At 57.7% G+C, this 111,674-nt stretch carries 126 protein-coding genes and 1 tRNA gene (2 of these 127 running past the window's edge); 56 read left to right on the forward strand and 71 right to left on the reverse strand.

What is annotated here, in order from left to right; translation table 11 throughout:
* From ND528_RS03085 to ND528_RS03095, 3 genes are all read left to right on the forward strand, one after another.
* On the forward strand, window positions 1–760 hold the final stretch of the coding sequence (locus ND528_RS03085) for a terminase large subunit domain-containing protein (RefSeq protein ID WP_263469804.1). Its footprint begins 1,283 nt before the window's first position; 760 of the gene's 2,043 nt are visible here — the last part of the coding sequence; the start codon falls outside the window, past its left edge; it ends in the stop codon at window positions 758–760.
* A complete protein-coding gene (locus ND528_RS03090) occupies window positions 672–1,541 on the forward strand; it encodes a phage portal protein (RefSeq protein ID WP_263469805.1) in 870 nt (289 codons plus the stop codon). The genes ND528_RS03085 and ND528_RS03090 overlap by 89 nt, the downstream gene beginning before the upstream one ends.
* A 74-nt stretch (window positions 1,542–1,615) precedes the next feature.
* On the forward strand, window positions 1,616–1,867 hold the full coding sequence (locus ND528_RS03095) for an ogr/Delta-like zinc finger family protein (protein WP_263469653.1): 252 nt from the start codon (window positions 1,616–1,618) through the stop codon (window positions 1,865–1,867).
* A gap of 41 nt (window positions 1,868–1,908) precedes the next feature.
* Here the strand turns inward: ND528_RS03095 and ND528_RS03100 are convergent, their stop codons facing one another.
* Together ND528_RS03100 and ND528_RS03105 are read right to left on the reverse strand one after the other, a co-directional pair.
* Complete coding sequence (locus ND528_RS03100; protein WP_263469654.1) at window positions 1,909–2,103, reverse strand: hypothetical protein; 195 nt, start codon at window positions 2,101–2,103, stop codon at window positions 1,909–1,911.
* 85 nt (window positions 2,104–2,188) lie between these two features.
* Entirely contained in the window at window positions 2,189–2,545 is a 357-nt protein-coding gene (locus ND528_RS03105) for a helix-turn-helix domain-containing protein (protein WP_263469655.1), read from the reverse strand.
* Window positions 2,546–2,623: 78 nt separating this feature from the next.
* Between ND528_RS03105 and ND528_RS03110 the strand changes: the two genes are divergently transcribed.
* The 9 genes from ND528_RS03110 (at window position 2,624) to ND528_RS03150 (ending at window position 8,932) form a co-directional block, all read left to right on the forward strand.
* Entirely contained in the window at window positions 2,624–2,836 is a 213-nt protein-coding gene (locus tag ND528_RS03110) for a helix-turn-helix domain-containing protein (RefSeq protein ID WP_263469656.1), read from the forward strand.
* Window positions 2,837–2,865: 29 nt separating this feature from the next.
* Window positions 2,866–3,339 (forward strand): YmfL family putative regulatory protein, encoded by a 474-nt coding sequence (locus tag ND528_RS03115; RefSeq protein ID WP_110645150.1) that lies wholly within the window; start codon window positions 2,866–2,868, stop codon window positions 3,337–3,339.
* Entirely contained in the window at window positions 3,336–3,701 is a 366-nt protein-coding gene (locus tag ND528_RS03120) for a hypothetical protein (RefSeq protein WP_263469657.1), read from the forward strand. Before ND528_RS03115 ends, ND528_RS03120 begins: the two co-directional genes overlap by 4 nt.
* 75 nt (window positions 3,702–3,776) lie before the next feature.
* Entirely contained in the window at window positions 3,777–4,010 is a 234-nt protein-coding gene (locus ND528_RS03125; RefSeq protein WP_064392761.1) for a hypothetical protein, read from the forward strand.
* Window positions 4,011–4,012: 2 nt separating this feature from the next.
* Complete coding sequence (locus ND528_RS03130; protein WP_263469658.1) at window positions 4,013–6,811, forward strand: toprim domain-containing protein; 2,799 nt, start codon at window positions 4,013–4,015, stop codon at window positions 6,809–6,811.
* 15 nt (window positions 6,812–6,826) lie between these two features.
* Window positions 6,827–7,120, forward strand: a complete 294-nt coding sequence (locus tag ND528_RS03135; RefSeq protein ID WP_150638700.1) for a hypothetical protein — start codon at window positions 6,827–6,829, stop codon at window positions 7,118–7,120.
* A gap of 64 nt (window positions 7,121–7,184) precedes the next feature.
* Window positions 7,185–7,436 (forward strand): hypothetical protein, encoded by a 252-nt coding sequence (locus ND528_RS03140; RefSeq protein ID WP_263469659.1) that lies wholly within the window; start codon window positions 7,185–7,187, stop codon window positions 7,434–7,436.
* Window positions 7,426–7,596, forward strand: coding sequence for a hypothetical protein (locus tag ND528_RS03145; RefSeq protein WP_178081155.1), 171 nt, complete (start codon window positions 7,426–7,428; stop codon window positions 7,594–7,596). The genes ND528_RS03140 and ND528_RS03145 overlap by 11 nt, the downstream gene beginning before the upstream one ends.
* A gap of 106 nt (window positions 7,597–7,702) precedes the next feature.
* Window positions 7,703–8,932, forward strand: coding sequence for a site-specific integrase (locus ND528_RS03150; protein ID WP_263469660.1), 1,230 nt, complete (start codon window positions 7,703–7,705; stop codon window positions 8,930–8,932).
* Between the two features lie 199 nt (window positions 8,933–9,131).
* On the opposite strand, the gene ND528_RS03155 is transcribed toward ND528_RS03150, so the two are convergent.
* The 5 genes from ND528_RS03155 to ND528_RS03175 form a co-directional block, all read right to left on the reverse strand.
* Window positions 9,132–9,737 (reverse strand): hypothetical protein, encoded by a 606-nt coding sequence (locus tag ND528_RS03155; RefSeq protein WP_263469661.1) that lies wholly within the window; start codon window positions 9,735–9,737, stop codon window positions 9,132–9,134.
* The gene (locus tag ND528_RS03160; protein WP_263469662.1) at window positions 9,734–10,426 is read right to left on the reverse strand and encodes a hypothetical protein; all 693 of its coding nucleotides are present in this window, start codon (window positions 10,424–10,426) and stop codon (window positions 9,734–9,736) included. Before ND528_RS03160 ends, ND528_RS03155 begins: the two co-directional genes overlap by 4 nt.
* Window positions 10,410–10,637, reverse strand: coding sequence for a hypothetical protein (locus ND528_RS03165; RefSeq protein WP_263469663.1), 228 nt, complete (start codon window positions 10,635–10,637; stop codon window positions 10,410–10,412). Before ND528_RS03165 ends, ND528_RS03160 begins: the two co-directional genes overlap by 17 nt.
* A 310-nt stretch (window positions 10,638–10,947) precedes the next feature.
* Window positions 10,948–11,166, reverse strand: a complete 219-nt coding sequence (locus ND528_RS03170; RefSeq protein ID WP_263469664.1) for a hypothetical protein — start codon at window positions 11,164–11,166, stop codon at window positions 10,948–10,950.
* A gap of 216 nt (window positions 11,167–11,382) precedes the next feature.
* Window positions 11,383–11,472: transfer RNA gene (locus ND528_RS03175), tRNA-Ser, on the reverse strand.
* 297 nt (window positions 11,473–11,769) lie between these two features.
* Here ND528_RS03175 and ND528_RS03180 point away from each other — a divergent pair.
* The 3 genes from ND528_RS03180 to ND528_RS03190 all read left to right on the forward strand — a co-directional run bounded on the left by ND528_RS03180 (window position 11,770) and on the right by ND528_RS03190 (window position 14,507).
* Window positions 11,770–12,459, forward strand: a complete 690-nt coding sequence (locus tag ND528_RS03180) for a crotonase/enoyl-CoA hydratase family protein (RefSeq protein WP_016773796.1) — start codon at window positions 11,770–11,772, stop codon at window positions 12,457–12,459.
* A 221-nt stretch (window positions 12,460–12,680) separates the two neighbouring features.
* A complete protein-coding gene (locus ND528_RS03185; RefSeq protein WP_263469665.1) occupies window positions 12,681–13,403 on the forward strand; it encodes a lysophospholipid acyltransferase family protein in 723 nt (240 codons plus the stop codon).
* Window positions 13,404–13,535: 132 nt separating this feature from the next.
* Window positions 13,536–14,507, forward strand: coding sequence for a magnesium and cobalt transport protein CorA (locus tag ND528_RS03190; protein WP_016773794.1), 972 nt, complete (start codon window positions 13,536–13,538; stop codon window positions 14,505–14,507).
* Between the two features lie 69 nt (window positions 14,508–14,576).
* Here the strand turns inward: ND528_RS03190 and ND528_RS03195 are convergent, their stop codons facing one another.
* The 3 genes from ND528_RS03195 to ND528_RS03205 all read right to left on the reverse strand — a co-directional run bounded on the left by ND528_RS03195 (window position 14,577) and on the right by ND528_RS03205 (window position 18,771).
* A complete protein-coding gene (locus tag ND528_RS03195) occupies window positions 14,577–15,305 on the reverse strand; it encodes an amidotransferase (RefSeq protein ID WP_110645140.1) in 729 nt (242 codons plus the stop codon).
* Between the two features lie 91 nt (window positions 15,306–15,396).
* Window positions 15,397–17,541, reverse strand: coding sequence for a 3-hydroxyacyl-CoA dehydrogenase NAD-binding domain-containing protein (locus ND528_RS03200; protein WP_263469666.1), 2,145 nt, complete (start codon window positions 17,539–17,541; stop codon window positions 15,397–15,399).
* 24 nt (window positions 17,542–17,565) lie between these two features.
* A complete protein-coding gene (locus ND528_RS03205) occupies window positions 17,566–18,771 on the reverse strand; it encodes an acetyl-CoA C-acetyltransferase (RefSeq protein WP_263469667.1) in 1,206 nt (401 codons plus the stop codon).
* Window positions 18,772–19,348: 577 nt separating this feature from the next.
* Here ND528_RS03205 and ND528_RS03210 point away from each other — a divergent pair.
* Window positions 19,349–20,170 carry a c-type cytochrome gene (locus ND528_RS03210; protein ID WP_263469806.1) on the forward strand — a complete coding sequence of 274 codons (822 nt, stop codon included), beginning with the start codon at window positions 19,349–19,351 and terminating at the stop codon, window positions 20,168–20,170.
* A 118-nt stretch (window positions 20,171–20,288) separates the two neighbouring features.
* Here the strand turns inward: ND528_RS03210 and ND528_RS03215 are convergent, their stop codons facing one another.
* The 10 genes from ND528_RS03215 to ND528_RS03260 form a co-directional block, all read right to left on the reverse strand.
* A complete protein-coding gene (locus ND528_RS03215; protein ID WP_016773789.1) occupies window positions 20,289–21,092 on the reverse strand; it encodes a transglutaminase family protein in 804 nt (267 codons plus the stop codon).
* Window positions 21,089–22,039, reverse strand: a complete 951-nt coding sequence (locus ND528_RS03220; RefSeq protein ID WP_016773788.1) for an alpha-E domain-containing protein — start codon at window positions 22,037–22,039, stop codon at window positions 21,089–21,091. Before ND528_RS03220 ends, ND528_RS03215 begins: the two co-directional genes overlap by 4 nt.
* Before the next feature lie 12 nt (window positions 22,040–22,051).
* A complete protein-coding gene (locus ND528_RS03225; protein WP_016773787.1) occupies window positions 22,052–23,461 on the reverse strand; it encodes a circularly permuted type 2 ATP-grasp protein in 1,410 nt (469 codons plus the stop codon).
* A 477-nt stretch (window positions 23,462–23,938) separates the two neighbouring features.
* Entirely contained in the window at window positions 23,939–24,286 is a 348-nt protein-coding gene (locus ND528_RS03230) for a ribonuclease E inhibitor RraB (protein ID WP_003223226.1), read from the reverse strand.
* 209 nt (window positions 24,287–24,495) lie between these two features.
* Window positions 24,496–24,729: a hypothetical protein gene (locus ND528_RS03235; protein ID WP_024012230.1), complete on the reverse strand. Its 234-nt coding sequence runs from the start codon at window positions 24,727–24,729 to the stop codon at window positions 24,496–24,498.
* Between the two features lie 288 nt (window positions 24,730–25,017).
* Complete coding sequence (speE, locus tag ND528_RS03240; RefSeq protein WP_016773785.1) at window positions 25,018–25,893, reverse strand: polyamine aminopropyltransferase; 876 nt, start codon at window positions 25,891–25,893, stop codon at window positions 25,018–25,020.
* A 241-nt stretch (window positions 25,894–26,134) separates the two neighbouring features.
* Complete coding sequence (locus tag ND528_RS03245) at window positions 26,135–26,326, reverse strand: PLDc N-terminal domain-containing protein (protein ID WP_016773784.1); 192 nt, start codon at window positions 26,324–26,326, stop codon at window positions 26,135–26,137.
* Between the two features lie 71 nt (window positions 26,327–26,397).
* On the reverse strand, window positions 26,398–26,928 hold the full coding sequence (locus ND528_RS03250; RefSeq protein ID WP_263469668.1) for a hypothetical protein: 531 nt from the start codon (window positions 26,926–26,928) through the stop codon (window positions 26,398–26,400).
* Between the two features lie 134 nt (window positions 26,929–27,062).
* The gene (locus ND528_RS03255) at window positions 27,063–27,581 is read right to left on the reverse strand and encodes an ankyrin repeat domain-containing protein (protein ID WP_263469669.1); all 519 of its coding nucleotides are present in this window, start codon (window positions 27,579–27,581) and stop codon (window positions 27,063–27,065) included.
* A 95-nt stretch (window positions 27,582–27,676) separates the two neighbouring features.
* On the reverse strand, window positions 27,677–29,515 hold the full coding sequence (locus ND528_RS03260) for a long-chain-acyl-CoA synthetase (RefSeq protein WP_125918577.1): 1,839 nt from the start codon (window positions 29,513–29,515) through the stop codon (window positions 27,677–27,679).
* 385 nt (window positions 29,516–29,900) lie between these two features.
* On the opposite strand from ND528_RS03260, the gene ND528_RS03265 reads away from it, so the two are divergent.
* Window positions 29,901–30,179, forward strand: a complete 279-nt coding sequence (locus ND528_RS03265; RefSeq protein WP_016773780.1) for a DUF3509 domain-containing protein — start codon at window positions 29,901–29,903, stop codon at window positions 30,177–30,179.
* 175 nt (window positions 30,180–30,354) lie between these two features.
* Here the strand turns inward: ND528_RS03265 and mtnC are convergent, their stop codons facing one another.
* The 5 genes from mtnC to aroC all read right to left on the reverse strand — a co-directional run bounded on the left by mtnC (window position 30,355) and on the right by aroC (window position 34,575).
* The gene (mtnC, locus tag ND528_RS03270; protein ID WP_263469670.1) at window positions 30,355–31,038 is read right to left on the reverse strand and encodes an acireductone synthase; all 684 of its coding nucleotides are present in this window, start codon (window positions 31,036–31,038) and stop codon (window positions 30,355–30,357) included.
* Window positions 31,039–31,042: 4 nt separating this feature from the next.
* On the reverse strand, window positions 31,043–31,588 hold the full coding sequence (locus ND528_RS03275; RefSeq protein ID WP_038861971.1) for a 1,2-dihydroxy-3-keto-5-methylthiopentene dioxygenase: 546 nt from the start codon (window positions 31,586–31,588) through the stop codon (window positions 31,043–31,045).
* A gap of 92 nt (window positions 31,589–31,680) precedes the next feature.
* On the reverse strand, window positions 31,681–32,307 hold the full coding sequence (locus ND528_RS03280; RefSeq protein WP_024012225.1) for a methylthioribulose 1-phosphate dehydratase: 627 nt from the start codon (window positions 32,305–32,307) through the stop codon (window positions 31,681–31,683).
* Window positions 32,304–33,449, reverse strand: coding sequence for an MFS transporter (locus ND528_RS03285; RefSeq protein WP_073472596.1), 1,146 nt, complete (start codon window positions 33,447–33,449; stop codon window positions 32,304–32,306). The genes ND528_RS03280 and ND528_RS03285 overlap by 4 nt, the downstream gene beginning before the upstream one ends.
* A gap of 34 nt (window positions 33,450–33,483) precedes the next feature.
* On the reverse strand, window positions 33,484–34,575 hold the full coding sequence (gene aroC, locus ND528_RS03290) for a chorismate synthase (protein WP_024012223.1): 1,092 nt from the start codon (window positions 34,573–34,575) through the stop codon (window positions 33,484–33,486).
* Between the two features lie 130 nt (window positions 34,576–34,705).
* Here aroC and ND528_RS03295 point away from each other — a divergent pair, with 130 nt between their 5' ends.
* Complete coding sequence (locus ND528_RS03295; RefSeq protein ID WP_125927483.1) at window positions 34,706–35,659, forward strand: alpha/beta hydrolase; 954 nt, start codon at window positions 34,706–34,708, stop codon at window positions 35,657–35,659.
* 99 nt (window positions 35,660–35,758) lie between these two features.
* Window positions 35,759–36,550 carry a hypothetical protein gene (locus tag ND528_RS03300; RefSeq protein ID WP_243241657.1) on the forward strand — a complete coding sequence of 264 codons (792 nt, stop codon included), beginning with the start codon at window positions 35,759–35,761 and terminating at the stop codon, window positions 36,548–36,550.
* Window positions 36,551–36,642: 92 nt separating this feature from the next.
* Here the strand turns inward: ND528_RS03300 and prmB are convergent, their stop codons facing one another.
* Entirely contained in the window at window positions 36,643–37,551 is a 909-nt protein-coding gene (gene prmB, locus ND528_RS03305; RefSeq protein ID WP_016773773.1) for a 50S ribosomal protein L3 N(5)-glutamine methyltransferase, read from the reverse strand.
* Between the two features lie 239 nt (window positions 37,552–37,790).
* Between prmB and ND528_RS03310 the strand changes: the two genes are divergently transcribed.
* The 3 genes from ND528_RS03310 (at window position 37,791) to ND528_RS03320 (ending at window position 39,465) form a co-directional block, all read left to right on the forward strand.
* Window positions 37,791–38,381 carry a cysteine hydrolase family protein gene (locus ND528_RS03310; protein ID WP_016773772.1) on the forward strand — a complete coding sequence of 197 codons (591 nt, stop codon included), beginning with the start codon at window positions 37,791–37,793 and terminating at the stop codon, window positions 38,379–38,381.
* Window positions 38,382–38,512: 131 nt separating this feature from the next.
* A complete protein-coding gene (locus ND528_RS03315; protein ID WP_016773771.1) occupies window positions 38,513–38,833 on the forward strand; it encodes a hypothetical protein in 321 nt (106 codons plus the stop codon).
* Between the two features lie 74 nt (window positions 38,834–38,907).
* Window positions 38,908–39,465, forward strand: a complete 558-nt coding sequence (locus tag ND528_RS03320) for a Smr/MutS family protein (RefSeq protein ID WP_016773770.1) — start codon at window positions 38,908–38,910, stop codon at window positions 39,463–39,465.
* Between the two features lie 220 nt (window positions 39,466–39,685).
* Here the strand turns inward: ND528_RS03320 and ND528_RS03325 are convergent, their stop codons facing one another.
* Window positions 39,686–40,069, reverse strand: coding sequence for a hypothetical protein (locus tag ND528_RS03325; RefSeq protein WP_263469671.1), 384 nt, complete (start codon window positions 40,067–40,069; stop codon window positions 39,686–39,688).
* On the opposite strand from ND528_RS03325, the gene ND528_RS03330 reads away from it, so the two are divergent.
* Window positions 40,068–41,048, forward strand: a complete 981-nt coding sequence (locus tag ND528_RS03330) for a hypothetical protein (protein WP_263469672.1) — start codon at window positions 40,068–40,070, stop codon at window positions 41,046–41,048. The genes ND528_RS03325 and ND528_RS03330 overlap by 2 nt on opposite strands.
* Before the next feature lie 772 nt (window positions 41,049–41,820).
* Here the strand turns inward: ND528_RS03330 and ND528_RS03335 are convergent.
* Window positions 41,821–42,486 (reverse strand): RloB family protein, encoded by a 666-nt coding sequence (locus tag ND528_RS03335; RefSeq protein WP_263469673.1) that lies wholly within the window; start codon window positions 42,484–42,486, stop codon window positions 41,821–41,823.
* A complete protein-coding gene (locus ND528_RS03340) occupies window positions 42,477–43,847 on the reverse strand; it encodes an AAA family ATPase (RefSeq protein WP_263469674.1) in 1,371 nt (456 codons plus the stop codon). The genes ND528_RS03335 and ND528_RS03340 overlap by 10 nt, the downstream gene beginning before the upstream one ends.
* A 750-nt stretch (window positions 43,848–44,597) precedes the next feature.
* On the opposite strand from ND528_RS03340, the gene ND528_RS03350 reads away from it, so the two are divergent.
* Entirely contained in the window at window positions 44,598–44,828 is a 231-nt protein-coding gene (locus ND528_RS03350; RefSeq protein ID WP_263469676.1) for a hypothetical protein, read from the forward strand.
* Window positions 44,829–45,291: 463 nt separating this feature from the next.
* The gene (locus tag ND528_RS03355; protein WP_263469677.1) at window positions 45,292–45,510 is read left to right on the forward strand and encodes a hypothetical protein; all 219 of its coding nucleotides are present in this window, start codon (window positions 45,292–45,294) and stop codon (window positions 45,508–45,510) included.
* A 71-nt stretch (window positions 45,511–45,581) separates the two neighbouring features.
* Here ND528_RS03355 and ND528_RS03360 read toward each other — a convergent pair whose 3' ends face one another.
* Complete coding sequence (locus ND528_RS03360; RefSeq protein WP_263469678.1) at window positions 45,582–46,625, reverse strand: NAD(P)/FAD-dependent oxidoreductase; 1,044 nt, start codon at window positions 46,623–46,625, stop codon at window positions 45,582–45,584.
* 270 nt (window positions 46,626–46,895) lie between these two features.
* Between ND528_RS03360 and ND528_RS03365 the strand changes: the two genes are divergently transcribed.
* From ND528_RS03365 to ND528_RS03395, 7 genes are all read left to right on the forward strand, one after another.
* Window positions 46,896–47,570 carry an SOS response-associated peptidase family protein gene (locus tag ND528_RS03365; RefSeq protein WP_263469679.1) on the forward strand — a complete coding sequence of 225 codons (675 nt, stop codon included), beginning with the start codon at window positions 46,896–46,898 and terminating at the stop codon, window positions 47,568–47,570.
* A 125-nt stretch (window positions 47,571–47,695) separates the two neighbouring features.
* Window positions 47,696–48,676: a prolyl aminopeptidase gene (gene pip, locus ND528_RS03370; RefSeq protein ID WP_263469680.1), complete on the forward strand. Its 981-nt coding sequence runs from the start codon at window positions 47,696–47,698 to the stop codon at window positions 48,674–48,676.
* 404 nt (window positions 48,677–49,080) lie between these two features.
* Window positions 49,081–49,449, forward strand: coding sequence for a hypothetical protein (locus ND528_RS03375; RefSeq protein ID WP_263469681.1), 369 nt, complete (start codon window positions 49,081–49,083; stop codon window positions 49,447–49,449).
* Window positions 49,442–49,678 (forward strand): hypothetical protein, encoded by a 237-nt coding sequence (locus tag ND528_RS03380; RefSeq protein ID WP_263469682.1) that lies wholly within the window; start codon window positions 49,442–49,444, stop codon window positions 49,676–49,678. The genes ND528_RS03375 and ND528_RS03380 overlap by 8 nt, the downstream gene beginning before the upstream one ends.
* A 4-nt stretch (window positions 49,679–49,682) precedes the next feature.
* Window positions 49,683–49,931: a hypothetical protein gene (locus ND528_RS03385; RefSeq protein WP_263469683.1), complete on the forward strand. Its 249-nt coding sequence runs from the start codon at window positions 49,683–49,685 to the stop codon at window positions 49,929–49,931.
* A gap of 197 nt (window positions 49,932–50,128) precedes the next feature.
* Window positions 50,129–50,752: a chemotaxis protein CheB gene (locus ND528_RS03390; protein ID WP_263469684.1), complete on the forward strand. Its 624-nt coding sequence runs from the start codon at window positions 50,129–50,131 to the stop codon at window positions 50,750–50,752.
* 128 nt (window positions 50,753–50,880) lie between these two features.
* Entirely contained in the window at window positions 50,881–51,135 is a 255-nt protein-coding gene (locus ND528_RS03395; RefSeq protein WP_263469685.1) for a DUF6555 family protein, read from the forward strand.
* A 20-nt stretch (window positions 51,136–51,155) separates the two neighbouring features.
* Here ND528_RS03395 and ND528_RS03400 read toward each other — a convergent pair whose 3' ends face one another.
* The 36 genes from ND528_RS03400 to ND528_RS03575 form a co-directional block, all read right to left on the reverse strand.
* Complete coding sequence (locus ND528_RS03400; protein ID WP_263469686.1) at window positions 51,156–51,401, reverse strand: hypothetical protein; 246 nt, start codon at window positions 51,399–51,401, stop codon at window positions 51,156–51,158.
* Between the two features lie 107 nt (window positions 51,402–51,508).
* Window positions 51,509–51,751 carry a hypothetical protein gene (locus tag ND528_RS03405; RefSeq protein ID WP_263469687.1) on the reverse strand — a complete coding sequence of 81 codons (243 nt, stop codon included), beginning with the start codon at window positions 51,749–51,751 and terminating at the stop codon, window positions 51,509–51,511.
* Between the two features lie 138 nt (window positions 51,752–51,889).
* A complete protein-coding gene (locus ND528_RS03410) occupies window positions 51,890–52,684 on the reverse strand; it encodes a DNA adenine methylase (RefSeq protein ID WP_197892242.1) in 795 nt (264 codons plus the stop codon).
* 150 nt (window positions 52,685–52,834) lie between these two features.
* Complete coding sequence (locus ND528_RS03415; protein WP_263469688.1) at window positions 52,835–53,380, reverse strand: lysis system i-spanin subunit Rz; 546 nt, start codon at window positions 53,378–53,380, stop codon at window positions 52,835–52,837.
* Entirely contained in the window at window positions 53,362–54,021 is a 660-nt protein-coding gene (locus ND528_RS03420; protein WP_263469689.1) for a glycoside hydrolase family 19 protein, read from the reverse strand. The genes ND528_RS03415 and ND528_RS03420 overlap by 19 nt, the downstream gene beginning before the upstream one ends.
* 57 nt (window positions 54,022–54,078) lie before the next feature.
* Entirely contained in the window at window positions 54,079–55,128 is a 1,050-nt protein-coding gene (locus ND528_RS03425) for a phage late control D family protein (protein ID WP_263469690.1), read from the reverse strand.
* 94 nt (window positions 55,129–55,222) lie between these two features.
* Window positions 55,223–55,429 carry a tail protein X gene (locus tag ND528_RS03430; RefSeq protein WP_095180626.1) on the reverse strand — a complete coding sequence of 69 codons (207 nt, stop codon included), beginning with the start codon at window positions 55,427–55,429 and terminating at the stop codon, window positions 55,223–55,225.
* Window positions 55,404–56,249 (reverse strand): phage tail protein, encoded by an 846-nt coding sequence (locus ND528_RS03435; protein WP_095180625.1) that lies wholly within the window; start codon window positions 56,247–56,249, stop codon window positions 55,404–55,406. The genes ND528_RS03430 and ND528_RS03435 overlap by 26 nt, the downstream gene beginning before the upstream one ends.
* Before the next feature lie 12 nt (window positions 56,250–56,261).
* Window positions 56,262–58,754, reverse strand: coding sequence for a phage tail tape measure protein (locus ND528_RS03440; protein ID WP_263469691.1), 2,493 nt, complete (start codon window positions 58,752–58,754; stop codon window positions 56,262–56,264).
* 146 nt (window positions 58,755–58,900) lie between these two features.
* Complete coding sequence (locus ND528_RS03445) at window positions 58,901–59,212, reverse strand: phage tail assembly protein (RefSeq protein WP_263469692.1); 312 nt, start codon at window positions 59,210–59,212, stop codon at window positions 58,901–58,903.
* Between the two features lie 11 nt (window positions 59,213–59,223).
* Window positions 59,224–59,727 carry a phage major tail tube protein gene (locus ND528_RS03450; RefSeq protein WP_122612001.1) on the reverse strand — a complete coding sequence of 168 codons (504 nt, stop codon included), beginning with the start codon at window positions 59,725–59,727 and terminating at the stop codon, window positions 59,224–59,226.
* Window positions 59,728–59,739: 12 nt separating this feature from the next.
* A complete protein-coding gene (locus ND528_RS03455) occupies window positions 59,740–60,909 on the reverse strand; it encodes a phage tail sheath family protein (protein WP_263469693.1) in 1,170 nt (389 codons plus the stop codon).
* Window positions 60,910–61,012: 103 nt separating this feature from the next.
* Window positions 61,013–61,441: a phage tail assembly chaperone gene (locus ND528_RS03460; protein WP_263469694.1), complete on the reverse strand. Its 429-nt coding sequence runs from the start codon at window positions 61,439–61,441 to the stop codon at window positions 61,013–61,015.
* A 7-nt stretch (window positions 61,442–61,448) separates the two neighbouring features.
* On the reverse strand, window positions 61,449–63,065 hold the full coding sequence (locus ND528_RS03465) for a phage tail protein (protein WP_263469695.1): 1,617 nt from the start codon (window positions 63,063–63,065) through the stop codon (window positions 61,449–61,451).
* Window positions 63,058–63,666, reverse strand: a complete 609-nt coding sequence (locus tag ND528_RS03470) for a phage tail protein I (RefSeq protein WP_263469696.1) — start codon at window positions 63,664–63,666, stop codon at window positions 63,058–63,060. Before ND528_RS03470 ends, ND528_RS03465 begins: the two co-directional genes overlap by 8 nt.
* Window positions 63,663–64,550: a baseplate assembly protein gene (locus ND528_RS03475; protein WP_263469697.1), complete on the reverse strand. Its 888-nt coding sequence runs from the start codon at window positions 64,548–64,550 to the stop codon at window positions 63,663–63,665. Before ND528_RS03475 ends, ND528_RS03470 begins: the two co-directional genes overlap by 4 nt.
* Complete coding sequence (locus tag ND528_RS03480; RefSeq protein WP_263469698.1) at window positions 64,547–64,873, reverse strand: GPW/gp25 family protein; 327 nt, start codon at window positions 64,871–64,873, stop codon at window positions 64,547–64,549. Before ND528_RS03480 ends, ND528_RS03475 begins: the two co-directional genes overlap by 4 nt.
* A 5-nt stretch (window positions 64,874–64,878) precedes the next feature.
* Window positions 64,879–65,094, reverse strand: coding sequence for a hypothetical protein (locus ND528_RS03485; RefSeq protein WP_263469699.1), 216 nt, complete (start codon window positions 65,092–65,094; stop codon window positions 64,879–64,881).
* Window positions 65,095–65,149: 55 nt separating this feature from the next.
* Entirely contained in the window at window positions 65,150–65,725 is a 576-nt protein-coding gene (locus ND528_RS03490) for a phage baseplate assembly protein V (protein ID WP_263469700.1), read from the reverse strand.
* On the reverse strand, window positions 65,722–66,240 hold the full coding sequence (locus tag ND528_RS03495) for a hypothetical protein (protein WP_263469701.1): 519 nt from the start codon (window positions 66,238–66,240) through the stop codon (window positions 65,722–65,724). Before ND528_RS03495 ends, ND528_RS03490 begins: the two co-directional genes overlap by 4 nt.
* Window position 66,241: 1 nt before the next feature.
* Window positions 66,242–66,898: a hypothetical protein gene (locus tag ND528_RS03500; RefSeq protein WP_263469702.1), complete on the reverse strand. Its 657-nt coding sequence runs from the start codon at window positions 66,896–66,898 to the stop codon at window positions 66,242–66,244.
* Window positions 66,895–67,209 carry a head-tail joining protein gene (locus tag ND528_RS03505; RefSeq protein WP_263469703.1) on the reverse strand — a complete coding sequence of 105 codons (315 nt, stop codon included), beginning with the start codon at window positions 67,207–67,209 and terminating at the stop codon, window positions 66,895–66,897. The genes ND528_RS03500 and ND528_RS03505 overlap by 4 nt, the downstream gene beginning before the upstream one ends.
* A complete protein-coding gene (locus tag ND528_RS03510; protein ID WP_103305631.1) occupies window positions 67,209–67,427 on the reverse strand; it encodes a hypothetical protein in 219 nt (72 codons plus the stop codon). The genes ND528_RS03505 and ND528_RS03510 overlap by 1 nt, the downstream gene beginning before the upstream one ends.
* A gap of 1 nt (window position 67,428) precedes the next feature.
* Complete coding sequence (locus ND528_RS03515; RefSeq protein ID WP_263469704.1) at window positions 67,429–68,457, reverse strand: major capsid protein; 1,029 nt, start codon at window positions 68,455–68,457, stop codon at window positions 67,429–67,431.
* Between the two features lie 13 nt (window positions 68,458–68,470).
* Entirely contained in the window at window positions 68,471–68,821 is a 351-nt protein-coding gene (locus ND528_RS03520) for a head decoration protein (RefSeq protein ID WP_122505833.1), read from the reverse strand.
* Between the two features lie 12 nt (window positions 68,822–68,833).
* Window positions 68,834–70,066 (reverse strand): S49 family peptidase, encoded by a 1,233-nt coding sequence (locus ND528_RS03525; RefSeq protein ID WP_263469705.1) that lies wholly within the window; start codon window positions 70,064–70,066, stop codon window positions 68,834–68,836.
* A gap of 2 nt (window positions 70,067–70,068) precedes the next feature.
* The gene (locus tag ND528_RS03530; RefSeq protein WP_263469706.1) at window positions 70,069–71,679 is read right to left on the reverse strand and encodes a phage portal protein; all 1,611 of its coding nucleotides are present in this window, start codon (window positions 71,677–71,679) and stop codon (window positions 70,069–70,071) included.
* 2 nt (window positions 71,680–71,681) lie between these two features.
* Window positions 71,682–71,897, reverse strand: a complete 216-nt coding sequence (locus ND528_RS03535) for a hypothetical protein (protein ID WP_103305626.1) — start codon at window positions 71,895–71,897, stop codon at window positions 71,682–71,684.
* Between the two features lie 10 nt (window positions 71,898–71,907).
* On the reverse strand, window positions 71,908–73,797 hold the full coding sequence (locus tag ND528_RS03540; RefSeq protein ID WP_263469707.1) for a phage terminase large subunit family protein: 1,890 nt from the start codon (window positions 73,795–73,797) through the stop codon (window positions 71,908–71,910).
* Between the two features lie 43 nt (window positions 73,798–73,840).
* Window positions 73,841–74,365 carry a terminase small subunit gene (locus tag ND528_RS03545; protein ID WP_136493850.1) on the reverse strand — a complete coding sequence of 175 codons (525 nt, stop codon included), beginning with the start codon at window positions 74,363–74,365 and terminating at the stop codon, window positions 73,841–73,843.
* 135 nt (window positions 74,366–74,500) lie between these two features.
* On the reverse strand, window positions 74,501–74,839 hold the full coding sequence (locus ND528_RS03550) for a phage holin family protein (RefSeq protein ID WP_122505828.1): 339 nt from the start codon (window positions 74,837–74,839) through the stop codon (window positions 74,501–74,503).
* A 528-nt stretch (window positions 74,840–75,367) separates the two neighbouring features.
* Window positions 75,368–75,727 (reverse strand): PA0613 family protein, encoded by a 360-nt coding sequence (locus tag ND528_RS03555; protein ID WP_083366733.1) that lies wholly within the window; start codon window positions 75,725–75,727, stop codon window positions 75,368–75,370.
* The gene (locus ND528_RS03560; protein ID WP_263469708.1) at window positions 75,720–77,936 is read right to left on the reverse strand and encodes a VapE domain-containing protein; all 2,217 of its coding nucleotides are present in this window, start codon (window positions 77,934–77,936) and stop codon (window positions 75,720–75,722) included. Before ND528_RS03560 ends, ND528_RS03555 begins: the two co-directional genes overlap by 8 nt.
* Window positions 77,926–78,156 carry a TraR/DksA family transcriptional regulator gene (locus ND528_RS03565; protein WP_263469709.1) on the reverse strand — a complete coding sequence of 77 codons (231 nt, stop codon included), beginning with the start codon at window positions 78,154–78,156 and terminating at the stop codon, window positions 77,926–77,928. Before ND528_RS03565 ends, ND528_RS03560 begins: the two co-directional genes overlap by 11 nt.
* A complete protein-coding gene (locus tag ND528_RS03570; RefSeq protein WP_083352342.1) occupies window positions 78,149–78,667 on the reverse strand; it encodes a phage regulatory CII family protein in 519 nt (172 codons plus the stop codon). Before ND528_RS03570 ends, ND528_RS03565 begins: the two co-directional genes overlap by 8 nt.
* Window positions 78,668–78,998: 331 nt before the next feature.
* On the reverse strand, window positions 78,999–79,259 hold the full coding sequence (locus ND528_RS03575) for a hypothetical protein (protein WP_263469710.1): 261 nt from the start codon (window positions 79,257–79,259) through the stop codon (window positions 78,999–79,001).
* Between the two features lie 79 nt (window positions 79,260–79,338).
* Here ND528_RS03575 and ND528_RS03580 point away from each other — a divergent pair, with 79 nt between their 5' ends.
* Entirely contained in the window at window positions 79,339–80,064 is a 726-nt protein-coding gene (locus tag ND528_RS03580) for a LexA family protein (protein WP_263469711.1), read from the forward strand.
* A gap of 18 nt (window positions 80,065–80,082) precedes the next feature.
* Here ND528_RS03580 and ND528_RS03585 read toward each other — a convergent pair whose 3' ends face one another.
* Window positions 80,083–81,387, reverse strand: a complete 1,305-nt coding sequence (locus ND528_RS03585; RefSeq protein ID WP_263469712.1) for a hypothetical protein — start codon at window positions 81,385–81,387, stop codon at window positions 80,083–80,085.
* A gap of 325 nt (window positions 81,388–81,712) precedes the next feature.
* On the opposite strand from ND528_RS03585, the gene ND528_RS03590 reads away from it, so the two are divergent.
* The 9 genes from ND528_RS03590 (at window position 81,713) to ND528_RS03630 (ending at window position 90,246) form a co-directional block, all read left to right on the forward strand.
* Complete coding sequence (locus tag ND528_RS03590) at window positions 81,713–82,303, forward strand: hypothetical protein (protein ID WP_263469713.1); 591 nt, start codon at window positions 81,713–81,715, stop codon at window positions 82,301–82,303.
* A gap of 10 nt (window positions 82,304–82,313) precedes the next feature.
* On the forward strand, window positions 82,314–82,598 hold the full coding sequence (locus ND528_RS03595; RefSeq protein WP_263469714.1) for a phage antirepressor KilAC domain-containing protein: 285 nt from the start codon (window positions 82,314–82,316) through the stop codon (window positions 82,596–82,598).
* 158 nt (window positions 82,599–82,756) lie between these two features.
* Window positions 82,757–83,074 carry a pyocin activator PrtN family protein gene (locus tag ND528_RS03600; RefSeq protein WP_263469715.1) on the forward strand — a complete coding sequence of 106 codons (318 nt, stop codon included), beginning with the start codon at window positions 82,757–82,759 and terminating at the stop codon, window positions 83,072–83,074.
* Between the two features lie 59 nt (window positions 83,075–83,133).
* Window positions 83,134–83,553, forward strand: a complete 420-nt coding sequence (locus ND528_RS03605; protein ID WP_263469716.1) for a hypothetical protein — start codon at window positions 83,134–83,136, stop codon at window positions 83,551–83,553.
* The gene (locus ND528_RS28215; RefSeq protein ID WP_263469717.1) at window positions 83,550–84,191 is read left to right on the forward strand and encodes a hypothetical protein; all 642 of its coding nucleotides are present in this window, start codon (window positions 83,550–83,552) and stop codon (window positions 84,189–84,191) included. Before ND528_RS03605 ends, ND528_RS28215 begins: the two co-directional genes overlap by 4 nt.
* Window positions 84,092–85,240 carry a tyrosine-type recombinase/integrase gene (locus ND528_RS03615; protein ID WP_263469807.1) on the forward strand — a complete coding sequence of 383 codons (1,149 nt, stop codon included), beginning with the start codon at window positions 84,092–84,094 and terminating at the stop codon, window positions 85,238–85,240. The genes ND528_RS28215 and ND528_RS03615 overlap by 100 nt, the downstream gene beginning before the upstream one ends.
* 22 nt (window positions 85,241–85,262) lie before the next feature.
* Window positions 85,263–85,808 (forward strand): GTP cyclohydrolase I FolE, encoded by a 546-nt coding sequence (gene folE, locus ND528_RS03620; RefSeq protein WP_205970537.1) that lies wholly within the window; start codon window positions 85,263–85,265, stop codon window positions 85,806–85,808.
* Window positions 85,809–85,911: 103 nt separating this feature from the next.
* Window positions 85,912–86,283: a glutaredoxin family protein gene (locus ND528_RS03625; protein WP_130910492.1), complete on the forward strand. Its 372-nt coding sequence runs from the start codon at window positions 85,912–85,914 to the stop codon at window positions 86,281–86,283.
* Window positions 86,284–86,700: 417 nt separating this feature from the next.
* Window positions 86,701–90,246: a calcium-binding protein gene (locus ND528_RS03630; protein ID WP_263469718.1), complete on the forward strand. Its 3,546-nt coding sequence runs from the start codon at window positions 86,701–86,703 to the stop codon at window positions 90,244–90,246.
* 58 nt (window positions 90,247–90,304) lie between these two features.
* Here ND528_RS03630 and ND528_RS03635 read toward each other — a convergent pair whose 3' ends face one another.
* Window positions 90,305–91,471, reverse strand: coding sequence for an aminotransferase-like domain-containing protein (locus ND528_RS03635; RefSeq protein WP_263469719.1), 1,167 nt, complete (start codon window positions 91,469–91,471; stop codon window positions 90,305–90,307).
* 81 nt (window positions 91,472–91,552) lie between these two features.
* On the opposite strand from ND528_RS03635, the gene ND528_RS03640 reads away from it, so the two are divergent.
* The 5 genes from ND528_RS03640 to ND528_RS03660 all read left to right on the forward strand — a co-directional run bounded on the left by ND528_RS03640 (window position 91,553) and on the right by ND528_RS03660 (window position 100,084).
* Window positions 91,553–91,999 (forward strand): MarR family winged helix-turn-helix transcriptional regulator, encoded by a 447-nt coding sequence (locus ND528_RS03640; RefSeq protein ID WP_263469720.1) that lies wholly within the window; start codon window positions 91,553–91,555, stop codon window positions 91,997–91,999.
* A gap of 298 nt (window positions 92,000–92,297) precedes the next feature.
* Complete coding sequence (locus tag ND528_RS03645; RefSeq protein ID WP_024012217.1) at window positions 92,298–93,647, forward strand: NCS2 family permease; 1,350 nt, start codon at window positions 92,298–92,300, stop codon at window positions 93,645–93,647.
* Window positions 93,648–93,732: 85 nt separating this feature from the next.
* Entirely contained in the window at window positions 93,733–94,362 is a 630-nt protein-coding gene (locus tag ND528_RS03650; protein ID WP_137216201.1) for a LysE family translocator, read from the forward strand.
* Window positions 94,363–94,562: 200 nt separating this feature from the next.
* Window positions 94,563–98,081 carry a calcium-binding protein gene (locus tag ND528_RS03655; protein ID WP_263469721.1) on the forward strand — a complete coding sequence of 1,173 codons (3,519 nt, stop codon included), beginning with the start codon at window positions 94,563–94,565 and terminating at the stop codon, window positions 98,079–98,081.
* 134 nt (window positions 98,082–98,215) lie between these two features.
* Window positions 98,216–100,084 carry a hypothetical protein gene (locus ND528_RS03660; RefSeq protein ID WP_263469722.1) on the forward strand — a complete coding sequence of 623 codons (1,869 nt, stop codon included), beginning with the start codon at window positions 98,216–98,218 and terminating at the stop codon, window positions 100,082–100,084.
* A gap of 152 nt (window positions 100,085–100,236) precedes the next feature.
* Here the strand turns inward: ND528_RS03660 and uraH are convergent, their stop codons facing one another.
* Complete coding sequence (uraH, locus tag ND528_RS03665) at window positions 100,237–100,590, reverse strand: hydroxyisourate hydrolase (RefSeq protein ID WP_137216198.1); 354 nt, start codon at window positions 100,588–100,590, stop codon at window positions 100,237–100,239.
* A 420-nt stretch (window positions 100,591–101,010) separates the two neighbouring features.
* Between uraH and puuE the strand changes: the two genes are divergently transcribed.
* The 8 genes from puuE (at window position 101,011) to ND528_RS03705 (ending at window position 109,147) form a co-directional block, all read left to right on the forward strand.
* Window positions 101,011–101,937 (forward strand): allantoinase PuuE, encoded by a 927-nt coding sequence (gene puuE, locus ND528_RS03670; RefSeq protein WP_024012213.1) that lies wholly within the window; start codon window positions 101,011–101,013, stop codon window positions 101,935–101,937.
* Window positions 101,934–102,449 (forward strand): 2-oxo-4-hydroxy-4-carboxy-5-ureidoimidazoline decarboxylase, encoded by a 516-nt coding sequence (uraD, locus tag ND528_RS03675; protein ID WP_263469723.1) that lies wholly within the window; start codon window positions 101,934–101,936, stop codon window positions 102,447–102,449. The genes puuE and uraD overlap by 4 nt, the downstream gene beginning before the upstream one ends.
* 87 nt (window positions 102,450–102,536) lie before the next feature.
* Window positions 102,537–103,532, forward strand: coding sequence for an allantoicase (gene alc, locus ND528_RS03680; protein ID WP_071171520.1), 996 nt, complete (start codon window positions 102,537–102,539; stop codon window positions 103,530–103,532).
* Between the two features lie 119 nt (window positions 103,533–103,651).
* Window positions 103,652–104,155: an ureidoglycolate lyase gene (locus ND528_RS03685; protein ID WP_039763801.1), complete on the forward strand. Its 504-nt coding sequence runs from the start codon at window positions 103,652–103,654 to the stop codon at window positions 104,153–104,155.
* Between the two features lie 51 nt (window positions 104,156–104,206).
* Window positions 104,207–105,520 (forward strand): urate hydroxylase PuuD, encoded by a 1,314-nt coding sequence (locus ND528_RS03690; RefSeq protein ID WP_016773757.1) that lies wholly within the window; start codon window positions 104,207–104,209, stop codon window positions 105,518–105,520.
* A gap of 171 nt (window positions 105,521–105,691) precedes the next feature.
* Window positions 105,692–107,044: a nucleobase:cation symporter-2 family protein gene (locus tag ND528_RS03695; protein WP_263469724.1), complete on the forward strand. Its 1,353-nt coding sequence runs from the start codon at window positions 105,692–105,694 to the stop codon at window positions 107,042–107,044.
* Between the two features lie 160 nt (window positions 107,045–107,204).
* Entirely contained in the window at window positions 107,205–107,990 is a 786-nt protein-coding gene (locus ND528_RS03700) for an outer membrane protein OmpK (RefSeq protein WP_039763797.1), read from the forward strand.
* A gap of 371 nt (window positions 107,991–108,361) precedes the next feature.
* Window positions 108,362–109,147, forward strand: coding sequence for an outer membrane protein OmpK (locus ND528_RS03705; RefSeq protein WP_056784020.1), 786 nt, complete (start codon window positions 108,362–108,364; stop codon window positions 109,145–109,147).
* A gap of 91 nt (window positions 109,148–109,238) precedes the next feature.
* On the opposite strand, the gene ND528_RS03710 is transcribed toward ND528_RS03705, so the two are convergent.
* On the reverse strand, window positions 109,239–110,411 hold the full coding sequence (locus ND528_RS03710; protein WP_263469725.1) for a patatin-like phospholipase family protein: 1,173 nt from the start codon (window positions 110,409–110,411) through the stop codon (window positions 109,239–109,241).
* A 35-nt stretch (window positions 110,412–110,446) separates the two neighbouring features.
* Window positions 110,447–111,379 (reverse strand): lipid A biosynthesis lauroyl acyltransferase, encoded by a 933-nt coding sequence (locus ND528_RS03715; protein WP_041479319.1) that lies wholly within the window; start codon window positions 111,377–111,379, stop codon window positions 110,447–110,449.
* A 117-nt stretch (window positions 111,380–111,496) separates the two neighbouring features.
* Here ND528_RS03715 and minC point away from each other — a divergent pair, with 117 nt between their 5' ends.
* Window positions 111,497–111,674: the beginning of a septum site-determining protein MinC gene (minC, locus tag ND528_RS03720; protein ID WP_263469726.1), read on the forward strand. It continues 560 nt past the right edge of the window; 178 of the gene's 738 nt are visible here — the first part of the coding sequence; its start codon is at window positions 111,497–111,499; the stop codon falls past the right edge of the window.

A 111,674-nucleotide genomic window follows, 5' to 3' on the forward strand; every position in this document is an offset into this window, starting at 1 on the left:
CCGCGACGACGCCACCTGTGTGGTCATCGCGCCGCCACTCGAACCCGGGGCGAAGTTCCGCATTTTGGAGAAGCACAGCTGGCGTGGCCATTCGTTCACCTACCAGGCCGCACAGGTCAAGAAACTGACCGAGCGCTTCAACGTTCAGCACATCGGCATCGACGTCACAGGCGTGGGTTACGGCGTGTTTGACCTGGTGCGCGACTTCTATGCCAAGGCGACACCCATTCACTACAGCCTTGAGGCGAAAAACGCCCTGGTGCTCAAAGCCCAGGACACGATCCAAGGCAGTCGCATCGAGTGGGACGCAGGCTGGACGGACATCGCGCAGGCCTTCTTGACCATCAAACGCGGCGCCACCAACAGCGGCCAGATCACCTACAGCGCTTCGCGCACCGACGCCACCGGCCACGCCGACATTGCTTGGGCGGTGATGCACGCCCTGGCCAACGAACCTTTGAACACCAACAAGCGGCGTCGTAGCCGCTACGTCACGAGTAATCAGACCAGCCATGGCCAACCGCAAACGCAGAAAGCAACACGTAGCCCAACCAACGCAGCAACCGATGCGCTCGTTTACGTTCGGGGAACCGGAACAGGTGCTGTCCGGCAACATCGGCGAGTACGTGGGCGTGTTCCCCAGCGACGACGGCAGGATCTACAAACCTCCGGTGTCGCGGGTTGGTCTGGCCAAACTGCTGCGCGCCAACGCACACCACGGCGCCATTCCGAAATTCAAGCGCAACCTGCTGCTGCGTGAGTTCATTCCCTCGGCCGGCTGCAGCACCGAAACGATGGGGCGCGCCGGACTGGATTACATGGTGTTTGGCGAAGCGTACTTCTACAACGACACCAACGCTTTCGGCCAAGTGCTGGAGCTGCAGCATCTGCCGGCAATCAATATGCGGGTTAAGGTCGACGGTGGTTACGTGATGCTACTGCCCGACAACAAGGAAATGGAGTTCGAACAGCATGAGATCTCCCATGTCCTGGACTACGACGTTGAACAGAACATTTACGGGATTCCAGACTACCTTGGCGGCCTGCAGGCGCTGCTGCTCAATGAGGCGGCCACCCTCTTCCGCCGGCGTTATTACAGCAACGGCGCGCACGCCGGTTACATCTTCTACACGAACGACCCTGACCTGACGGAAGAGGACGAAGACGAGCTGCGCGCACAGATCAGTGCCAGCAAGGGCGTGGGCAACTTCCGCTCGATGTTCGTGAACATCCCCAACGGCAAGGAAAACGCGATCCAGATCATTCCTGTCGGGGACTTCCAGGCGAAAGACGAGCTGGAGAAGGTGAAGAACATCACCCGAAACGACGTCATTGCCGCCTGGCGAATGAATCCAGCGCTGGCCGGCATCATCCCGGAAAACACCGGTGGATTCGGAGACATCGAAAAGATTGATCGCGTTTACACAAGCAATGAGATCAGACCAATCTGTCAGCTATTCAGCCAACTCAACGATTGCCTGCGAGTGGACAGACGTTTTAGCTGGAAGTCCGGTCTCGCTGCCGAGGATTCATCTGCATAAGCTAGGTCGAGCAACTAAAAACACTACCTTTTGTGGCAGTATTAAGGGGATAAGTTGCCCTGGGGAGGGACACAATGAGAGTGGTATGCAAATGCGGGCACAAAGGGCGAATTGGCTCGCGAGAGGAAGTGACGACAGAGTTCGTAAAGCTGTACTGCCAATGTTTAGACGCTAAGTGCGGACACACCTGGGTCGCTAATCTCACGTTCTCCCACACGCTCAGTCCGTCGTCGCAAACATTCGAACGGATGCTAATCGACAGCTTGCGCGAGATGCCAAGGGCGAAACAGAGAGAGCTTTTTGAGCAGTTGGGAGCACAGGTATGAGCAGAGGTTGAGCCGCCAACGCGTAAGCGTTAGCGGTTACTTCATATGGATAGCTGCGTTGGGTAAAGAGGCGTTGCCAGTTCCTGTTCGTCAGTTGGATCTGGATGCTTCGCTAACAAACAAGCTAGGCGCATTACCTGCTTTTGATCATCAATAACCATCGTACGATAGAGGTCGACCAGGTAGCTTTCATCGCTACTAAGCGGGGATCGCTCGTCGCGTTTCAGATTCAACATGACACTACTCCATAAAGTGCGTTGTCGAACCGACTTAAGGGAGCGTATCGAAACAGTTAATAAGAAAAGTCTGATTCTGCAGAAGCTACCTTGAACTTTTTACGACATCATCGACCATCGCTCTTAAGAACCGACGAATTGCTTTCTGGTCGTCTTCCGGGATGATCCGATATTGCTTTATCAAAGAGTCCTCGATCTCGTTTAAAGCGCTCTCTGAAAGATTTGTACGCACACCTGTAAGGATGTAGGGCACATCAAAACCGAACTGGACAGCAAGCTTGCTGAGATACGAAGCAGGAGCATCGCTCGTCCCTGCCTCGTAATTTGCTTGGGTTCGCTTAACCACGCCAATTGCCTCGGCGATCTCACCCTGTGTCATGCCGAAGCGCTTCCGCTCCTCCTGCAGGCGAGAACCAATTTCTTCAGAAAGATGCAAAATCATTCATCCCAAATATTTACAAATGCATCAAGATGCATCATTCTGCATTTCACACCACATGAAATTGCACGGATTTGCACTATGCCGAACATCAGTATCAGCGAGCAAGCCCGCCAGAAAGCGCGGAAAGCTTTAGAAAAGCGCGGGCAATCCGCGAAGGACTTTGCACTTCTTCATGATTTGAGTCCCAGCACCGTTTATGCGGTGCTGAGTGGGCAGAGCCAATGTCGCCGTGGGGAGGCACACCGCGCCGCTGTATTACTCGGCGTCAAAGACGGTGTGATCGAACAGTAATAGCGGCTCTCGATAGGGAAAAGTAGAAGTTGAAAACTCCAATCCTAGACACACGCAAAGAAGTCATGAGCGAGATCATTCGCAGCTATAACGGCGGCCGCGAAGCTGCAGCAGCACGCTTAGGTCTGAAGCTCAAAAAGTTCGACAACCATGCCTACGAAAATGCGGGCTGCAGCCCTCTGAGTGATACCCAAGTTTTCATGCTCGAGCAGGACTGTGGAACCAATCATTTCCCCAACTACATCGCCTCGATGTATGGGGGACTGTTCGTGCCGATGGCTGACCCTGAAACGCTGGACAACGTCGAACTTTACGCACGCTCTGTTCAAGTTTCTGCCAAGCGAGGTTGCGTTGATCAAGCAATCGCCGCCGCTCTTGAAGACGGATCGATTAGTGACGAAGAAGCCGAATTCATCATGGACGCGCATAACCTCCACGTAGCAGCCAGGCACGCAGAAGTGCTGGCTGCCATCGCTCTCTACCGCGCGGGAAAAGCTCAATGAACAATTTGTCTGCAGTACCGGAATATCAAGATGTTCTGCAGAACGCTGCGCTGTCGTTTCTTGAGCGTCACCACTGCGAACACCTGAGCGACGACCAGCAACTGTTCAGCCGGGCTGTTCAGTTCCTGGTTGCAGACTACGACGTGAAAACGCAGGTCGCCGAAAAGATCGTCCATCTGGCGGGCACCACCATGGTCGCTGTCCGCGATCGGCAACGCTTGAACATCCAGAGCAGCACGTCGACGCATACCGTGATCGTTGATCCGGCCACCGGCAGACAGTGGGCCGTACCGGTCAGCGTCATCTATGAGCGAATCATCAACGCGCCAGACATCGGCCGCTTTCGCTTAGCCTACTCGTAACACCAACCCTCAAACCAACGCCTTTCCCGTATCCCGTGGGTTTGGGTGAGCTGCGCCCGAAATCGAGGTTTCAAGATGGGAAACGCCGTAATTCTGACCACCCAGCTGCCACCCGCAGAAGCCGAAGCACTGCTGGCTGCGATGCGCGAGCAGTACCGTCTGAGCCTCAACGACTACTGGTACGCGGATGAATACCGGTACGTCCCGCAAGAAAAACGGCACAGCTCGATTCTCGAAAGAACTCCGGTGATGGCGGCACAGAAACGCCTGATGGCCGCCCTCTCCCTCAGCCTCAAAGCAGTGAAGTAACCATGAAAGAAGATCTCCGCCACGACGTGCTGCAGCGCCTCCAGTTCGACTTCGGACTCAAGCACCGAGTGGGCACCGATTACATGCGCGGGGGCACCTGCCCCAAGTGCAAGAAAAAGGAGTTGTATTCACGGTTCGATACGCCATGGATGGTGATTTGTGGACGTCCTGAAAAGTGCGGCCACACCTTGCACGTGAAAGAGCTGTACGACGATCTGTTTGAAGACTGGAGTAAGCGTGCGCCGGCGACGGACCAGCACCCTAATGCCACTGCCCGGGCTTATCTGGAGTTCGCTCGAGGCTTTCGGTTCGAACTGATCCAAGGTTGGTTCACACAAGAAAGCTTCTATTCGCCTGAACACAACGCCGGCAGCGCCACGGTGCGTTTTACTCTGGAAAAAGGCGGCTGGTGGGAACGTCTGATCGATCAGCCGCACCGTTTCGGCAAGATGAAGGCGCGTTTCAAATCCAAAGATAGCTATCGCGGCGTCTGGTGGTGCCCGCCCTGCGTCGACCTGCTTGAGGTCAAGGAGCTGTGGATTGTCGAAGGCATCTTTGATGCCATCGCCCTGGTGCACAACGACATCGCGGCGGTGTCGGCCATGTCGTCCAACGCGTTCCCTGCGGACTCGCTCAAAGCCCTAATCAAGACCCGAGAGGGCGGCAAGCTGCCCAAGTTGGTATGGGCGCTGGACAACGAGCCGAGCGCCAACGCCTACACCCGACGTTGGGTCCGCGATGCCCGCGCCTTGGGTTTCGTCTGCGAATCAGCACTGATTCCGCAACGCGACAGCCGCAAGGCGGACTGGAACGACCTGCACCAGCGCTGGAGCTTTATTCAGGACGACGCCAAGCGCGCCGAGCAGATCGCCACGGACGTCAAACAGGCTCGCCACCAGGGTGCGCTGCTGCTGGCGGAGAGCGCAGCGGAAAAAGCCTTGCTGATGTACGACTGGAACAAACGCGGCGAATTTCACCTGGGCTTTGGCAACCGTTTGTACTGGTTCAAGTTGGACATGGAGAAATTTAACCGCGCCATGTCCGACATCGAGGACAGCGAGAACCATGACGATCAATTGCTTAACCAGGCGCAACAGCGCGAAAAGGCACTGCAGCAGTCCGGCAGCGTCGTGGAGATTGCCAACTGCTACCCGCAAGCCCTGTATTTCCAGCGCAACGAAGTCACCGACGAGTCCTGGTATTACCTGCGTGTGGACTTCCCCCACGACTCCGAGAGTGTGAAAAACACCTTCACCAGCGGCCAGTTGTCCGCCGCGAGTGAATTCAAGAAACGCCTGCTCGGCATGGCGGCCGGCGCCATGTTCACCGGCAGCGGCCAGCAGCTCGACAAGCTGATGAAGGATCAGCTGTTTGGCATCAAAACCGTATCGACCATCGACTACGTCGGCTACAGCAAGGAATACGCCTGCTACGTCTACGGCGACCTCGCGATCAAGGACGGCACCACCTACAAGGTCAACAGCGAAGACTATTTCGAGTTCGGCAAGCTGCGCCTGAAAACGCTGCAGAAAGGCGTACCAATCAAGCTGCAGCGCGATGGCAAAGACTTCAACGAGAAGTGGGTACAGTTGCTGTGGACCTGTTTCGGCGCCCAGGGCTTCGTCGCACTGGTGTTCTTTTTCGGCTCGCTGTTCTGCGAACAGATCCGCGCACGTTACCAGTCCTTCCCCTTCCTGGAAGCCACTGGTGAAGCCGGCGCCGGCAAGACCACACTGCTCAACCTGCTGTGGAAACTGCTCGGCCGCGAAGGTTATGAGGGTTTCGACCCGATGAAATCAACCAAGGCCGGGCGTTCGCGCCTGATGGGTCAGGTGTCCGGCATGCCGGTGGTGTTTCTTGAGGCCGATCGCCACAGCGACGATCGGGCGCACGCCAAAACCTTCGAATGGGACGAGCTGAAAGACTTCTACGGCGGCGGCACGCTGGCCACCAAAGGCGTCAAGACAGCGGGCAACGAGACGTATGAACCGCCCTTTCGCGGAACGATCGCGATCAGCCAGAACGCGGCGGTGGTAGCGCACGAAGCGATCATGACGCGCATCGTTAAATTGCACTTTGTGCGCCCGATCGTTACGCCGGAAAGCCGTGCGGCCGCCGATCAGTTGAATGCGTTGGACGGCGGCATCCTCAGTCACTTCCTGTTGCGCGCCGTGGGCAAAGAGTCCGCTGTGCTAGAGCTGTTCGCCCAGCGCATGCCCGAACACGAAGCCAAGCTGCGCCGTCTGCACACGCACTGTTTTGCCTGCGGTACGGCCTATGCGAGCGAGCAAGGCAACTGCAGCAGTTGCGGCTACGACCTGCGCGGTTACATCCGGGTCGAGCGCATCAGCAAGAACCACGCGCAATTGTTATCGCTGCTGGATGGTCTGCGCCTGGTGCTGAAACTCAGTGATCCGCAGGTCGCTGCCACGCAGCGGCAGATCGTTCGGATGGCGATTGAACGCCAGGCCTCGATCAGCTCCGACCATCCGGCCGTCGCCGAATTTTGGGAAGTCTATGACTACCTCGAATCCTTGAGCGAAGACCCGGTGGTCGACCACAGCAGTGACCCGGCGGTGATTGCTATCAACCTCAACGAATTCTGCGAGCGCGCCGCCGAACACAAACAGAAGCTGGCGGACGTGGCCACGTTGCGCGACCTGCTTAAGGAGTCGCGCTCGCGCAAATTTCTCGACAGCAATAAGGCCGTGCACAGCGCCGTGCGCGCCGCCTTCAATCACCGCAACCCTGTTTCCCAACCCCGGCCGACCACGGTCAAGTGCTGGACATTCAAGGCGTAAAGGAGAGCAAGACCGATGCAGATCCAAGTGTTTATGGGCAATGCCGGCGACGGCCACACCAACAAGCTCCAGTCGGTGCAAGACCGTTTGGATTTGGCGGGACAACGCGCGCCGATCATTCAGGCCGGTGCTTACGCAGAGGACGGTTTGCTGCAGATGCTGGAAGTTCGAGCCGCCGCTGGGCAGCGCGAAATCCTCGTGGACGACTGCAGCCGGCAACAGATTTTGCGGGTGTTGGAATGGCAGTCATGTGTTGAACATGAGCCGCGTTTCGAAGGCCTGGTGATCCACCTGGCACGTAAGGACTGAGGAAAAAAACAGTGTCGAGGAGTTGCAGCTCCCCGACACCCGACTACAACTGAGGACCCTAACCATGCAAGCACAGAACCACAGCAGCATCGGCGCGAAGGCTACCACACCGGCGCGGCACCTGGTGGCCACCGCGATTATCGGCGCCGCCGTCATCGGCTACCTGGTGCACAAAACCCCCGAGGCCCGCACGCGCCTGGAAAGCCTGAGCCAGATGGCCAGCCGCTTGGGCGATCTGAGCGCGACGGATGCCGCCGTGATCAGTCAGCTACTCGCCCGCCCCGCCACACAGGGAGACTCACGCCATGTCCAGTGACCCAGCCGTAACACCGGTGCGCCGCTTTCCCTGGAACATCGATTACACCAGCGTGTGCGATCAGTGCGGCAAATGGCGAGCCCAGGGCAATCACGATAAATGCAGCCGGCGGCGTCAGCGGCTGAACGCTCATCTGCGCCATCCCAAGCCGAAGGCATAAGCCGCGTCCACCAGAAGACGCACCCGCAGATACTTGGCCCGGAAACGGGCCTTTTTGTTTCCGATCGTCAGACTGTCGACATACGAGTACAGCGTTAGGGGTTTACATGAGTGGGGTTGAAACTCGCGGTAAGTCCGTGAGGATCTATTTTCAGTACAACGGGGAGAAATGCCGGGAGACGTTCCCGGGCGGCAACACACCGGCCACCGTGGCCCAGGCCAAGCGCCTGGCCGAGATCATCGAGTACGAGATCCAGACCGGTACCTTCGACTACGCGCGGCACTTTCCCAATTCGGCCAGACTGGTGGAAAACACTTTCGGCCATTACCTGGATCTGTGGCTGAAAATCAAGGCCAACAGTGTCGCGGCTTCCAGCTACCGAGGTTACGCCAACAAGGCCGAAGTGCATGTGCGCCCGCGCTGGGGCAAGGTCCAGATCAACCAGATCGATCACCTAGACCTGCAGGAATGGATTCAGGACACGCTGTCCAAAACCCTGAAGAACAAGACCATCCGCGACATCATCAGCAATGTGCGCCAGGTGTTCCGCTTGTATCGCACGCGCATGAAAGTCGCGCACGACCCGACCGAGGGGTTGATGGTGCGCCTGCCAGACCCCGAAGCACCGGACCCGTTTACCCGCGCCGAAATCCGGCAGATCCTCGAGACCCCGACCCACCGCACTCAGGAACTGCTGATGGTGCAGTTCATGCTGTGGGCAGGTCCGCGTGTATCCGAAACCATTGCCCTGGCCTGGGAGGACGTCGACCTGTCGCAAGGCACGGTGACCTTTCGCCGGTCCAAGGTCCGGGGCGCTTATCGCGTAACCAAAACCCGCCGATCAACGCGGCGGGTGCGCCTGCTGGCACCGGCGTGGGACGCCCTGCGCAAGATCGATGCGCTGAACCGCAACCGAAAAGCGGAAACCGTGGAGGTGGTTGAGCGGGACAACAAGACGGTGCGAAAACACAAACTGCACTTCGTGTTCCTGAACACCAAAACCGGGCTGCCGCATGCCAATGACTTCGTGGTGCGCGATCGTTTCTTCAAGGCGCACTTGCTCGCCGCCGGCGTTCGTTACCGGGGGCCGGGACAATGCCGGCACACCTACGCCAGCCAGTTGCTGACCACCGGGGTGGCGTCGATCGACTGGATCGCCGAACAGATGGGACATACCAACGGCAACATGATCCGTCAGCACTACGGGACGTGGATTAATGAAGACGGACCTGATGTGGTCGGAATGCTGCAAATGGCCTTGAAACTGTCACCGGTTACTTCCACGGGGGAACAAGACGGCAAATCCGGTCTGCCGGCATCCGGTCATCCAGTGTAATAGCAAAACTCGGTCACCAACGCCCGAAAAAAAAGCCCCCACACCAGGAGCCAGGTGCGGGGGCCGATTTAACATAGGTGGAATTCTGTCTATAGCTCAAGGCCAATGTTCACTACTCGCATCCCGACCATATAATCAAGTCCACTATGTATGAAGCATGCCCAACGTTCGCGAATGATGAATTTAACTTGAAAAATAGTCATGTTGTTGCGGGCGGCGCTCCAATAATAGCGCCTGTGGCTATTGAGAAGAACGCAGATTCTGCGTCGCTAAACTCCATTATTTCCCGGGTATCCGGCTTTTTAGATCTTTGTTTTAATGCAAAGAACTTAGATAATTCCAGAAGCGTATTGATTATCTCAAGACGAGAAGTCGTTGCATTAGGAGTGATAGTCAAGCCGTAATGACGACATTCCCTACCAGATGCATCGTCGTCCTTGAAAACAATCACCTCACGCTCATCATTTAAATCTTCATGCGCACGTTCATAATCGATTCGCATCATCCCGGCATTAACAGCAAAACCTGAATCTTCAAGTTTGCCACCTTTCGTCTTCCGATACCGCAACTCATTTAAGACGTCAAGAATCCGGTTTGTATCATCTACTTTGAAAGATCTGAAAAACGAAACCGCCTTCTCGTTACGCTCTTTGCGTAAATCAAATGTCGCAAACTCCACAAATTCGCCACCGCACGACTCTGTCATAGTTACACTGCTATCAACCTGTGACCAGCACAAGTGACCGCGAATATCGCTTGGCTTCAGATACCGATACACCAGAGTTTCTGCGGAGTGTTCAGTCATTTGATAATTCCTTGAAGATTCAGTAGCTTCCATATATTTTTTGAATTTCTAATATTAGTGGTAAGTTTAGCAATCCCCGAAACTCGTATCGAGCCTTTTGCTTGACGCTGAGCATAGGAATATTCAACTTCAGAGTTACCACCTATCAATAGAGTGAGAGTGCCCTCACCCTGCATAGTGACCCCGATCTTATAAGTTTCAACATCTAAAAAATAGTTTGGTTGCTTTTCTTGCAACTCTGGAAGATAACGAGTGAGCTGCGACAATGCTTGCAATATAGCGTCAATATTGCTGCTATAAGAAACCTGAGTATTACTGCAATACTCTCTTTCTATCCATTGGCTAGCAATCTTTTCAATTTGCTCGCACCACTCTGTGTGCTGCGAGTTAAAAAACCTATCGGCTAGGAAACTAACGTTCCCATGTTGGTCTATGCTTGGCTTTAAATCTCCGTTTTCAATGGCATCATACCAAGACAACCTTTCATCAATAAAATGACGATCTTCCGGGTCATATACTTCAGCAAAACTCTCAGTATAAAAAACCTGCTCTGTAAACTGTGAATCAATAGCTTTTTGAGTTTGTTTTTTCTGCAAGTACATTGGCTGAGCAAGCGTCACAAAATGATCTTTTACATAATAATGACCAACGCTTGCAGTGGAAACCTTGTCCTCAATTTTTTTCGCCATCATCGTTTTCCAAAAATTGATTTAGGGCTTTCAGCAAGTTTTGAGTAATATCCTTTGTCAAAACTACAGAATCAAATATTGCTTCAGTCTCACCCGGAAGCGCCGTAATAAAATCAATGATTAAGACGTTTGAGGTTTGAGCAGCTTTGAAGCCTGAAACCAGGGAAGGAGGAGTGTGACGTTGCAAACTTTCCTTTTTTACTTTCGACATGTCTATTCCAATTTATATAAAAACGGCGGTCGTGACGATTAGGTGCTACGACGCAGCAAGCCGAGCATAGCACGTTGGGTTTAAAGCGTGAGGCTCCAGAGGAACCATTAGAACTCCTCCGGAATGGCATTGAACAGGGACAGCGTAGCGGGAAGAGGCATAGCTTATGACTGCTAATGAACGTCGCGTAGCAGGGATAGGCTCACCTCACCGGACACATTCAGTTCGATGCGTCTTGTTAACCGTCGCAGATGCTGGATCCCTATTGAAGCGCTGCCGTTGTTTCCTATGCATTATCAGCTACGACGCCCTAAGAATGCCGTATTCGCAGAATCGCGTCTGTTAGCGCCCGTGCGTTTCTGTCCAGCGTCTCTACGGCCATATTTGCGGAAAGGGCAACATCTTCTGCCCCTTTCTCTGAAAGCCACCTAGTGACCTCCTCTATAGCCGCCCCCAAGGCATGCTGGTTATGCAGAAGCAGTGTCAATGCATCCGCCGTGGCAATGTTGAATTGTGAGTCAGTTGGCATCGAAATCGTCCGTGAAGAAGGGTTCCGAATAAGCCTAGCTCATCGCATCGTTGGAGAAGGCCAATCAACCATTAGCTGGTGGCTATTTGCGCACCAAAATACCGCCCAAGATCCATGTCAGTCCCATCTCAGTCCCATCTAGCCTTTTTTCAAAAGCCAAAAACCACAAACCCCTAACTTTCTCTAGGAAAATCAGGGGTTTGCGTTTACTGAATGTGGCGGTGAAGGAGAGATTCGAACTCTCGATACAGTTTCCTGTATACACACTTTCCAGGCGTGCTCCTTAAGCCACTCGGACACTTCACCGTATCTCTGCAGACATGTTCTGTCTGTCGAGGCGCGCTAATGTAGTCGAAAGCTTTTCCGATGGCAAACTTTTTTTCAGAATTTTCATGTGCTTAAGAGAGGCCGTTGCGTTCAGCCAGAGCGGACCATGGCAAACCCGCCAATCTCGGGTAAGCCGTGCGCTTCCTTTTATAGCAGGCAACACGCGCGCGACGCTGGCCGAAGCGCAAAACGGTGACTGGCAGGTCAGTCACGGCGCTTTACCTGGCTTGCGGCGGTGGGTAACGTCTGCCCATCTTTCTAATAAGGAATAGCGTCATGAGCGAGTTGATTGCCTACCACCTCGAAGACGGTATCGCGACCCTGACCCTGAACAATGGCAAGGTCAACGCGATTTCTCCGGATGTGATTGCGGCGTTTAACGCGGCGCTGGATCAGGCGGTGGCGGATCGCGCCGTGGTGATCATTACCGGGCAGCCGGGGATCCTCTCGGGCGGGTATGACCTGAAGGTGATGACCGCCGGCCCGAAAGAAGCCGTTGCGCTGGTGACGGCCGGTTCGACCCTGGCCCGCCGCCTGCTCTCTCACCCGTTCCCGGTGATCGTTGCTTGCCCGGGGCACGCCGTGGCCAAGGGTGCTTTCCTGCTGTTGTCCGCCGATTACCGCATCGGTGTCGACGGCCCGTTCAGCATCGGCCTGAACGAAGTGCAGATCGGCATGACCATGCACCACGCCGGTATCGAACTGGCGCGTGATCGCTTGCGGCGTTCGGCTTTCCATCGCTCGGTGATCAATGGCGAGATGTTCGATCCGCAAAGTGCCGTTGATGCAGGCTTCCTCGACAAAGTCGTCGCTGCCGAAGAATTGCAGGGGGCCGCGCTGGCTGCCGCGCGGCAGTTGAAGAAGATCAACATGCTCGCGCACAAGAACACCAAGCTGAAAGTGCGCAAGCAACTGCTGGAAACCCTCGACGACGCCATCCTGCAGGATCAGCAACATCTGGGCTGACTCGTCCAGGATCTGCCGATAAGTGAATAGCCCGACCCTCGTGTCGGGCTTTTTCTTACGTCATACGTCGAAGATTCGCGGAAAGCTCTAGGACGCGCCTGACAGGCAAGACTGAAACATGCGCTTAAACATCGGCCATCTCCGGACTCTATAGCGGCAATTGCCGAAAACAGTGCACATCCGTACACTGCGCCACCTTTTGTCCCGGTGGGCCTGCAAAAATGCTGTTTGCGTTTCGTATGTTGTTGATGGGCCTGCACTTTATTCTCGCGGGTGTGCTCGGCGTGATCCTTGGACTGTGCCGCCCGTTCAACCCGGACAACAGCCGACTGTGCGCCCGCCTTTACGCTTTGCCGGCGATGTGTATCTTGCGTTTGCGGGTCAGGTCCGAGGTCAACGGCTTGATGAACAAGCCCGACAGTTGCGTGATCATTGCCAACCATCAGTCCAACTACGATCTGTTCGTCTTCGGCAATGTCGTCCCCCGCCGCACCGTGTGTATCGGCAAGAAAAGCCTGAAGTGGGTGCCTTTGTTCGGCCAGTTGTTCTGGCTGGCCGGCAATGTGTTGATCGACCGTGGCAATGCGCACGAGGCGCGGCAGTCGATGCTGACGACGACCCACACCTTGCAGAACGAAGACACCTCGATCTGGGTGTTTCCGGAAGGCACCCGCAACCTCGGTGAAGATTTGCTGCCGTTCAAGAAAGGCGCGTTCCAGATGGCAATTGCCGCCGGCGTGCCGATCGTTCCGGTGTGCGTGAGCAGCTATATCAAACACATGCGCCTGAATCGCTGGCGCAGCGGGGACGTTCTCATACGTTCCTTGCCGGCGATTCCTACAGTCGGATTGACCATGGACGACATGCCCATGCTGATTGAGCGATGCCGCGAGCAGATGCGCGAGTGCATTGAATCGATGGATCGGCAACTGCAAGCCGCGTGAAACAAGACCCGCCCTGTGCGGGTTTTCTTTTGCCGGGTGAACTGTAGAAGTTTCACTGACTCTCAAGCAGCGACACGGCTAAGCTGAAGCCTTGTTCCCCTGCCATCTGCCAAGAAGAAGTGAATCACCACCATGGGTCGAGTTGTTGCTGCTGCGGTGTACAGCGAGGGTAAGAAAGTCACCAATATTGCGCTGGACGAAGGTGCCGCCTGGGCGGCCAAACCCGGCCACTTCGTGTGGATCGGCCTGGAAGAACCGGACGCACAGGAATTATCCAACCTGCAACGTCAGTTCAACTTGCATGAACTGGCCATCGAAGACGCGCTGGAAAAACACAGCCGACCGAAACTGGAAACCTTTGGTGACGCTTTGTTTATCGTCACCTACTCACCGGTTCGCGAAAACGGCGTTTTGCAATTCATCGAAACGCATATCTTCGCCGGCAGGGGTTACATCATTACCGCACGCAACGGCCACTCCGCGTCGTACGCCTATGTGCGTCAACGCTGTGAAGCGCGCCCGCTGTTGCTCGAGCACGGGGAGGATTTCGTTCTGTATGCGCTGCTCGATTTCGTCATCGAAAATTATCAGCCGGTGGGCGAAGCGATCCACGCCGAGATCGATGAGTTGGAGCGCAACGTGCTGTGCAGCGCCCTCAACGAGCGAGACATCCAGAAGCTGCACGGTTTGCGCCGTGATGTGGTGCGCTTGCGCCGGTATGCGGCGCCAATGGTGGAAATTGGCGAAGAGCTGCAAAAGCTCAGTTTCCCGTTCATCGACAAGAACATGCGTCCGTACTTTCGCGATGTGCAGATTCACGTGACGCGGCAGATGGAAGACCTGAGCACGCTGGCGGACATTGCCAGCCAGACCATCGAGATTGGCGTGTTGCTCGAGGCATCACGGCAGAGCGTGGTGCAGCGCAAGTTTGCAGCGTGGGCGGCGATTCTGGCGTTCCCGACGGCGGTGGCGGGGATTTACGGGATGAACTTCCAGAACATGCCGGAATTGACCTGGCATTACGGTTATTTTGCGGTGCTGGGGTTTATTGCGGTGGGGTGTGTGAGTTTGTGGGCGAGTTTCAAGCGGTCCGGGTGGCTGTAGCCGGGACCGCGTTGCCCCGGATATTCGCGAGCAGGCTCGCTCCCACAGGGATTGTGGAAGCAGACCCTTTTAGCGTTGAGCCGCTTCCGGCTTGTGCGCCACGAAGCGCATCATCCACTCCGCTACCGTTGCGCCATGATGCTCCTGCTCTAGGCTCGCGACCCCCTTGCTGTAGATCTGCGAGCCCAGCGCTTCCTGGCGCAGATCGAGCAGCGCGCGCGAATAATCGTGAATGAATTCCGGGTGGCCCTGGAAGCACAGCACTTGATCGTTGATGTGATACGCCGCGAACGGGCAGAAATCGCTGGACGCGATGACCGTGGCGTTTTCCGGTAGCTCGGTGACCTGATCCTGATGACTGATCAGCAGTGTCAGCTCTTCGCGCACCGGGCTCATCCACGGCGCCTTGGCTGCCAGCTGATAGCTGTGAGTGCCGACGCCCCAGCCTTGGGAAGCACGCTCGCTCTTGCCACCAAGCAGCAGTGCCAGCAATTGATGGCCAAAGCACACGCCGAGCAATTTGTCGCCACGTTCGTAGCGATTCAGAAGATAGGTCTTGAGAGTCTGGATCCACGGATCCGTGCCGAACGAATCGGCCTTGCTGCCAGTGACCAGATACGCATCGAAAATCTCGTCGTCGCTTGGATACTCACCCTTCACCACGTTATAGACAGTGAACTCAGCGGCGATCGGTTGCTGCGAGAACAGGCGCTGGAACATCTGCCCATAGCCCTGATATTGGTCAATCAATTCGGGCCGCAGGATGTCGGTTTCGAGAATGCAGATGCGCAGCGACATAAAAAATACCTGACACGTGATGGGAATAATGAACACCCCAGAGCCTGCCTTGAAACACCCGGCCAAGGCAAGCCCCGAAATGCTCGTTGGCCTAGAACATTTCACCTTTCGCCGCTTTGTCCAGCAGCAGCGCTGGCGGGGTAAAACGTTCGCCGTATTGCTCGGCCAGATACTGCGCGCGGGCGATGAAGTCCTTCAGGCCATACTGGTTGATGAACTGCAGCGCCCCACCGGTCCACGCGGCGAAACCGATGCCGAAGATCGAGCCGACGTTGGCATCCGCCGTCGAGGTGAGCACGCCCTCCTCCACGCAACGCACGGTTTCGATGGCCTGCACAAACAACAGCCGATCACGCACATCCTTCGCAGAGATCTGTCCGTCGGCCTTCTCGAAGCGCGTTTTCAGCTCCGGCCATAAATGCTTCTGCGAGCCCGCTGGATACTCATAAAAACCGCCTCCGGCAGCTTTGCCCGGTCGTTTGAATTCATTGAGCATCAAGTCAATCACGGCAAAGGCCGGGTGCTCAATCAGCGGTTTCCCCTCTGCTTGTAAGTCCTTGGCCGTCTGCTGACGGATATGGCTCATCAGACTGAGGGAAACTTCGTCGGAGATTGCCAGAGGCCCGACCGGCATCCCAGCCTTGCGCGCTTCGGTCTCGATCATCGGCGCACTGACGCCCTCGCCGAGCATGGCAATGCCTTCGTTGGTGAACGTGCCGAACACCCGCGAGGTAAAGAAGCCGCGACTGTCGTTGACCACGATCGGAGTTTTCTTGATTTGCAGCACGAAATCGAAACCGCGAGCGAGTGTTTCGGCGCTGGTCTGCGCACCTTTGATGATTTCCACCAGCGGCATTTTTTCTACCGGACTGAAGAAATGCAGGCCGATGAATTTACTTTGATCGGCCACCGCCGTCGCCAGACCGGTGATCGGCAGCGTCGACGTATTGGAAGCAATGACCGCTTCGCCGCCCACGACCTGTTGCGCGGCGGCGGACACCCTGGCTTTGAGTTGGCGATCCTCGAACACCGCTTCGATGATCAGATCGCAACCGGCCAGATCGGCATCACTTTCGCTCGCAACGATTCGCGCCAGCACCGCTTCGCGCTGTTCGGCAGTCATTTGGCCACGGGTAACTTTCTTGTCCAGCAGCGCTGCGGAATGCGCTTTGCCCTTCTCGGCAGCGGCGAGGTTGATGTCCTTGAGGACGACGTCGATACCGGCCGAGGCGCTGACGAACGCGATGCCTGCGCCCATCATTCCGGCGCCGAGCACACCGACTTTGCGGGTTTTATAGGGCGCAAAACCTTGCGGCCTGGAACCGCCGGCGTTGATCTCGTTCAACTGGAACCAGAACGTACCGATCAGGTTTTTCGAGATTTGCCCGGTCGTCAGCTCAGTGAAGTAGCGGGTTTCGATCAGGTGCGCGGTGTCAAAATCGACCTGAGCGCCCTCCACTGCCGCGCACAGAATCTTCTCCGGCGCCGGCAGAGTGCCTTGGGTTTTCGCGCGCAGGATCGACGGCGCAATCGCCAGCATCTGCGCTACTTTCGGGTTCGATGGCGTGCCGCCGGGAATCTGGTACCCCTTGACGTCCCAGCGCTGCACTGCCGCCGGATTGGCCAAAATCCAAGCACGCGCCTTGGCCAGCAATTCATCTGGATCCGCTGCCAATTCATCAATCAGCCCGGCCTGCAACGCCTGTTGCGGGCGCACTTTCTTGCCTTCAAGCAAGTACGGCAACGCTTTTTCGATGCCGAGCATGCGCACCATGCGCACCACCCCGCCGCCGCCCGGCAAAAGGCCCAGGGTCACTTCCGGAAGACCGAGTTGCACCGAGGCGTCATCAACAGCAATGCGGTGGTGACAGGCCAGGCAGATCTCCCAGCCGCCGCCCAGCGCAACGCCGTTGATCGCCGCGACCACCGGTTTGCCGAGGGTTTCCAGGCTGCGCAATTGCGCCTTGAGGGTCAGCACCATGTCGTAGAAGGCTTTGGCTTCGGGCTTGCCGACCTTGATCAGTTCATTGAGGTCGCCGCCGGCAAAAAAGGTTTTCTTCGCCGAAGTGATGATGACTCCGGCGATGCTGTCTTTCTCGGTCAGCAAACGAGCAACGCAAGCGGCCATGGCCTCGCGGTACACGGCGTTCATGGTGTTGGCGCTCTGGCCCGGCATGTCCATGGTCAGCACGACGACGCCGTCCTGGCCTTTTTCGTAACGAATGGCTTCGCTCATAACAGGGTTCCTTGAAGTCGTGGCTCAGAGGCGTTCGATGATGGTGGCAATGCCCATGCCGCCGCCGACACACAGCGCCGCCAGGCCGTAGCGCAGGTTGCGCGCCTCCAGTTCATCAAGCAGGGTGCCGAGGATCGCGCAACCCGTGGCGCCCAGCGGGTGGCCCATGGCGATCGAGCCGCCGTTGACGTTGACCTTGCCGGGATCGACGGCCATGTCCTTGATGAATTTCAACACCACCGAAGCAAACGCTTCGTTGACCTCGAACAGATCGATGTCTTCCACGCGCAGCCCGGCCTTGGCCAGCGCTTTGCGGGTCGCCGGCGCCGGGCCGGTGAGCATGATGGTCGGGTCGGTACTGGTGACGGCCGTGGCAACGATGCGCGCCCGTGGCTGCAGGCCCAACGCGCGGCCCTTGGCTTCGGAACCGATGAGCATCAACGCCGCACCGTCGACAATTCCGGAACTGTTGCCGGGCGTGTGCACGTGGTTGATCCGCTCGACATGGCTGTAGACCCGCAACGCCGTGGCGTCGAAGCCCATCTGCCCGATCATTTCGAAACTCGGCTTGAGCTTGCCCAGGCCTTCGAGGGTCGATTCGGCGCGGATAAATTCATCGTGATCAAGAAGGATGATGCCGTTCTGATCCTGCACCGGCACCAGCGACTTGTTGAACGAGCCATCGGCCCGCGCTCGTGCGGCTTTTTGCTGCGAGTGCAGCGCGTAGGCATCGACGTCCTGCCGGCTGAAGCCTTCGAGGGTAGCGATGAGATCGGCGCCAACACCTTGCGGGGTGAAATGGCTGTGCAGGTTGGTCTGCGGGTCCAGCGCCCAGGCGCCGCCATCGCTGCCCATTGGCACCCGCGACATCGACTCGACGCCGCCAACCACCACCAGATCCTCGAAGCCCGAGCGCACTTTCATCGCGCCAAGATTCACCGCTTCCAGACCCGAAGCGCAGAAACGATTGATCTGCACACCGGCGACGCTGACGTCCCAGTCGGCCACTTGCACCGTCGTCTTGGCGATGTCCGAGCCTTGATCGCCAATCGGCGTGACGCAGCCGAGGACGACATCATCGACCTGACTGGTGTCCAGCGCGGTGCGCGCCTGCAAGGCGTTCAGCAAACCGGCCACCAGGTTGACCGGCTTCACGCTGTGCAGCGCGCCATCGGCCTTGCCTTTGCCACGCGGGGTGCGCAACGCATCGAAAATCAAAGCTTCAGTCATGACGTCCTCGAACCTGATTTATTGTCACTTCACTTTCGGCCTGTGCCGACTGGCAAGCAATGACCACATTGCTCAAAGCGCTTGACGCACACGCTCAGACGGACGGTCATATGACATCAGGTGAACCGGTTCAGGTCGTCGAGTTGTCTAGCCAGCGGGCGGCAAAGAAGCTGGCAATACGCCTCATGTCCTTTTAAAAGCATTTTTGAAGATCACCATATGAAATGGATCTAAGCGATGGCTGACGTGGGCTCTAAGGTGAAGATGTACGCCATCGTCGTCGGGTTTTGCCCAGACGGGCGTCTTTTAACAGGAAGTGCACCGCGTGCCGTCAGGGATATGCAGTCAGGCATGCATCAGGAAATAACAATAAAGGCGGTCAAGCCATGTTCAAACAACCGAAAGTACGTCAAGCAGGACTCATTCTTTTCGCCACGACGCTGTTGTTGATCTTGCCGAATCTGACCAAGGTCATCGGCTGATTCAAACGTCGCGTGCTGTATATCGCCACTGAAAATGTGACTGGCCCGCTACCCGGGCCAGCGTGGTTGTGCCAACCTTTGCGCACTTCAACGACATGGACGGCGATCATTTGAAAACGCTCATTGCGCTCGGTGCCTTGCTACTGAGCTTGCCCTTGTCTGCCGCACAACTGGATCTGCAGTTGGGCGCAAACAGCCGCACCTGGCAGACCGAAGAACTGCTCAAACATCCCCAGCTGCAAACTCTCACGATCAACAATGATGTCTCCTACAAGAAGGACATGACCTATCAAGCTGTGCCTCTGGCCGCGTTGCTGAAGGGGGTCAAGCCGGAGGATCACTTGCAGGCGGTGGCGCTGGATGGCTTTGCCGCAGAGTTGGCCGCTGCGCCCTTGCTGAACAAGGACGGCGCACGCGCATGGCTGGCGATCGAGGATCCGGCGCAGCCGTGGCCTCCGTTATCCGCCGGCAAACACAGCGCCGGGCCGTTCTATCTGGTCTGGACCGATCCGCAGGCCGGCAATATCAGCCCCGAACAGTGGCCGTTCGAAGTCGCCAGCATCAAGTTGATGGCGCCAGTGGCCCAACGCTTTCCTGCCCTGCTGCCCGATCCTGCCTTGAAGGCCGATGATCCGGTGAACAAGGGTTTTGCCCTGTTTCAGAAAAACTGCCTGGCCTGTCACCGGTTGAATGGTGCCGGAGACGCGCAGTTCGGTCCGGATCTGAATATTCCGTATAGCCCGACCGAGTATTTTGGGGCGGATTTCTTGAAGCGCTACATCCGCGATCCGCAGAGTTTGCGTCAGTGGCCGCAGGCGAAGATGCCGGGGTTTTCGGAAGAGGTGTTGCCGGATGGGGATCTTGAAATGCTGGTGGGGTATCTCAAGCATATGGCCGGCCGCAAAGCTAAACCCTGATCAGCAGAAAACTTTGTAGGAGCTGTCGAGTGCAACGAGGCTGCGATCTTTTGATCCTGTTTTTTACAGATAAGATCAAAAGATCGCAGCGTGCCGCAGCTCCTACAAGGCCCCGCAATTACTGTTGCTGCACGGAAATCACCGGCGTTGGCGAGACGAACACCTTCGCATGCATCTGCTCGCAACCGCCGCCCCGGCGCATGCCACGGACCGGGCAGGCATCGAGATAATCCAGGCCGACCGCCAGCTTCAGGTGTCGCTCCGGGCGCGCCAGTTGGTTGGTCACGTCGAAGCTGTACCACGCGTCGTCCAGCCACGCTTCTGCCCAGGCATGACTGGCCAGATGCTCGCAATCTTCGCTGTACAGATAACCCGACACGTAACGCGACGGCACACCGAGACTGCGCGCGCAGGCGAGAAACGCATGGGTATGATCCTGACAAACCCCGGCGCGACCGGCGAAAGCTTCGGCGGCGCTGGTGTCGACTTCGGTGGAGCCCGGCGTGTAGGTCATGTGCTGATTCAGACCGTGCATCAAGTCGATCAGCGCGGTGCGATCTCGCCGTTGCTTGCAGTTTTTCGCGGCAAACTCGCGCAAGGCTTCATCGGCTTCGGTCAGGCGCGTGAAGCGCAGGAACGGCAGGGCTGACTGGCTTTCATGTTCGGCCTCGCGCAACTCATCGATATCGACCTGACCTCGGGCACCAATGATGATCGCTTCGTGCGGTTCGTCCATGGTCAGCACATGCAGGATGTTGCCGAACGGATCGAGCTGCGCACGCACCGGACGCGGCAGGTCGAGTTGCCAACTGAGGACATGCTGGCGCTCGCTGTCGTGGGGCGTCAGGCGCAGGTACTGGATGCTCGCGCGCACCTGATCTTCGTAGTGATAGGTGGTCTCGTGGCTTATGGAAAGTCTCATGCAGCCTCCAGGTAGGAACTGTGAATGGCGTTGCCCAACTGGCGCACCAGCGGGATGAATTCGGTCAGCCAGGCGTGCAGGCCTTCTTCGAGGATTTCGTTGATGCCGGTGTAGCGCAGGCGCGCGTCCATTTCCGCCGCCAGGCGTTGTGCCGGGCGGCCGTTGGCGCCTGGCAGTTGCGCGAGGATCTGGTCGATCTCTTCGGTACAGGCACGCAGCGAACGCGGCACGTCGGCGCGCAACAGCAGCAGTTCGGCGACATGCCGGGCCCCGGGCGCGTCGCGGTAGATTTCGGTGTAGGCCTCGAATGAGGACAAGGCGCGCAGCAGCGCACTCCATTGGTAATAGGCGTGCGCCGTGCCGTCGCTGACTGCTTCGGCCTGATCGCCGGCCATTTCGTAACGGGCATCGAGCAGGCGCAGCGTGTTGTCCGCGCGCTCGATAAACGTGCCCAGGCGAATAAAGCGAAACGCGTCGTTGCGCATGATCGTGCCGTATGAGGCGCCACGAAACAGGTGCGAACGTTCCTTGATCCATTCACAGAAACGACTCATGCCATAGCGGCTCAAGCCCTGTTCGGCGATGCCGCGAATCTCCAGCCAGGTCGCGTTGATGTTTTCCCACATGTCCGCAGTGATTCGCCCGCGTACCGCATGAGCACTGGCCCGCGCTGCACCAAGGCAGCTGTAGATACTGGCCGGGTTGGCGGCATCCAGTGCGAAGAAATGCAGCAGGCGCTCTGCGTGCAGGTCGCCGTGGCGTTCAAGGTAATCGTCCAGGGTGCCGGTGATCAGCAACGGCATGGCGAGTTCGTGCAGACCGTCGCCGCGCCCGTCCTGCGGCATCAGCGACAGCGAATAACTGATGTCGAGCATGCGCGCGAGATTCTCCGCACGCTCCAGGTAACGCGACATCCAGTACAGATCCGAGGCAGTTCTACTTAACATGGCAAGCTTCCTTCAATCCTCGACTACCCAGGTGTCCTTGGTGCCGCCGCCCTGGGAGGAATTCACCACCAGGGAGCCTTCACGCAACGCGACACGGGTCAAACCGCCAGGCACGACACGGGTTTCGCGACCGGACAACACAAACGGACGCAAATCGATATGGCGCGGTGCAATGCCGTTTTCGACAAAGGTCGGACAGGTCGACAGCGACAGCGTCGGCTGCGCGATGTAGGCGTGGGGTTTGGCTTTGATGCGCTCACGAAAGGCATCGATTTCCGCCGTCGTCGCGGCTGGCCCAACGAGCATGCCGTAACCGCCGGAGCCTTGGGTTTCCTTGACCACCAGTTCCGGAAGATTGGCCAGCACGTGGGACAGCTCGGACGGGTTGCGGCACTGCCAGGTCGGCACGTTTTTCAGAATCGGCTCTTCGTCGAGGTAGAAACGGATCATGTCGGTGACAAACGGATACACCGATTTATCGTCCGCCACCCCGGTGCCGATGGCGTTGGCCAGCACCACATTGCCGGAGCGATAGGACGACAACAGCCCAGGCACGCCGAGCATCGAGTCCGGGTTGAATGCCAGCGGATCGAGGAAGGCATCGTCGAGGCGGCGATAGATCACGTCGACCGCTTTCGGGCCATCGGTGGTGCGCATGAAGACTTTGTCGTCACGCACGAACAGATCCGCACCTTCGACCAGTTCCACGCCCATTTCCCGGGCAAGAAACGCGTGCTCGAAGAACGCGCTGTTGAAGCGTCCAGGCGTCAACACCACCACGCTCGGATTGTCGATCGGGCTTGAGCTTTTCAGGGTGTCGAGCAGCAGATTGGGATAGTGATCGATCGGGGCGATGCGCTGGGCGGAGAACAGCTCGGGGAACAGGCGCATCATCATCTTGCGGTCTTCGAGCATGTAGCTGACGCCGCTGGGTGTGCGCAGGTTGTCTTCGAGAACGTAATAAGTGCCATCGCCATCGCGCACCAGATCGACGCCGGAGATATGCGAGTAGATGTCGCGGTGCAGATCCAGGCCCTGCATTGCCAACTGGTATTGCTCGTTGGCCAGCACCTGCTCGGCGGGAATGATCCCGGCCTTGATGATGCGCTGCTCGTGGTAGAGGTCGGCGAGAAACATGTTCAACGCCTTGACCCGCTGGATGCAGCCGCGCTCGACAATCCGCCATTCACTGGCGGGGATGCTGCGGGGAATGGTATCGAACGGAATCAGGCGCTCGGTGCCCTGCTCGTCGCCATAGAGCGTGAAGGTGATCCCGGCACGGTGGAACAGCAGATCGGCCTCGCGGCGGCGCTGCGCGAGCAGCTCGTCGGGCGTCTCGGCCAGCCAGCGGGCAAATTCTCGGTAATGCGGGCGGACCAGGCCGCCGGCATCGTACATCTCGTCAAAATAGGTGCGGATCATGCCGTACTCCTTGTCACTCCGGACATACAGGCCTTCGCAAGGCCCGTGCCATCGGCATAAACGCTTTGATTTCAATCGGTTGTAGATCCACGCCGAAGGCTGCGCACCATTCCTGTGCGGCAAATGCCCCGGCCCGATTGCCCCCGCTTCATTGCGACGCACTGCATCGCCTATCACCAGCATAGTCAGAGTTGATTTCACTGCCCGGCCACGACTGCGGATAATCCGCGCATTCGCTGCAAAACTTCCCCGGCACGCCGCCGCGAAGTAGACAGCTCAACCGATCTGAACTGCCTTGGCAGCCCCGCCCCGACAGGACTTTATTGCATACCCGTCTTCCCTTTTAGCCACCCTCTCCGGTGGCTTTTTTTTGCCCGGGATTCTTGTTTCAGGGTTTTGCCACTGCGATGTGCAGAAGCCAGAAACGACAACGGCCGACCCGAAGGTCAGCCGTTGCCCGACAGACAATGCGCAATATCAATTCAACCGGTAACGATTGCGCACCTCCTGCTTCACGCCCCAACCTTCGATAATGCCGCCCAGCGGTTCGACCACGGCTGAAAAGCCTTGCTCGAAATCGCCGATGTCGTCATAGGTTGCGTACATCACTTTGCTCAATTCCAGCGACCAGGCGCCGTCGTCGCGCGCACTGACCTGGGCATTGATGGATTCACCGCGAAATTTGCCTGCTGCCCTGCGCGCCCGCTCCTCGTCCGGGAAAATCGCGTAGAACTCGATGGGATGGAACCGGGAAAAATCGAAACCGCCTTCTTTCATGCGGCGCAGAACGTTGCTGCTGATGTCTTCTTGATAGGCTGTGCTCATGAATCGTCCCCCTCGATTGATGGATAGACTTTCCGTATTCCCGCCCCGGGCCTTTTGGCCTAAGTACTACGGCAACGTGGTTGCGCGCGGGAAACAAGCATGTAGCTGACAAGACCAGACCTTAGCGATCCATTCGCTGATCTCGCTTGCAGAGTAGCCCCAAGAGAGCGCCGCTGCCAAGGCCTGGTTTACGAGATGACAGGAAGTGTTCAGACAGGGGTGATGCTGCGGATTTCGATGCCGTTCTGGGTCTTGAGGTTTTTCACCCCGGCATCGGCGGTGCGCCCTTCCAGATCGTTGAGATCCAGCTTGGCGGCGACCGGAAGAAGCCGCTCTTTGACGAGCCGTGCGGCTTCATCATCGGACGGGCATTCCTCACGTTCGAAGACTTCATCGACAATTTCACCGTGATCATCCACGAAAGTGACTTTCCACTTTTGCATCAGTGCCTCCTCGATCAACCCGTAAATGGGCTTACCTCTATCTCGACTTTTTTCCGCGATAGTTGGTTCAAAAGGATTACAGCCGACAACGGTGAAAATAACCATCCGATCGATAGTGCGGGCTCTGTGGCGAGGGGATTTATCCCCGTCCGGCTGCGCAGCAGTCGTAAGACCGTCCATTGCGGTTTGACGGAGACACCGCGCAGGCCGGTTCAGGGATGCTGCGCATCCCAACGGAGATAAATCCCCTCGCCACAAAATCTTCCTTGCAGAGCGACGTCAGGGTGATCAGTCGTTGCTCGGCTTGTTGACCGCCTGCAGCACGTATTGCGGCAAGGCGAACGCGCCGATGTGGATTTCCGGGTTGTAGTAACGGGTGACGATGCCGCTGCCGATGAAGCGCTGTTGCAGGGTTTCACGGCTGAGCTTGCGGTAGGCCGGGTTGGTCGAGCCCCAGGCGAAGGTCATCGAACCGCCGATGTAGGTCGGCACGGCGGCCTGATAGAAATGCCAGTCCGGGAACAGGCTGCGCAGGCGACCGGCGGTGGTTTTGACTTCGTCGATCTGCATGAACGGTGTGCCGTTCTGAGTGACGAGAATGCCGCCTTCGTTCAGGCAGCGGTGGCATGCCTGGTAGAAGTTCTCCGAGAACAGCACTTCGCCCGGGCCGATCGGGTCGGTGGAGTCGGAGATGATCACGTCGAATTTTTCAGTAGTGGTGGCGACGAAACGCATGCCGTCATCGATCACCAGGTTCAGGCGTGGATCGTCGTAGGCTCCGGCGGAATGGTTCGGCAGGAATTCCTTGCACATGTCGACCACGGTGCCGTCGATTTCAACCATGGTGATGTGCTCGACGCCGGCGTGCTTGGTCACTTCGCGCAGCATGCCGCCGTCACCACCGCCGATGATCAGCACGCGCTTGGCAGTGCCATGGGCGAGGATCGGCACGTGGGTGAGCATCTCGTGGTAGATGAATTCGTCGGCTTCGGTAGTCTGGATCACGCCGTCCAGCGCCATGACGCGGCCCATGCGCGGGTTCTGGAAGATCACCAGATGCTGGTGTTCGGTGCGCACTTCGTGCAGCAGTTTTTCCATGCGAAAACGCTGGCCGTAGCCTTCGTAGAGGGTTTCCAGGTACTCGCTGGTCTTGGTGACGGTCATGGTCAAGTGCTCCGATAAATGCGCGGGCGCCATCGTGGGGACGATTGCCCGGGAAAGGCGCGCATTCTACGTTGCCGAAGATGACAGGTCGAACCTCCGGTTGTTTTTTACCAGCGCAAACCACTGTGGGAGCGAGCCTGCTCGCGAAAGCGCAGCATCAGTTGCCGGTGATGGCGACTGACCCAACGTCTTCGCGAGCAGGCTCGCTCCCACAGGGATGACCGTGTGATCGAAAATCAGCTCAGATCCGGACGTTGCCCCGTGGCCCGGCAATCGCCCAGATGATCAGGCCCAGCACCGGCAGGAGGATGATCAGCAACACCCAGACGATTTTCATTCCGGTGGAGGCGCCGCTTTTCAGCACGTTGATGATGGCCCAGATGTCGAGGGCAAGGATGATCAGGCCAATCAGACCGTTGAACGTGGAACCCATGGTGTCGCTCCAGAATAGTGGCATGCACTTTTAGGATAGACGGTCGCGCGCAGGGTTCCCTTTTATTGCGTTCAGACGTGAACGGCGACCTTCAAGGCTTCCAGCGCTGGCGTGGCGGCGATGCCGACCTCGGCGCACAACTCCAGCACGCGGGGCACATCGTTGCCGTAGACCAGGACCATTTGCAGCTCATCGTCGAGCAACTGGCTGAAATTCATCAGCGTGTAACCGCCGTTTTCCTTGTTCAGGCTGCTCATCTGCACCTGGATGCGGTTGAGGGCGGTCAGCGCTTCGGTCTTGGCCAGTTGCTTGGGCTTGAGATTGAAATCCACGCCCGGACCAAACGAGGCAACGATTTGTGCGAACAGATCGACGTAGGTATCGGCCTGAAACAGCACGGTTTCCGGCAGGCTACCGACCACTACCCACTCGCCCAGCGGGATCGGGAAAGTGTCGTCGTAGTTGATGTCCGGATTGGCGGCCAGAAAAGCCTCGGCATCGGCGTAGGCCTGAGCGGCTTCGTCAGCCACTTTCAGGATCTCGTCCTCGCCCATGCAGCCGGAGCTGATTTTGCTGATGAGTTCGACGAGTGCGGCTTTCATGAGGGCGGATCCTGTGGTGGCAATGGATTTTTCGGGCGCGCAGGATAGCGCAGAAAGACAAAAGATCGCAGCCTTCGGCAGCTCCTACAGATTCTGCGTTTGAGTACGAACAAGCTGCGACCTATAGACGTTTATCAGGCCAGCAATTTTTCCAGCTGCGCGGTGGTATCGACTGCGCCCATGGTCCGCGCCGCATCCAGCGCGGTCACGCCGTTAGCGTCCTTGGCTTTCGGGTCAGCGCCCTGGCCAATCAGGTAGTCGACGATTTCAACGCGGTTGAACATCGCCGCCATCATCAGCGCGGTACGGCCGTCGAAGGAAGAACCTTCAATCTCGGCGCCCGCCTCGACCAGCGCCTTGACCACCGCCAGATCGCCCTTGAACGCAGCGCCGGCAATCGGGCTCTGGCCGTTGCCATTGCGCATTTCCGGATCGGCCTTGTGTTTAAGCAGGACCTTCACCGCATCGACATGGCCGTAGTAGCTGGCGAGCATCAACAAGGTATCGCCCTTGCTGTTTTTCAGGTTCACCGGCAGCCCGGCGCTGACCAGGCGATCAAGCATCTCGGCATCACCGTGGCGCGCCTTGTTGAAAACCTGCTCGGTGAATTCGGCAGCTTCTTCAGGGGTCATCTGGCGGCTTTGGTCGGACATGGGGCACTCCATTTCGGTCTATCGGAAAGCCGACAGTTTCCCGAGCGCGACGGTGGCTGTCACTCGGTTTTTTCCGAGCGTCCCGATAGCCACACTCAATATCGATGTTTGCCCTGTTGAATTTCAGCGAGGATTTGCTCACTGACATGCACATAGGTTTCGCTGCCCGGCAGCCAGGCGAAGATCGGGTCATCGCCGGTGAGCCCGGGGTCAAAGCCTTCCGTTTTCAGGCGAGTCTTCTGGTATTTGAAGGTCCCGGTGGTTTCCATTTTCACTTTCACCCGCAAGAACAACGGCACGGCATAAGCCGGCATACGTTGCCGGACGAAACTCAGCAGTTCAGCGAAATCCAGCGTGGCCAAGGATTCGGCGGGAGTAATTGCAGCCATCCCCGCACGCCCGTTGGTGTTGGGGATCTCCACACCGTAGGCCACGGCTTCAGCGATCAGCGGATGTTGCAGCAACAAATTCTCGACTTCGGTGGTCGACACGTTTTCACCCTTCCAGCGATAGGTATCGCCGAGGCGATCAACAAATTGCGCATGGCCGAAACCGATATTGCGCAGCAGGTCGCCGGTGTTGAAAAAGCGATCGCCCTTGTTGAACACATCGTGGAGGACGACGCGGGCGGTTTTCTGCGGGTCGGTGTAACCGTCCAGCGGTGCCTTGTCGTCGATCCGCGCCAGCAGCAGGCCCTGCTCGCCCTTGCCGACCTTGCGCATGAAACCATCATCGCCGCGCAATGGCTCGCCACTGTCATGGTCGTAAGCGACCAGTTCCCACGCCATCAGCGAAAACCCGACGGTGTTGTCGAAATTGAGGATATTGGTGAAACCGATGTTGCCGTCGCTCGCCGCGTACAGCTCACAAATGTGCTCGACGGCAAAACGCGTCTTGAACTCGGCCCAGGCACCAGGACGCAAACCATTGCCGATCATCTTGCGCACGTCGTGCCGGCTGTCATCGGCGCTGACCGGTTGCTCGACCAGGTAGCGACACAGCTCACCGACATAGCCGATGGTAGTTGCGCGATAGCGGCGCACGTCATTCCAGAACTGGCTGGCGCTGAACTTGCGGCGGATGGCGAAACCCGAAGCGCCGTTGATCGCCGATCCCCAGCACACGCACAGGCCCGTGGCGTGATACAGCGGCAAGGTGCAGTAAACGACATCATCCGGGCGCATATCGAGGGCGATCATGCCGAAGCTCGCCGAACTGCGCATCCAGCGTCCATGCTTGAACACTCCGGCCTTGGGCAGGCCGGTAGTGCCGGAGGTGTAGATGTAGAAACACGGATCGTCGAAGAAAATCTGTGCGCTGCTCGGCGGGTTATCGCTGCTGGCGTCAGCACTGGCGCTGATCAGATTGACGTAGCCCTCAGGCGCGATGCCCGGATGGCTGTAGGTGTCCTGATCGGCGACGAACCAGGTGCGCGGCGCTGCGATCGCAACCTGATCACGCACGCCGGCATAGGCAGCGGTCAGTTCTTCACCAACCACAATAGCCACCGGCGCAACCAGATTGATGCTGTGAACAAGCGTGTCGCGCATCAACGAGGTATTGAGCAGCGCACTCACCGCGCCGAGCTTGGCCAGCGCCAGGATTGTCACCAGTAATTCCGCACGGTTCTCGATAAACACCGCGACCACATCGCCCTTGCCGATGCCTTGCTCGCTCAGGTAATGCGCAATGCGATTGGCCCACTGATTGACCTGTGTATAGGTCAACGCCACGTCGCCCTGCAACAACGCCACACCATCGGGATTGCGCAGCGTCGCCTGCTCGAACGTCCAGCCCAGGCCGCACGTTTGGGTCGGATCCGTGACGTTGGCCACCTTCATGCCTTTGACCACCCGGGGGATGGCCTTGGCGATCATCGGCAGTTTGCGGAGCATCATGCCCCAGGTAATCGTGTCGCTTGGTGCGTGACGCATGAAAGCTCCCCGTTCGATCTTGACGTGCAGACCGCTGTTCTTGTTATCGGGTAATGACTGCGACCGACGCGTTTACGCCGTGGGTCGAGAAGGAAAGTACGTCAGTGCTCGCGGGGCTGTACACGCGGTTTTTGCAATGATTTGTATCCCGTCGCGCCTTCGGGGAAGAGCGGATTCTGGTACGGACGTTTGGTTCCGTTGTACGGAGAAAAATCACGCAAAATGCAGGATGCACGATGGCCATTCATGCAGATTGCACGACGCCTGCAAAATGCAATGCCTTCAACTTATTGATTTTAAAGGGATTTTATTCGCATCAATACTGGCACAAACGCTGCAACTACCTCCGCATGCTTGCCATTCAAGTACATACGGAGCTGATGACATGAGCCTGATTCAAGAAAAATTTACATCGCTGTTCTCCAACTACGAAGTCAGCACTGCCCCACGTCCTGACGGTGGCATCCTGCTCACTCTGCGTAGCAGCGACGGCAAAGTCTTCAAACGCGCCCTCTCGTATCAGCAACTGCATGCCGGTGACCAACTGTCGTGGGCGATCAGCGCGATCCGCCGCGACCTGGCCGAACAAGCCAGCGAGCTGCCGCAAATTGCAATGCTGCAGAGCCAGCAGCGTTTTGCTCTGCCGACGTATCACTCGCTGTAATTTGCTTTAAACAAAAACAGGCCGTGGAGCATGCGCTTCACGGCCTGTTTTTATGTGCTCAGGATTTTTGTAGGAGCTGCGGCACGCTGCGATCTTTTGCTCTTGATTTCATGCCTAAATCGAAAGATCGCAGCCTCGTTTCACTCGACAGCTCCTACAGGGATGTGTGCAATGGTCAGAACGCTTCCGGTTCGATTCCAGTAAAGCTGTCAACCGTCACGTGCCCTGCCAACTCCCCGCCTTCACGCGCCAGACCGCAGGTTTTCATGCCGGCTGACTGGGCAGCGTCGAGCTCCTCGACGATATCCGACAGGAACAGGATTTCCTCGGCTTCAACACCTACCGCCTGCTGAATGTTGCGGTAGGACTGCGCTTCACGCTTCGGCCCTGATGTGGTGTCGAAATAGCCGCTGAACAGCGGTGTCAGATCCCCCGCCTCCGAGCAACCGAAAATCAGTTTCTGCGCCTGGATCGAGCCGGACGAGTAAACAAACAGTTGATAACCGGCCGCATGCCAACGTCGCAGCGCTTCAGCGGCATCCGGATAAACATGTCCTTTCAACTGCCCTGCCTGATAGCCCTGCGCCCAGACCATGCCCTGCAATGCCTTGAGCGGCGTGGCTTTGCGGTCTTCGGCGATCCAGCTCAAGAGGATTTCAACAACCCGTTCAACATCGGCCTGCGGCTCGTTGCTGTCGCGACGCACGGCGTCGAGCTGTTCGGCGACATCAGCACGCGAAGCGTTCTGCCGCACAAATTCGGGCAAATGTTCGGCGGCGTAGGGAAACAGCACGTCGAAGACGAAACTCACCGCACTGGTGGTGCCTTCAATGTCGGTGAGGATGGCTTTGATCGACACGGTTTCAGTCCTCCAGACGCGGGAAGCGACCGGCGATGTCTTCGCCGGTGAAATTGGCAACCCAGCCTTCCGGGTTGTTGAACAGACGGATCGCCACAAAGTGCGGATGTTCGCCCATGTCGAACCAGTGCTTGGTGCCGGCCGGAACCGAGATCAGGTCGTTCTTCTCACAGAGAACGGCATAGACGTAATCGTCGATGTGCAGGGTAAACAAGCCACGACCGGCAACGAAAAATCGCACTTCGTCTTCGCCATGGCGGTGCTCTTCGAGGAACTTGGCGCGCAGCTCGGCTTTTTGCGGGTGATCGCTGTTGAGGCTGATCACATCGACGGTGATGTAGCCGCGCTCGGTCATCAGTTTGTCGATCTGCTCTTTATAAGCACTGATGACTTCTTCCTGACTGGCGCCAGGCTGAATCTTCGCGGCGGCCTGCCAGCGGTCGAAACGCACGCCCTGCTCGGCCAGCGTCGAGGCGATGTCTTCGAAATGGGTCAGCACCTTGTTGGGAATCTCAGGGCTGGAAACGTGGTAAACGGACAGGCTGCTCATGGGCAATTCCTCGGTGGCTGCGGCGCCGTCCGGCTCTTGCAGACCGGTCGGGCGCCGCGTGGCATCAGGCAAACGGGCTGTTTCTGGTGAACTCAGCCTTGGCGGTTCATGACGCTGCGGGTTTTCAACTCGCATTCAAACAGGAATTCAAAGGCCTCGATCTGCCGCAGCGCGTCGCTCATCTGCGCGCCCCAGGTGTAGAGACCATGGCCGCGAATCAGATAACCGACGCAATCAGGATGGGCGTCGAGCCAAGGCTGCACCTTGGCGGCGAGGCGCGCAATGTCCTGATCGTTGTCAAAAATCGGCACACGCACCCGCGATTCATGAGTCGAGATGCCGCTGAAGGCTTTTTGCAATTCGTAGTCTTCGAACTCGATGAAGTCTTCCGGAGTCAGACGCGACAGCACCGTGGCATTCACCGAATGAGTGTGCAGCACCGCACCGATCTCCGCGCGCCAACTGTAGAGCTGGGTGTGCAGCAAGGTTTCGGCGGAGGGTTTCTTGCCTGGTTCCAGGCTATTGCCGGACAGATCGGTAGCGAGCACGTCATCCACACCCAACTGGCCCTTGTGCTTGCCCGATACGGTCAACAGCGCTTCGCTCGGCGACAGGCGCGTCGAATAGTTGCTGCTGGTGGCTGGCGACCAGCCACGGCCATATAGGAAACGCCCGGCGTCAACGATCTGCTGGGCGAGCTGTTCACGGCTAAGGCTCATGGCCTGTCCTCTTGCATACATGTGGCAATGATAACGGCAGCGGCAAGCGCTGCGAGACTGGCAATACTAAAGGTCAATGTCGCGCCAAGGGCGTTCCAGCTGTAACCGGAATACAGCGCACCGAGCGCCCCGCCGGTGCCGGCCAGTGCCGCATACAGCGCCTGGCCCTGGCCTTGCTGGCGGGCGCCGAAACTACGTTGCACGAAAGCGATGGCAGCCGCATGAAAGCTGCCGAAAGTCGCTGCGTGCAGCACTTGGGCGAACAACAGCACCCAGAGAAACTCCGCAAACGAACCGAGCAGCACCCAACGCAACGCCGCCAGCAGGAAACTCGCCAGCAGCACCCGGCGCAGGGAAAAGCGCGCCAGAATGCGGCTCATGGCCATGAACATCAACACTTCCGCCACCACACCCACGGCCCAAAGCATGCCGATGACGCCACGGCTGTAACCGAGGCGTTCAAGGTGCAGAGTCAGAAAGGTGTAATACGGCCCGTGGCTCACCTGCATCAGCGCGACGCAAGCATAAAACGCCAGTACGCCGGGATGGCGCAATTGCTTGAGAAAGCCCTCGCCCGCCGGCCGATTGCCTTGCGCCGGCTGTGCATTCGGCACCCACAGGCTACTCAGGACGATACCGGCCATGATCAGCACCAGCGCCGCCGGGTAGATGTCCAAGCTCAGCCATTCGAACAGCCGCCCCAGCACTACCACGGTGATGATGAAACCGATCGAGCCCCACAGGCGAATCTGGCTGTAGCGCGATGTTTGCCCCTGGAGATGCGCGAGGGTAATGACTTCGAACTGCGGCAGCACCGCGTGCCAGAAGAATGCATGCAGGGCCATGACCATCGCCAGCCAGGCGTAGGTCTGACTGACGAAGATCAGCGAAAAGGTCAGCAACGTGCACACCGCACCAAAGCGCACGATGGCCAGACGCCTTCCGGTGTAATCGCCGAGCCAGCCCCAGATGTTCGGCGCCACGCAGCGCATCAGCATCGGAATCGCCACCAGCTCGCCGATGCGCGCGGCGCTGAAGCCGAGGTGATCGAAGTACAGCGCCAGAAACGGCGCTGTCGAACCGAGCAAGGCGAAATAGAACAGATAGAAACTGGACAGCCGCCAGTAAGGAAGCGCCGCCACGCCGGTTATGCCGCGACGGCTTTGAGCGCAGCCATCAGAGCTGGCCCAGCACCGGCGTGCTCACGCGCACATCGGCGTTCTGCCCACGGTGGCGCAGCAGGTGATCCATCAGCACAATGGCCATCATCGCTTCGGCGATCGGCGTTGCACGGATACCGACGCAAGGGTCGTGACGGCCCTTGGTGATCACATCGACCGGGTTGCCATTCACGTCGATCGAGCGGCCCGGGGTGGTGATGCTCGAGGTCGGTTTCAACGCCAGATGCGCAACGATTGGCTGGCCGGACGAGATGCCACCGAGGATGCCGCCGGCGTTGTTGCTGAGGAAACCCTCCGGCGTCAGTTCATCGCGGTGTTCGGTTCCGCGCTGGGCGACGCAGGCGAAACCGGCGCCGATCTCGACACCTTTGACCGCGTTGATGCTCATCAGCGCGTGGGCCAGTTCGGCGTCGAGGCGATCGAAGATCGGCTCGCCCAGACCCGGCATGACCCCTTCGGCGACCACGGTGATCTTCGCTCCGACCGAGTCCTGATCGCGGCGCAACTGGTCCATGTAGGCTTCCAGCTCCGGGACCTTGTCCGGGTCAGGGCTGAAAAAGGCGTTTTCTTCGACCGAATCCCAGGTCTTGAACGGAATTTCGATCGGGCCGAGCTGGCTCATGTAACCGCGAATGACGATGCCCTGACTGGCCAGATACTTCTTGGCGATCGCACCGGCCGCTACGCGCATGGCGGTTTCCCGCGCGGAACTGCGGCCACCGCCGCGATAATCGCGCTCGCCGTATTTGTGGTGATAGGTGTAGTCGGCGTGAGCCGGGCGGAACAGGTCCTTGATCGCCGAGTAGTCCTTGGACTTCTGGTCGGTGTTGCGAATCAGCAGGCCGATCGAGCAACCGGTGGTGCGACCCTCGAACACGCCGGAGAGGATTTCGACTTCATCGGCTTCCTGGCGCTGGGTGGTGTGGCGGCTGGTGCCAGGCTTGCGGCGATCGAGGTCGCGCTGCAGATCTTCCAGGGAAATCTCCAGGCCCGGCGGGCAGCCGTCGACAATGGCGACCAACGCCGGACCATGGCTTTCGCCAGCGGTGGTGACAGTGAACAACTTGCCGTAGGTATTACCGGACATGCAGGACGCTCCGTGAAATCAAACCCGAATTCTTGATGCGCGCCAGTATACGCAGGCTAACCGAGTAGTTCATCCTCGAACCTTAGTGGTGCTGGCGAGTCCAACCGGCACCTTGACCAATGATGGCGTGATGATGCTGCGAGTTCTGATCTTGAGTCTTACCCTCTTTACCGGCTTTGCCCAAGCGACAGTCCTACAGCGCCCGGTCACTCTGGACACCGGCAGCGGCGAACTTTTCGGTTCGCTGTTGCTGCCCAAGTCCGACAGCCCGGTGCCGATTGTTCTGATGATTTCTGGCTCGGGTCCTACAGATCGCGACGGAAACAACCCCGACGGCGGGCGCAATGACAGCCTCAAGCGCTTGGCCTGGGTGCTGGCCAAACACAACATCGCCAGCGTGCGCTACGACAAGCGTGGCGTTGCGGCGAGCCTGGCGGCCGCTCCCGATGAACGTGATCTGTCAGTAGAAAGCTATGCGGCGGACGCGGTGGCGTGGGGGCAGAAGCTCAAGGCCGATCCGCGTTTCGGCAAACTGATTCTGCTCGGCCACAGCGAAGGCGCGCTGATTGCCAGTCTCGCCGCGCCGAAGCTGGACGCAGCGGCGGTGATCTCGCTGTCCGGCAGCGCGCGCCCGGTCGATCAGGTCATCCGCGAACAGTTGGCGCGCAGCCTGCCGCCGCCACTGATGCTGCGCAGCAACGAACTGCTCGACAGCCTCAAGGCCGGCCATACCGATGACAACGTGCCGCAGCCGTTGCAGGTGATCTTTCGCCCGAGCGTGCAGCCGTACCTGATTTCGCTGTTCCGTCAGGACCCGGCGCAAGCCTTTGCCCAGCTGAAAATGCCGGCGCTGATCGTCCAGGGCAGCAACGACATTCAGGTCGGCACCGAGGACGCGAAGCTGCTCAAGGCGGCGAAACCGGACGCGCAACTGACGGTGATCGAAGGCATGAATCATGTGCTGCGCATCGTCCACAACGACATGAAGCGGCAATTGGCCTCCTACAAGGACCCGAATTTGCCCCTGGCCGCCGAACTGGGCGCCGCCGTCATCGAATTTATTGACGGAATTCGTGCAAGTTAACTGCGTTTTACCCTCCAGCCTTACAGAAAACGGCCGATAAGCCTTTGTCGCCAGCGCAACGTCTGGCGGCAAGCAGGGCTTGGACAGGATCTCGCCGTTATGACTGAAACCCAGACTTCACCCGACACCAGCGCTGAAAAAGACGCACCGCCAGCGGTCGAACTGCCGTGGGCGGACGTTCAGGCCGAGCACCACAAGATGCTTCGCCTGGCGCCGCTGCAGACCGACCGCAACACCGGCGGCCGGCCGTTGCGCTTTGTCGAGTTCGGTTACGCCGAGCGCAACAGCAAAGAGCGCAGCCTGATGCGCATGGCGATCAAACTGCCCAACCAGCGTGTGCGCAAAGAACAAAACCATCTCGATGTGTGGGTCGACCATGCGAGCAAACGTGTGAGTTTCGGTCCCGACAGTGGCTTGCAGATCGAACCGCTGAATCGCGGTATCGGCCGCTTCATGGCCGCGCAAGGCATCAACTGGGCGAAAAAACGCTGGCCCGGCTACACCGTCGACGGCATCGACCTGAACAACAAGGATGCGCTCAACGAAGACACTCGCTTGCGCCGCGACCATTTCCTGCGCGTGCACGGTTTCGATGTGGCTTACGCCGATGCCCAGCATTTGAAAGGCAGCATCAAGGCTGTGCAGGTCGGTGATCTGCTAGGTGACTGGAACAGCGAAAAGTTGCAGATCGTCGAGATTCTTGAAGCCGCGCAGATGCTGCAGCAGGCCGAACAGAATCTGGCCGAGCAGGAAGTGAAGCTGAAAAAACAGGAAGAGAAAGTCAGCAAGTTCAAGCGTGAAGATGCCGGGTTGCGCTTCACCATTACGTGTCTGGTGGCGTTTGCGGTGTTTCAGGCGGGGTTGTTGATCTGGATTGCTACGCACCGCTGAGGGCTTGAGACCGCGTCGCGGCCATTCGCGAGCAGGCTCGCTCCCACCCTGGAATGCATTTCCCTGTGGGAGCGAGCCTGCTCGCGAAGCCTTTAGACGCGGGAGGCGAACAGGGCCTGATGCGCGCGGCACTGCTCGGCTGTCAGCATGAACACGCCATGCCCACCACGCTGGAACTCCAGCCAGGCGAAATCGACTTCCGGGTACAACGCCTCGACGTGCACCTGGCTGTTGCCCACCTCGACAATCAACAAACCTTTCTCGGTCAGGTGATCCGCCGCTTCGGCGAGCATGCGCCGGACCAGATTCAGACCATCATCTCCGCAGGCCAGGCCCAGTTCCGGCTCGTGCTGATATTCGTCCGGCATGTCGGCGAAATCTTCCGCGTCGACGTAGGGCGGGTTCGATACGATCAAATCGAAACGCTGACCCGGCAAACCATCGAAGCCATCACCCTGCACGGTGTAGACGCGCTCATCGACGCCATGGCGCTCGATGTTCTGGTTAGCCACTTCCAGCGCTTCGAACGACAGGTCCGCGAGCACCACTTCGGCATTCTGGAACTCGTAAGCGCAGGCAATGCCGATGCAGCCGGAACCCGTGCACAGGTCGAGAATTCGCGCCGGTTCGTTGCCGATCCACGGCGCAAAGCGGTTTTCGATCAGCTCACCGATCGGCGAACGCGGGATCAGCACGCGCGGGTCGACGATGAACGACATGCCGCAGAACCACGCTTCACCGAGCAGGTAGGCGGTGGGAACGCGATCTTCGATGCGGCGCTTGAGCAAGCGCTGCAGATTGACCAGTTCGTCATCTTCCAGCGCGCAATCAAGATAGCTGTCGGCGATTTCCCAAGGCAGGTGCAAAGCGCCCAGCACCAACTGGCGCGCCTCGTCCCAGGCGTTGTCGGTGCCGTGGCCGAAAAACAGATCCTCCCCATGGAAGCGGCTGACGGCCCAACGGATGTGGTCGCGCAGGGTACGAAGTCGGGAAGTGATCACGGCGTAGAACTCCAGAAAAAACGACTGGCGATTCTACCAGCCAAAACGCGCGACGACGACGCAGGAAAAACCACGCGGCTCCGGTAGGAGTTTTCTTTTTTTTGCATCAGGCATTGAACGGAACGTGTAACTTGACAAGGCTGCAGGCCAAGAACGACGGCGCCTACGATGGTAGCGATTCACAGAACCGCTCAGCCAGAGGACAATGTCGCAAAAGCCCCACCCCGAGGAGCCCCAGAATGTCCGTTCCAAAAACGATGTTTCAACTCAGCGGCCGCGGTTACGCAGCGGCCACACTGAGCCATGCCACCGTGGTCATCATCGATGCCCAGAAAGAATATCTCAGTGGCCCGCTGGCCCTGAGCGGCATGGACGCGGCCGTCGCGAACATCAAACAAGTGGTTGCCGCAGCCCGTGCCGCCGGTCGGCCGATCGTGCACGTGCGTCATCTCGGCACCGTTGGTGGCCTGTTCGACCCGCAGGGCGAACGTGGCGAATTCATCCCCGGTCTCGAACCGCAAGGCGATGAAACCATTATCGGCAAACTGCTGCCGAGCGCGTTCCATGGCACCGAACTGCTCGAGCGCCTGCAGAATCTCGGCTCGCTGGACCTGATCGTTTGCGGTTTCATGAGTCACTCCAGCGTCAGCACCACCGTGCGCGCGGCGAAGAACCTCGGTTTCCGCTGCACCCTGGTCGAAGACGCCTGCGCGACCCGCGATCTGCCTTTCAAGGGCGGCGTGCTCAGCGCCGAACGCGTACAGGAAGCGGAAATGGCGATCATGGCTGACAACTTCGCCACGCTGGCCAAGACTCAGGACTTGATCTGATCCTGCCCTTGTGAGCGGTGCATTGGCGCCGCTCATCCGCTATATCCGCTGATTTGCCGCAAATGCCATAGCCTCAGGAACAACCCGGTCAACTCCCGGTCGAAGGGCCGATACCATTGAGGAAGGTCGGAATGAAGTTATCCGATGGATTTGACGCACGCCGTTTGCGGCCCAAAGGCCAAAGCAACTGGCGTTTTCGATTTGGCGCGGCGATCTCGGCCATTCTGGCGACGTTCGGCGTGCTGCTGGCGATGGCCGGCGCCGCCAGCCTGCTCGGCCGCCCGCCGGCGCTGGGTGACCTGAACGCATCACCGCTGGGCTCGGCAATCATGCTTGCCGTCGGCTTGCTGTTTCTCTACTTCGGCGTTGCTCTGTGGCGCCGCTGCCGCCGTCGCGCACGGCAATCGCGGGAACTGAACATGTCCCCGCATCTGATGAAAAAACACGACTGACCCAACGGCCTGGCTTTTTGCCGGGCCGTTTTCTGTCGACTTGGGTAAACTGGCCGCCCTTCGCGGAGGCTGACATGCAAGACGACGATTTTTCTCTGTTCAAAAGTGCGATCCAGGGCGTCAAGCCGATCAAGCACGACCGCGCCGACACTGGCAAACCCAAGGCTGACCGCGCGCAGATCGCCAAGCTGCGTCAGTCCGCCACCGTGCGCAGCGACACCACCATCATTGATGGCCTCTCCGACCAGTTCGTGATCGACGTCGGCCCGGAAGACGAGCTGATGTGGTCCCGCGACGGCGTGCAGGAAAGCCAGATGCGCAAGCTCAAGGTCGGGCAGATCCCGTTCGAAGGCAGCCTCGACCTGCACGGCATGAGCGTGGAAAAGGCCCGGGAAACCCTTTGGGCCTTTCTCGCCGAAGCGACCAAATTCGAAATCCGCTGCGTGCGCGTGACTCACGGCAAGGCTGTGCGCCTGGATGGCAAGCGGCCGATGATCAAAAGCCACGTCAACACCTGGCTGCGCCAGCATGCGCAAGTGCTCGGCTTCTGCTCCTGCCAGGCCCGCCACGGCGGCGCCGGCGCGGTTTATGTGATGCTGAAACGGACGATGATGGAAGGCCGCGACGAATAAAGCCGTCACACCGAACTTGCAGGGTTGTGTCCGCCACCGTACCCTTTCCCTTTGCGAAAATCCCCACAGGTAGTTTCATGTCCCTGGAACAGAATTACACCGCCATGTGAAGGGGGGGGTAGTAGGCTCTCAGGACCAATGAAATTAGGGACTTGGCACCGAGGACAACCTAGAATTTCATGCCAATACACAGTTACTGGTACAGAAATTGGTACGGGATTCATATCCCACATATATCAAAAAAGCCCCGCATCAGTTGAAACGATGCGGGGCTTTTTTCAATGTTGAATGATGGCTTGACCGGTTGAACCCACAGCCAAAAGCAGTCGTTGAAGATGTACTGCTTTCGCCCAGAAGCAGCCCTTCGCCCAACGCAGCTACCGACCAGTAGCGACGTTTGATTCCGGAAAAAATAAATCCGCCCCTTTTTCCCTAAAGCCGTGAGCGACAGCGTTCTGTTGAAGCTGTTTAAAGTAGATCGCATGACGCCACCACCCTGCCATCGTGCCGGTACGAACCAGATGACATGCTCCTTGGCAGACGCTATCTTGACGTTCTCCTTGGGACAACTGAGGGTGTATAGCGCAAAATAGAGGGTGATCATGGCTTCGAAATATACGTTGCTTAGCGAAAAAAGCGTTAGGGCTGCAGTCCAGGATGGCGTTTTCACCTCTAAAGCCGTGGACATCGTTCGTGACGGAAATAATTCATTTGTACGCCATCTCGAACGTCAGGATACTCCAACAATCCCTTCCTCAGTTGTTCAGATTCACAATAATTATATTTATGAGGCAGACACGTCAAAATTCATAAGCGCTGTTGTCGATATTCAGAATCAATATATAACTGGAGAGCTTAAAATAAAATATGACGAAGTTATAGTTGGCCTAACTACTTATCAAGAGCAAGGTTGTGATCTGGAGCTTTTAAATACAGACACTAGAAAGTCTTTATCTGCTTTTGGAGAGAGAAGTGCGCAGATCCTTTCGCCTGAAAGCAACAATCCTTACCTTGAGGGCGAAAGCCTTGAAGTTTTAGACTCATATACAAATCTAATATTTGTTTATGTGATGAGTGGATTTTGGCGTTTCAGGTCTAGATTTTCGAAGGACTCAGTAGCCACGAATAAGCTTGACACTCTTGAGTCAGAGGTTCGACCACTTTACTCATGGTTACTTCAAAATGGAAAAGAGCATGAGAATCAAATAGGTAGATCGGTGTATGCATACATTATCCTGGAGAAACCTGAAAAAGTCGATGTCATAGCCCAGCTTGTTCAATATGATAAACGCTATAGCTCAGCGCTCGATGTTATTAAGTCCTTCTCGCTGGAGTGTATTGATCGCAAGAACTGGTTCGAGCCTTACAAGGTCAGCAGGCTCCCAAATCATGCTCGGAGCGAGGATCGCTTGAGGGTTGCGCTGAGGCTCCATGACATCCTAAACAAGATAGGTAACATTCGTAGTGTTATTGACGAGCTTAAAGCCGCAGGCGATATCAAGGTATCCGATATATTGCTGGGCGGTGAGTACCTTGACTCTCCCTTGTCGCTGTTCCGAATTGAAAACAAGCCGGATGCCTGATCCGGTTTTTACGCCTAAAAATTAGTGGTTGTACTTGTACCACTCCTGCCTGGCTGCGGCGGCATAACATATTTCCTTGAATTCCTCTAACTTGGGGAATTCCCCTTCAAGACCAGCCTTGGCATTCAAGCAAAACCCTCAACACACCCGCGCTCAACGACTTTCCGCTTGCGCATGTAATCGATGACGTCCTGAAGGGGCGAAAAGGCTACAGATTTAGTACCGCTCATCTGTCCGCCTCAGCCGCGAGCGCCCGCTGGCTTGATGATGGATTGGACATAGCTTTACCCAACACCCTAGCATTGCTACTCTAAACTAGTTCTAGCTCTGCCTTGTAGCAAATCTTAAGCACCGATGTTTACAGTTCGAAAAATGCCTGCCTTTTCTCATAAACGGTGCAATAACAGCGAGATTGCTATTTTTTAATTTGAAAATCTCTTCCACCGAAAACTCGCCCAAAACGCTTAACGCTAAAGACTAGGAGTTGAGCCGCCGAGCAAAGCTACATCCGCCCCATGTAGAAACTAGTCGCCCCCATAAAGAGATTCTTGCTTAGTAACACTATCCGAAACGCACAATTGCTCCGCACTAATAGCAATAATCAATATACTCATCTAGGTTGATGCCACACTAGCCAAAATGCCAGACCAATAGGTTAGCAATCCAATCCAAACATTTAAAAACCACAAAGAGCACAATGCCAGGACTACTAATAAGAACCTGACATTGCTTTACCTCTCAACCAAATTTTAACTAATACAATCAATTTATTTTATTGATCAATCCGAACCGAAACCAGCTCTTGCGGCAGCTGAACTCTTGGTGTCTTTGAAACAATAGACTCCCACAATTTATAAACACGTGACGTCGGCCCTTCAGGACGATCGCCACCTCCCACACTTATATCCATTGCGCGAGCAATACTACATGCATGCGCCACTGCCGAAAGCGGGAAGTTTGTAGGATTCAATTTTGTCTTATCAAAAGCACCTAATTTTTTCCGCAATTCTACGCCGACTGATTTTGCATCAGTAATTATTGAAAGATCTGCACCCCCCTCCAAATGATGTAGCAACAGCCAAAAATCAAAGCATGGATTGCTTAGTGCGACTTCGATCCCTTTTTGCCGAGCCTCAGTTATAGCCTGCAGAAAGGTAGCTGCATGATTTGGTTGGATATAATGATCCGTATCCAACAACATCCACCGCTCATCATCCTCTTCTACATCAAATTGATCTAGTCTCGTGAGCACGTGTGGAGCTGCAGAACTGCCATCTGTTGTGGGCACTACTACCACTTTGATTCTTGGTATTTCAAAGGCATCGAAATACTGCTTAGGAGCAAAAGTATCATCAGAAGCAATGATAAATAATCTATCGTCACGATAGTCTTGCTGATCTCGAACTAGCGGTCTTTTTTTTCTGGATGTTAGTGACATGCTTCTTCACCCGAATCAATTAGACCATCCAAACGACCTAAAAATGGAACGGCTCCGAATCTTCCCTGAAGGTAGTGCTTTCTAACTTCAAGATCCTTTCTTACTTTGAAATCAGATAAGCTATATAAATTCGTACTTAATGAGAAGTCTTTTTCTGCAAACCATATCTCATCCCGTCTTAACAGCTCGAGATCTAACAAATTGGACTCATGAGTGGTTACAATTATCTGACTATTCTTTTCATCACATGCATTCAAAAATGTTTCCAAAAACTTCCAGATAAGCATTGGATGCATACTTCTATCGATTTCATCTATGAAGTACGTAGCATCCTTTGAACGCGCGACGTGTAACGCTGGAAGCAATTGCAACAATCGGCGAGTACCATCAGACTCTTCAGTTAATGGCAGTCGGGAGTTTACTTCGTCACCTACCTGATGATTTGAATGCACTGACAACTGATAAAATCTATTACCATCGCCACGCTCGAGCAGGAGTTCCTCTCCGTTTGCCATTTGGACGATACCGATACCCTCATCACTATCTTCGAGCCTCCTAAGAAGAGTCGGCAGCACTGATTTTGGAATTATTTTCTCTAGGTCCTGCTCAGTAATTTCTTTCTTCTCGACACCTAAACTCTGGACCCCGGTAGACGATGCCCGGAGAAACTCACCAGCAAACTCCCTAAAGGCGACATTATCCGCCAACATATGACCGACCGGCTCAATATTCTCATCCGGACCTGTCAACCTCAATTTATACTTGAACCAATGAATAACGTTTTTTACGTGTCCACTAAGGTCACTATCTTTGAGTGTTGCATTCGCCGTAGCTAAAAAAGTCTGATTCGCCGGCCCACCTATTTTCGCAAGCAAGTATGCTTTTTCACTCTTACCTAAACCTGCGGGTTCAATTTTTACCCCACCTGCAGCATCAGTAACTCTTTCGTATATTATTACCTCTTTCTTACCAGAAACCTGCAGCAACCACTCTTCTAATATCTGACTGTCGTCAACTTTAAATCCGTATCTATACAATTCACCTTCGCATATAAACTGCAAATCAAATGTAGAAGGTTCATCTCTTAACTTACTAAACTTATATGGTTCTCTAAGCGTTCCGTGTGGTTTTCCTGCACGTAGGACCATCTTCTTCATGTAGCTGAGTGCTTTAAATAGGCTAGATTTCCCAGCTCCATTCGCACCATAAAGGACACCAACCTTCAGAACCCTGAGCTCAGAATTCGGGATGGCTACCGTATGGCTGTCATGAGTACCTGAAAGCCTCCCGCTCGCTACCAGAGAAAAAGTCTGTTCTTTGGAAAAGGATCTAAAATTTTCTACTGAGAAAGAAACTAACATCGGACCACCCTAATGTGATTTTTTCACACCTTAAACCACGAATATTGACGCTTTCCCAAAAAAAAAGCATCCATCCGCGTAATTTTCACAGATTCATGCGGAGCAGTCGAGGAGTACTATGATCAGCGTAGACCAGCGTTTCCTGCCTAGAGGTAAGATCTGACATCCACGCCGTCCTAGGCTTATTTCCCCTGCTCGCTTGGGGCGGACAAGCGATCGAGACCAAGACGACGAAATCTGGCTCACATTCTCTAATAGATGTTGAGGAGAGGGGTCCCTTCGGTTTACTGGAAAGGATGTACCAGAATCATCGCGCCCTAGACGCTACCCTGATGGAGCTGACGCTCAGCACTCAAAAACAAGGCTTGCCCGATGTGGTCGAAAATGTCCGTGGTGCCTTGTGGGGGATCGGAAAGAACGCTGGACACGTTAAACAGGGCTTGGCCAACCTCCGAAGCAAATCCCTCAAACTCCGATTGTGCTGAAGTACTTTGGTCGTTGTGCCCCAACCCCGAGTGTTTGTTAAGGATTAGCACATTTCACCTTTGCATGCGCAGACGCATGCTTGGCATTGAATGGCATGAAATGGCGTACGGTTTGCCCCATATCTGTCCCATTCCAAGAGGCTTATCGCAGAACCTTTGGACGTGAAAAATGTGCAATGTGCGAACCGGCATCTCTCGCTTTTGACTAGGATCATGCAGAATGATGGACTGATTCAGCCACGCATCGACTTCAGGGACGAACACCATGCCAGATACCTTAAACTTCAATATCGTCACTGCAGATGCTCTGACGTTGCTCCTGCATAACCAGCATGCACTCGGTGCGGCAATCGAAGAAATCACCCATTGGATCTCAGGCACTGGCGCTGACACGGTTACCGATAACGCCGGTGCGGCCCTGGAAACGCTTGATCGAAATGCGCAAGCGATCACTGACGCGATCATGCGACTTAGGCAGCTTAGTGCGCCTCGATAGGTAGGGGGCCATATAGGTTCAATCGCGCCAGGCATCTTGACCTGGTATTGAACCTTAAATGCGTCTACGGAGATCCCGACTGTTTGGATAGGGATTCGAACCCCTTCTGCACTCTCCGTAGGCCGCTTTAGCCCATCTACAACGGCGCTTGCACACTTTGCCGCAGGCGTCCAGCGGACCCAAGCGGCCTGCCATATGCCCTAATTTTGCCCTAAACAGTTACGACAGCTTTCGACCCAAGCGGACTTTGAAAGTCAGGTCTCCATCTCAGTCATCCCGCTGCCCATCAGGATCTATCGTTTCCATGAGCTTGGATATCGAAGGTAAAACCTGAGAAGACCGGGTCGGCCGGATGGCCCTTAACAAGCCAGAATGAGGTGATGGCCACGCTGCAGCAATGTTGGGCTAATCTTATCCGCTGGACACGACTGGCTTACAGGAACTTCGCTCAAGGACGACTCACATGAAAGAAAATTCAAACTCCAACATTTTAACTGCCGATGCTTTGACTTTGGTTCTGCACAACCAACATGCGTTAGGCGCAGCCATAGAAGAGATCACTCATTGGATCTCGGGTGCTGGCGCAGATGATGTTGCCGATAACGCCGTTGGAGCTTTGGAAACGCTCGATACAAACGCAAAAGCGATCACCGATGCGATCACGCGATTACGGCAGTTATAGGATCCACAGATCGAAACGTTGGATTGAAGCGCCCGAAGACCTCTTCGGTGGTGCTCACGGCGCTACGCTGGTTAGCTGAAACTCTTTTGACCGGAGACGCTATTACCATTGTGTACTCCAGCGGTATCGCGAGCGGTTCTCTCGTCCCGTATCCGATCCCACAAACGCAGTTCCAAGCTGTTATGCACTGCGGTTGCGCAGATCACCGCCTGGCCCGTAGCAACGCTGATTTGTTTGAGAGAGTCCACGACATCCCCAACCGCGTATAGTCCGGTGATCGATGTGCATTGGTGGTTGTCAACGTGCAAAGCGCCCTCCTCGTCTACCTGCGCGCCTAATTGCACCGCCAGCTCCGATCGATATCGCGAACCCAGCGACGGATAGACGATATCGAAGCAAAACTTTTCGCCACTGCTCACCTTCACGAAGACTTTGCCATCGCTCACTTCGATGTACTCGACCCGCTCTCTGATCAGACGTATGCCCGCGCGCTGCGCTGTCGCGATCTCTTCCTCACCCGTTTCGCTACCAGCCTCGGCGAGCACAGTTACACGGTCAGTAAAGTTGCGCAAAAACAGCCCGTGATTAATCGCACAGTGTGCCTCGCCATACACTGCCACGTTGTCACCGTTGACTTCGTAGCCATCACATATGGCGCACAGCCGAATGACCGACTGTGCAACGCCATCGTAAGGTCGATCCATCTGCGGCAAGGTATCGACGATTCCGGTTGCCAGCACCACACGGGGTGCGCTCAGCGCTCGTCCGTTGAGTTGCGCAACGAAACCGTTGCGATTCTTGAGCAGACTCGCCACGAGCCCGGATTCGATCATCGCCCCGTACGATAAAGCTTGCTCGCGTAATCGATCGAGCAAGTCGTTACCCGTTATGCCTGGTGCAAAGCCGGGGTAGTTGTGCGAAAGGGGAATGAGACTTGCGCGACTCTGCCCGCCGTCGACGACCACGACTCGTCGGTGGAAACGGCTTAGATAAACCGCCGTCGTGAGCCCTGCAGGGCCAGCGCCGATAATCAGGCAATCGACGTCGATATCACCGGTTGAGGCGGATTCGGGACCTTCTGAAATGTCCCTGTATGTTTCTGGCTTATGTGACATGCACTGTCCTACCCAATGAAGTTGGAGCCGATTGACAGACGACAAAAAGATTTATCAATCACCTCACTCTACAAACGGCGGCGTCTGATGAACGGTCACGCAAGCCGATGACATGCTTCTTCTTTTCCGCTCGTCTGCTCAGTCAAAGGAGTTTCGAACCGCGCTGCATCGCCCTGGCTCGCATTTACATGACCCGTCACATACATCCAAAAAACAGATCAGACGCGACGCGACGGGTCTTTTGAAGTGCCACTGCCAGGAGTTATCGAGATGTGCGAATACATTGTTCAACACGATGTAAAAGAGGGATTTGAAGCGTTGTTTAACGCAGCGCAGAACCAGAATATGAGCGGTGCATTTGGTTTGGCGGACGGCAGTCTGCACCGAACCTGCGAACCGCAGCACAGCCGAAACGTGATCAAGCCGAACATGTACGTGGATGCCATACGCAGCCGCAACGGGTTATTGGAATGCCTCAAGGTTCGCTGGGGGTGGAAACCGTTCTGGTCGATGGGAACAATGCCGCCGATGACTCATCTGCCTTTGCATCTGGTGATGCGTTCACGGGTGTTCGACAGGCTCAAGCGCGACGGGCGCATGCTCATCGCGGTCGATGGCTGGTATGAAGCCTGCGAAGTCGAGCAATCAAAAAATAGCCCTCGCCTCAGTTACACCACGTCACGTCAAAACGGGCCAATTTTTCTCGCGGCACTGGCACAAGCCAGTGAACACTTCAATGGCTGTGACGGCCTCGCACTGGTCACGCACGACGAGACATCCACCAGACAGCAACGCCTGCTGGCGTTCACTGCCGAGGATGCGCAGGTATGGCTACGCCCCGATTTGCAATGGGATCAGGCTCAGGACCTCGCCATGCACATGGCGCTGGCAGAACCGCAGTTGGAGCATGTTCTGTCCTCCACGCGCAGCCTGCGCGGCCGATGAGTCCCAACATGCTTTTATTGAGAGTCGCTCGAAACTCACAAGGCCACACCGAGCGGCCCCTACAAGTTGGTGCCGAAGTCTGAAACTCTCAGGCACCAGCAATCTGCTAATAGTGAGGGCGAACAATGCAAGCACCCTGCGAAGTCACCTACAAACTGTTCCCTGCGATCGAAGAGCCGCGCCGTAGCGGTAAGTTGAAGGTTGATGACATCCATACGCTTTACTGGGAAGAAAGCGGCAACCCTGGCGGCGTTCCGGTCGTGTACTTGCACGGCGGCCCCGGTGAAGGAGCGCCGCCCGGTAAACGACAGTTCTGGGATCCGGATCACTACCGCATCGTGCTGTTCGATCAACGCGGCGCCCTTCGCTCGACGCCGCTGGGAGAACTGCGCAACAACACGACGCAGGCGCTGGTCGAGGACTTGGAAAAACTTCGCGAGCATCTGAATATTCAAAGCTGGCTGGTCACCGGTGGCTCATGGGGCACCACGCTCGCTCTGGCTTATGGCGTGGCTCATCCACAGCGCTGTCTGGGGTTCATCTTGCGGGGCGTATTCCTGGGCACCGAAGATGAAATCAACTGGTTCATCCACGGGATGCGGCGTTTTTTCCCCCGCGCGCACGAAGACTTCGTGAACTTCATTCCCGAGGAGGAGCGGCAGGATCTGCTGCAGGCTTATCTTGATCGAATGACTGGCGACGACGAGCAATCACGCGGCGAAGCCATTCGCGCCTGGGTTCGTTATTCGGCCAGTTGTTCATTGTTGCGCCACGATCCGGACGGCGTTGAAGAGCAAGCCGCCGACCAGAAGACCAGTATCGGCATGGGCCGTCTTGATGTCTGGTATTTCAAGAACCGTCTGTTTCTTGAAGAAGATCAACTGATAAACAACATTGAGGCAGTCAAACACTTACCGTGCAAAATCATTCAGGGTGGGCACGACATGATTGCCACCCCCAACTCCGCTTTTCGCTTGCATAAAGCCTGGCCAGACTCGGTGCTTAAGATTGTCAATGATGCCGGCCACGCGCCGTCTGAGCCCGGAATTGTCAGCGCGTTGATAGAGGCGACCGAGCAATTCAAGGAGATGGGAAAGTTCTGTTGAGGCCGGGGCATGGCCCGCGTATGCGCATTGACTGGCCAGAAAACGTGTACTGAGTAGACATGTAACATCGTGCTAGGTGGGATTCGGAATGTTTCTGAAGAACTCGGAAAGCGGGGTAAAGACTTCAAAAAAGTGTGACCACCCCTACATACGCAAAGGCTACTACCTGGGTTTGAATCCAGAGGAATATGTCTGCGTGTATTGTGGAGAGCAGCGCATGCCTGAGCAGTGGGACGATTTCGAACGTCGGCGTACGCCGCCGGCTGGAATGCTCAACGCCACGGAGCCGCGTTAGCCTCTAGCGTGATTGATGGCTTTTTGATAACGCCGTTTATGTTCAATAGGCCCCCACATCTGGCCTAGGTATGGGGGCCTTTTTGTGGCTTACCGCTTGCCGGAATCCCATGGACTGGTCTACCGCCACCCCCTATGCTGGCCATCGTCTTGCTACCAGTCTTAAAGGAAAGGTTATGGTCGCCCCTGAGAATCGCTCAGAGTCCGATGAGTTCGCGTTCAGCTTCCCTAAAGTCGAACTGAAGACGCCCTATTTGCAGCATATGTGGGGAGAGCTGCTGGATAATCTCTACCGCGCCGAGCACGAAGGCGCCGACATCGAGGGCGATGCATACGTGGCGCAAGGCTTTGTATTGGGCTTAGCGGCGGCCGAGGTTGTTACCGACGAGCAACGCGACCTCATGTACGAACTGTTGTCCCTGACCCGTCAAGAAGCGTTGCGCCGCGTTGGACGTCACAAGGGGTTAGACAATGAGTGACTACGACGAATTTGCCGCACTGAACTTGTCGCGTTCGGTGCACGCGCAAGCGCTGAAGCTGCTCGCTGGCATCGCCCAGGCAAGCACCTTGGCCGACACGCTGCACGCGGCCGACCGAGCCGAAGGTTTCACTCTGGACATTGAAACGGTGAAAGCACTCAACCTCGGGGCAATCGAGGGTCTGTACTTGGTGTTTGACCGCGCTTTACAGACGCGTCAGCGGAACTGAAAAATTGATCGGTGAAGGCATTCATGAAGAGGTGTTGCGCGCCCTGGTCGAACAACACGCGGTGCGCGACTGCATGGTCGCCAAGATTGAAGGTGGCCCCGATTGGGGCCTGTCGATTCGTTTAGGCGGCAGCGGCGCACGTTGGGTGCCGGTGCGCTCACGGCGTGAGCGACTGCGTACCTGGGCCAGTTTGACCGCTGTGGGGCGCTTTGCCGACAACATCGGGCTCAAAGGTTTCACCGTCGAGTTATGAGCGGTTTGTGGTTGTGTGATCGGCCCATCGGCGACGTGGCGCCGAGGCGGACACCGAGGGATTTCGCCCACGCATGAACTCAGGCACCGTTGATCCCCTGCTGTCTCCCACGTCATCCAAGCGCAGATTATCGTCTGAGCATGGAACATTTGCCCGCCGCTGTTGATCCACCCATAAAGACAGAGCGGGCGAGTGACATGGATACAATGAGAGACATCGTGGTGATCGGCGGGTCGGAGGGAAGCATTCCCCCTCTTCGTCAAATTCTTTCAGGATTGCCGACAGACTTCCCCGCTGCTGTCTTGATCGTCGTCCATACAGGCACGTCCAGCCCAAGACTGCTGGCGTCGATATTTGATGCCTGGTCAGCCTTGCCGGTTGTTTATGGAGACGAGAGCGTCCCCGTCGAAGCGGGTCGTATCTATTTGGCTCCGCCCGGACGCCATCTTGAAGTGGTTGAACCGGGCCTTTTGCACCTCAGCGATGGACCCAAACTGCATTTCTCCAAGCCCGCCGTAGATCGGTTGTTTGGCACGGCCGCGGCGGTGTTCGGAGGACGAGTCGTCAGCATGATCCTCTCCGGCAATGACGGGGACGGCGCCGCCGGTGCTGCCGCTGTGCGGGCAGCCGGCGGGATCAGCCTGGTACAAGACCCCGGCGATGCGCTGGTGTCCAGCATGCCGATCACAGCGATTGAGAAAGATCATCCAGACAGTTTAGTTCGCACCGACGCGTTACTTGAGACGTTGATCCATTGCGTGACGCCATTGGATCTGCAGAACTTTGCCCCGGCCGAGGGTGGCTCTTTCGTAGATCACTGATCTGGCTGCAGTCTTGCTCATCGCGCACATGGAGAGTGGCCTACCGAAGGTGTTAATGACCGTCGGACAATTTCTCTGAATTTTCCTCCGCACACAAAATCACTTGTTCATGAGCAATAGGAGGTCTCATGAAGCCAACTGATTTGTATGTCATCGATTATCAACTCCATGGCGCGCCGAAAAGTTTCGTCATCAGAACGAAGGTGATGAACAACGCCGAGGCCTGGCAATGGGCAAGCTGTGACGCTGGCCTTACGCCCATACCCCGGCCGGGTCGTCCGCCACTGAAGCGTTTTTCGAAACCGATGGCCGAACGCTTCGGCGTGACTGACGTGAAATGGCGGGAATCCGTTGCGGTCGTCTGGGAAGAGGATCACGCATAAATGCTCAACAGTGAACAATCCTAATCAACAGTAGGATTGTCCGCGTCTGTCGCCCGGCCATCGAGCACAGGCATTGGGTCGATCTGAATGCCTGGGAGGATAGAGACCCATGCGGTATAGGCTCGCTGCTGTCGAACCAACGCTTCTTCCCATCGACTGCCACTGACTTCGTGTGATACGACCAGCATCATGAGGTGATTGGTGGTTGCATCGAGATCGAGCAACAAGTGATGGGCATTGAATCGAAAATCATCGATCGAAGGCATGAGGTCATACTTCCTGGTGTGAGTGGCGAAAGCGCATCCCTGCTATCCACATGACATCATTATGACAGCACCCAAAGGAAATAGTTGTTCAAACAGATGATCGGCTGTCAGGGTAGCTGACTATCAATCCAACGTTCAGCGGCCGCCATCGCCTCAGACAGTGCACTGGGATAATCCGGCCACGGGCCTGGCAATTCGGCGACCGTATTGGCGAGCCCGTGCACCGCGCTCTCTGCCAGCACATGCGCCGCTGTCGGCGATGGATCGTTGGGTCTTTCCCAATCAAATTTCACGATCAGCTTATGGCCGCGGTATTCATGCGTGAGGGGAACATCTAAGCCATGGGACATCTCTCTAACCCTTTGCCTCTGATCACTGCTTTTGAGTTTTAACGCAATCGAGCCAGCAGCACTATCGTGGCGCTTCGCTATCGGAGCGGAGTGCGCCACCCCGCTCCGGACGGAGTAAGTAAGTAAGCCCGAGACTCCTCAAAACAAGCCGCCCAACGATTCTGGCGCCCAGTTCATGATTACCAGCTCACCGCTGACCTCGGCTTTGCCTTGCCGCTGGTTGGTTGTGGTGTAGCGGATGTCTAAGGTTTCGAAGTGGAAACCGTCGAACACACGGCGGATATCCGGATGGTCGTTGATGCTGACCATGACTTTGCCTTTGCAGCGGCGCATGAAGTCGGCCATCCGTTCGTAATTCTCAAACGGAAAGTCCACGCCATAACCGGCGGTCTGCCAGTAAGGCGGATCCATGTAGTGGAAGGTATGAGCGCGGTCATAACGCTCTGCGCATTCAAGCCAAGGGAGGTTTTCGACGTAGGTGCCGGACAGGCGCTGCCACGCGGCCGAGAGGTTTTCCTCGATCCGCAGCAGGTTGATGGCCGGCGCAGTCGTCGCCGTCCCGAAAGTCTGACCCGAGACCTTGCCGGCGAAGGCGTGGTGCTGCAGGTAGAAGAATCGGGCGGCGCGCTGGATGTCGGTGAGAGTTTCGGGGCGGGTCATTTTCTGCCATTCGAACACCTGCCGCGAGCTGAGCGCCCATTTGAATTGGCGCACGAACTCTTCGAGGTGGTTTTGCACGACGCGGTAAAGCGTGACCAGGTCGCCGTTGATGTCGTTGAGGACTTCGACGGGCGATGGTTGAGGCTTCATGAAGTACAGCGCGGCACCGCCGGCAAAGACTTCAACGTAGCATTCGTGTGGCGGAAAAAGCGGAATGAGGCGATCGGCCAGGCGGCGTTTGCCGCCCATCCAAGGGATGATGGGTGTAGACATTGAAAGCAAGACCTTTACTGTATGGATAAACAGGTGCTAGGCTCGCCGCGCTTTGTGCACGGAGCAAGAGCCTTGGCTGGACTTGCAGGGACAATCTGCGGGAACGGCGGCCGATTCAGATGTTGACGCATCTGGACCGGCCGCTCTTTTTCACTTCGGTGTTGAGACTTCTTTGGCGTATGCCTGACAGGCCGCGAGGGCAATCAGCCCCCGATCACCTGCGTCGGTGATGCCGATAATTCGCCGAGCATGCGCTGGGTCAAGTTCGGCTCTTGCGGGGCCATGAACCACGCCGCCGGCGCTGGCAGGGGCTGACACCCCGTCACAACGGCCGGCAGCGCTGCCGGCGTCAAGTAGGACTGACAGCCGGACATCAGCAGTGGCAAGGCGATCAGACAGGCGTTGCTGAGCTGTTTGCGCATCGGATAGATCCTTGTAGTGGGTTTTGTCGTTGTCTTTCAGGCGCTGCTCCAGCGCCAGGCGCTTGTCCTGCTCGATCACCAGCGCCGCCACCGTCGCCTCGGCGGCCGCCCGGGCCACGTCGGCGGACTGGCGGGCCTGCTCAGCCAGCGCGTTACCGTAACGCCAGTCCTGTATCGCCCAACTGCCGGCAGCACCGGCGCCGGCGATCGACAGCAGTACCAGGGCGATCGCCCAGGACCGCACCGGTGCCGGGATCAGATCGAGGATTGACATAGCACCGCCTTGGCCTTGGCCCACAGCTCGCGGCGATCGGCCAGACCGACGTCGCCCCCGTTGATTTTCCGGCTGATGCCGTCGAACAGGCCGGCGTCGGCCAGATCGTTAAGGCCTCGATCCCACCAGTACCAGGCCGCCGACAGCGCGGCATATTCCGGCTGCTCCAGCAGCTCCGGCCGATCGAGCAGTGGCAGGCCCAGCGCTTGCCCGCACAGGCGGTAGTTGTCGCGCCCGGTGATCTGGATCATGCCGCGTCCTCGATAGCGGTAGCCATCGCCCGAGGCCTCGGGACCGTTGCCCATGCGATTGGCATAGACGCGGTTGGCCAGCTTTTCCGAGTTGCACAGATACGCCTTTGCGGCCTCGATCTCGGCCGGATCCGCTCGGCCGTTACGGTTGTCATCGAAACCCGACTTGAACAAGCGCGCGACGCGCTCGGCGTCCCGGTAGTAGAGGCTTTCCGACAACTTGGTCAGGTGCTGCGACTCGTGCCCGCACTGGGCGAGAAACGCCGCCTCGCGCACCGGCGAGGTAATGCGAAACCGCGCCATGGCCGTGACCAGCGCAGACACAAAAACGCCCGCGACTGGGCGGGCGTTGGGGAGGATCTGCAGCAATTGCTGCTGAGTGATCGGCATACAAACTCCAGGCACAAAAAAGCCGCTCAAGGCGGCGGGATGGGGTGCGCTCTCGCGTTATTTGAGGCTCACGACCTTGACCGGCTTGGCGGGCTTTTTGCCCTTCTTGCCTTTGGCTTTGGCCTTGCCATTCTTGCCGCCGTTGCACTCGACAACGGTGGTCCAGCCGGCTTGGGTGTAGGTCTGCTGCACCGACTCGGCCAGATACTCGCCATCGAGTCCAACCTTGAAGCCCTGGGCGATGATCGAGCGTTCGGCAAACAGATCGGTACGCCCGGCCATTTCCAGCCGCACGCCGGCGGTGGACCGGTTGAACGCAGCCAAGCGGGCTTTCGCCGCAGCCTCGGCCGCCGTCTTGTTCGGGTGAATATGGCGATCGGTATGCACCGCCGGCAGACCGGCCGGGGCGTCGTCGTTCTCCAGCGACACCACAGCAAGCTTGCCGGTCTTCTTGTCTTGATGCTTGGCCCCGACCGCCTTGTGGCTGCTGCGATCGCCAAGGTGGAACTGCCAGCGGCTGACGTCTTCGCGCGTGATCACGATCGGCGCAAAGGCCTTGCCGCTCGCACTCTGCCCGCCCTGACGGGGCATCACCAGCAGCTTGCCGTCGGCGACCTTGGCCGTGCAGTCGTACTGCTTGGCCAACCGCGTGATGAAATTAAAATCGGACTCGCTGAGCTGATCAGCGCGCACTACTTTCGTGTTGACCGGACACACCGGCGCCCAGCCGTTGCGGGCCGCGACGTCGGCGACGATCTTGGACAACGGCACGTTTTCCCAGCTACCGCTCCGAATGGTTTTGCCGCTGCCGCGCATGTCGCTGGCCTTGCCCGTGATCACGATCGTATCCGGCGGACCGGACACCGTGATTTCATCAACCACATAACGGCCCAGCCGGGCCAGTGACGTCTCCAGATAGCCCAGGTAGACCTCGATCCCCGCGCCCCGGGACGGCAGCACCACCAGCCCGTCACGGTCATCAATGCGCAATTCGAACTCGTCGGACTCCATCCCGACTTTGTCGGTGACACTCAACTGAATCAGGCGATCGTTGAGCAGCGCCGTGATGTCGTTGCCATCGGCAACAATGCGGAATCGGGGGGTCATGGATTGTTTCCAAAAGAAAGCCCGCACAGGGCGGGCCAAGGATTGAAGCGTTACGCGTAACGCGAGCGGACGCCGGCGGCGTGTCCGGACGGGATCAATCCCACAAGGTCACAGCCTCGGTGACTGGGTGCGGCAGATCCGGCAGCACGATCACCACGCCGGCGCGGTAGGGCTGTTCCTCGTCGGCCAACCCCTGATTGGCGCCCAGCACCGCCTCGACGCTGCCATTCAAGTGCCCGTAAAAGTTGTGACAGATGGTATCGAGCAGATCCCCGTCAGACGTTCTGCATGTCGTCGCCATAGCGGACAAACTCCAAGGTAAAGGCCTGTTTGCGTGGAATGCCGCCCGCCATCAGCGAGCTTTGTTCCTCGTCGACGCTCTTGAGGCACCACGTTCCCAGCACGTCGCCATAGCCGGTGGTCAAGGTCAGCGGCTGAAGCTGGGCGCCCAGCGTGCGCAGCGTGTCGAGCTGCTTTAAGCCGCCCTTGAAGCCCGGGAAGATCACCCCCTTGAGCGTGATTTTCTCGTCGCCCATGCCCACGCCCTGCTGCGCCGGCCGCCGCCCCAAGCGCTCTTGCGAGGCCCAACGAAACTCGGTGGATCGGCGCAGCTCGTCAAACGCAGCGGTGTCGAGGTTGAACGTGTACTGCGGCGCCTTCGGGTCCTGCGGCTGAATGATCAGCAAGTGCGGGAACGGCTTCACCGTTTCCGGCGCCGGCGTCTGATCCGTGGCAAAGGCACCGGTGGGCACGATGTTGGCCAGCGCCGGGCTGGACTTGCCGGCGATCTTGTTGATCGCCGTGGCGGCGCGGCCGGCCTGTTCCTTCAGCACCCCCAGTCGCTCGTCGATCTGCGCCACTGCGCGCGTGGCCGTGCCATACATCGACACCACCCGCCCGACTTGCGCCTGGGCGGCATTGATCCCGCGCATGGCGCGCTGAAGCTTGGCCCCGATCGCCGGACCGACAAAGGGCAAGCCCTCCAGCTCGGACGCGGCGCCGGTGATTTCCCCGATCGCGCCGTTAACCGGCGCCATCATGCCGTCAAGGCTGCGCCGGCCCGTCTCCCCGGCCGAGGCCAAGTATTTAATCCCCGACTGCAATTGCCCCAATGCTTCCATAAATCCCCCTGATCACACGTGCGGCGCATCAAACAGATTGCGGCTTTCCTGCTGCTTGGCCATGTCGCGGTAATACTGATCGAGCTGCGGTTTGATCTGCGCGAACAGTTGATTGCCGTCCTTGACGTCTCCGTTGACCGTCAGCGAGAACGGCGCATTGATCGCCACGTTGGACTCGACCTTTGGCGTCGCCGGCGCACTGGCCGGCGCTGCCTTGGCCAACGGCCCCAGCTTCGCGTCGGCACTGGCTTCGGGCAGCATCATCGAGCGGCCCACATCGCCGGGCTTTGCCGAGTCGCTGGCCACTGGCGCAGCGCCAGGCGCGGCCATCATCAATGGCGTAGAAGGCTTGGCGAAGGACTTGGCGATATCGCCCATCACCGGCGCAATGTCTTTGCCAGCGTTGGCCATCATCAATGGCCCGGCGTCTGGCATCTTCTTCGCGGCGTCATCGGCCCCGAACAGTGATTTGCCGACAAAGCCGCCCAGAGAGTCGCCGCCTATGTTGCCCAGCACGCCGCCGATCAAGGCACCGATCGCCGTACCAATCACAGGCACGACCGAGCCGATCGCAGCACCCGCCGCCGCACCAGCGAGGGTGCCCGCCAACCCGCCCGCCGCTGAGCCGTAGCCCTCGGCCTTCTCGTCCTGAGTCTCGGCGTTCTGATAGGTGTCATAGGCCTTGAAACCAGCGTCAGCCACCGCGAGAACCGCCGTGCCTTTGACCGCTGACCCGATACCAATGCCACGGCCGAAACCGCGACCGCCGCCCTTGCCTTTGCCCTTGCCGCCCTTGTCCTTCTTGCCGTCGCCGGCATCGACGTCGCCGCCGTCCAGTCCACCACCCGCACCGCCTGCCGGCAGGTTGGTCACAATCACCTTTTGCGGGATGTTCGGGTTACCCATCAGCGAGCCACGGCCGATGTTCATCAGCCCTTTGGCCATCTTGAGGCCGCTCATAGCCGTCGACAGCCCAAGGATGCCGGCAGTGGCCAGCCCGATCGCAGACACCAGTCGCGGCGACTCGTCGGACAGCTTGGCCAGCCCGCGCGCGACAGAACCGATCCCGTCTACCACGGCATCCGTTGCCGGGCGCATGGCGTCGCCGATCGCGCGCATCGAGTCGTCAATACTCTGCACCATTTCCGACTGCTTCTGCGCCGACGACTGCCGGCGTTCTTCCAGGTTCTTATCGAGAATCCCGGTCGCGCTGGCCGATTCCTTTTTCAGCTTGTCGTACAGGTCCTTGTTCTGCATGTACGCAGTCAAGGCGCCCTTGACCTGCATATCAGCGAACAGGTCGCCGGTACGCAACGCCGATTCCAGCGAGGCGATCATGGCCTTGGCTTTCTCGGGGTCCGATTCCTTGCTGATCGCGGCCGTCGCCTTGGCCATTTCGGCGGCCTTCTTGGGGTCGGTCGCCTCAATGTATTTTTGGGCCAGCGCAAAGCTGGATTCCAAGGTGGACTTGCCGTTTTGCAGCCCCGTATTCATCGAGCCTTGATAATCGATGCCGGCCTTTTCGTAGGCCTTGACCGTGTCACCGGAACCGATTTTTTCCATCCAGTTCTTGAGGTTGTTCGCCGCCTCGTCGGAACCGCCGGCCGTCTTCATCTGCACCTGAAGCATCGAACCCAGTTGCGTCACCGAGTCCATGCCGGTAATGCCCAGCTTGCCCATACCCGCGAGCAGCTCAGGGAACCAGCGCGCCATGTCGGCCGCCTCAAAGCTGCCCGCCTGCCCTTGGTAGGCGATCGCCTCAAGCGCCTTTTGCATCATTGCGGGGTCGGTGATTTTGGCGTTCTGCCCGAGGGCATTGATCATACGGGCGGTTTCGGTACCGTCCGAACCCTGCCCCACAGCGAACTTGGCCGCCGTCGGTGCGTAGGCCAGCGCCTTGTCCAGCTCCATGCCGGCACCCACCAGGGCGTTCACCACCTCGGCCACCTGATTACGCGCCATGCCGGTATCGCGTGACGTGTCGATCACGGTCTTGGACAGCGTCGCCTCTTCGGGCGTGTTGGCAATGTTGGACTTGATCGCAATGTCACGAATGATCGCGCCGTAGTCCGCGCTGATCTTCGTCGGAACGGCCATCAGCGCCGTGGCGGCAGTCGCCCGCCCGATACTGCTGCGCATCTGCTGCTTGCCTTCGTCGAGCTGCATGTGCCCTTTGGCCTTCAGCTCGGCGCCCTGCGCAATCTTGCCCATTTGGCTGTAAGCCTTGCCGAGATTGCGAACCTCAACGCCCTGCTTTTTCAGCGCGGCCAAGTTGGCTTCCAGCTTCTTGCGCAGATCCTCGGCACCCTTCTCGCCGGCCATGTGCGCCTTTCGAAACTCGGCCTGAAGGCGCATGGTTTCGCCAATGGTCTTTTCGAGAACCCGGGCCTTTTTGCCGGTCTCTTCCAGTTTCTTGATTCGGCCAGTGGCGTCCTTGAACGCCGCCCCCAGCGTCGAACTGACAGCCCCGCCAATGACCAGACCCAGTGCAAGTTTATTGCTCATGTGCTCGCCCTATATTCGCTGAGTCAAAAGCGGCTCAATCCCTGAGCCACCACAGCATCCGGTCAAAGGGCATGGCCTCAATCTCGGCGGCAGAGAAACCCGTCTCTCTCGCTAAGGTCTTGGCCGCTACCCGCTGGGTCTCGGTGTTAAAGCTCGTCCTCTTCGACCAGGCGAAAATAGCCAGCCTGCAAGCGGTTGTAGTTCCGCTGAGTCAGGGCAGCAATTTCCTTTTCGGTCGCACCGAGCAGGCTGCACAGAATGTTGATTTCAATCTGCTCGTAATCGCCCTTTGCCGTGGCAGTCGCTGCACGCGTGTCACGCACCGTCGGCGCTCGCATGGTCAGCTTGTCGACCTTGATGCCGCCGAACTCGGCGGCCCCCTTCAAGGTGATGATTGCGCTGTCGTCACTGACAGCCAGCCAGGACGGGACTCTCTGTTCTGCGTTTTCTTGGGTCATGTTCTATTTCCTTACAGGCCGAGGGCCGAGCGTTCGGCGGCCAACTGGTCTACACCATCGACAACCATGATCATTGCGAGCGGATCGATCTCGTACATCAGGCGACCGTCGATTTCGAGCTTGTAATACGTGAGCTTCACGGCGTGCTTGATTTCACCCACGGTCGACGGCTTCCAGTCGCCCATGTCCACCTCTTTCACGCCGCCGCGCATGGTGACGATCACCGGCGTAATGCGGCCTTTCAGATCCGCGAAGGCGCCGCGAAACGTCAGACTCGTAGCCGTCTGGTCAGCCAGACCGAAGAACTTCAGCGCCTCGCGGCGCACGCCGTTGGTGGTAAAGGCCGATTCGATCTTTTCCATGCCCACGGCAAACTCGATCGGGGCGAACATGCCGCCGCCCTGATAGTCTTCGGTTTTCAGGGTCAGCTTCGGCAGCGTCAGCGTGGGCACGTCGCCGGAAAAGCTGACGCCGTCCACAAACAGGTTCATGTTCTTCAGAACTTGAGGAATCATCGGTAAGCCCCCTTAGGCTTCAAGCACTTCGGTCAGCCACTCGTTGGTGACCTCGATCAGGAAATTCGGGTTTTCAGCCGGCGGCACGTCGGTAAAACGGATGCGCCAATAAACCTTGCCCTGTTCGAGCTGGCTGGCCGTGTTCATTTCGGTGTCCGGGTAGACTTCAAAGTTGATGATCGCGCCGGCGTTCTTCTGGTCGCGCATGAACGCTTGCAGGCCTTCGGTCACGTCCTTGACGTAGGTTTTGGTGATCGAGCGGTCGACCGCCCATTTGTGCCCCGCCTGGATCGCATCCATCAGGATGTCGCAGGTACGAACGCGGGTGACAAACGACCATTTCGGATCACTCGACAGCGTGCGGTTGCCCCACAGGCGATAGCCGCCGTCACGAATGATCGTGCTGACATTGGCGTTATTGAGCAGGTTAGCCCGGCAGGTTTCGTCGCCGTCCAGGAACTCGATCGGGCGAGTAGTGCCGGTGATGCTGACAAACTCCTTGTTCGACGGCGAAGCCCAGTAGCCGTAAGTCGCATCGGTCCACGCGAACAGGCCCGCCACCCAGGCAGAACCCGGGGCATCGATCGTCGCGCTGGTCACCGTGTCCCAATACTGCACGCCCGGATCAACCAGATAGATGCGCTTGCTGCCGAACTCCTGGGCGTAGGCCAGCACCGCCTCGTCGGTCGTGTTCGGACCGTCGACAATCGCGATCGCGCGCAGCTTGGCGGCCAATGCATCCATGGCGGTTGCCACAGCCTGAGTGGCCGAGTGTTTCGGGGCGATCAGCAACTTGGGTTGCGCGTTGTGCTTGCTCTTGCCGTCCAACAGCGCTTGCAGGCCGGTACGCTGGCCACCGACCAGAACGCCACCGATGATCGCTGAGGTTTGCAGCGCTGCATCTTCCAGCTTGGGCACACCGACAGCGACGATCACCGCCTTGGCGCGCACATAGATTGCCTGGGCGGCCTTGGTGATCGCCGAGTCAGCACCGAATGCAGCGATCGCCTCGCGCTCGGACGTGAGCAGCACCAGCTCCCCGGCCTTGGCCGTGCCGCCGCCGACAACGCCCGGCTTGAAGGTGTCGCAAAGACCGATGATCGAGGACGACGGCAGCGAGATATTGCGCGCACCGGTATCAATCAGTGTGGTCGTCACACCGTGAAAAAAAGAACCAGCCATATGGGTCAATCTCCAGAAACGAAAAAGCCCCGCATAAGCGAGGCTGTGAGGGTGTTCGTGTTACGCGTAACGGAAAAGAAAACGCCCCGTCAGTGCGGGGCGTTTATTGGGTTTGGCCGGCGATCCAGTCCGGCGCAATTGGACGATTTTCTACCGCCGGAAAATCGGGCGATTGCGGCCAGTCACGCAGGGCCTGCATGTAAACCAGCAGATCGTTGAATTGCTCCGCCGTCAGCGTGGTTACCTCGGAAATTTCGAGCTGGTCACGGTGGCGCTCGCGCATCCACAGCACCGCAGACAGCTCTCCGTCGCGCCATGCTCGCTCCAGAGACTCCAGATCATCCACAGGAGCAGGAGCGTCGATTAGATAGGGCAAACCCTTCTCGTCGTGCGCTCGGATCTTACCGGGCGGAGGATTGCTGATAACCAATTCGCACAAAGCATCAGAAATTTCGACCGCGTCCGCTGGCATCGAAGTATGAAGCCCATGCAAATAAGTGCATCCGGTGGTTTGGCTGTAATAGCGCTTCATGTTGGCCTCAATTTCCGATGGCAAATATTTTACGAGCCACCCAGCCGGTAATGTGGGCATAGGTGCTAGAGCTGACACTGAGCAGTGTGAAGTTATCAATACGGCAGGTTGCGAAGCCATTACCATTATTTGACTTGCCCGTACTGCCGATCACATGCCAGCACGCATTCGGGAATGCTAGCGTCCAGGGACCGGTAACATCTTCGGCAAACCCTTGGGAAATTTGCCCTGTGTTGTTGGTCAACCACTGAATGATTACGCCACCCAGCCATGACGGGAAGACGATATAGCCATTTTGACCTTTCAGAATCGAGAATCCCCAGCGCAGCTTCTTCGGCGTCACGATCGTAGCGTCATCGGTGCCCGCATCGGCCTGCACCTGCGTGGCGATCTTCGCTGTACCCAGCTTTATTTCCGTGGCCTGCGTCGCTAGAGCCGCGAGTGCAGCAACGTCAATATTTCCCTGATTGATTGGTGCGTTCCACGCCTTAATACACCACATTACCGCCAAGTTACGGCCGCGCGTCTCGTCAGCAGTTCGCGCCACCCTGGAGGCGTCAAAAGACATATTGATTACGCCGGATGAGGCAGTTCCGTTCGGAAGCTGTGTCCCGCCATTCGCCGTCGCGATGAAAGCGCCTAACACCGTTCCTGTAGCCGCGAGCTGTACGCCGTTGTTAGCAGCATATTGGCCGGTAATGTTCTGCAAGGCATCAAGCTGACTGCTACCAATTGCACGGCCAGCATCTACACCGCGCCCATGATCCCAACCACGCAGAAACTCGCCGCGCGAATCCGGCAGACGGAAGTTGCCGGCGCCCTCGTCGCCTTTGTTGAAGGCCGTACCGAGGAACGCAGCCAGATCGGGGTAGACCGCAATGCTTTTAACGCTGCCGTCCAGCTCCAGGAACCCGGGCGCCACCTTGTCGAGCGGAAATGCCACCGTGGCGCCTACAGGTAGCGCCGAGGCCTGGGCAATCATCGCCTCGATTTCGATCTTGGTGTAACTGTCCTTGATACCCATGGCGGCGAGCGTTTCCGGGTTATCACCCGATACGACAATCCCGCGATCGTTGACCTTAACCCGCGTGAATTCGCCCGGCGTCTTGTTCTTCGGCAGCACTTCCAAAATGGCCGTGTCGACGTAGGCACGCGAGGCCAGCACGATCGCAGGGTCAATCTTGAGCTGAATGTTGCCGGTACTGGTGACAATGAAATTCATCCGCACGATTTGCGTGCGGCCCGATCCTTGCGACAGCATCGGTTTGAAGCTTGGCGCGCAGTTGGCCACCGCCACCAGATCGCCGTCCGCATCGTAGAGCCCGATTTCGCGAATCCACTTTCCGCCCTCGTCGGCCGGGATGATCTGCTCGGCGATGATCACCGCCGGGTTAACCGGGTCAATCTTCAATTGGTTGAGCGGCTTGCGGCGCCACTCGTTGAGCAGCTTGGTTTGACTGGCCGACGGCACCGGATTGGGAGGATCGGCCAGCCCGTTCGGGTTGGCATCCCCCACGCCCATTTGCGTGATCAGCCAGGGAATGCCGAGCGCGTCGGCGTTCGCCTGTTTGGCCATCCCCACATTGGTAAGGATCGCGAAAAACTGTGAATTCGCATCAATCATGATAAACGTCCAGGGTGTCTATGGTGTGTTCGCGGCCGACCACGCCAAAGCTGCCAGTGACCTCAATGTCACGCATGACGGGCGGGTAAACGTCGATTTCGTCGCCTTCGTAGACGGACATGGCGATATTCAAATTGCCTTGAGTTTCCAAGCTGATCGCCAGCCCGGTCAGGTGCCGGGTGACGGGCTTGGCGTCGTCAATCAGGCGCTCAAGCTCCTGATACATTTCTTCGGTGATGCCGGTATCGAGAACCCCGACCTTCAGTGCGAAGGTGCCCGGCACGCCCTCGGGCACGGTCTTGAACCACTCGACAATCTCGATCAGATAGCCCAGCGGCTCGACCACGCGGCGCAGCGCCCCGATCGTGCCCTTGTGTTTGTGGATGTAGAAAGACGCCTTGATGGCCGCGCGCTTGGTCGCCTCAGACCATCGATAATCCCAGCGATCGACTGACCATGCCCATGCCAGATGCGGCAGCAGCTCGACCGGGCAGGTGTCGGGGTTGTACAGGGTGCGCAGCGGGACAATCGTGCGATCGTAGAAAGCCGCCTCGATTGCCCGCTCCAGAGGCGTGCTATTGCTCGGCAGCAGGCTTTTCATGTTGCACCCGCCATCGTCACGTCGTAGCCGGTGCACCACGCCGCCTGCGCCTTGGTAGGCGCCAGATCCTGCCAGCCCACCAACTCGACCCGGGAAACGCCGGCAATGTGCAATTGAGCGTCCACAGCCGAGCGCGCCACCTCAACGCCCAGCCGCTTGCGTGGATTGATCCACGCGGCAAGGCGGCGTTTCGCCTCTGCCAGACTGGCGTCCCCCTCCGGGCCGGCGCTGCTCATGTGCAGGATGGCGTCTATCCGGTACTCAAGAATTTCCGCGCTTTGCACCGTGACCCGATCGGCGACCGGCCGGGTGTCCTCGTCATCCAGAGCCAGCCGGACGACGTCCAATAACTCGGCGCTAGCCTCGCCCTTCTCCTCAGTGCTCAGCACCGTTACCGTAACGTGGCAAGGCGCCGGACTTTCGGCCGAGGCGTCGGCCACCAGACCCGAGGCATTACGCGTGTGCAGGATGTAGCTGTTACGCGGCCCCGCCGTGGTCAGGCCCTCATAAGCCAGTTGAATGCGTTCCCGGTAAGGGTCGTCCTCTTCCAGCACTTCAGGCACTGGCGGCGTAGCCGTCAGATCCTCGGCCTGAATCACCAGGCGCGGCAGATTGACGTTGCCGCCAAGCTGATCGAGGTCACTTTTGATCGCGTAGGCCAGCAGCAGCGCCTTGGCCCCGTCGTTGACCCTGGCACGGTTGCCGAGCTTGTTATAGGCCCCGACCTCCAGCAGCTTGACCACCGGATCTGATTCAAGGTTGGCCGTCCAGTTGTCGCCCATGCTCCCGCGAAACATGCTCAAGCTGTCTTCATAGGTTTCTTCGAAGTCCAGCGGCTCCAGCACGTCCGGCGCCGGCAGCGCGGATAGATCCAAGATACTCATGCGCTCACCTCGGCCAGAAAGTCGTCGCCCAGGTACTCGCCGGCAACGCCCAAATTGATTTTCCCGCCCAGCACAGACAGCACCTTGACGCTCTTGAGCTTCACGCGCGGCTCCCAGCGGCCGAGCGCCCGCGCGGCCTCAGCCTGCACCGAACTGATCCAGCCGGCGTTAACCGGCAGATCCACATAAGTGCGTAGCTTGCTGCCGTAGTCGGGCCGCTCCCGGCGACTGCCCAACGGGGTGCAGAGAATGTCGCCGATGGACTGAATAACGCTGTCGATGCCGGTAATGGGCTGGCCGGTCTGGCGATCCATTCCGATCATCTGCGTTACTCCTGGGCTTCAAGTTCGGGATGGGATTTCAGGAACGTCACAGCCTGTTCATCGGACGCCGAGACGTCGACCGAGGCCTTGACCACGTCGAGCGTGCGATTGGTCCCAGGGATGCACAGGGTGCGCGAGGTAAAGACCGTATCGCGAAAGGTCAAACGCAGATCCGTCGACGTCGACGCATCAGCGCTGGGTGTTGCAGTGGCCTTGGCCATGGGTTTCCTCCAGACAAAAAAAAGCCCGCACTTGGCGGGCTGCATGGTTGATTGATCAATGCTTGTGGTGATTATCGCTATTGCCGGCGGCCATGATGTTCGCGTCGCCGTCGATGTTGCCCGTTACGTGTAACGGCCCGTCGATGTTGACCGGTCCTTTGATGTTCACAGCGGCCTCGAGGTCGACCGTTCCAGACTTCACCGTCACCGCGTTATCCGTAACGACCAGTTCTGTTCCGCCGACCTTGAAAGTCACGGTCCCGCTAGGCACGGTGATCGTGTAGCTGCTTGCCTCCCAGTCGTAGACCAGTGAACCCCCATCATCAAACCGCCAGACCTCGACGTGATCGCGATTGTCCGGCTGGGCGCCGGCATTGCCGTACAGCCCCGGGATAAACGTCCCTATGCCCGCTTGCCCGCTGGGGTTGAACAAAACCCCCTGCTCGCCCAGGCTCGGCGATCGCCAGTGCCGCGCCTTGCCGGCCGCGAGGCTGTGCCAGCGCACCCAGGCGCTCGTCCACTCGCCATTCGATACCCGAACCGCACCGGCGGCCAGATCAACCCCCACGACCGCACAGGGCATCAGCATGGCCGCAATCATGCGGTCATGCTCACCGCCTGAATAACTCACGGCAGGCTCTCCGGCGGGAAAAACTCCGGCTCCTTGTCGTCGTTGAAACCGAACATCAGCGAACCCGGGGGCTCGTCTGGCCATGGCCAGTCTTCAGTCCCTAGATAAAGTGTATGGGTCCACTCAACCACCCAGACCGTGTAGCCATCCAGTTCTGGCTTGGTCCAGTCCTGCATGGCCTGCACAAATTCGGCGGGCTGGACGGCTACCCCCCAGGTCTGCATGCGCAGCAGCACCGCCATTTGAGCAGCCAACTGCGCGGCCTGCTGGCAATGTCGGGGACGAATCGGGTCAACGATGATCCGAGCCTCAAACCTGCAGACGAGCGTCGTCTCGCCGGTGCCGATGTCGGTACCGGGCTCCATCTCCACCATTTCAAGGAACACCGCAGGCAGCGCGATGCGATCCTTCACGTCGGGCCATGCCGTAACAGCTTTGACGCCTGGCAGATGATTTACCAGATGCAGTTCGATCGCCCGATAAAGCTCATCAAGCGTAAAGCGATCTTCAGACATTTCACGCCCCCTTCAGGTACTTCTGGAACTCGAAATTGAGTTCTTGCTGCAGGATCTCCAGCAAGCGCGCATGGGCGCGTTTAACCCACTCGTCGAAATGCGGACGGGCATGCTCAAGCGACACTTTGGCCTTGGCCAGCGGAAAGCGACTGTCGTTTTCTGCGATCCAACCCGAGCTGGCACCACGACTGGATGACACCGTCGCATCGGGATAGTCGTCTGAACTGAAATGCTTACTCGCGGTACGAATCCAGATATCGGCCTTATTCCCATAAACCTGTTTGAGGAAAGCGCCTTGATACCGCCGTCCCGCCACGGACACGCCTTTTCCGTTTTGCCGCGCCCGACCGATCCGGCTGGATTCAATAGCATTCAGACCGAACCACAACTTGCCGCTTGCTGCCCTGCCTGCGACCGGATAGCTGCGCAAGCGCTGACGCACAGCAGCGACAGCAATTCGTTCCTCCCGGCCAACTGCCCGTGCGATGTGAGTGCGCAACCAACCTAATGTTTTGTTGATCGCACGACGTTGAGCGACAGCGGCCGCTTTTGGCACCAACTTGGCGAAGTCCTCGAAAGCTTGTAGATCTGCAGCCGAAGACTGAATGGTCAGCATCCCGCCACTGGCCGAGGAACTGTAGTAACTGCCAATACTCATGCCCGCATCCTCAGGATCAAAGTCACCCAACCAGTACCATCTGGCTCAAGTTGGACAAGGTCATATTGGCCACCGCCGTCTTGCACCGATAGATCAATGGAAACCAGTTGCCCCGATTCGATGCCATCCGCATCGATGGCACGGATCTCAAACTGCGGCTCGCGCAAGGCCGTATTTATCCGCCCCATGCGTGGCTGCAGCCATGGCGCGGAAAAGAAACCGGCGATCTCTCGACCGCCGACCGTTGCCATGTCGCCCAAGCCATCCAGCACCAGGGCGTCCATGTCGTCGCTCAATTCGCGAAAGCCCATCACTCACCGCCGCTGTCGTCGTCCTCATTGGCAACGCCCGATTTCTGGCGCAGCAGTTCTTGGGCTCGGGGGTCCTTGAGCGGAGCGATACGCCCTTCGGCGAGTAACGCCTCCTCAATCCCTTTACTTGGCGGACTGTAAGGCTCGCCCTTCACAACAACGACGCGGCCATCCTGCACGCAACCGTCGATCACCAGAAAATCGGCTTTCTTGGCCATGTCACACCACCTTGGCGTAAATGAACGCATCCGGTTCGAGCAGGCCAGCCAATGCCGCACTCTGCAGCTTCAGCCAACGAGCGCTCGGCTCTTGGGTCACCCAGCTCTTCGGGAAGCGCGCCGCTTCGACCAAGCCGCTTTCCACGGCTTCCAGATCTTGAATCGCCCCGTACAGCATGGCGTTGCGCGTGGACGTCGAGCCGAGAATCAAGCCACCTGCCGGAATCATTGGCTGCTCGTCATCCTCGTCGTCCAGATACCACTCGTCGTAACCGTAAAGGTCAACGCCGGGATCATTCAGATAGCCCAGGTAAGTCACGCCGTCTGGCAGTTCCTCTGGCTTGATCAAGCCCATGTCAACGCGGCGAGTGTTGAGTTGTTTCATCACCGCTGAGCTGGATTGAAATGCATCCAGCGCTTCGCCGCTCATGGCTACGGTGTTCGCCGTGCGGCCGGAATCCTTGGCGATCTTGCGCTTCCAACTACGAAGATTGGCAATCGGGTCGCCGTCTTCGGTGCCCCACTGACCGCTGCCCAGGCTGATCTTGTGATCGCTGGCCATCAGGAAGTCGATGGTGTCATCCACCCCCTCTCCTACGACGCGAACCTTCCCCGTGGTGAGTGCCTGGGCGCACATCCACTCTTCCCGGCGGATAATTTCGTCGTCCAGATCCCGCAGGTCCTTACCGAGCAATTGCCCGGCACGCTCCAGCGGAGTACGCGAGGAAAACGGGTTGTCGCCGGCCGAACGCTTGAGCACCAGCTCGGCGGTGGTTTCGCGCTTGGGTTGAATGTACGGCGGGCTGTAGGTGCTGGTGGTATAGCCTTCACGCAACGACACACTGCCCGGCAGGCGAGGATTAACAAACGGCGCCATTTTGCGTTTGCCTTTGATGATGTCGATGTCCACGGTTTTGGTCGGGAACGTGACAGGACTGCCACCGTTGAAAAAAGTGTTCAGCAAAAAGCGCCGCGCGGTTGGCATCTGCTCGACCGCTTCAAGCATGGTGCGGGTATCAAAAATATCCATCAAAGACTCCGAATTAACGAACGAACAGGCACAGGGAACGCAGCGCAGCTTTTGCCTGCGCCAAAGTAAATCCCTCGCCGAGAGTGAGTTGACTGGCCAGCACTTCACCGGTCAGGCGGATGGGCGCTACCTGCGCGCCTGAGGTCGTATCAGTGGACTGATCCAGTACAGCCACTGGAGCTTCGGAGCCATCGGTCGCTGCAGCTTTGCACAGCACGTATTCACCGCTGGCCGTTACTTGCCCAAGGACAGCGCCTCGACTGAGCTTCTGGCCGGAAGCGATCACGGCGGTGTCGATCATCACCGGGAAGGCACCGGCGGACAGTTGGTCAGGGACATAGGTTTGGCGTTCTGGGTTGCTCATGAAGTTCTCCAATCAGCGGCGCGAGGCGCCCTCGACAATGGCGTTTACGACGGCCTTGCGCTCACCCTGAGCGGCATCGCCCGTCGGAGTGGACGTCGATGCACCAGTGGCGTCGGCCTTGATGGCGCTCAGAGAAATGCCGCGATCCTGCGCTGCCTTGAACAGCTGTAGCGCTGTGGCTTCAACCGTGGTGCCTGCTTCAATGGCAGCGGAGATTTCAGTTTCGAAACCCTTGCTGGCCATGGCATTGATGCCGGTGATGCGTTGCCGCTCTGCAGTAGCGCCCTCCTCGCGACTTTGGGTGCGGATGCTTTCGAGATCCGGCTGACTGGCCTGAGCGATTTCGATGGTTTGCGGATCCGTGCCGGCGGCCAGCGCCTCACGCAACTCCGCCGTGCTGCTGACGGTGGTCATGTTGTATTTCCTCGGTTGAGTGGCGGCCGGTTTGGCCAGTTCGGTAATCAATGTTTCAAGGGACCCCAGACGGTGGGCCAAGCCGGACTCGACAGCTGCGGCGCCAACACGAAGGCCGCCGAAGTCGCCCATCTCTGGGACACGCTCCGGCTCCACGCCCAGGTTGCGGGCCACCTTGGCGACGAACACATCGCCCATGGCATCGACTGTTTCGCCGACCTTGGCCCGCCCCTCTTCTGTAGAGAGATCCACGCGCTTGTTCGGGGCATTACGGCTGACGATCTGGTAGCGCTTACGGCCGTTGGCTTCCTCGCCACCGACTACGGCTTCAACGACCACACCGATACTCCCGGCGAGCGCCGTTTCGTCGATGACGATTTCGCTGGCAGCTGACGCAATCCAATAGGCCGCGCTTGCACCAGTGCCGCCGATGTAGGCAACGATGCGTTTACGGTCACGGGCCGCATGGATCTGGTCAGCCAGTTCGTTGATGCCGGCGGCAACGCCCCCTGGGCTATCGACGTTGAGGATGATCGCGCTGATCTTGGGATCATCGAGCGCAGCCTGCAGGTCGGTGGCCAGGACCTGAGTGCTGGTCGCACCGCTGATCTCGGTGAAAAGGTTGGCATAGCGAAACACCGGACCGACTACCGGGATGATCGCCACACCATTGCGTACGCTGACAGTGCGGCTGTTATCCAGCCGCATGCCAGTGCGTGTTTCCAGCGCTGCCGGATCACCCATGCGGTCTGCAATGGTCAGCAAGTTATCCAGGGCGCCGGGCAGCATCAGCCACGGCTGCGATGCAGCCAGCTCGAATGCGCGGGGCATGGTTATTCCTCGTTGGGGTTGGCGGACGGCGGTGTTTCCTGCTCCCGCCCTTTGGGTAAAACGTGCAGACCATCGTTGCGACGCTGGGTGACCTCACGCACACGTTGCCGGTAGACCTGTTGCCACGGCTCGCCGGTCATTGCGGCGGTTTCCAGCGTTTCGTTGCTGACGCCGATCTCGATGCGCTTACCAGCAGCGTTGGCTTCCTTCAGCTCATCAATGGCGCCCCGGGCGGGGCCGATCCAGATGGCCTGGCAGTAGGCTTTGCGTTTCGCCGGGTCCGCATAACCCGGCAGGCTGATCAATCCACGGGCCACCGCCTCATCAATCAGCAATTCCCGACTGGGTTGGCAGAAGTCACAGATCAACCACCAGCGGCGCAAGCTGTAAAAGCGCCACGCCTGCAACATCGCCGCACGGGCTGCGCTATAGCTGCTGCTGTAGTGCAGCAACAGCTCTTCCATCGGTTGCTCCAAAGCGGCGCCGATTTCCTTGACCACCGCCGTGAAGAACGGATCGAATTGCGCATTAGGCCGCGCAGGGTTGGCGATTACCGGTTCCTCACCTTGGCCCAGGTCAACGATCGCCCCCTCGCCCAGAGCCAGTTCGCCGTCAGCCGTTGTGTCACCTGCGGGACCGTCGCCTTCGTTGGCTAACGCGGTCAGCGGGAGATTCCCGACTTGGAAGTCGTTGGTCTTTTTGATGAACACCGTGAACATTGCGGAGATCACCGCCGCCATCAGCTCGGCGCTGCTGTAGCGCTCCAGCTTCTGCAGCGGTTCCAGCACCGGAGCTAGGTAAGGCGCCCCGCGCTTCTGTCCCGGACGCTCCTTGTCGGCCATAACGTGCATGACGCGGCGCCGGCCCGTCGCCTCGCCAAAGGCTGGCAGACGCTCCCATTTCAGCGCTTGGCCGGCAGTGTATTCGTTGGGGTATCCGGTGCAGACGTGATAAGCCAGAGGCGCACCCAGCCGATCGAACTCGACGCCGTCCACGAGGTTTGCGCCGTCAAGTTGCCCGGCTGGATTGCAGACCCGATCCGATTCGATCAACTGCAAGCGCGTGCTGAAGATGCAGCCGGGGCGCTCATCGTCAGGACTGGCAATCAGCACGTCGCCACCCACCATGGACGAGATCAATACCAGTGCTTGTAACTGGTAGTGGTTGAGTGTCGCTTCGGCATCGCATTCGCGTGGATCATCGGCGTACAGCGACCACAAGCGATCAAGCTGATTGTTGATTTTCTCAGCCTGCGTCTCGTCGAGACCTAATGCGTCATGATCGATCTGTGACCGGCAAACCAGCCCGGTCCCTACAACGTTGGTGCGCAAGCGCGTGATCGCCGCGCGGGCTATCAAGTGATTGCGCATGGCGTCTCGCGACCGAGCAACCAGCATTCGACGCTCGTTCTGGTCGAGATCCCGACGCGGACTGCCGAGACCGGGAATCCAGCTGGCCATGCTGCGCAGTACGCGGGAAGCCCCGCGCCAACGTGTCTCAACTCCACCCCCTCCGCCTTGGGCAACAATGGGTCTGGACTCGCTCGCCGATTTGGCGAGTTTGATGGCCTCGCGCATCAGCAGCTCGGCCGGGTCTTTTCGAAAAAATCCCATAGTCAGATCTTCATGTAGGAGACGCGGTTGCGGCCACGTCCCTGTTGTTGAGCCTGTTCCAACGCGACCTCTCTGGCGTACTGCTGCTCCAGAAGACGCAAGCTGTTCAGCTCAGCGCGATAAAGCTCGCGATCCGCACGGCGCAGGCGCTGGCCTTTTTTCAGGACGTCAGAGATCGCCGCCCGGACTTCCGCGAGGCGCTGTTGTGCGTCTGTCATGTGTGTTTCCTTAGTAGCCCGCGCGACTGCGGGTGCCCCGCCCACGAGCGACAGCTCGGCGCGGTACCGGCGCGACCGGTTGTTCGGTACTGAACAGCGTTGGCTGCAGCAGTTGCTGCTCCAGCTGATCCCATTCGTGATCGCGTAACAGGTGAGTTTTAAGGCTGCGAGCGGCGTGCAAGGCATACACCTCGCAGTCCAGCGCTTCGTTGCGACGGCCCGCCTTCTTTTGCCAAACCATTTTGCTAGGGTTACGCGGGTGCGGTGCCAGGACTTCGTTGGTGAGTTGTTCGTAGTAGTCCGACCGGATCTCGCTGTACCAATGCATGCGCCCCGGTCCGGCACCTTTGAGGCGCAGCCGCCCATCAATGAGCGTCTTCGCTTTATGTGTGCCGACGATGTGAACCCGCAGGCCATATTTCGCGGCCTTGGTGTTGTCCTGTGAGGTGTCCACCGATTGCGGCGGCTTGGTAAAGATCTCCTTGTCGCGACTGTCGATAGAGGCGCCTTTGATCGCCATCACGTTGTAGCGTTGACGATCACGCACGTAGGCATACACCGCGTCACTGGTGTTGCCGTCGGAGCTGTCGATGCTAACCGCCGATACCGCCAGTTGCGCACCGCTTTCGACCGGTATGGGTTGGGAAATAACCCGATCCAGTTCTTGCCAAACGGCGTCATGGGGATCGATGGGGTTGCCGTGAAGCTCACCCCAGTACAAGCGCCACGACTCTTCGCCTCGTCCCCAACCGATGATTGTGAGAGCAAGGCGGTCGCCTTGGACGTCAACGCCAACGGTGATCAGCAGGACACCTTTCGGCGCTGTCAGCTCCGCATAAGGCTCCGCACGTTTTTCCAGCTCATCGGTCTTCGGTGCATCGCTCTGATACTCGTAGCTTTCGCCCTTGGAGCTGTTGACGAAAGCGATCATCGGTCCGATGTTGCCTTGTGAGGCCGCGTGTTCGGCCTGGAGCTTTTTCTCCATCAACACCTGGAAACGCGATCCCCAAAACGTCGCGTACAGCTCGTTGAGGATGTAACCGGCGATCCCCCGAAATTCTGCTGTAGCCGACCAGCGCCCGTGCTTGAGGTTGGTGTTCTTCTGGTTGTCATCCCAGATTCCACCGCAGTGCGGGCAGGAGTAGAAAGTTTTCTCCGGCCGCTTCTTGCCGTACACCTCATGCAGGTATTCCGGATCCTCGTCGCAGTGCAGGTTGTCGAAGCTCAACGCGTGTTCTTGGCCGCATTCGTGACACGGCACCAGGCCGACGCGCTTGTCCGACAGTTCCAGCTCCGCATCAATGGCGGACAAGCCCTTGATGGTCGGTGTACCGCCGATGATGATCTTCGAACGGCGAAACGTTTTCAGACGTTCCTTGGCCAGCTTGATACTGTCGCCCTGACCGCGCAGGTTGAGGTTGCAGTCGTCCGGCTCCTCAATGGCAACGCGTGGCACCGGCGTGGACTTCACACTGGCCGGGCTGTTTGAACCCACCATTTTCAGGAAGCCGCCGGGGAAACGCTTGAAGTCCTGTCGCTGCTGCAACTTGCGGCTTCGCAGGTCGACTTTCTTGCGCAGCCGTGGCGTGGCTTCGATCATCGGCTCAAGCTTTTCACCAACGTACTGCTTGGCCGCTTCGGCCTTGGGAAACAGAACCAGAATCGGTGACGGATCAATGTCGATCCACTTGCCCAGAGCGTTACCCAGAACACCCGACGTCCATGCCACCTGCGCCGACTTGCGTCCGACGATTTCACTGACAGCGGGATCATCCAGCGCTTCCAATGGACCGCCGGGCCAGATCAGGTGAGGAGTAACGTCAAAGCGATATTTGCCGGGGCGCGCAGCCTCTTCCGGTGCGAGCCAGCGGTACTTGTCCGCCCACTCGATAATGCTCATGCGAGGCGGCGGCGCCCATTTGCGGCAAGCGCCGCGCAGCGCTTTAGTCGCCGTCTTCCTCAAAGCCCTCCGTATCGTCCGGTTCGTCAGAATATCCATCTGACGCGGCATCATCCTTGTCATAGTCAGAAAGCCTCCTCAGGATGGCTTCAATGGGGTCGCGAATCAGTTGCTCGTCGACTTCCACGTCGTAGCGCGCCGAAAGTTCGGCGGCCAGCACGTCGGGGAAAGAGTTGAGCAGCTCCACTTTTGCAGCGGTGATCATTGCTTCGAAGCGCTCAATCAGATCGGCAGCGATGACCACCTCGCCAAGATCCTTTGCCATAGCGAGTTCTTCGCGGTCCGCGCGGATTCGGTCGAGTCGGTCGCGGGAAGATTCTTTTTTGCCGTTGAGTGCGGCTTGGTGCATCAGCCACTGAATCACGGCTTCGGTGTCGTATTGGTTTTCGTTGCCCCGACCGAGGCCGAACTCGGTCACTGGCATGCCGTCGTTCTGCCATCGGGTCAGGGTGCGTTCATCGCGACCGACGATCTCGCTCAAGTCGGCCTTGCTGACAGTCTTTCCCATGTCTAACCCTTTGAAAAGACGGACATCCCTGTGAAATTCTCAGCTGCAGAGATCCCGCGAGTTCCGTAACCCGTGTAGGGGGCGGCCCTCGGGGAGGACCCGGAAAAACCGGCGCCCCACCCTCGCGCCTGACTCTCAGGTTCGGTCGGTCGATGCCGACTCGGAAAGGCCAAGCCGCTTGGCGGCCCAGCGTTCGTACAATCCGATGGCCACATCCGCGCCGGCCATTGCCGTGAGGCATCCTAAGGCGCCCGCCGTCCAGATCGTCATGCCGGCCGCGATCATCAACATCATCGCCGTCACCCCGCAGACAATGCAGGCACCCGACCGAAGCGCGAGCCTGCGCAACAACGCCCAGCCCCGCGCCCCATCCTTGTCCGCCCGCCACATCTCCCCCGATACGCCGCCGACCAGAGCCAGGACGATCACTAACCAGATCGGCATTTCTGCCAGTGCTTGTTGCTCGCTTGTCATCGCCTACCCCATGAACGAAAAAACCCGGCGCAATGGCCGGGTTTGGTGGTGTGGTGCCTGCCGCTCTCTGCGGTCGCACCTATCGAAGATGACTACTTTTTACAGGTCGATTCCGGTGGCAGCAACCCTGTTTTAATGCCACCCGGTGAATAAGTGGGTAACGCAGGGTGAATGCCTAGCGAATGTCGGCGAATACACCACCACGGCATTCTGTTGTTGCGGCGGTGTCCCATACGTCCCACTTTTCAGAATCGAAGTGGGACGCCTGAGAGCGCCTGAATTCGGGGCTTCGCCCCACAGTCCTACTTATCTTTCTTCTTTCTCGTGTAAAGGAAGAATTTTAAAGAACACGCGTTCGCGCATAAGCGCGTAGTGCTCGCCCGCTACACTCACACGGGCGGGAGGCACTACTAAGCGGGACGGTGGGACAACCCAATAACGACAAGGCCCGCACCTGTCCCACTGCATCAAAACGCAGCGAGACAAGACGGGCCAGTGGGACAACCACAACCGGAGCGCTACCTGGGGTCACGCAGCTGCCCCCATCAGCACCCAATAGATCTGCAGATGCGCGTCATGCAAACGCTGGTAGTACGTATCGCGGCCACAACCGCAGTGGGCATACCGCAAGCGCATATCCACATCGAGCGTGCAGTAATGCTCACGCACCACCGTCACCAGCTCCGGGGCGAGGTGCTTTGTTACGATCAGCTCGATGTCCAACGAACTCTCCAGCGGCGCACGAAAGGCGCGCCGCCCTCTGATCAGCTGCCCATTGCTCTCCATCATCATGGCAACCATATTTCCCCCAGCCAGCCCCCCTTTTGAATGTTCCGAGTGCAGCTCCTGCGCCCACAACCGGAGCAGCGAATCGATCTCCTTAATCAAAGCAAGGCTCCTCGATCGGTTCACGCTGCAACGCTGACGCACCGCCCCACCCTGTCGGCTTCTTGTAAGCCCAGGGCCGTTGGCCGCTCTTAGCCAACGCCGGCAACCGAACACGGCGCCAGCCCAACCGATGCATGATCGCCCCGACGCGCATCTGCTCCGGTTTGCCCCAATGCCCGAAGTCCAACTTCAACGCACTGGTGAGCACGTCACTGCCGGTGGTGGTCTCGCCGATCTGCGACTCCTCAAGCCAGGTCAGAATCGGCCCTTCCCATTCATCCACAACGAAACGCTCGTCCTGCTCCTCGCCGAACATCGCCGCCTCATCCAGCGTTACCCACCAGAGATCGCCCGCGTCGTAGCAGAACAGCGCCTCGGCCCATAGCTGATCGCGCATCGAGCGCAACAATTCCAGATCCACCTTGGTACACGCGACCGGCCAATAACGCCGGTTGCCGGTGGCATCCTTCAGGTACTCGTCTTGGTTGGTGGTACCCACGAAAACACACTGGCGTGGCACGTCCATCGTTCTGCGGCCGTAGCTCTCGCGGTAGGTGTCAGTGGACGCCGAAAAGAACTGCTTGGCCTTCGTACTCTCAGCCTTGTTGAAGCTGTCCAACTCGCCCAGCTCGACGATCCACTTGCCCCGGATCGCCTGAAAGCCGTCTTTGTCGCCCAGGGCAAACGGCGTGTCCATGAACCACTCGCCGCCAAGAATGCTCATCGCCGTCGACTTACCGGCGCCCTGCGCACCTTCCAGAATCATCACCGAGTCAGCCTTGCAGCCGGGCTTCATCACACGCGCCACCGCCGATAACATCCAGCGCTTGCCGACCTTTGCCGAATAATCTGTCGCCTTCACGCCCATGACGTCGGTAAGCCAGCTTTCGAGCCGAGGCACCTGATCCCACTGCAGCTTGCGCAGGTACTGACGCACAGGATGAAACGCATGGTCATGCGCAACCACGCTCACCGCCTCGATCACATGCGAGACCTTGACCCGCAAGTTGTACTGCTGCGCGAGCCACTTCATCACCCGAACATCGTCAATGTCCGCCCAATCACCCGTGCCGCCGCCATACGGCGCCGCACGAAGCTTCACGATCTTCGAGCTGAACGCGCTGTAGCTGATCACACCGGCCCAACGCTCATCGTTGGCCAGGATCAACTCGACGTTCTGCATGTGCGCAATCAGCGCGCCGCTCTCGCTACGTGCAAGCAGATCTTTCCAACCACCAGCAGCCGGCGGCTTGACCACCGCCAGCACCTGACGGCGCACCGCTTCCAAACCTTCTGAGACATGCAGATCGTTAAAGTCGGTCCACTTGGCTTCCCGCTCGCCGGAAAAGACCGGCGCGACCACCTGGCCGCCGACAATAAGCGCCGCGTTGTTCGCTTTCTCTTCACCGGGGTTCCACGCATCGCCATTCGGTTTGGTGGTCTTCCAGTCATCGTCCCGGCAGATGATCAGCGGGCAACCGGCGAAACGCTCGCGCATAGCCTTGCAAACCACCAGCAAATTGCCCGCATCGAATGCAACGGCCACAGTCAATGACGTGGCCATATGCAGGCTTGCGCCGGTAGCGTAACCCTCACACACCAGCACCGGCTCGCCCGGATCCGGGTGCGGCCCGATCAGATGGAAAGCGCCCTCCTTCGACATGCCGTAAGGCCAATAGGACTTGTCCCGGCCGGTATCCTCTTGCTTGGTTGGGAACACCACCTGAAGGCCGATAATCTCGTCGCGTACGTTGTTCATCGGTACCAGAAAAGCACCGGTGCGCGGCGCATAACGAACGCCGAAGCCGACAATCTGCTTGCGGTCCAGATAGTCGCTACGGCCCTTCTCCGGCATGCGTTTGAACATCCCCGCTGCGCGCTTCGCCGCACGACGTGCCGCGTTGGCCGAGATCTCTGCCGCGCGGCGTTTGGCCTCCTCCTGTCGAGCGCGCATAACCTCTCGCTCTTCAGGCGACATCCGCCCGGCCTTGACCTTGATCTTCTGAGACTCGCCCGAACGCCAGTCACCGAACGCACCGAAGATAAGCGTCTCACTCTTCTCCGTGCGCTGTTCGTGAACGACATACCAGCCGTTCTTTTCCTTGCCCTTGTCCTGCGAAGTCTTGCACCGCGTCAGCTTGCCAAACACCAATGGCTGCGCAGGCTCAAGACCGTAATCCGCGAACTGCCCCAACACCTCATCGAGCATGGCGTGCCCCTTTCAATTCCGCGAGCGAAAGGCAGTCCACGCACTGGGTACAACCGGACTGCGCCACACGGCGCGCCTCTGGGATCGGACCATCACAGGTTTCACAGAACAGAAACGAATGCGCCGCCAAGGCGGGCTTGGCGGCGAGGAGACGTGCAGCGAGCGCCTGATCAATGCGCTCCTGCACCAGGTCATTAGCGAAGTCGACGATATCAACCACGATCAGTACCCCGCGTCGTCTGATTGACGTAGGTGGCGCGGTTGAACAACCCCAACAGTCCCTGAATCCCACGAAACACTTGCAGGCGAATCGCAGCCAGTTCCTCATCGGAAACCACCCCGTCGCCAATGCTCTTGGCCCAGGTATCCGCCAGATCCGCGACTTGCCGGAAGTACTCGGCAATCCCGGTGGTCAACGTCTCCGGCATGTCATTGGTGTACGCCTCAGCCAGCTCCTGCCAAGTCGTATCACCGACCAAGGCATGCACTGCATCCAGAATGCGGCGATCCTTGGTCAGCTCCAGAATCTCGCCGAACTCTTGAATGTTCACAGTGTGGCTAGGGTGGGTTGGGGAAAGCTTGTGCTGCAACGTGGTCGCATTCCGGCCGGTGGTGGCGGCGATGGCTGCGGCGCCACCGGGGTAGTCCCGTGCGGCATGGTAAAGCGCGAGATCGAGCGGCAAAACTTCCCGCTGCGCCCGCTCAACAGAACTCAGAGCGATACGGCTCATGGCATTAATCCTTGTAAGTTGCCAGTGCCGCGCGACATGCAGTGGTGATACATTTGCCGCGTGGCTTTAAGAGGCCCAAACGCCGGCTAGATCTTAGGGATCGATACCGGCACCGTGCCGGGGCGAGCAATCCGTTGTTCACCCCTGGCGCAACAGCTGCCCAATCTGTGGTGGAAAAGGCAGCAACACCAAGGCTTCCGAGCCTTGGAAAAGCGCGATAAAGAGAGGTGGTTGCATGTGGTGTGCCCGCCTATCTTTATCGCGACCCGACAGCGCTGTGGTGGTGCGTGCCGGGAGGAACTGGGCGACCTTTGGGTCGCCTTTTTTCTAACTACGCTGCAGCCTTTTGAGGAGCCGAAGCGTTCAACAACCAAGCTGCTTGGAATACGTTGCCCTTCTGCTTAGCAGCAGTCGCTAACAAATCGGCATATTTGGTTTCACCTGTGTAATCCGTTCGCGGTAGGCATGCCGCCTGACGCCATTTGTTCAGTGCTTGGTAGCTCCTATTGCATACCTTCGCAGCGGCCCCGATGCCGCCTACGGCTTCAAACGCGAACGCAATCGCGCTCGGAAAATCTGCGGGGTCCAACATGAAAACCTCCATTTATCAACTTACGGTTGATGTTATAGATCAACTGACTATTGCGCAACCTTTATGAGACTCTCAACCCATGGTTGATAAAAATTCTCTCCGCGCAGCTTTCAGCGAGCGCCTACACGAAGCCCTTAACGATGCCGGCGTACGAAGCCGCGGTCGCGGAGTGGACATACATCGTCATCTGAAAAGCGTCGGGGTTATCAAAACAACCCAAGCCATTAGTAAGTGGCTGAATGGAGAAGCCATAGCTGAGGCGGATAGCATGGTTGAACTTTGCCGTTGGCTGAAGGTACGGCGGGAGTGGTTAGAATACGGAGTCATGCCGAAGAAAGAGAATGAAGAAAGAGATAATCGCGAAACCTCTAATGTTAGCAACGTCAGAAGAATGCATCATCGCTTCGGAAAAGTACCTTTGATCTCTTGGGTACAAGCGGGCGCTTGGTGTGAGGCTATTTTAAACTTTGAGGCGCACGATCCCGATATGTGGCTATCGTGTCCAGTACCGATCAGCAGCCAAGGATATGCGTTAAAAGTTCTCGGTGATTCGATGACAAACCCTGGCCCAGGCCGGAGTTATCCAGCCGGATGCATAATTTTCGTCGACCCGGAGGCTGAAACAAAAACAGGGGACCGGGTGATCGCACGAGTTCCACGTACCAATGAAGCCACATTTAAAATTTTGGTAGAGGATGCAGGGCGGCAATACTTACGTCCAATTAACCCACAGTATCCCATTATAGAAATAACAGAAGAAACACATATCTGCGGCAAAGTGGTGGGCTCCTTTATGCCTGAATAAAACCCACACAAAATTCCACTACCACATTTTCGAAACTGCATTACTACCAGCAATCAAAACCTGCTGCGCAACATATCGAACAAGTTCTATATCAAACTCCAACTGATCCGCTTCTTTCGAAAACGGCAACAGCAACTCAACATCTTGATCTCGCAAGTCCGCCTTGGTATGTACAATTTTGCATCGAATCTCGTATATACGACGGGAAACATCCGCGCAAAGATCTGCATCGTCGCTTTTCGAGTTTATTTTTTGATAGGGAGAATTTTTGTTTTTCACTGAGAAAAAGTTAACTCTTTCTTCATCCTCATCGATAAACCGCCTCAAGTCGTCCGCAAAAATACACTCATCCAAAGTTGCTCGCAACTGGGACCTTTCATCCCCATACGCGCCGTTTCTGCTAATGTAAATAGCATTGAGCAACTTCGCGACATCGGTATCTTTATCCCCACGAAACGTTGGATGTTTCAACACTGCCTTTAGCTTTCTGTGCGCTTCTGATTGAGAAAATCTTGGGAAATAAAATTCAATAACTTGATAGAAAGCCAAATATTGCAACAATGGCATGCCCTTAGCACCGCGACCATACCAATAAAGAGATAAGGGGGCTGACTCAAACTCACTAGAGGGAAACTTTAAATCAGGAGCGGCCCAATCATATGCTACCTTAGCTCGACGTCTCGGCACACTTTGTCTTCGAACTACGAATGGAATATCCGAAATCAAATCCAACTGAAACAAAAATGAATTTGATATTTTCATAAGCAAACCAAGAGCATCGTCATGCCCATTAACTTTTACCCCAGATATCTCTAAAGATACAGACGCCGGACTTGTACCCTCCGCAAGTGCTCTCATCAATTTCGATACCTTACTTAATTTTAACGTAGGCCCTCCCTCACTTTCTGGACCCACGACTATTTTCGCATTTGTAGCTCCGGTATCTCTAGGCATCATTCCAAATAAACGCCTAAAAATTTCAAAAGGAGAATTTGGACCTCCGGGTACTGTAAGCAGTGCCTCAATGGTACCTGCCTTGTAATTACACAAGGCCTGCCAACCGTCTAAGAATACATAATTTTCAAAGTCTAGTTCTATTAAATCTTTCAGTTCATTCTGATCCCAGATACTTAAAACTCTTCTAGCTCTCCCGGACTTAAAACCAATATTGAAAATCGAATCGCCATCACCATCATAGTCGATCTCAAAGTCGATATCGGAGGCTTTACAACGGGCCTCAAGCTCGGAAACCACTGCCTCCAGTTCGTCTGTAGGGAGATACCACGGTGGTGGTTCGGCGGTGATTGAGGTTTCATTTGTCATAACACGGGCTCCTTTGTGCCACGATTTTTGATTATTCACAGCAGATGGCATAATAGCGCGTGGCCAGCAAAATAAATCATTGGCTATGTTGACTAAAAACAACCAATGGTTGATATTCGCCTCACTCTTCCACCACAGAGCGAGGCAAAACCATGCACACCACAGCAACCTTGCACGTCCATCCGGCCGCTGCCGACCCCTCCCGTATCTTCGAGATCCGCCGCCTAGCACGCGAGAGCGGCTGCTCGTTTGTCTCCAGCAAACCTAAACAGCAAGCTCGCACTGCTTCCACTCAATTCGATCCGAACGGTGGAGGGCGAGCAGCATGACCAAGTACAAAATCGACAACCGCACCCTGCAGTTGCTGAACGCCCAGGTCAATCTGACCGAGACCTTCAACCACGTCCTGCGGACTGCGCCTAGGCGCGAGTGCCTGGCGTTTCGCCTCAAGGTCGAACGTGGCATCTCAGAAAGCACCTTCGTCGTGGAGCTGGGCAGCGAACGCCACACACTGACCCTGCCGAACGAAAAGAAGATGCACCTCAAGCTGGCCGACTTCATCGAAGAGATCGCCAACGGCCCGTTGGATGCGAGCAACACCAGCGACCTGCTGCATCGCCCTCACGCCAGCCGCGAATACGGCCGCTTTGAGGTATCGGATAAGCAGCGGGTGTTCGAGCTGGTGCGCACCGGCGGCGTGCTTAACCTCGACATGGGTTTCGACTACCCGCTAATTGTCGCGCTGCACCGCACTCAATCTCGATCAGGTGTCACCACCATCCTGAGCATCGGTAACAAAAGCCCGCACACCCGTTGCTTCACCGTGTACGGCAGCGATGTCGAGATCTACGGCAAAGTCAGCGAGTCCATCAACCACCTTGCAGCAGCGGCAACACCAGCTGCGCACGCGGCATGAGGGGCACACCATGGAACGCACCCTCGCCCAAGCCGCAATCCACCTCGGCCTGACTCGTCCGAAGCTCATCGCACGCATGCGTGAAAAAGGTCTGCTCAACGAGCGGAACCTACCGGCCTACCCCAACCGTGACCGCGACTATCTGCGCATCAAGGACGGCCAGTGGTACCACGATCAACTCGGCATGCAGTACAGCCAGTCGACCAAGGTGAAACAACCTGGCATCCGCTGGCTAGCAGAACAGTTGGATATCGATCTGCCTGCAATCCCGGCAGACAGCCGTGACGTGGCCTAGGGAATACGCCCGCCAGATCATCGCCATGCGGACACGAGAGGAGCGCAACGCCGCGCTCCTCGAAGTGCCCGAACATCTGCGCGAGCTGACCAGAACGCATTGCCTGAACGCCTGGAACCACCCGGCCAGAAAACAACGCAAGGAGGCCCAACAAAACCATGAGTAACACAGCACAAAACCCGCTGCGCCTGCACCCGGCGCCGGAATCAGCCACCGTCGAATTGCTTTACCGCATATTCGGCGACGTCCTGATCCCGCTCGACAAAGTGCGCGAGCAGTACTTCCGCAACCTCAACGAGCAATCGTTCGTGGCCGAGATCAGCAGCGGCCGCATCCAGCTCCCCATCACCACACTGGACACCAGCCGCAAGGCACCGAAGTACGCACACATCCGCCACGTCGCTTCCCTGATCGACATCCGCGCCTACAAGGCCGACGAAGATATGCAGCGACAGCAGGACGACACCAGCGAGTAACCCCCACAAATCCGAACGGCTGCCACCACCAGCCAATCACAACACCAGGAGCACACCACATGACCGCAATTCAGATCTGCGCACTAATAGGCCTAATTATTGGGGCAATCCTTCTCTACTGGATTGGTTATCGCAACGGCATAGCTGATGGTCGATATGAAGGCCGGGAAGATGGCAAGAATACCGAGCGCGCCGAAAACGCCAAAACCATTGGCGAACTGAGGGCATCCCTCGACTTCATCAAGGCTGACCACACCCGTTTGGCGCAACTCAGCAAACGCTTGCAGCGTGTATCGGCATTCGGCGAAACCGAACGCCAAACGCTGCTCGACATTGCTGAAAAGCTTCGGATCGCAGCCGAGACTTTTGCCGCATTTCGTACCGGGAAAAACCTGGAGCATGAAACCAGAGCCTTGCACGACCGAGCAATGGCCATGGCCGACCGTCTGCAGGATGCCACGGAAGGAGAAGCCGCATGAACGGCACGCTCTCCTACTTCGGACCAACTCATTATCGGATCTCAGAGCAATGCGGCGAACAATCTCGCGTACGAGCACGAATGTCGACCGCTTTGCTCTGCGACGACACGCGAGTCGACACCCACGAAATAAACAGTCTCTGCTGCGCAGCAGCAGGCATTAATGCTTTTCCTCAAGCCGCGATAGAGGCATCTACCCCCCACCAAAAGCTGCGCGAGGCAGCCCCCCACAGTGCAGCGCTTATCGCTCAAAAACGCTCGCCCGCGCAGCTTGTCGAGGGGTATACGCAGTGTGATGAGGTGGCAGAGCTATCGCTGCCGACCTACCACCTCGACAAGATTCCAGAAGACAAGATGGCCGAATTGGTCGGCACCACCCGCCGGGCATTACAAGGCAAGCGCGCCAGAGGCGTTATCCCCAAAGGGGTCTGGAACAGCATCGACAGCCGCATCTATTACAGCCTAAGGAGATACGAAGCATGGCTCGAGAGCCAATGGGATTGCCCACCGGAGTTGAATTTGCTGGACAGTCCGTCCGCATTCGCTTCACCTGGAACGGGCAACGCCGTTGCGAAACCCTCCCCTATCCCCAAACGCCGAAGGGGATTAAGGCTGCCGCCGACCTACGCGCTAACGTAACCAGCCTGATCAAACACGGCGTGCTGGATGATCAGCGCTACGCCGAACTGTTCCCAAACTCCACCTATGCCAACTACTCGGCGACTCCCCGTTTCGGGGAGTACGCCCAGGAGTGGCTAAACAGTCGCGAGATCGTGGCCGGGACACGCAAGAACTACCTCGGCTCGCTCAATCTGTACTGGATGCCGTATCTGGCAATGCTGCCCATCGACAGCATCACATCGGTGATGCTGCGCAAGGTTGTGGCCAATACCGAATGGCCTACGCCGGGTGTGAAGCGCGCGGCGATCCAGCGCTTGACCACAGTGTTCGGTACCGCAGTGAAAGACGGCCTGATCAACCGTAACCCCGTGGAGTCCATCGAGCTGCCGGTAAAGGCCAAAAAGCCCATCGATCCGTTCACGGTTGGCGAGGCCAACCAGATCATTGATCACTTATATAAGACGCTGACCCATTCGATGCGGATCTACGCGGCGTACTTCGAGTTCGCCTTCTACACCGGCATGCGCCCCAGCGAGATCGCGGCGCTGCGCTGGGAAGAGGTCGACAAGAAAAAGCGACTGGCCAACGTGTGTCGGATCGTCGCGGACTACAAGATCGAAGAGCGAACCAAAACCCGCAACGGACGCCAGGTCATGCTCAACAGCAGAGCCCTGCACGCCATCGAGCAGGCCGAACTGTTGGCGAAGCAACGTGCTTTGCCAAGCCGGCGCAAACGCACCGAATCGACCTATGTGTTCCCGCCCACCAAGAACTTTGAGTTCATCCAGCAATCGAGCGTGACCGACAAACACTTCCAGGCTGCATTGACTGAATTGGGGATTCGCGCCCGTCGGCAATACAACTGCCGACACACATACGCTACCATGTGCCTCATGGCGGGTATGAACCCTGCGTTTATTGCCACTCAACTCGGTCATAGCGTTCAGATGTTGCTATCGACATACGCCCGATGGATAAACTCCAGCACCGACTGGGGTGAGCTCGGGAAGCTTGAAAACAGCTTGATTGGTACAAAATTGGTACAGGCAGAAACAGTACCCCTCTGAAACCCTTATGGAATCAGCCCCTGTGACACTGGAACAGAACTACACCGCGATTCTCGGCCAATTGGGCGAGGACGTGTCCCGCGAGGGCCTGCTCGACACGCCAAAGCGTGCCGCCAAAGCCATGCAGTACCTCTGCCGCGGTTATGCACAGACGCTCGAAGAGGTCACCAATGGTGCCCTGTTCAGCTCCGACAACAGCGAAATGGTGCTGGTCAAGGACATCGAGCTGTATTCGTTGTGCGAACACCACCTGCTGCCGTTCATCGGCAAGGCGCATGTTGCCTACATTCCGAGCGGCAAAGTGCTGGGCCTGTCGAAAGTCGCGCGGATCGTCGATATGTACGCGCGGCGCCTGCAGATTCAGGAAAACCTCAGCCGTCAGATTGCCGATGCGGTGCAGCAAGTCACCGGCGCGCTGGGCGTGGCCGTGGTGATCGAAGCCAAGCACATGTGCATGATGATGCGCGGTGTCGAAAAACAGAATTCGTCGATGATCACTTCGGTGATGCTCGGGGAATTCCGCGAAAACGCAGCAACCCGTAGCGAATTTCTCAGCCTCATCAAGTAATTCGCAACAGAAAAGAGCCGGCGTTGATCGCCGGTTTTTTTTCGCCCGTGAAAAATCGGGTAAGCTGCGCGCCTTTCTTTATTAGCACCGTGAGGCTTTCAACGTGTTCGTCAAAGCGCTTCGTGTCGGCCTCGGCCAACTGGTTATCTTCATCGACTTCATCACCCGCCCGGGCAAGAAAAAACGCCCCGCCGCCGCTCAGGCTCAGGTAGACGCTGCCGCGAAAGATCTGACGCTGTATCAGTTTCACGCGTGCCCGTTCTGCGTGAAAACCCGCCGTGCACTGCATCGCTTGAATGTGCCAGTGGCTCTGAAAGACGCGAAGAACAACGAGCAGGATCGCCAGACTTTACTGAACCAGGGCGGCAGGATCAAAGTGCCTTGCCTGCGCATTGAAGAAAATGGGCAGACTGTCTGGATGTATGAATCGAAAGCGATTATCGATTATCTGGATAGGCGATTTGCTGCGGTGTGATGTTGGTGCAGCGATAAAAAATATCAACTCGCTTCAAATCCGAATTTAAAATAAACCGGCCCTCGAGCCGGTTTTTTTTTGCAGAAGGTTACTGACATCACGAATTACCGACTTACGGCCCGCCAAACCTTTTATGAGATTTAACTTGCTGTTATAAAAATTCGACACTGTGCCCAACCCAACCGGTGCACAATCAACGGCAATGGATTCGCCAGAGCGAAGTGATGTCAACTCCAGATTTCAGCATGTATGACCACTGCTGCAAGTAATGAGCATGTCGTACTGAAAACCGCGAGCTTGAACATAGCCTTAATATCAAGCCTCAATACAACAAGTTCTTGCCCGCATTAAAGAAAGTGCTATTTCTTTCAGAACACCGCTGCGCAAGTATCAATGAAACCGAACAAGGAAGTTCTAATGTCCACACCCTTTGTAGCCAACAACACCTATGCCGACGACGACACCATGGTGGTATCGTACATCGGCACGCAACCTGTTGAACGTACGGCTACAACAATAGATTTTGAAGCGATAGAGGATGACAAGTCAGGAAAAACGTCTACCTCTTCCGGCCAGCGAAAGCCGGGCCAACTCAAGATGCTCGACGATCTGTACGGCCCGCTCAAGATAGGTTCGTACACCGTAACACGCCGAGCTCTGGACGCCCTGGGAGCGACGATTGATGGCCAGCCGCTTACCGGCCATAACACTCAGTTCCGCATACCCAGGCGATCTTTCACCAACTCTCTGCAGCTCAGTTATGCCGAAATCGAAAAGCGCATGAAGGTCTCGACTTTCGGTGACGATTATCTGCTTCCTTCATTTCTGTTCGAACTTGCCAATCTGCGACCGGCAACTGCCCCGCCGGTCCTCAGAGAGGAGATCGGGACAAGCGTCGAGGACAGCGGATACGCGAAAAAAATGACTCGCCTGTTGAGATCGGCCCAGACCCTGGATATACGCTTGACCTATTCAACCAAGCGCAAGAATCCGAGCTGGCTCATCGTCAAGAACAACTCCATGGTCGGCGCCAGTGTCGGCATTCAGGCGTTCGGCATCTTCATGGGAATCCGTGGGATTCACGACGCCGTGAAGAAGGATGACAAGACTGAAATCCTCTTCAACAGCCTTGCGCTCGGCTCGGAGGGAGTGTCGATCGTCACAGACGTAGCCATCACCAAATGCGGTCAGAACATGATCGAAAAAGCCGGTGGCGCAATGAAGGATTTCACCAAAACCCGCACCGGGCTGCGCCTCAGTCGTTCGGGCGGGCTTATCGGCGGTGCAATCACGTTGCCGTTCGACATCATCGGCGCCGTCAAAGAATTCAATGCCGCCAGCAATACAACCGGCAAAGAAGCCATGGATCATTACGTCAGTTTCGGTTTGAACATCGCCAGTGCCGCCATGACCGTCATTCTCGGCAGCGCTGCAATGGCGGGTTTCTCCTTCGCCGGTCCGGTCGGCCTCGCGGCGGGTGCGATGATGGCGTTAGGATCTCAAGTCTACGGTGCCGTCCGCATGGTCGATGAAATCGATGACTATATTGAACTCACCGTTGAAGAGCGGTGGCGCACCGGATGGTTTTCCTTCGTACCGTTCATGGACATAGACCAGGACATCAAGAACCGCTACGAACTGGCCAAAGCCAAGATCGAAACCGCCAGACAACTGCAAATAAACGCGAAAAAGCTGCTCGAAGATACGCGCAAAGGCACCCCCGAAGCCATCGTGCACGGAAGCTATGAACACCGCATGAAGAAAACACGCCAGCATGTGAAGCATTGGTGGGGGGTGGAAACCATGCCAATTGTTTATGTTCCCGAAGTGGTCGGGCTTGACGACACGATTGATGCTCGGGACGGGGTAACGGCTCAGACACCCGGCGCCATATTGGGGACGGCAGGAGAAAACAAAGGCATTCGATGGATGTTGGGCAGTGGTAAAGACACGATCACTGGCGTCAAGGCAAAGCCCAATGATTTTTATTACACCGAAGGAATAAAGAACATTACCGGAGGTGATAAAGACGACAAGTTCATTGTCCAGAATGCAGCGGACGACTTGGTAAGACACATTGCAAGCAGTGAGTTTTCCCGACTGAAAGGTGGCACCGGCAACGACACCTTGATAATGGAAGGCACACAGTGGCATCCGATCACTGGCCGCGGCTACGACATCGATCTTGCGGCAGGAACCTTGCAAATCTACACGCCGAATCGGGACCCGTCTGTGGTGGATGGCGAGACGTACTCTTTCAAGGCACTGCTCGAAAGCATTGAAAACCTGCAGACGTTGCAAGGGGGAAGAACTGTCGTCACAGGCACCGGGGCCTCCAATGTGATCAAGTCAAGGGGGGCGGACATTATCGATGCCGGTGCCGGTAACGACTTGATTTATCTGTACAACGCAAACGCCAAGGCATCGGGGGAATCTGGAGTGGATTACTACCATGTGGAATTGGCGGAGGGCTCGGTCATCATCTCGGAAGATGGTGCAGATGAAAGTGAAATTTCGCTGGGCTGGCGAATGGACCAGATCGAAAAATGGGAAGTGAACGAGTGTCGGCTGGTGGTCACATTGAACTTTGACTTTCCATACGGCCGTACAAGCACCATAGCCCTTGAGAACATATATAAAGTCGAGGATGGCCGTCGAGTTTTGCACAATGACAAATTTACCATCATTACCGGGGATCATTATCAACTGAGACCGGACTTGCCTGAAACTATCGAACATGACAATCCGCTCAGGGTAAACACATACAAGATCAAGGACGGATACCCTGGACCAATGACTATTGTCCACTCGAGTGACTGCGAGGTACCCACCCACAAGAACACCCATTACTATGTTCAGCGTTACAACCAGAGCACTCGATTCATAACAGGCAGACTCTCCCACCCCAATTACGGCACCCGCATCTTTCTTGATTACGACTATGCCGAGATGACCAGTGCACATGTTGCCTTTGCCACGACTCCGTCGATCTTGATGAATGAAGCGGCAGACAAGAACAAGGTCAATGTCTCTTGCGATTTTCTGTTCTACTTCGGCGAGAGCCTGTTGCAGATTGCAGGCGTCAGCCAGCACGCAGAAACAACGCTGGATGCTGCCCTGAAGAGCGCTGCCGCCAACGTCTCCACCCATGGCTATATTCTGATATTTCGTGATGGCATATCCCATAGACTCACTCTTGAAGAGAAGTACGCCGTGCCTCCGACACACTACGAGCACAGCGTGACCGCCAATACGCTGACCAGTCACACTCTGGACTTTCCGCTCAAGACAAACCCCGATGCAGTTTTTGAAATCCCCTTCACACTCCCCAAGGAACTGGACCTTCGCGAAAGTTGTGTCAATGTGCAGCCTGTAGCCGAACAAATTGCCATCGACTCCCTTGAAGGTACAGGTGGTATCTATTTAGTGCATTTGCTTGAGAACAGAGTGTTGCGTATCTCCACTCCAGACGGTTTGGCAACTGCGAAAGTTCGATTGAACAATTCGTCCACGTGGCAGATCGATGCCACCCAGATCAAAAACTTCGCAATCGAGCTGGCCGGAAACAAGCTGTACATCGGAACGGTCACAATTCATTTGCCCGAGTACGGCCCTGACGATCTCATCGATCAGATTTTCGTCATAGGGCCAAAAGGTGTGGTACATACCGTGGATCTGGCGTTCGATCGGGTTTATGTCGACAGCCTCGACGCCTCATTCTTTGAGCCGCCTACTACCGCAGAGCTGCCCGAAGAGTTTTCTGCGATTGCTCAACGCGATCTGTACGTACGCAATATTGCAATGGCCGACGGCACTAGAGGCAGGTTGAAATACAACCTCACGAACCGCAAGTGGATTCTGGACAATAACAAATCTCGAGAAATATCTTATTCGCAACTGGTACTGAACCTCTGCGATCACAGGAAACCACCGGCGCCACCATTAGACTTCCCCGATAATTGACCGCTGGCCAATCGGCATCAGTGCTGAACAAACCGGCCCTCGGGCCGGTTTGTTGTTTTCAGGCCACGTTCTCCAGATTCGCCTGCCGCACCACGGCGGCCAAGCGCTTCAACCCTTCGTCCAGCCGCACCGGATCAATGTGGCTGAAATTCAAACGCAAATGCCCGTGATGGTTGTCCGGCTCTGGAAAGAACGGCTCGCCCGGCATGAACGCTACGTCATTGGCCAACGCCTCGTTGAGCAATGTTCGCGTATCCAGCGGCTGCTTCAGCGTCAGCCAGAAAAACAGTCCACCCTGCGGCATGTTCCAGTCCGCCAGATCAGCAAAATGTCTTTCCAGCGCTGACTGAAAAGCATCGCGACGCTGCCGATAGAAATCCCGCAGTTGGCCCAAGTGCTGTTGATATTGCTCTGTGCCGATCCATTGCAGCGTCTGCCACTGACCGATGCGATTGGTGTGCAGATCCGCCGATTGCTTGAGTTTGAGCAGATGCGCAAACAGATCCGCACTGGCAATCAGATAACCGACACGCAAGCCAGGGAGCAAGGTTTTCGACACGGTGCCGGTGTAGATCCAGCTGGTTTTCTTCAATCGCGCGGCAATCGGTTTGGCACTGCCGCCATCGAAGGTCAGTTCGCGGTACGGCTCGTCTTCGATAAGGGTGACGCCGAATTCGTCGAGCAATGCGGCGACCGCTGCGCGCTTGGCCTCGCTATAGCGCACCGCAGAGGGATTCTGGAAAGTCGGTATCAGGTAGATGAAGGCTGGGTGATGCTGTTCCAGCCGACTGCGCAATTGCGCCAGGTTGGGGCCGTCGGCTTCCTGCGGCACAGTCAGGCAATCGGCGCCGAACAGCTGGAAGATTTGCAACGCGGCCAGATAAGTTGGCGCCTCCAGCAGAATCTCCGTGCCCTTGTCGATGTAGAGCTTGGCGGCCAGATCCAGGGTTTGCTGGGAGCCGCTGACCACCAGTACCTGACTCGCCTCACAGTTGAGACCGAGCGCCCTCGCCTCTGCCGCCAAGGCCTCGCGCAAAGCCGTCTCGCCTTCGCTCATACCGTACTGGCCAAGGGATAACGGCATCTCGGCCCATTGCACTTTGGGCAGCATTGCTTCAGCAGGCAGACCGCCGGCGAATGACATCACCTCCGGACGCTGAGCGGCGGCAAGGATTTCTCGGATCAAAGAACTTTTCAGGCGCGAGACACGTTCGGAAAAAGCCATGGAGGTCACCGTAGCGAGGGATGCGAAAAATGAGTCAAACTGGTTGACTGAAACTACAACAGCCTGAGCGAGTACGTCAACATGCTTGACCTTAAAAACCCGTCCATTCAGCAACAGGCCATGGAAGCGTTTTTCTTCGGCTATCAGGCGTTCACCGCCAAGGCCGATGAAATGCTCGAGCGCCGCGGCCTTTCACGGGTGCATCAGCGCATCGTGTTTTTCATCGCGCGCTATCCGAACCTGAGCGTGAAAGAGCTGCTGGCCCTGCTCGGCGTGAGCAAACAAGCGTTGAACATGCCCCTGCGCCAGTTGCAGGAAATGCACTTGGTCGACAGCGTCGCTTCGCAGACGGACAAGCGTAAGCGTCTGCTGGAGCTGACGGCGGAAGGCGCGAAGTTCGAGCAAGCGTTGCGGCGTGAGCAGGTGAAATTGCTTGAGCGGGTGTTTGCCGAGGCTGGGGAAGCGGCGGTGAATGGCTGGCTGGCGGTGAATTTGGCGCTCGGGAACGGTCAGACACATCTCGATTGACTATTCGGGCCTCATCGCTGGCAAGCCAGCTCCCACAATGATCTGTGGATGTCCACAAAACCTGTGGGAGCTGGCTTGCCAGCGATGGGATCCTCAAAGTGATATATCACTATCGACGGAATTTTCGGAAACAAAACAAAAAACAATATTTGCTTTATTTGTACACAAAAGCATAATCCACTGCGTGCGAGTTCCTGACTATACGGTCAACAAATTCGCGTATGCCTCAAAGGGCCGCTGCCACCCCTCATGGGTCCGGCCCTGGAAATAACAATAAAACTCTTGAGGAGTACTCGCTGTGGAAAGCCGCAAATCCGAAGCACCGCCGCTCGAGCTCACGCCGCCATTACGCAATGGCCTGCTGGAGCGTCTGTTCAAACTCAGCTTGCATGGCACCACGGTGAAGACCGAGCTGATTGCCGGTCTGACAACCTTCATCACCATGGCTTACATCATTTTCGTCAACCCGAACATCATGGCCGACGCTGGTATCGATCACGGTGCGGCGTTCGTCGCCACCTGCATCGCTGCCGCATTGGGCTGCCTGTTGATGGGGCTCTACGCCAACTGGCCGGTCGGCCTCGCACCCGGCATGGGCCTCAATGCGTTCTTCACCTACACCGTGGTCGGCACCATGGGCTACAACTGGGAAACCGCGCTCGGCGCAGTGTTCGTTTCGGGCGTGCTGTTCATGTTCCTGACCTTTTCACGGATTCGCGAGTGGCTGCTCAACAGCATTCCGGTCAGCCTGCGTTTTGCGATGGGCGCCGGTGTCGGTCTGTTCCTGGGCCTGATCGGGCTGAAGACTGCCGGTATCGTCGTCGACAGCCCGGCGACGCTGATCAAACTCGGCTCGCTGCGTGAACCTGGCCCGCTGCTCGCCGCGATCTGCTTTTTGATGATCGCGATCCTCAGTTACCACCGCGTCTTCGGTGCAATCCTGATCAGCATCATCACCGTCACTCTCGCCGGTTGGGGTCTGGGCCTGGTGCACTATGAGGGCATCATGTCTGCCCCACCGAGCCTGGCGCCGACCTGGATGGCGATGAACGTCGCTGGCGTGTTCAACGTCAGCATGATCAGCGTCGTGCTGGCCTTCCTTTTCGTGCATATGTTCGACACGGCGGGTACGTTGATGGGCGTGGCCCAGCGCGCCAATCTCGTCGCCGCGGACGGTCGCATCGAGAACCTTTCCCGAGCCATGAAGGCCGACAGCGCATCCAGCGTATTCGGCGCCGTGGTCGGCGTGCCTCCGGTGACGAGTTACGTGGAAAGCGCCGCTGGCGTGGCCGCTGGTGGTCGGACTGGTCTTACCGCCGTTACCGTGGGTGTGCTATTTATAGCGGCAATGTTTTTCGCCCCGCTGGCTGGCATGATTCCCGCCTACGCCACCGCAGGTGCACTGATTTATGTGGCAATGCTGATGATGGGTGGCATGGCCCACATCGAATGGGACGAAGCGACCGACGCCATTCCGGCAATCGTCACGGCGATCATGATGCCGCTGACCTTTTCGGTTGCCGACGGCATCGCGCTGGGCTTCATCACCTACGTGGCGTTGAAGGCCGGCACCGGCAAGTACAAGGAAATCTCCGTCAGCCTGTGGGTGCTCTGCGCGATTTTCATCGCCAAGTTCATCTTCCTGTAAGCGCTGCGCGGTTCAGGTTTCAAACCAGCCTCACCCTTACGGGTGGGGCTTTTGTGCATCTCGATAACAACAAAGGAGCAAAGCGATGAGTCTGGAAACCTGGCTGCTGTTCAGTGGCGCCGCACTGGTGGTGATCCTGATCCCGGGGCCACTGTCGTTGCTGATGATCAGCAACAGTCTTAATTACGGTTTGCGCCGCTCGTACCCCGCTTTCCTGGGCGGTGTGATCGCCTCGATCTGCCTGCTCAGCGCTTCGGCACTGGGGCTTGGCGCGTTACTGCTGGCCTCTGAACAGTTGTTCAGCGCACTGAAAATCGTCGGCGCGCTGTACCTGTTCTATCTCGCCTGGCAGAGCTGGCAGCAATCGCGCCAGCCGTCGGTGGGCGCCGAAGTGCCGCAAGCTGCCCCGGTACCGCGCTTCCGTACGCTGTTCGGGCGCGCCTTCGTATTGGGCGCAAGCAATCCGAAGGACATCCTGTTCTTCGCCGCGTTTCTGCCGCAGTTCCTCAGCGCCAACCAGCCGTTTTTGCCGCAACTGCTGATCATGATCGTGACCTGGGTGGCGCTCGATCTGTGCTGCAAACTGGCTTACGGTCTGGGCGCGCACGGTGCCGCCCGCTATCTGCGTAGCGGCAAGGGCCAGAGCTGGTTCAACCGCATCAGTGCAGGTCTGTTCGGCGGGGCCGGCGCGGCTTCTCTACTGAGCAGTCACTGATCGGTACTGCGATCTCCATATCAAGCCATCCCGATCGAATGGATTCGAAAAAGGCTGGCTTTTATGCTCCAGCAACTTTCAGACAAGTTGATCAACGACACGCAATACACCGCAACAACCCTGCGATATACAGCCCATCAAACTTCGCCGTAAGATCCGCATCTGCTTAAATGATTTCACGCCAGAACAAGGATGTTCAAATGGCCAGTCTTATTAAAAAATCAATCATCCTCACTTCCGTACCAGAGCCGAACAATAATCCCCGCGGCGACCGAGCCGTGATCACTGACATGGTTTTCGCAACCAATGCCCACACGGATTCGACCATCGACATTTCGGCCACTGCAGCAACTCAACTGAAACTTGTAGACGATCTGTTCGGGCCTTTGCAACTGGGTGAAGTTTCAATAACACGAGTGTCGCTGAACGCGCTCGGGGCGACCTTCGATGGCCAACCGCTAAACGGTAAAAATACGTTCTTTCGGCGTCCGCGCCACTCGTTCATCAATACTTTGCAGTTCAGCGCTCCGAATATAGAGCGCTATATAACTTCCTATACGGGGCGGGACAGTTATTTACTGTCCACGCTGCTGTTCGAAATGGCCAGCCGGCGACCGTTGACCGCCCCGCCTCTCATTCGCGATCCCGCGCCGAGCGACACGGATCAATTTCCATACCGAACAAAACTGGCAAAGCTTTTGAACTCGGCGCAAAAACTCGACCTGCGTCACGCACGATTGCCAAAACACCACCCGCGCTGGGTAGCAGCGATCAAGAGTTACACCACACTCGGCTCAAGTGTGGGTATTCAGGGATTTGGCATCTTCATGGGCCTGCGCGGGATCGTTGATGCCATCAAGGCCGACAATAAAACCGAGGTGGCGATAAACAGTGTCGGTATTGCTTCGGAGGGCGCCTCCATTGCAAGTGATGTGGCGGTTAACCGTATCGCTACTCAAATGCTCAATGCAGGCCAGAACGCCTACCGCGACTTTGCCAAAACCCGATTTGCCGTCAGGCTCGGGCGCTCCGGAGGCCTGATTGGCGGCGCGTTTACCTTGCCCTTCGACATCTTCACCGCAGTCAGATCGTTGAACGCCGCCGAAAACGCAACCGGCAAGGAGGCCATGGATCACTATGTGAGCGCCGGTCTCAGCGTTGCGAGTGCAGCCATGACGATCATTCTGGGCGCGGCGGCGATGGCCGGATTCGCCTTCGCGGGCCCTGCCGGACTCGCAGCCGGCGCCATTCTGGCGATCGGTTCACAAATCTACGGGGCCGTGAGAATCGTTGACGAGATTGATGACTACATCGAGCTGAGTGTCGATGAGCGCTGGCGCTCGGGCTGGTTTTCGTTCTGCATGATGGATCTCGACGAGGATATTCAGGATCGCTACTCTCGGGCGACAGCCATGATCCAGCACACTCGGCAGGCAAAGGAAACCGCCAGGAAATTGCTCGATGGCGCGCTCAAGGACAGTATCGAAGCCATCGTCAACGGCACGGTTGACGTTCAGCTCAAGCCAACACGGGTGTGGAAGCGTAACTGGTGGACCAAACAGGATGCCTGGGAATGGATCAATGTCCCGGTGATCAAGGGCGGCGATGACTCGATTGACGCCCGCGCCGGCGTCAATTCTGACACTCCCGGCGCCGAGCTCGGTATTACGGCGCAGAACAAGGGTGTTCTGTGGCTTATAGGCGACGGGCGCGACTCGATTCGTGGGGTCGAAAACAAACCCAACAGTTTCCATTACAGGTCCGGAAGAAAGGAACTGACGGGAGGCACCAGCGATGACCGCTTCGTCTTCGAGGGAGCTGCGGATCTGCTCCGCCAGCCAGCAGACGTAGCCGAGCATTCCACGCTCAGGGGTGGAGCAGGTAACGACACGCTGACGCTCGGCGGCATCCTGCATAATCCGCGCAGACCCGACATCGGCTTCGACGTCGACTTGCCCGCAGGTACGCTGCATACAATGCAGCCGGATATCAGCGCTGAAGACGGCGTCAGATACTCTTTTCACAGTTTGATCGAAAGTATCGAGAACGTTGAGACCGTGGACTCTGCCGCCAGCATTGTCACAGGCACCGACGACCGTAACGTCATCAAGTCACGCGGTTACGACACAATCAAGGCCGGTGCAGGCGACGACCAGATTTACCTGCTGCACCGCGGTGCAACTGCTTCGGGAGAAGCGGGTATCGACGAGTATTTCATTGAGCATCAAAGCGGTCGTTTCTCTATTGATGAAGATGGCAATGATCAGTCTTTCATTATGTTGAACTGGAACAAGGATTTGATCGAAAGCTGGAGTATCGACAAGGGCTCGCTGGTCATTACCTCAAAATTCGACTTCTTCGATACCCCGCAAAACATCGTCACCATTGACGGCGTATACAAACAAGAGCTCGCCCAATATCAGCTGAAGAACAAATTGCTGACGTTCATCACCCGTGATGCTTTCTATCTCCAGCCAATACTTCCCGAACAAATTGAAAGCGATGACCCCGTCGATATCGAGATAACGGTCATCAAACATGGGAACCCGCCAAAAGCAACCATTCTTTTTGACTCGCATTATCTGATCAATGATCAGAATAATCACAGTTACTACATTCCTCGCTCCGCGAAGAGCATCGATTTCTATTCGGTGAAACGCGATGACGCAGTGACCAGACTTTATCTTGACTATGCCAGCAATGAACTGACGAAAGTCGAAGAGCATTATTCAGCACGCCAGTCGGATGCCAAAAACGATCTGGTGGCCGGATGCAATCTGGTTTATCACTTCGGTGCAAAAACCTTGGGCCTGGCCAATTTTTCCTTCGCCAGGGGCGGTAGCGACCCCATGAACATGGAAAAAATCCTGCGCACCATGGCTTGCACCCCGAATCAGCGATATCTGCTTGTCTTCAGCGACGGGGTCGCTGCCAATGCGACTCTTTCGTCGCAGAGCCATGTGATACCAGAGGGCCAGACCTACCAACACCATGCTTTCACAAAATGGGTTCAGGAAGCTCCGCTGCCATTGACGATGCGCAAAGGCGACTACTTCTACGACCTGCCGGAAAACGAAGCTCACAACATGAGCGCGCACTCCGAATGTGCGCAGCTGTTCTCCTACTCTGGCCAGACTGCGATGGAATGTTTCGAGGGCCACGGCGCGACCTATCTCATGCATCTGGCGGCCGACATGATAATCAGGCTCTCGACACCCGGCGCTCTGGCCACGGCTGAAATCCGACTGCCTCGTTCATCCACCTGGGAGCTGGACGCGACGAAACTCGGCAAGGTCGATATCACCCTGGAAAATAACCAGTTGCGTATCGGTACCTGCGTTATCCACTTGCCCGTTTATGGAAGTGAAGACCTGATCGACCAGATTCAGGTGATTACCGAGTACGGGGTTGTGCATACCGTCGACCTGTCTTTCGACCGGGTCTACCTGGATGGACTTGACGGCCGTTTTTTTACCGAGCCCGACGCATCCAGAGTATTGCCCGAAGCACTGCTCGCCCTGGCAAACGAGGAGCTGCGCGGCCGACATATCGTCGCGGCCGCCGACGGGCAGGCAGTGAATTACAAATTCCCTGCGTACGGGTGGGTGCTGAGCAAGGACAGGTCGCGCATCGAGTCATCAGAACTGTGGGTTCTGCACCAGTGCGTCCATTTGCGCCCCGATCTCTTCAAACCACAACCGTCGATGACTGCGGCCTGAATCGGCATCAGGCCGACGTCATCGATTACTCCGAGGTTTTCGCAGCCGGGTCTCTCCGCCTGTGAACGCCTGTGCTCACTTGGCATTGGGGCGCCTCCTGGCGCTTCACGCCTTCATTTACACGAGTTTTTCCAATGGCCAAACCGCCCAAGAAATTCGCAACACCCCCAATAACCGATATATCTGCAACCACAACGACAACGACATCCACAACCACAACCACACGAACCGTAGAGACAACCTCCAGCCGCGCCATAACGGCAACGGTTGATGCTTTTTTGTCTCGCCCCGGCTCCACGGTTGCGCAAGTCACGCAAACCACACAAGGTCCGGAGACTCGCCAGGCGGCTGTGGTTGTGACCCCGATGCCTGACAGAGCTGTCACGTCCCCTGACGCCGCTAACCGGGCGATCGCCTGGCCCCAGAGTCGCCGCGACGAGTTGACTCCTTTTGGGGAAAACACGGGCTTGTTTACCGGGCCTGATCAACGCATTTATGCGCAAATCGCAGACGAGGGCCTTTTTGTTGTCGAGCGGAATCAGCAAGGCCGATATTACGTGCCGTTGACTTTTGCGCCAGGCGTTCCCGGCCCCCTGCTGGCGAAGATCGACGGCCAGGCGAGTTGGCGCATTCAGCGTCCGGGCTGGCAAACATCGCCCGAACAGGGTGAGACATCCGCTGCGGCGCAAACCCCGACGTACATTTCCATCGAAGATGCAAAAAGACTGACTGCGGCTGAGATGGACACCAATGGAGTGCGGTACAACAAGCTCAAGCAGACTTTCGTCACTACGGTTGACGGCACGGTCATGGTTCGCAAAAACCAAAACGGCGAATATCAGCAAGCATTTGCATCAACGAGTGAGGCGCCGGAGATATTTTTTGAACAGATTTACGGAACGGTCTTCTGGCGACGGAAAACCTTGCACACTGCATCGACCGAGACCGCGAATGCCGGCCATCCCGCCAGCGCTGAGCCCACCGAAGCAATAGCCGGCCCAAGCAAGCGGGCAAGAGTTGAAGAGCCAACCCAAGCGTCGTCTGGCACACAGGACGAAGAGGCTAAGCTTGCATGGATTCGCTGGGGTCTGTTGAACACCCCACCAGTGGCATCGGTGCAAATGGGCCATCTGCACTATCCCATTGTGCCAGTAGGCTCCAATAAGGCACCGCAGATCTTTTTCGTTCTTAACCCCGAGTTCATGCCAACCGACTTCAACTCCTTCGAAAACATGCTGCAAACCGCGCCCCACCTGCAACCGGTGGCGGCGTATCGATTTGGCGTCAACCCGGGAGAAGTTCATCCCGGTGACCTTCTTTTCCAACAGCCCTTATGGGCAACCGTCAGGCAAATGTTTCCCGGCTTGTCCGACCTCACCGCGCGAGCGGTGGCAATAAGGATGTACGAAACTGCTGACAATTCTTCAACCATCACTGGTACCGGGCTGGTCAACATTCACACCATTCTGAATCAATGGAAGTACCCTGCGTTTGCCAACGCCACAGAGTTCGCCGACCCGGTGAGCATGCTGGCGGTGGCACCTTATACCGAGCGCGCTGGAAAACGACTGATTCGATTGCCCTCGCAGACTGACGCCGAGTTGCTGCGGCTGACGTTCGATCCGCAGGGATCGCCGGTTGAATGGCATCACTACACGACCGACCCGACAGAGCTGAACCTGCAGCGCCTGCTCAGCGCGCTGCTGAGGCGCAGCGGGTATGACATCTATCCAGTGCCGCACGAACGCGGCGCGCCGACGCTGGTATTCAAGGGTGCTCAAAATGACCGGGTGTTCTTGCTGAAGGGCGCCGTCGATCATTCAGACCTTTCCCCTACGCCGGCCGATGAATTGACGCAGCCCGGTCTTCCCGCCAGAGTTGGCCCCGAAGCCTTTGAGGCCCTGACCGAAGCCGCGGCACAAAAAAAACTGACCTGGCTGCTCGGCGGTGTGCTGAAGGTCGACGGCGTTCCCGACTCGGTGTTCATCGTTCGCGAGCGCTAAAGGTCACCCCCGAGCGTCGTGATCGCAGACTCTGCGTTCACAATTGATCGGTAGGTAAAAAAACGCATAAAAAAAGCCCGCAGTGTGAGCGGGCGAAAGACCAAAGAAGCTATATGCGCAGTCGCTTCCCGGTGGGGGCAGCTGCTTGGGGGTCAGCTGCCCCGATAGGTGGAATAGCTGTAAGGCGAAATCAGCAGGGGCACGTGATAGTGCTCCTGCTCGGCGCTGATGCCGAAGCGCAGCACCACCACGTCCAGGAAGGCCGGCTCGGGCAGTTGCACGCCACGGGCGCGGTAGTAATCGCCGGCATGGAACTGCACCTGATAAACCCCGCTGCGGTAATCATCGCCCTGCAGCAACGGCGCATCGACCCGGCCATCGCTGTTGGTTGTCGCACTGGCGACCAATTCCAGCTGCGAGCCTTCAACGCGGTACAGCTCGACCTTGATCGAGCTGCCCGGGCAACCGTGTGCAGCGTCCAAAACGTGTGTTGTCAAACGTCCCATTGATTCTGCGCGCCTGGCCGCAACAAGCGGTCAGACTTCGCGCCTCCCGAAGTCAGTTGAAAAGGAGACCGCACCGTTTCGGAGCACGAAACGCTGCGGCGAGCGACTAATTAAGACACTTTTTAAAAAAATTGTACACAATAAAAACGACATTTTTCGCCTCACCCCCGCCATCCGGGCGTTTATCGCCGATCAACCAGCAAAGCGCCTGATCATTGAACCTTCTATTCATTAGCTGACTGGTCAGGCAGGTTTCTTGCAGGCTTGAACCGTTAGCAGCAAAAGATGAAAGCCGGTGAAAAATGCGAAAATTCAGGCTTACAAAATGTAAATAAAGTTGTATACAATCAGCCCATCGCTGTGACGCCAGCCTGCCAGGCCGCCACACCAATCTGTCAACGTACAAGAAGGAAGACTGCAGTGAGCGCTGACTACCCACGCGACCTGATCGGTTACGGCAGTAACCCTCCTCACCCACACTGGCCGGGTAATGCCCGGATCGCCCTGTCCTTCGTGCTCAATTACGAAGAAGGCGGCGAGCGCAACATCCTGCACGGCGACAAGGAATCCGAAGCCTTCCTCTCCGAAATGGTCGCTGCTCAGCCGCTGCAAGGCGCGCGCAACATGAGCATGGAATCGCTTTACGAGTATGGCAGCCGTGCCGGCGTCTGGCGGATTCTGAAGCTGTTCAAGGAATTCGACATTCCATTGACCATCTTCGCCGTGGCCATGGCCGCCCAGCGTCACCCGGACGTGATCCGTGCGATGGTCGAGGCCGGCCATGAAATCTGCAGCCATGGCTACCGCTGGATCGACTACCAGTACATGGACGAAGCTCAGGAACGCGAGCACATGCTCGAAGCGATCCGCATCCTCACCGAACTGACCGGCGAACGTCCGCTGGGCTGGTACACCGGCCGTACCGGGCCGAACACCCGTCGCCTGGTCATGGAAGAAGGCGGTTTCCTCTACGACTGCGACACCTACGACGACGACCTGCCCTACTGGGAGCCGAACAACCCGACCGGCAAGCCGCATCTGGTGATCCCCTACACCCTCGACACCAACGACATGCGCTTCACCCAAGTGCAGGGTTTCAACAAGGGTGACGATTTCTTCGAATACCTCAAAGACGCGTTCGACGTGCTTTACGCCGAAGGTGCCGAGGCGCCGAAAATGCTTTCGATCGGTCTGCACTGCCGCCTGATCGGCCGTCCTGGTCGCCTCGCTTCGCTCAAGCGCTTTATCGAATACGCCAAAAGTCATGAACAGGTGTGGTTCAGCCGTCGCGTCGACATCGCGCGTCACTGGCAAGAAACCCACCCGTACCAAGGGACTGCAAAATGAGCCGCTTTCAAACCCTGCAACCGTCGACCCTGAGCCGCGACGCTTTCGTCAAAGCCTTCGCCGACATCTACGAACATTCGCCATGGGTGGCCGAAAAGGCCTACGACGTCGGTGCGGACGCTTCGATCGACGAAATCGAAACCCTGCACCAGCGCATGAGCGATATCCTGTTGAGCGCCGATCATGCCAGCCAGCTGGCCCTGATCAACGCTCACCCGGACCTGGCCGGCAAAGCCGCCGTCCAGGGCCAACTGACCGAAGCCAGCACCAATGAACAGGCTGGCGCCGGTATTCACCAATGCACGGCCGAAGAGTTCCAGCGCTTCACCGAGCTGAACGACGCCTACAAAGCCAAGTTCAAGTTTCCCTTCATCATGGCGGTAAAAGGCAGCAACCGGCATCAGATCCTCGCGGCGTTCGAAACGCGCATCAACAATTCGGTGGAAGCCGAGTTCAAATGCGCGCTGGCGGAGATCAACAAGATAGCCCTGTTCCGTTTACTGACTCTTTAGCAAGCCTGGCCCGAGCGTGAATGAACGCGCAAACGCCCAGGGCCCTGCGAGCATCCCCAGCCACTAATTCAAAGGCAGACAAGAAGAATGAAAGCTTACGCCGTACCTTTCGAAAAATACGTCAACCTGGCCGACGCCCGTCTGGGCACCAAGATCATTTCGGTCACCGATGACTGGTTCGCAGACGCCAATCGTCTGTTCCAACCGACCCCGGCCGTATGGAAGGAGGGCGTGTTCGATGACAACGGCAAGTGGATGGACGGCTGGGAGTCGCGCCGCAAGCGCTTCGAAGGTTACGACAGCGCGGTGATCCGTCTGGGCGTACCGGGCTCGATCAAAGGCGTGGACATCGACACTTCATTCTTCACCGGCAACTATCCGCCATCGGCCTCGCTGGAAGCGTGCTTCCTGGCCTCGGGCGAGCCGGATGAAAACACCCAGTGGACCGAAGTGCTGTCGGCCGTCGAGCTGCAGGGCAACAGCCACCACTACCACGAAATCAGCAACGACAAAGCGTTCAGCCACCTGCGCTTCAACATCTACCCGGACGGCGGTGTTGCCCGTCTGCGTGTGTACGGCATTCCGTTCCGCGACTGGTCCGCTGTGGGCGACAACGAGCAAGTGGACTTGGCAGCAGCCCTTAACGGTGGCCGCGCCCTCGCCTGCTCCGACGAACACTTCGGCCGCATGAGCAACATCCTCAACCCGGGCCGCGGCATCAACATGGGCGACGGCTGGGAAACTGCACGTCGTCGCACGCCGGGCAATGACTGGGTAATCGTCGCCCTGGGTCATCCGGGCGAGATCGAAAAAATCGTCGTCGACACCCTGCACTTCAAAGGCAACTACCCGGACACCTGCTCGATCCAGGGCGCGTTCGTGAAAGGCGGCACCGACAGCCAGATCGAAACCCAGTCACTGTTCTGGCGCGAACTGCTGCCAAGCCAGAAGCTGGAAATGCACGCCGAACACACCTTCGTCGAGCAGATCAAGGCACTCGGCCCGATCACCCACATCCGCCTGAACGTGTTCCCGGATGGTGGCGTGAGCCGCCTGCGTGTACTCGGCAAGGTCGCTAAATAAGGTTGAACCCGTTCGCGAGCAGGCTCGCTCCCACAGGGGATAGCATTCCAAAGGTGGGAGCGAGCCTGCTCGCGAAAGCGTCAGAACCAACAAAACAGAATTCGGAAAAGAAGAACAGCATGCGCACATTGACGATTGAACCGCTGACCAAAGAAGCCTTCGCCCCTTTCGGTGACGTGATCGAAACCGACGGCAGCGATCACTTCATGATCAACAACGGTTCGACCATGCGCTTCCACAAACTGGCGACGGTCGAAACCGCGACGCCTGAGGACAACGCAATCATCAGCATTTTCCGCGCCGACGCGCAGGACATGCCGCTGACCGTTTGCATGCTGGAACGCCATCCGCTGGGCAGCCAGGCTTTCATTCCGCTGCTCGGCAACCCCTTTCTGATCGTGGTCGCGCCAGTTGGCGATGCACCTGTATCAGGCTTGGTCCGCGCCTTCGTCACCAACGGCAGGCAGGGCATCAATTACCATCGCGGCGTCTGGCACCACCCGGTGCTGACGATCGAAAAGCGGGATGACTTCCTGGTGGTTGATCGCAGTGGCACAGGCAATAACTGCGATGAGCATTTTTTCAAAGAGGATGAGCGGTTGATCCTCGCCCCCCACCAATAAGAGAAGGTCTGATCACTCGACAACAAGAGTGACAGGCGAGAGGTAAAGACTGTGGAAGCACATCTGTTGGAATGGCTGAACCTGAGCGTGCGCTGGGTTCACATGATCACTGGCGTGGCCTGGATCGGCGCGTCGTTCTACTTCGTCTGGCTGGAGAACAACCTCAACCGCGTCAACCCGAAAACCGGTCTGGCCGGTGATCTGTGGGCGATCCACGGCGGCGGCATCTACCACCTGGAAAAATACAAACTGGCCCCACCGTCCATGCCGGACAACCTGCACTGGTTCAAGTGGGAAGCCTACTTCACCTGGATGTCGGGGATCGCGCTGCTGTGCGTGGTGTTCTACTCCAATCCGGTGCTCTACCTCGTGGCACCCGGCAGCGGCCTCAGCGGTCCTGAAGGCGTGGCCATCGGTATCGGCTCGCTGATCGTCGGCTGGTTCGTCTACGACTTCCTCTGCGATTCGGCCCTGGGCAAGAAACCTGCCCTGCTCGGTTTCATCCTGTTCGTGCTGATCATTGCCGCCGCCTATGGCTTCAGCAAAGTGTTCAGCGGTCGTGGTGCGTACCTGCACGTCGGCGCGATCATCGGCACCATCATGGTCGGCAACGTGTTCCGCATCATCATGCCGGCGCAACGGGCACTGGTTGCTGCGATTGCCGAGAACCGTACGCCGGATCCGGCCCTGCCGGCCAAAGGCTTGCTGCGTTCGCGTCACAACAACTACTTCACCCTGCCAGTGCTGTTCATCATGATCAGCAACCACTTCCCGAGCACTTACGGCAGCCAGTACAACTGGTTGATCCTCGCCGGGATCGCGGTGTTGGCGGTATTGGTGCGTCACTACTTCAACACCCGTCACGACAGCCACAAGTTTGCCTGGACCCTGCCGGTGGCAGCGGTGGGCATGATCTGCCTGGCCTACGTCACCGGCCCGACGCCGATGTCGACTGCACCTGAAGTGGCCAAGGCACCGGCGAAAATCGAGTACCAACCGCTGCCGGAGACGGCACTGGGCGGTGGCGCGAAACCGGCCGAAGCGGCGCAACCTGCGGCACCCGCCGCCCCTGCGGCGGCACCCGCGCAAGCCTCGAATGCCGGCCCCGGTTTCGACAAAGTGCACAACGTGATTCAAGAGCGTTGCACGGTGTGCCACTCGTCCAAGCCGACCAGCCCGTTGTTCAGCGCAGCCCCGGCCGGTGTGATGTTCGACACCCCCGAGCAGATCCGCCAGAACGCCGCACGCATTCAGGCGCAAGCCATCACCACGCAGATCATGCCGCTGGGCAACATCACCCAGATGACCCAGCAGGAACGTGACCTGATCGGTGCCTGGATTGCCCAGGGAGCGCAGACCAACTAAGCGAAAAAGCTTCGCGAGCAGGCTCGCTCCCACAAGGACACCTTGAGCCCCTGTGGGAGCGAGCCTGCTCGCGAATGGCCGCCGCAACGCGGTTTCCCCTGATGCAAAGAAACAGCTGCAAGCAACCCGGCAGCTGTTAATCACAAGAATAAAAAAGATCCGAGGTGTTGCATGTCCGAGCTGTCCAAAGCGCGCATCCCCGACGCACCCGCCATTCAGCGTTTGCCCCTTTTGCAACTGATCCTGGTCGGTCTGCAACATGTTCTGCTGATGTACGGCGGTGCCATCGCGGTGCCGCTGATCATCGGACAGGCCGCTGGCCTGAGTCGTGAAGAAATCGCCTTCCTGATTAACGCCGACCTGCTCGTCGCCGGCATCGCCACCATCGTGCAGTCGCTCGGCATCGGCCCGATGGGCATCCGTATGCCGGTGATGATGGGGGCCAGTTTCGCTGCGGTCGGCAGCATGGTGGCCATGGCCGGCATGCCCGGCATCGGTCTGCAAGGCATCTTCGGTGCAACCATCGCTGCCGGTTTCTTCGGCATGCTGATCGCACCGTTCATGTCCAAGGTCGTGCGTTTCTTCCCGCCGCTGGTGACCGGCACGGTCATCACCTCGATCGGTTTATCGTTGTTCCCCGTGGCCGTGAACTGGGCCGGTGGCGGGGTCGACGCCGCGCAATTCGGTTCGCCGATTTATCTGGCCATCGCTGCGCTGGTGCTGGCCACCATCCTGTTGGTTCACCGCTTCATGCGCGGATTCTGGGTGAACATTTCCGTGCTGATCGGCATGTGCCTGGGCTATGTATTGTGCGGCGTGATCGGCATGGTCGACCTCAGCGGCATGTCCAGCGCACCATGGATTCAGTTCGTCACCCCGCTGCATTTCGGCATGCCCAAGTTTGAGCTGGCACCGATTCTGTCGATGTGCCTGGTGGTGGTGATCATCTTCGTCGAGTCCACCGGGATGTTCCTCGCGCTGGGCAAGATCACCGGCCAGGAAGTCTGCCCGCGCATGCTCCGTCGTGGCTTGTTGTGTGATGCCGGCGCGTCGTTCTTCGCCGGTTTCTTCAACACCTTCACCCACTCCTCGTTCGCCCAGAACATCGGCCTGGTGCAGATGACCGGCGTGCGCTGCCGTTCGGTGACCATCGTTGCCGGCGGTCTGCTGATCGTATTGAGCCTGCTGCCGAAAGCGGCGTTTCTGGTGGCATCGATCCCACCGGCGGTGCTCGGCGGTGCGGCGATTGCGATGTTCGGAATGGTCGCTGCCACTGGCATCAAAATCCTCCAGGAGGCCGACATCGGTGACCGCCGCAATCAGCTGCTGGTCGCGGTGAGCATCGGCATGGGCCTGATCCCGGTGGTGCGTCCGGAATTCTTCGCCCACCTGCCGCTGTGGATGAGCCCGATCACCCACAGCGGCATCGCCATGGCCACCCTCAGCGCGCTGACGCTGAACCTGCTGTTCAACATCCTCGGCGGCAAGGAGCGTGCGGCGATCAATGATTGCCATGCGCACTGATTGAAACCACCACACCACCTGTGGGAGCGAGCCTGCTCGCGAAAGCGCTGTGTCATTCAACATTGATGGCGACTGACACAACCGCTTCGCGAGCAGGCTCGCCCCCGGGGACTACGCAACTGCTTGTGCCTCAAACAATAAAAACAAGAGGGAGCAACAGATGATCCGCACGCAAAGCAACGTTCTGTTGAGTGGCGGCCTGCTGGCCGCGAGTCAGGCCATGGCCGGCGATCTGCTGCTGTGGCAGAGCAACAGCCTCAGCTATCTGTACGGCAAGAACTTCGCGATCAACCCGTCGTATCAGCAGACGGTCACCTTCGAGCACGCCGACAAGTGGAAGTACGGTGACAACTTTCTGTTCGTCGACAAGATCTTCTACAACGGCAAGGAGGACCCGAACAAAGGTCCGCACACCTTCTACGGCGAGTTCACCCCGCGCCTGTCCTTCGGCAAGATCCTCGACCGCAAGATCGAGTTCGGTCCGATCAAGGATGTGCTGCTGGCGATGACCTACGAGTATGGCGAAGGCGAAAGCGAGGCCTACCTGATCGGTCCCGGCTTCGATCTGAAAGTGCCCGGTTTCAATTACGTCACCCTGAACATTTTCCGTCGCCAGACCGAAGGCCCGCGGCCCGGCGATGGTGTCTGGCAGATCACCCCCGCGTGGTCCTACAGCTTCCCGCTGGGCAATTCCGATGTGCTGATCGACGGTTACCTCGACTGGGTCGTCGACAACGACGAAAACTCACGCGGCACCTACCACGCCAACCTGCACATCAATCCGCAGATCAAATACGACCTCGGCAAAGCCATGGGCTGGAGCCAGAAGCAGGTGTACGTCGGCACCGAGTACAGCTATTGGAAGAACAAATACGGCATCGAAAACAGCCACTCGTTCGATACCAACCAGAACACTGCCAGCCTGCTGCTGAAGGTGCACTTCTGAGATGGCCCGCAACCGTGCGCCATGCCTGTCGTCGGTGCTCTGTTGCGGGGCACTTGAGCGCCGACCGAGGAGCCAGTATTCTCCGCGGCCTTCCGAATTCGCTCTAAAAAAAAGCCCGAATTCAATTTCTGACCGAAAAGCCAACTTATCCCGGCTGCGGTCAGTCCTGAGGCATCCCGAAAACACGCTCGTCGACTGTTTTTCAGCAGCCGAACGGGCGTTTTTTGGTTTTTCGAAAGCCTTGGCGCAGCTTTTGCTACCAGCATTCAAAGCTGACCGATCGGATGAAATTTGCGGTACGAAAAAAGGCGCCACATCAGAGCGCCGAACTTAAAAAAATAAAGTGGAACACCTACTTTGGGAGCAACCGAATGAAACGTATGTGCACCAGCCTGATGCTGGCCGGATCGATGTTCGCCGGCGGCCAGGCGATGGCCGAAGGCCTGCTGCAGTGGCAGAACAACAGCCTGACCTACCTGTATGGCAAGGACTTCCAGGTCAACCCGCGCATTCAGCAGACCGTGACCTTCGAGCACGCCGATGCCTGGAAGTATGGGGACAACTTCCTGTTCATCGACAAGATCTTCTACAACGGCAAGGATGATGGCGGCGTCGGCTCCAACACCTACTACGGCGAGCTCAGCCCGCGCCTGTCGTTCGGCAAGATCTTCGATCAGAAACTGGCCTTCGGCCCGGTGACTGACGTGTTGCTGGCCATGACCTACGAGTTCGGTGAAGGCGATACCGAGTCGTACCTGATCGGTCCGGGCTTCGACCTGGCGATCCCGGGCTTCGACTACTTCCAGCTGAACTTCTATCAGCGTCACACCCAGGGCGCACGCGCCGGTGACAATGTCTGGCAGATCACCCCGGTGTGGTCCTACACCATTCCGGTGGGTAAATCGAACATTCTCATCGACGGCTTCATGGACTGGGTAGTCGACAACGATTCCAACTCCAAAGGCGATTACCACGCCAACCTGCACTTCAACCCGCAGGTCAAATACGACCTGGGCAAGGCGCTGAATTTCGGCGAGAAGCAGTTGTATGTCGGTGTGGAGTACGACTACTGGTCGGACAAGTACGGGATCAAGGACAGCCAGTACTTCAAGACCGATCAGAGCACCACGAGCTTCCTGGTCAAGTTCCACTTCTGACCCTGAAAGCTTCGCGAGCAGGCTCGCTCCCACATTCAGACCGAGTTCAAATGTGGGAGCGAGCCTGCTCGCGAAGGCCTCACCGCAGATTTCAGGCCGGAGCCACCGCTTCAGATATCCGCAAAAACCGGCACAGCTCCTCGCGCTTGGCCAACGCATCCCGCCGCCCCAACTCGATCAACTCGCTGCAATACCCGGCCTCGAACAGCAGGTAACTGAGCACCCCCGCCCCGCTCGTCTTCGTCGCCCCCGGCCCGCGCAGAAACAGGCGCAACGCCGCTGGCAGCTCCTGGCGATGCCGCGCGGCGATTTCGTCGATCGGCTGACTCGGCGCAATCACCAGCACTTCCACCGGCGCCACACCCAGCGCGCGGGTTGGCGTGCCGGCCGGGAGCAAATGACTGAACTGATTCAGACGCTGCAGCAACTCGATATCGCTCTCCAGGCTGTCGATAAACGTGCTGTTGAGCATGTGCCCGCCGATCTGTGCCAGCGTCGGTTGCTGGCCGCTGTAGGCGCGCTCCAGCGGCTGCTGCGGATCAACGCCGCGCGGGTTGCCGCTGACGCCCACCACCAGCACGCGACTGGCACCCAGATGCAGCGCCGGGCTGATCGGCGCCGACTGGCGCACCGCGCCGTCACCGAAATACTCCTCGCCGATTTTCACCGGCGCGAACAACAGCGGAATCGCTGAACTGGCCAACAGGTGATCAACCGACAGCTGCGTCGGCACACCAATGCGTCGATGCCGCAGCCAGGCGTCGATGGTGCCGCCGCCCTGATAGAACGTCACCGCTTGCCCCGATTCGTAGCCGAACGCGGTCACCGCCACCGCATGCAACTGCTTGCGCGCGATGGATTCGGCGATGCCGGGCAAGTGCAGTTTTTCCTCGAGCAGTTCGCGCAGCGGCGAACTGTTGAGCAGTGCCACCGGCATCTGCCGACCGAGGCCGAGCAGACTGTGGCTGACAAAACGGCTGGCTTGATGGATGACTCCAGGCCAGTCGCTGCGCAACACCCGGTGGCTGCGAAAGCCCTGCCAGAACAGGGTCAGGCGTTCGATGGCGGCGCGAAAGTCCGTGGCGCCACTGGCCAGGCTGACCGCATTGATCGCCCCGGCCGAGGTGCCGACGATCACCGGAAACGGATTGTCCGCGCCGACCGGCAGCAACTCGGCAATCGCCGCCAGCACCCCGACCTGATATGCCGCCCGAGCCCCGCCGCCGGAAAGTATCAAACCTGTAACCGGTTCAACAGGACTCATCGCAACACTCCAGGATGCTTGTCAGGACGGGTGAATCAACGGCGCTTGGGATAAAGCTTCGGCTCACCCGGCGGGCGACTCTTGAAGCGCCGATGCGCCCATAGATATTGCTCGGGGCAGGCACGCAAAGCGCTCTCGACCCACTGATTGATGCGGATGCAATCGGCCTCTTCGCTCTCGCCAGGGAAGTCTTCCAGCGGCGGATGGATCACCAGGCGATAACCACTGCCGTCGGCCAGACGTTCCTGCGTGAACGGCACCACCAGCGCTTTGCCCAGCCGTGCAAACTTGGTCGTCGCAGTGACGGTGGCGGCCTGAATGCCGAACAGCGGCACGAAGATGCTCTGCTTGGCGCCGTAATCCTGATCCGGCGCATACCAGATCGCCCGGCCCGAGCGCAGCAGTTTGAGCATGCCGCGTACGTCATCGCGCTCCACCGCCAGCGAATCGAGATTGTGCCGCTCGCGGCCACGGCGCTGGACGAAGTCGAACAAGGGATTTTTGTGTTCGCGGTACATGCCGTCGATGGTGTGCTGCTGGCCGAGCAGCGCCGCGCCGATTTCCAGCGTGGTGAAATGCGCGGCCATGAGGATCACGCCTTTGCCTTCGCGCTGGGCCTTCTGCAGATGTTCAAGGCCTTCGACGTGGGCCAGTTTCGCCAGACGCTCGCGCGACCACCACCAGCTCATCGCCATTTCAAAAAAGGCGATGCCGGTGGAGGCGAAGTTTTCCTTGAGCAGGCGTTTGCGCTCGGCGGCGGATTTTTCCGGGAAGCACAATTCCAGATTGCGCCGGGCGATGGTTCGCCGGTCGCTGGCGACGCGATACATCAGCGCGCCCAAAACTCGACCGATGGTCAGCAGCGCCGGATACGGCAACTGCACGATCAGCCACAAAAGCCCCAGGCCGCACCAGAGCGGCCAGAAGCGCGGAGCAAGATATGCTTTTCGAAAACGCGGGCGATCCATTAAAGCTTCCGTAAATACAGTGGCCGCGCATTCTACATCGTTCGACCCGGCTTGCGGCTCGCGGGCGTTCTCGTTATAAGTCTCGGCACTTTTAGTGACAAGCCGTTGTATGCCGACATGAGCCAAACCGACCCGTTAGACCAAGATCCTGTATTCCAGCTCAAGGGCAGCATGCTGGCCATCACTGTGCTGGAACTGGCCCGTAACGACCTCGAAAGCCTCGATCGGCAATTGGCCGCCAAAGTCGCCCAGGCGCCGAATTTTTTCAGCAATGCACCGCTGGTCCTGGCGCTGG

Origin of the sequence: Pseudomonas mercuritolerans (genome assembly GCF_025706525.1) — a bacterium.
In the GTDB taxonomy this organism is placed as follows: Bacteria; Pseudomonadota; Gammaproteobacteria; order Pseudomonadales; family Pseudomonadaceae; genus Aquipseudomonas; species Aquipseudomonas mercuritolerans.

Bases quoted from the DNA above. Each gene is read 5' to 3' on its own strand.
- ND528_RS03095 (WP_263469653.1), top strand. From the start codon at position 1,616: ATGAGAGTGGTATGCAAATGCGGGCACAAAGGGCGAATTGGCTCGCGA.
- ND528_RS03100 (WP_263469654.1), bottom strand. From the start codon at position 2,103: ATGTTGAATCTGAAACGCGACGAGCGATCCCCGCTTAGTAGCGATGAA.
- ND528_RS03105 (WP_263469655.1), bottom strand. From the start codon at position 2,545: ATGATTTTGCATCTTTCTGAAGAAATTGGTTCTCGCCTGCAGGAGGAG.
- ND528_RS03110 (WP_263469656.1), top strand. From the start codon at position 2,624: ATGCCGAACATCAGTATCAGCGAGCAAGCCCGCCAGAAAGCGCGGAAA.
- ND528_RS03120 (WP_263469657.1), top strand. From the start codon at position 3,336: ATGAACAATTTGTCTGCAGTACCGGAATATCAAGATGTTCTGCAGAAC.
- ND528_RS03125 (WP_064392761.1), top strand. From the start codon at position 3,777: ATGGGAAACGCCGTAATTCTGACCACCCAGCTGCCACCCGCAGAAGCC.
- ND528_RS03130 (WP_263469658.1), top strand. From the start codon at position 4,013: ATGAAAGAAGATCTCCGCCACGACGTGCTGCAGCGCCTCCAGTTCGAC.
- ND528_RS03135 (WP_150638700.1), top strand. From the start codon at position 6,827: ATGCAGATCCAAGTGTTTATGGGCAATGCCGGCGACGGCCACACCAAC.
- ND528_RS03140 (WP_263469659.1), top strand. From the start codon at position 7,185: ATGCAAGCACAGAACCACAGCAGCATCGGCGCGAAGGCTACCACACCG.
- ND528_RS03145 (WP_178081155.1), top strand. From the start codon at position 7,426: ATGTCCAGTGACCCAGCCGTAACACCGGTGCGCCGCTTTCCCTGGAAC.
- ND528_RS03150 (WP_263469660.1), top strand. From the start codon at position 7,703: ATGAGTGGGGTTGAAACTCGCGGTAAGTCCGTGAGGATCTATTTTCAG.
- ND528_RS03155 (WP_263469661.1), bottom strand. From the start codon at position 9,737: ATGACTGAACACTCCGCAGAAACTCTGGTGTATCGGTATCTGAAGCCA.
- ND528_RS03160 (WP_263469662.1), bottom strand. From the start codon at position 10,426: ATGGCGAAAAAAATTGAGGACAAGGTTTCCACTGCAAGCGTTGGTCAT.
- ND528_RS03165 (WP_263469663.1), bottom strand. From the start codon at position 10,637: ATGTCGAAAGTAAAAAAGGAAAGTTTGCAACGTCACACTCCTCCTTCC.
- ND528_RS03170 (WP_263469664.1), bottom strand. From the start codon at position 11,166: ATGCCAACTGACTCACAATTCAACATTGCCACGGCGGATGCATTGACA.
- ND528_RS03180 (WP_016773796.1), top strand. From the start codon at position 11,770: ATGAGCGAGTTGATTGCCTACCACCTCGAAGACGGTATCGCGACCCTG.
- ND528_RS03185 (WP_263469665.1), top strand. From the start codon at position 12,681: ATGCTGTTTGCGTTTCGTATGTTGTTGATGGGCCTGCACTTTATTCTC.
- ND528_RS03190 (WP_016773794.1), top strand. From the start codon at position 13,536: ATGGGTCGAGTTGTTGCTGCTGCGGTGTACAGCGAGGGTAAGAAAGTC.
- ND528_RS03195 (WP_110645140.1), bottom strand. From the start codon at position 15,305: ATGTCGCTGCGCATCTGCATTCTCGAAACCGACATCCTGCGGCCCGAA.
- ND528_RS03200 (WP_263469666.1), bottom strand. From the start codon at position 17,541: ATGAGCGAAGCCATTCGTTACGAAAAAGGCCAGGACGGCGTCGTCGTG.
- ND528_RS03205 (WP_263469667.1), bottom strand. From the start codon at position 18,771: ATGACTGAAGCTTTGATTTTCGATGCGTTGCGCACCCCGCGTGGCAAA.
- ND528_RS03210 (WP_263469806.1), top strand. From the start codon at position 19,349: ATGGACGGCGATCATTTGAAAACGCTCATTGCGCTCGGTGCCTTGCTA.
- ND528_RS03215 (WP_016773789.1), bottom strand. From the start codon at position 21,092: ATGAGACTTTCCATAAGCCACGAGACCACCTATCACTACGAAGATCAG.
- ND528_RS03220 (WP_016773788.1), bottom strand. From the start codon at position 22,039: ATGTTAAGTAGAACTGCCTCGGATCTGTACTGGATGTCGCGTTACCTG.
- ND528_RS03225 (WP_016773787.1), bottom strand. From the start codon at position 23,461: ATGATCCGCACCTATTTTGACGAGATGTACGATGCCGGCGGCCTGGTC.
- ND528_RS03230 (WP_003223226.1), bottom strand. From the start codon at position 24,286: ATGAGCACAGCCTATCAAGAAGACATCAGCAGCAACGTTCTGCGCCGC.
- ND528_RS03235 (WP_024012230.1), bottom strand. From the start codon at position 24,729: ATGCAAAAGTGGAAAGTCACTTTCGTGGATGATCACGGTGAAATTGTC.
- speE (WP_016773785.1), bottom strand. From the start codon at position 25,893: ATGACCGTCACCAAGACCAGCGAGTACCTGGAAACCCTCTACGAAGGC.
- ND528_RS03245 (WP_016773784.1), bottom strand. From the start codon at position 26,326: ATGGGTTCCACGTTCAACGGTCTGATTGGCCTGATCATCCTTGCCCTC.
- ND528_RS03250 (WP_263469668.1), bottom strand. From the start codon at position 26,928: ATGAAAGCCGCACTCGTCGAACTCATCAGCAAAATCAGCTCCGGCTGC.
- ND528_RS03255 (WP_263469669.1), bottom strand. From the start codon at position 27,581: ATGTCCGACCAAAGCCGCCAGATGACCCCTGAAGAAGCTGCCGAATTC.
- ND528_RS03260 (WP_125918577.1), bottom strand. From the start codon at position 29,515: ATGCGTCACGCACCAAGCGACACGATTACCTGGGGCATGATGCTCCGC.
- ND528_RS03265 (WP_016773780.1), top strand. From the start codon at position 29,901: ATGAGCCTGATTCAAGAAAAATTTACATCGCTGTTCTCCAACTACGAA.
- ND528_RS03275 (WP_038861971.1), bottom strand. From the start codon at position 31,588: ATGAGCAGCCTGTCCGTTTACCACGTTTCCAGCCCTGAGATTCCCAAC.
- ND528_RS03280 (WP_024012225.1), bottom strand. From the start codon at position 32,307: ATGAGCCTTAGCCGTGAACAGCTCGCCCAGCAGATCGTTGACGCCGGG.
- aroC (WP_024012223.1), bottom strand. From the start codon at position 34,575: ATGTCCGGTAATACCTACGGCAAGTTGTTCACTGTCACCACCGCTGGC.
- ND528_RS03295 (WP_125927483.1), top strand. From the start codon at position 34,706: ATGATGCTGCGAGTTCTGATCTTGAGTCTTACCCTCTTTACCGGCTTT.
- ND528_RS03300 (WP_243241657.1), top strand. From the start codon at position 35,759: ATGACTGAAACCCAGACTTCACCCGACACCAGCGCTGAAAAAGACGCA.
- ND528_RS03310 (WP_016773772.1), top strand. From the start codon at position 37,791: ATGTCCGTTCCAAAAACGATGTTTCAACTCAGCGGCCGCGGTTACGCA.
- ND528_RS03315 (WP_016773771.1), top strand. From the start codon at position 38,513: ATGAAGTTATCCGATGGATTTGACGCACGCCGTTTGCGGCCCAAAGGC.
- ND528_RS03320 (WP_016773770.1), top strand. From the start codon at position 38,908: ATGCAAGACGACGATTTTTCTCTGTTCAAAAGTGCGATCCAGGGCGTC.
- ND528_RS03330 (WP_263469672.1), top strand. From the start codon at position 40,068: ATGGCTTCGAAATATACGTTGCTTAGCGAAAAAAGCGTTAGGGCTGCA.
- ND528_RS03325 (WP_263469671.1), bottom strand. From the start codon at position 40,069: ATGATCACCCTCTATTTTGCGCTATACACCCTCAGTTGTCCCAAGGAG.
- ND528_RS03335 (WP_263469673.1), bottom strand. From the start codon at position 42,486: ATGTCACTAACATCCAGAAAAAAAAGACCGCTAGTTCGAGATCAGCAA.
- ND528_RS03340 (WP_263469674.1), bottom strand. From the start codon at position 43,847: ATGTTAGTTTCTTTCTCAGTAGAAAATTTTAGATCCTTTTCCAAAGAA.
- ND528_RS03350 (WP_263469676.1), top strand. From the start codon at position 44,598: ATGCCAGATACCTTAAACTTCAATATCGTCACTGCAGATGCTCTGACG.
- ND528_RS03355 (WP_263469677.1), top strand. From the start codon at position 45,292: ATGAAAGAAAATTCAAACTCCAACATTTTAACTGCCGATGCTTTGACT.
- ND528_RS03360 (WP_263469678.1), bottom strand. From the start codon at position 46,625: ATGTCACATAAGCCAGAAACATACAGGGACATTTCAGAAGGTCCCGAA.
- ND528_RS03365 (WP_263469679.1), top strand. From the start codon at position 46,896: ATGTGCGAATACATTGTTCAACACGATGTAAAAGAGGGATTTGAAGCG.
- pip (WP_263469680.1), top strand. From the start codon at position 47,696: ATGCAAGCACCCTGCGAAGTCACCTACAAACTGTTCCCTGCGATCGAA.
- ND528_RS03375 (WP_263469681.1), top strand. From the start codon at position 49,081: ATGGACTGGTCTACCGCCACCCCCTATGCTGGCCATCGTCTTGCTACC.
- ND528_RS03380 (WP_263469682.1), top strand. From the start codon at position 49,442: ATGAGTGACTACGACGAATTTGCCGCACTGAACTTGTCGCGTTCGGTG.
- ND528_RS03390 (WP_263469684.1), top strand. From the start codon at position 50,129: ATGGATACAATGAGAGACATCGTGGTGATCGGCGGGTCGGAGGGAAGC.
- ND528_RS03395 (WP_263469685.1), top strand. From the start codon at position 50,881: ATGAAGCCAACTGATTTGTATGTCATCGATTATCAACTCCATGGCGCG.
- ND528_RS03400 (WP_263469686.1), bottom strand. From the start codon at position 51,401: ATGCCTTCGATCGATGATTTTCGATTCAATGCCCATCACTTGTTGCTC.
- ND528_RS03405 (WP_263469687.1), bottom strand. From the start codon at position 51,751: ATGTCCCATGGCTTAGATGTTCCCCTCACGCATGAATACCGCGGCCAT.
- ND528_RS03410 (WP_197892242.1), bottom strand. From the start codon at position 52,684: ATGTCTACACCCATCATCCCTTGGATGGGCGGCAAACGCCGCCTGGCC.
- ND528_RS03415 (WP_263469688.1), bottom strand. From the start codon at position 53,380: ATGTCAATCCTCGATCTGATCCCGGCACCGGTGCGGTCCTGGGCGATC.
- ND528_RS03420 (WP_263469689.1), bottom strand. From the start codon at position 54,021: ATGCCGATCACTCAGCAGCAATTGCTGCAGATCCTCCCCAACGCCCGC.
- ND528_RS03425 (WP_263469690.1), bottom strand. From the start codon at position 55,128: ATGACCCCCCGATTCCGCATTGTTGCCGATGGCAACGACATCACGGCG.
- ND528_RS03430 (WP_095180626.1), bottom strand. From the start codon at position 55,429: ATGGCGACGACATGCAGAACGTCTGACGGGGATCTGCTCGATACCATC.
- ND528_RS03435 (WP_095180625.1), bottom strand. From the start codon at position 56,249: ATGGAAGCATTGGGGCAATTGCAGTCGGGGATTAAATACTTGGCCTCG.
- ND528_RS03440 (WP_263469691.1), bottom strand. From the start codon at position 58,754: ATGAGCAATAAACTTGCACTGGGTCTGGTCATTGGCGGGGCTGTCAGT.
- ND528_RS03445 (WP_263469692.1), bottom strand. From the start codon at position 59,212: ATGACCCAAGAAAACGCAGAACAGAGAGTCCCGTCCTGGCTGGCTGTC.
- ND528_RS03450 (WP_122612001.1), bottom strand. From the start codon at position 59,727: ATGATTCCTCAAGTTCTGAAGAACATGAACCTGTTTGTGGACGGCGTC.
- ND528_RS03455 (WP_263469693.1), bottom strand. From the start codon at position 60,909: ATGGCTGGTTCTTTTTTTCACGGTGTGACGACCACACTGATTGATACC.
- ND528_RS03460 (WP_263469694.1), bottom strand. From the start codon at position 61,441: ATGAAGCGCTATTACAGCCAAACCACCGGATGCACTTATTTGCATGGG.
- ND528_RS03465 (WP_263469695.1), bottom strand. From the start codon at position 63,065: ATGATTGATGCGAATTCACAGTTTTTCGCGATCCTTACCAATGTGGGG.
- ND528_RS03470 (WP_263469696.1), bottom strand. From the start codon at position 63,666: ATGAAAAGCCTGCTGCCGAGCAATAGCACGCCTCTGGAGCGGGCAATC.
- ND528_RS03475 (WP_263469697.1), bottom strand. From the start codon at position 64,550: ATGAGTATCTTGGATCTATCCGCGCTGCCGGCGCCGGACGTGCTGGAG.
- ND528_RS03480 (WP_263469698.1), bottom strand. From the start codon at position 64,873: ATGATCGGAATGGATCGCCAGACCGGCCAGCCCATTACCGGCATCGAC.
- ND528_RS03485 (WP_263469699.1), bottom strand. From the start codon at position 65,094: ATGGCCAAGGCCACTGCAACACCCAGCGCTGATGCGTCGACGTCGACG.
- ND528_RS03495 (WP_263469701.1), bottom strand. From the start codon at position 66,240: ATGTCTGAAGATCGCTTTACGCTTGATGAGCTTTATCGGGCGATCGAA.
- ND528_RS03500 (WP_263469702.1), bottom strand. From the start codon at position 66,898: ATGAGTATTGGCAGTTACTACAGTTCCTCGGCCAGTGGCGGGATGCTG.
- ND528_RS03505 (WP_263469703.1), bottom strand. From the start codon at position 67,209: ATGGGCTTTCGCGAATTGAGCGACGACATGGACGCCCTGGTGCTGGAT.
- ND528_RS03510 (WP_103305631.1), bottom strand. From the start codon at position 67,427: ATGGCCAAGAAAGCCGATTTTCTGGTGATCGACGGTTGCGTGCAGGAT.
- ND528_RS03515 (WP_263469704.1), bottom strand. From the start codon at position 68,457: ATGGATATTTTTGATACCCGCACCATGCTTGAAGCGGTCGAGCAGATG.
- ND528_RS03520 (WP_122505833.1), bottom strand. From the start codon at position 68,821: ATGAGCAACCCAGAACGCCAAACCTATGTCCCTGACCAACTGTCCGCC.
- ND528_RS03525 (WP_263469705.1), bottom strand. From the start codon at position 70,066: ATGCCCCGCGCATTCGAGCTGGCTGCATCGCAGCCGTGGCTGATGCTG.
- ND528_RS03530 (WP_263469706.1), bottom strand. From the start codon at position 71,679: ATGGGATTTTTTCGAAAAGACCCGGCCGAGCTGCTGATGCGCGAGGCC.
- ND528_RS03535 (WP_103305626.1), bottom strand. From the start codon at position 71,897: ATGACAGACGCACAACAGCGCCTCGCGGAAGTCCGGGCGGCGATCTCT.
- ND528_RS03540 (WP_263469707.1), bottom strand. From the start codon at position 73,797: ATGAGCATTATCGAGTGGGCGGACAAGTACCGCTGGCTCGCACCGGAA.
- ND528_RS03545 (WP_136493850.1), bottom strand. From the start codon at position 74,365: ATGGGAAAGACTGTCAGCAAGGCCGACTTGAGCGAGATCGTCGGTCGC.
- ND528_RS03550 (WP_122505828.1), bottom strand. From the start codon at position 74,839: ATGACAAGCGAGCAACAAGCACTGGCAGAAATGCCGATCTGGTTAGTG.
- ND528_RS03560 (WP_263469708.1), bottom strand. From the start codon at position 77,936: ATGCTCGATGAGGTGTTGGGGCAGTTCGCGGATTACGGTCTTGAGCCT.
- ND528_RS03570 (WP_083352342.1), bottom strand. From the start codon at position 78,667: ATGAGCCGTATCGCTCTGAGTTCTGTTGAGCGGGCGCAGCGGGAAGTT.
- ND528_RS03575 (WP_263469710.1), bottom strand. From the start codon at position 79,259: ATGTTGGACCCCGCAGATTTTCCGAGCGCGATTGCGTTCGCGTTTGAA.
- ND528_RS03580 (WP_263469711.1), top strand. From the start codon at position 79,339: ATGGTTGATAAAAATTCTCTCCGCGCAGCTTTCAGCGAGCGCCTACAC.
- ND528_RS03585 (WP_263469712.1), bottom strand. From the start codon at position 81,387: ATGACAAATGAAACCTCAATCACCGCCGAACCACCACCGTGGTATCTC.
- ND528_RS03590 (WP_263469713.1), top strand. From the start codon at position 81,713: ATGACCAAGTACAAAATCGACAACCGCACCCTGCAGTTGCTGAACGCC.
- ND528_RS03595 (WP_263469714.1), top strand. From the start codon at position 82,314: ATGGAACGCACCCTCGCCCAAGCCGCAATCCACCTCGGCCTGACTCGT.
- ND528_RS03600 (WP_263469715.1), top strand. From the start codon at position 82,757: ATGAGTAACACAGCACAAAACCCGCTGCGCCTGCACCCGGCGCCGGAA.
- ND528_RS03605 (WP_263469716.1), top strand. From the start codon at position 83,134: ATGACCGCAATTCAGATCTGCGCACTAATAGGCCTAATTATTGGGGCA.
- ND528_RS28215 (WP_263469717.1), top strand. From the start codon at position 83,550: ATGAACGGCACGCTCTCCTACTTCGGACCAACTCATTATCGGATCTCA.
- ND528_RS03630 (WP_263469718.1), top strand. From the start codon at position 86,701: ATGTCCACACCCTTTGTAGCCAACAACACCTATGCCGACGACGACACC.
- ND528_RS03635 (WP_263469719.1), bottom strand. From the start codon at position 91,471: ATGGCTTTTTCCGAACGTGTCTCGCGCCTGAAAAGTTCTTTGATCCGA.
- ND528_RS03640 (WP_263469720.1), top strand. From the start codon at position 91,553: ATGCTTGACCTTAAAAACCCGTCCATTCAGCAACAGGCCATGGAAGCG.
- ND528_RS03650 (WP_137216201.1), top strand. From the start codon at position 93,733: ATGAGTCTGGAAACCTGGCTGCTGTTCAGTGGCGCCGCACTGGTGGTG.
- ND528_RS03655 (WP_263469721.1), top strand. From the start codon at position 94,563: ATGGCCAGTCTTATTAAAAAATCAATCATCCTCACTTCCGTACCAGAG.
- ND528_RS03660 (WP_263469722.1), top strand. From the start codon at position 98,216: ATGGCCAAACCGCCCAAGAAATTCGCAACACCCCCAATAACCGATATA.
- uraH (WP_137216198.1), bottom strand. From the start codon at position 100,590: ATGGGACGTTTGACAACACACGTTTTGGACGCTGCACACGGTTGCCCG.
- uraD (WP_263469723.1), top strand. From the start codon at position 101,934: ATGAGCCGCTTTCAAACCCTGCAACCGTCGACCCTGAGCCGCGACGCT.
- alc (WP_071171520.1), top strand. From the start codon at position 102,537: ATGAAAGCTTACGCCGTACCTTTCGAAAAATACGTCAACCTGGCCGAC.
- ND528_RS03685 (WP_039763801.1), top strand. From the start codon at position 103,652: ATGCGCACATTGACGATTGAACCGCTGACCAAAGAAGCCTTCGCCCCT.
- ND528_RS03695 (WP_263469724.1), top strand. From the start codon at position 105,692: ATGTCCGAGCTGTCCAAAGCGCGCATCCCCGACGCACCCGCCATTCAG.
- ND528_RS03700 (WP_039763797.1), top strand. From the start codon at position 107,205: ATGATCCGCACGCAAAGCAACGTTCTGTTGAGTGGCGGCCTGCTGGCC.
- ND528_RS03705 (WP_056784020.1), top strand. From the start codon at position 108,362: ATGAAACGTATGTGCACCAGCCTGATGCTGGCCGGATCGATGTTCGCC.
- ND528_RS03710 (WP_263469725.1), bottom strand. From the start codon at position 110,411: ATGAGTCCTGTTGAACCGGTTACAGGTTTGATACTTTCCGGCGGCGGG.
- ND528_RS03715 (WP_041479319.1), bottom strand. From the start codon at position 111,379: ATGGATCGCCCGCGTTTTCGAAAAGCATATCTTGCTCCGCGCTTCTGG.